The 111,288-nt window shown below is 68.1% G+C and carries 105 protein-coding genes, 3 tRNA genes and 3 pseudogenes (2 of these 111 running past the window's edge); 67 read left to right on the top strand and 44 right to left on the bottom strand.

The window, feature by feature from the left end:
- The 3 genes from BOQ54_RS04175 to BOQ54_RS04165 all read left to right on the top strand — a co-directional run.
- Nucleotides 1–25 carry the 3' end of a LysR family transcriptional regulator gene (locus BOQ54_RS04175; protein ID WP_063187747.1) on the top strand. 890 nt of this gene lie to the left of the window's left edge, so the window shows 25 of its 915 coding nt (coding positions 891–915); its start codon lies beyond the left edge, outside the window; its stop codon occupies nt 23–25.
- A gap of 165 nt (nt 26–190) precedes the next feature.
- Entirely contained in the window at nt 191–913 is a 723-nt protein-coding gene (locus BOQ54_RS04170; protein ID WP_055460913.1) for a haloacid dehalogenase type II, read from the top strand.
- A gap of 30 nt (nt 914–943) precedes the next feature.
- Nucleotides 944–1,438 (top strand): Lrp/AsnC family transcriptional regulator, encoded by a 495-nt coding sequence (locus tag BOQ54_RS04165; RefSeq protein ID WP_055460914.1) that lies wholly within the window; start codon nt 944–946, stop codon nt 1,436–1,438.
- 30 nt (nt 1,439–1,468) lie between these two features.
- Here the strand turns inward: BOQ54_RS04165 and BOQ54_RS04160 are convergent, their stop codons facing one another.
- The 4 genes from BOQ54_RS04160 to BOQ54_RS04145 form a co-directional block, all read right to left on the bottom strand.
- On the bottom strand, nt 1,469–2,320 hold the full coding sequence (locus BOQ54_RS04160; RefSeq protein ID WP_071923325.1) for an amidohydrolase family protein: 852 nt from the start codon (nt 2,318–2,320) through the stop codon (nt 1,469–1,471).
- A 90-nt stretch (nt 2,321–2,410) separates the two neighbouring features.
- On the bottom strand, nt 2,411–3,163 hold the full coding sequence (locus tag BOQ54_RS04155; RefSeq protein ID WP_071923324.1) for a 2-keto-4-pentenoate hydratase: 753 nt from the start codon (nt 3,161–3,163) through the stop codon (nt 2,411–2,413).
- 8 nt (nt 3,164–3,171) lie between these two features.
- Complete coding sequence (locus BOQ54_RS04150; protein WP_055460917.1) at nt 3,172–3,930, bottom strand: SDR family NAD(P)-dependent oxidoreductase; 759 nt, start codon at nt 3,928–3,930, stop codon at nt 3,172–3,174.
- A complete protein-coding gene (locus BOQ54_RS04145; RefSeq protein WP_055460918.1) occupies nt 3,927–4,628 on the bottom strand; it encodes a hypothetical protein in 702 nt (233 codons plus the stop codon). Before BOQ54_RS04145 ends, BOQ54_RS04150 begins: the two co-directional genes overlap by 4 nt.
- A gap of 164 nt (nt 4,629–4,792) precedes the next feature.
- On the opposite strand from BOQ54_RS04145, the gene BOQ54_RS04140 reads away from it, so the two are divergent.
- From BOQ54_RS04140 to BOQ54_RS04085, 11 genes are all read left to right on the top strand, one after another.
- Entirely contained in the window at nt 4,793–5,644 is an 852-nt protein-coding gene (locus BOQ54_RS04140) for an IclR family transcriptional regulator (protein WP_071923323.1), read from the top strand.
- A complete protein-coding gene (locus BOQ54_RS04135; protein WP_071923322.1) occupies nt 5,641–6,462 on the top strand; it encodes an ABC transporter permease in 822 nt (273 codons plus the stop codon). Before BOQ54_RS04140 ends, BOQ54_RS04135 begins: the two co-directional genes overlap by 4 nt.
- 98 nt (nt 6,463–6,560) lie before the next feature.
- A complete protein-coding gene (locus tag BOQ54_RS04130) occupies nt 6,561–7,559 on the top strand; it encodes an ABC transporter substrate-binding protein (protein WP_055460921.1) in 999 nt (332 codons plus the stop codon).
- A 29-nt stretch (nt 7,560–7,588) separates the two neighbouring features.
- Nucleotides 7,589–8,386, top strand: a complete 798-nt coding sequence (locus BOQ54_RS04125; RefSeq protein ID WP_055460930.1) for an ABC transporter ATP-binding protein — start codon at nt 7,589–7,591, stop codon at nt 8,384–8,386.
- Nucleotides 8,387–8,628: 242 nt separating this feature from the next.
- Entirely contained in the window at nt 8,629–11,130 is a 2,502-nt protein-coding gene (locus BOQ54_RS04120) for a DNA translocase FtsK (protein ID WP_245316289.1), read from the top strand.
- Between the two features lie 144 nt (nt 11,131–11,274).
- Nucleotides 11,275–12,702, top strand: a complete 1,428-nt coding sequence (locus BOQ54_RS04115; RefSeq protein ID WP_071923321.1) for an NfeD family protein — start codon at nt 11,275–11,277, stop codon at nt 12,700–12,702.
- The gene (locus BOQ54_RS04110; RefSeq protein ID WP_055461135.1) at nt 12,699–13,466 is read left to right on the top strand and encodes a slipin family protein; all 768 of its coding nucleotides are present in this window, start codon (nt 12,699–12,701) and stop codon (nt 13,464–13,466) included. Before BOQ54_RS04115 ends, BOQ54_RS04110 begins: the two co-directional genes overlap by 4 nt.
- A 144-nt stretch (nt 13,467–13,610) precedes the next feature.
- Complete coding sequence (locus BOQ54_RS04105; protein WP_055461136.1) at nt 13,611–14,246, top strand: DUF1326 domain-containing protein; 636 nt, start codon at nt 13,611–13,613, stop codon at nt 14,244–14,246.
- A gap of 351 nt (nt 14,247–14,597) precedes the next feature.
- Nucleotides 14,598–14,759 (top strand): DUF1328 family protein, encoded by a 162-nt coding sequence (locus BOQ54_RS04095; protein WP_071923320.1) that lies wholly within the window; start codon nt 14,598–14,600, stop codon nt 14,757–14,759.
- A 129-nt stretch (nt 14,760–14,888) separates the two neighbouring features.
- Complete coding sequence (locus tag BOQ54_RS04090) at nt 14,889–15,140, top strand: metal-sensing transcriptional repressor (RefSeq protein WP_055461138.1); 252 nt, start codon at nt 14,889–14,891, stop codon at nt 15,138–15,140.
- A gap of 9 nt (nt 15,141–15,149) precedes the next feature.
- Nucleotides 15,150–16,478: an MFS transporter gene (locus BOQ54_RS04085; protein ID WP_055461139.1), complete on the top strand. Its 1,329-nt coding sequence runs from the start codon at nt 15,150–15,152 to the stop codon at nt 16,476–16,478.
- A 219-nt stretch (nt 16,479–16,697) separates the two neighbouring features.
- On the opposite strand, the gene BOQ54_RS04080 is transcribed toward BOQ54_RS04085, so the two are convergent.
- Nucleotides 16,698–16,787, bottom strand: a tRNA-Ser gene (locus BOQ54_RS04080).
- A gap of 662 nt (nt 16,788–17,449) precedes the next feature.
- On the opposite strand from BOQ54_RS04080, the gene BOQ54_RS04070 reads away from it, so the two are divergent.
- The 16 genes from BOQ54_RS04070 to BOQ54_RS03995 all read left to right on the top strand — a co-directional run bounded on the left by BOQ54_RS04070 (nt 17,450) and on the right by BOQ54_RS03995 (nt 32,204).
- The gene (locus BOQ54_RS04070) at nt 17,450–18,103 is read left to right on the top strand and encodes a 50S ribosomal protein L21 (RefSeq protein ID WP_055460397.1); all 654 of its coding nucleotides are present in this window, start codon (nt 17,450–17,452) and stop codon (nt 18,101–18,103) included.
- A gap of 53 nt (nt 18,104–18,156) precedes the next feature.
- Entirely contained in the window at nt 18,157–18,423 is a 267-nt protein-coding gene (gene rpmA / locus BOQ54_RS04065; protein WP_019401044.1) for a 50S ribosomal protein L27, read from the top strand.
- Nucleotides 18,424–18,598: 175 nt separating this feature from the next.
- Nucleotides 18,599–19,279 carry a GNAT family N-acetyltransferase gene (locus BOQ54_RS04060; RefSeq protein ID WP_063187519.1) on the top strand — a complete coding sequence of 227 codons (681 nt, stop codon included), beginning with the start codon at nt 18,599–18,601 and terminating at the stop codon, nt 19,277–19,279.
- The gene (locus tag BOQ54_RS04055; RefSeq protein WP_157672348.1) at nt 19,279–19,818 is read left to right on the top strand and encodes a GNAT family N-acetyltransferase; all 540 of its coding nucleotides are present in this window, start codon (nt 19,279–19,281) and stop codon (nt 19,816–19,818) included. The genes BOQ54_RS04060 and BOQ54_RS04055 overlap by 1 nt, the downstream gene beginning before the upstream one ends.
- Before the next feature lie 122 nt (nt 19,819–19,940).
- The gene (obgE, locus tag BOQ54_RS04050) at nt 19,941–21,011 is read left to right on the top strand and encodes a GTPase ObgE (RefSeq protein ID WP_063187516.1); all 1,071 of its coding nucleotides are present in this window, start codon (nt 19,941–19,943) and stop codon (nt 21,009–21,011) included.
- Nucleotides 20,999–22,162 (top strand): glutamate 5-kinase, encoded by a 1,164-nt coding sequence (gene proB / locus BOQ54_RS04045; RefSeq protein ID WP_186438022.1) that lies wholly within the window; start codon nt 20,999–21,001, stop codon nt 22,160–22,162. Before obgE ends, proB begins: the two co-directional genes overlap by 13 nt.
- 118 nt (nt 22,163–22,280) lie before the next feature.
- The gene (locus BOQ54_RS04040; protein ID WP_063187514.1) at nt 22,281–23,573 is read left to right on the top strand and encodes a glutamate-5-semialdehyde dehydrogenase; all 1,293 of its coding nucleotides are present in this window, start codon (nt 22,281–22,283) and stop codon (nt 23,571–23,573) included.
- Nucleotides 23,573–24,220, top strand: coding sequence for a nicotinate-nucleotide adenylyltransferase (locus BOQ54_RS04035; protein WP_063187512.1), 648 nt, complete (start codon nt 23,573–23,575; stop codon nt 24,218–24,220). The genes BOQ54_RS04040 and BOQ54_RS04035 overlap by 1 nt, the downstream gene beginning before the upstream one ends.
- 82 nt (nt 24,221–24,302) lie before the next feature.
- Nucleotides 24,303–24,722 (top strand): ribosome silencing factor, encoded by a 420-nt coding sequence (rsfS, locus tag BOQ54_RS04030; protein WP_071923319.1) that lies wholly within the window; start codon nt 24,303–24,305, stop codon nt 24,720–24,722.
- A gap of 7 nt (nt 24,723–24,729) precedes the next feature.
- Nucleotides 24,730–25,209, top strand: a complete 480-nt coding sequence (gene rlmH / locus BOQ54_RS04025; protein ID WP_063187510.1) for a 23S rRNA (pseudouridine(1915)-N(3))-methyltransferase RlmH — start codon at nt 24,730–24,732, stop codon at nt 25,207–25,209.
- Between the two features lie 18 nt (nt 25,210–25,227).
- Nucleotides 25,228–26,643, top strand: a complete 1,416-nt coding sequence (locus BOQ54_RS04020) for a murein hydrolase activator EnvC family protein (RefSeq protein WP_063187507.1) — start codon at nt 25,228–25,230, stop codon at nt 26,641–26,643.
- Nucleotides 26,643–27,962 (top strand): S41 family peptidase, encoded by a 1,320-nt coding sequence (locus BOQ54_RS04015; protein ID WP_055460413.1) that lies wholly within the window; start codon nt 26,643–26,645, stop codon nt 27,960–27,962. The genes BOQ54_RS04020 and BOQ54_RS04015 overlap by 1 nt, the downstream gene beginning before the upstream one ends.
- Before the next feature lie 130 nt (nt 27,963–28,092).
- Nucleotides 28,093–29,166, top strand: coding sequence for a divergent polysaccharide deacetylase family protein (locus tag BOQ54_RS04010; protein WP_071923318.1), 1,074 nt, complete (start codon nt 28,093–28,095; stop codon nt 29,164–29,166).
- 2 nt (nt 29,167–29,168) lie between these two features.
- Nucleotides 29,169–29,687 (top strand): RNA pyrophosphohydrolase, encoded by a 519-nt coding sequence (locus BOQ54_RS04005; protein WP_055460386.1) that lies wholly within the window; start codon nt 29,169–29,171, stop codon nt 29,685–29,687.
- A gap of 66 nt (nt 29,688–29,753) precedes the next feature.
- Nucleotides 29,754–30,368 carry a phosphatase PAP2 family protein gene (locus tag BOQ54_RS04000; RefSeq protein WP_055460385.1) on the top strand — a complete coding sequence of 205 codons (615 nt, stop codon included), beginning with the start codon at nt 29,754–29,756 and terminating at the stop codon, nt 30,366–30,368.
- Nucleotides 30,369–30,419: 51 nt separating this feature from the next.
- A complete protein-coding gene (locus BOQ54_RS03995; protein ID WP_071923316.1) occupies nt 30,420–32,204 on the top strand; it encodes an ABC transporter ATP-binding protein in 1,785 nt (594 codons plus the stop codon).
- 11 nt (nt 32,205–32,215) lie between these two features.
- Here BOQ54_RS03995 and BOQ54_RS03990 read toward each other — a convergent pair whose 3' ends face one another.
- On the bottom strand, nt 32,216–32,938 hold the full coding sequence (locus tag BOQ54_RS03990; RefSeq protein ID WP_063187497.1) for a fused DSP-PTPase phosphatase/NAD kinase-like protein: 723 nt from the start codon (nt 32,936–32,938) through the stop codon (nt 32,216–32,218).
- Nucleotides 32,939–33,132: 194 nt separating this feature from the next.
- Here BOQ54_RS03990 and BOQ54_RS03985 point away from each other — a divergent pair, with 194 nt between their 5' ends.
- The 3 genes from BOQ54_RS03985 to BOQ54_RS03975 all read left to right on the top strand — a co-directional run bounded on the left by BOQ54_RS03985 (nt 33,133) and on the right by BOQ54_RS03975 (nt 35,132).
- Nucleotides 33,133–33,639 (top strand): GNAT family N-acetyltransferase, encoded by a 507-nt coding sequence (locus BOQ54_RS03985; RefSeq protein ID WP_063187495.1) that lies wholly within the window; start codon nt 33,133–33,135, stop codon nt 33,637–33,639.
- A 108-nt stretch (nt 33,640–33,747) separates the two neighbouring features.
- Nucleotides 33,748–34,284, top strand: a complete 537-nt coding sequence (ppa, locus tag BOQ54_RS03980) for an inorganic diphosphatase (RefSeq protein ID WP_063187493.1) — start codon at nt 33,748–33,750, stop codon at nt 34,282–34,284.
- 197 nt (nt 34,285–34,481) lie between these two features.
- Nucleotides 34,482–35,132, top strand: coding sequence for a LysE family translocator (locus BOQ54_RS03975; RefSeq protein ID WP_071923315.1), 651 nt, complete (start codon nt 34,482–34,484; stop codon nt 35,130–35,132).
- A 12-nt stretch (nt 35,133–35,144) separates the two neighbouring features.
- On the opposite strand, the gene trmD is transcribed toward BOQ54_RS03975, so the two are convergent.
- From trmD to BOQ54_RS03945, 6 genes are all read right to left on the bottom strand, one after another.
- On the bottom strand, nt 35,145–35,834 hold the full coding sequence (trmD, locus tag BOQ54_RS03970; protein ID WP_071923314.1) for a tRNA (guanosine(37)-N1)-methyltransferase TrmD: 690 nt from the start codon (nt 35,832–35,834) through the stop codon (nt 35,145–35,147).
- A 3-nt stretch (nt 35,835–35,837) separates the two neighbouring features.
- On the bottom strand, nt 35,838–36,446 hold the full coding sequence (gene rimM / locus BOQ54_RS03965) for a ribosome maturation factor RimM (protein WP_083585899.1): 609 nt from the start codon (nt 36,444–36,446) through the stop codon (nt 35,838–35,840).
- Nucleotides 36,443–36,817 carry a 30S ribosomal protein S16 gene (gene rpsP / locus BOQ54_RS03960; RefSeq protein ID WP_055460377.1) on the bottom strand — a complete coding sequence of 125 codons (375 nt, stop codon included), beginning with the start codon at nt 36,815–36,817 and terminating at the stop codon, nt 36,443–36,445. Before rpsP ends, rimM begins: the two co-directional genes overlap by 4 nt.
- A gap of 106 nt (nt 36,818–36,923) precedes the next feature.
- Nucleotides 36,924–38,486 carry a signal recognition particle protein gene (gene ffh, locus BOQ54_RS03955; RefSeq protein ID WP_063187478.1) on the bottom strand — a complete coding sequence of 521 codons (1,563 nt, stop codon included), beginning with the start codon at nt 38,484–38,486 and terminating at the stop codon, nt 36,924–36,926.
- A gap of 543 nt (nt 38,487–39,029) precedes the next feature.
- Nucleotides 39,030–39,398, bottom strand: coding sequence for a DUF488 domain-containing protein (locus BOQ54_RS03950; RefSeq protein ID WP_063187476.1), 369 nt, complete (start codon nt 39,396–39,398; stop codon nt 39,030–39,032).
- Nucleotides 39,395–40,234 carry a GyrI-like domain-containing protein gene (locus tag BOQ54_RS03945; protein ID WP_071923312.1) on the bottom strand — a complete coding sequence of 280 codons (840 nt, stop codon included), beginning with the start codon at nt 40,232–40,234 and terminating at the stop codon, nt 39,395–39,397. The genes BOQ54_RS03950 and BOQ54_RS03945 overlap by 4 nt, the downstream gene beginning before the upstream one ends.
- Nucleotides 40,235–40,407: 173 nt before the next feature.
- Between BOQ54_RS03945 and dapF the strand changes: the two genes are divergently transcribed.
- Complete coding sequence (gene dapF / locus BOQ54_RS03940) at nt 40,408–41,277, top strand: diaminopimelate epimerase (protein WP_071923311.1); 870 nt, start codon at nt 40,408–40,410, stop codon at nt 41,275–41,277.
- A complete protein-coding gene (mtaB, locus tag BOQ54_RS03935) occupies nt 41,277–42,515 on the top strand; it encodes a tRNA (N(6)-L-threonylcarbamoyladenosine(37)-C(2))-methylthiotransferase MtaB (RefSeq protein WP_071923310.1) in 1,239 nt (412 codons plus the stop codon). The genes dapF and mtaB overlap by 1 nt, the downstream gene beginning before the upstream one ends.
- Nucleotides 42,516–42,518: 3 nt before the next feature.
- On the opposite strand, the gene BOQ54_RS03930 is transcribed toward mtaB, so the two are convergent.
- Nucleotides 42,519–43,223, bottom strand: coding sequence for a GntR family transcriptional regulator (locus BOQ54_RS03930; RefSeq protein ID WP_082464876.1), 705 nt, complete (start codon nt 43,221–43,223; stop codon nt 42,519–42,521).
- A 391-nt stretch (nt 43,224–43,614) separates the two neighbouring features.
- Between BOQ54_RS03930 and BOQ54_RS03925 the strand changes: the two genes are divergently transcribed.
- The 4 genes from BOQ54_RS03925 to BOQ54_RS03910 all read left to right on the top strand — a co-directional run bounded on the left by BOQ54_RS03925 (nt 43,615) and on the right by BOQ54_RS03910 (nt 47,944).
- On the top strand, nt 43,615–44,622 hold the full coding sequence (locus BOQ54_RS03925) for a 4-hydroxythreonine-4-phosphate dehydrogenase PdxA (protein WP_055460371.1): 1,008 nt from the start codon (nt 43,615–43,617) through the stop codon (nt 44,620–44,622).
- A gap of 55 nt (nt 44,623–44,677) precedes the next feature.
- A complete protein-coding gene (locus BOQ54_RS03920; RefSeq protein ID WP_432431526.1) occupies nt 44,678–45,670 on the top strand; it encodes a Bug family tripartite tricarboxylate transporter substrate binding protein in 993 nt (330 codons plus the stop codon).
- 204 nt (nt 45,671–45,874) lie between these two features.
- Nucleotides 45,875–46,375, top strand: a complete 501-nt coding sequence (locus BOQ54_RS03915) for a tripartite tricarboxylate transporter TctB family protein (protein ID WP_063187464.1) — start codon at nt 45,875–45,877, stop codon at nt 46,373–46,375.
- 51 nt (nt 46,376–46,426) lie between these two features.
- Nucleotides 46,427–47,944 (top strand): tripartite tricarboxylate transporter permease, encoded by a 1,518-nt coding sequence (locus tag BOQ54_RS03910; protein ID WP_055460368.1) that lies wholly within the window; start codon nt 46,427–46,429, stop codon nt 47,942–47,944.
- A gap of 90 nt (nt 47,945–48,034) precedes the next feature.
- On the opposite strand, the gene BOQ54_RS03905 is transcribed toward BOQ54_RS03910, so the two are convergent.
- Nucleotides 48,035–49,435 carry an NAD(P)H-dependent oxidoreductase gene (locus BOQ54_RS03905; RefSeq protein ID WP_071923308.1) on the bottom strand — a complete coding sequence of 467 codons (1,401 nt, stop codon included), beginning with the start codon at nt 49,433–49,435 and terminating at the stop codon, nt 48,035–48,037.
- Between the two features lie 164 nt (nt 49,436–49,599).
- Between BOQ54_RS03905 and BOQ54_RS03900 the strand changes: the two genes are divergently transcribed.
- On the top strand, nt 49,600–50,358 hold the full coding sequence (locus tag BOQ54_RS03900; protein ID WP_071923307.1) for a GntR family transcriptional regulator: 759 nt from the start codon (nt 49,600–49,602) through the stop codon (nt 50,356–50,358).
- Here BOQ54_RS03900 and BOQ54_RS03895 read toward each other — a convergent pair.
- Entirely contained in the window at nt 50,352–50,828 is a 477-nt protein-coding gene (locus BOQ54_RS03895) for a BA14K family protein (RefSeq protein ID WP_055460365.1), read from the bottom strand. The genes BOQ54_RS03900 and BOQ54_RS03895 overlap by 7 nt on opposite strands.
- Nucleotides 50,829–51,117: 289 nt before the next feature.
- Here BOQ54_RS03895 and BOQ54_RS03890 point away from each other — a divergent pair, with 289 nt between their 5' ends.
- Nucleotides 51,118–51,732 carry a glutathione S-transferase family protein gene (locus BOQ54_RS03890; RefSeq protein ID WP_055460364.1) on the top strand — a complete coding sequence of 205 codons (615 nt, stop codon included), beginning with the start codon at nt 51,118–51,120 and terminating at the stop codon, nt 51,730–51,732.
- A 38-nt stretch (nt 51,733–51,770) separates the two neighbouring features.
- On the opposite strand, the pseudogene BOQ54_RS20425 reads toward BOQ54_RS03890, so the two are convergent.
- Together BOQ54_RS20425 and ada are read right to left on the bottom strand one after the other, a co-directional pair.
- Nucleotides 51,771–52,021 (bottom strand): annotated as a pseudogene (locus tag BOQ54_RS20425) (2OG-Fe(II) oxygenase); the annotation flags it as partial.
- A gap of 166 nt (nt 52,022–52,187) precedes the next feature.
- Entirely contained in the window at nt 52,188–53,261 is a 1,074-nt protein-coding gene (ada, locus tag BOQ54_RS03880) for a bifunctional DNA-binding transcriptional regulator/O6-methylguanine-DNA methyltransferase Ada (RefSeq protein ID WP_071923306.1), read from the bottom strand.
- A 254-nt stretch (nt 53,262–53,515) separates the two neighbouring features.
- Here ada and BOQ54_RS03875 point away from each other — a divergent pair, with 254 nt between their 5' ends.
- On the top strand, nt 53,516–54,715 hold the full coding sequence (locus BOQ54_RS03875; protein ID WP_071923305.1) for a GGDEF domain-containing protein: 1,200 nt from the start codon (nt 53,516–53,518) through the stop codon (nt 54,713–54,715).
- A 37-nt stretch (nt 54,716–54,752) separates the two neighbouring features.
- Here the strand turns inward: BOQ54_RS03875 and BOQ54_RS03870 are convergent.
- From BOQ54_RS03870 to BOQ54_RS03855, 3 genes are all read right to left on the bottom strand, one after another.
- Nucleotides 54,753–54,829, bottom strand: a tRNA-His gene (locus BOQ54_RS03870).
- A 150-nt stretch (nt 54,830–54,979) separates the two neighbouring features.
- On the bottom strand, nt 54,980–56,056 hold the full coding sequence (locus BOQ54_RS19650; RefSeq protein ID WP_145979722.1) for a phasin family protein: 1,077 nt from the start codon (nt 56,054–56,056) through the stop codon (nt 54,980–54,982).
- Nucleotides 56,057–56,092: 36 nt separating this feature from the next.
- Nucleotides 56,093–56,476: a phasin gene (locus BOQ54_RS03855; RefSeq protein ID WP_055460359.1), complete on the bottom strand. Its 384-nt coding sequence runs from the start codon at nt 56,474–56,476 to the stop codon at nt 56,093–56,095.
- Nucleotides 56,477–56,716: 240 nt separating this feature from the next.
- Between BOQ54_RS03855 and BOQ54_RS03850 the strand changes: the two genes are divergently transcribed.
- The 3 genes from BOQ54_RS03850 (at nt 56,717) to BOQ54_RS03840 (ending at nt 63,924) form a co-directional block, all read left to right on the top strand.
- On the top strand, nt 56,717–59,623 hold the full coding sequence (locus BOQ54_RS03850) for a PAS domain S-box protein (RefSeq protein WP_071923303.1): 2,907 nt from the start codon (nt 56,717–56,719) through the stop codon (nt 59,621–59,623).
- 98 nt (nt 59,624–59,721) lie between these two features.
- Nucleotides 59,722–60,879: an acyl-CoA dehydrogenase family protein gene (locus BOQ54_RS03845; protein ID WP_055460357.1), complete on the top strand. Its 1,158-nt coding sequence runs from the start codon at nt 59,722–59,724 to the stop codon at nt 60,877–60,879.
- Between the two features lie 315 nt (nt 60,880–61,194).
- Nucleotides 61,195–63,924 (top strand): bifunctional acetate--CoA ligase family protein/GNAT family N-acetyltransferase, encoded by a 2,730-nt coding sequence (locus BOQ54_RS03840; RefSeq protein ID WP_071923302.1) that lies wholly within the window; start codon nt 61,195–61,197, stop codon nt 63,922–63,924.
- A gap of 57 nt (nt 63,925–63,981) precedes the next feature.
- Here the strand turns inward: BOQ54_RS03840 and bfr are convergent, their stop codons facing one another.
- Complete coding sequence (gene bfr / locus BOQ54_RS03835; RefSeq protein ID WP_055460355.1) at nt 63,982–64,461, bottom strand: bacterioferritin; 480 nt, start codon at nt 64,459–64,461, stop codon at nt 63,982–63,984.
- A 113-nt stretch (nt 64,462–64,574) separates the two neighbouring features.
- Nucleotides 64,575–64,913 (bottom strand): (2Fe-2S)-binding protein, encoded by a 339-nt coding sequence (locus BOQ54_RS03830; RefSeq protein ID WP_071923301.1) that lies wholly within the window; start codon nt 64,911–64,913, stop codon nt 64,575–64,577.
- Between the two features lie 241 nt (nt 64,914–65,154).
- Here BOQ54_RS03830 and BOQ54_RS03825 point away from each other — a divergent pair, with 241 nt between their 5' ends.
- Nucleotides 65,155–65,376, top strand: a complete 222-nt coding sequence (locus BOQ54_RS03825) for a hypothetical protein (RefSeq protein WP_096335230.1) — start codon at nt 65,155–65,157, stop codon at nt 65,374–65,376.
- 157 nt (nt 65,377–65,533) lie between these two features.
- Here the strand turns inward: BOQ54_RS03825 and BOQ54_RS03820 are convergent, their stop codons facing one another.
- Nucleotides 65,534–66,313 (bottom strand): outer membrane protein, encoded by a 780-nt coding sequence (locus BOQ54_RS03820; protein WP_055460354.1) that lies wholly within the window; start codon nt 66,311–66,313, stop codon nt 65,534–65,536.
- A 338-nt stretch (nt 66,314–66,651) separates the two neighbouring features.
- Complete coding sequence (locus BOQ54_RS03815) at nt 66,652–67,632, bottom strand: LysR family transcriptional regulator (protein ID WP_055460353.1); 981 nt, start codon at nt 67,630–67,632, stop codon at nt 66,652–66,654.
- Nucleotides 67,633–67,900: 268 nt separating this feature from the next.
- Between BOQ54_RS03815 and BOQ54_RS03810 the strand changes: the two genes are divergently transcribed.
- Complete coding sequence (locus BOQ54_RS03810; RefSeq protein WP_055460352.1) at nt 67,901–68,581, top strand: TerC family protein; 681 nt, start codon at nt 67,901–67,903, stop codon at nt 68,579–68,581.
- A 61-nt stretch (nt 68,582–68,642) separates the two neighbouring features.
- Here BOQ54_RS03810 and BOQ54_RS03805 read toward each other — a convergent pair whose 3' ends face one another.
- Genes BOQ54_RS03805 through BOQ54_RS03790 form a run of 4 tightly spaced genes read right to left on the bottom strand, consistent with a single transcriptional unit; the run spans nt 68,643 to nt 71,342 of the window.
- Nucleotides 68,643–69,089, bottom strand: coding sequence for a low molecular weight phosphatase family protein (locus tag BOQ54_RS03805; RefSeq protein ID WP_055460351.1), 447 nt, complete (start codon nt 69,087–69,089; stop codon nt 68,643–68,645).
- 4 nt (nt 69,090–69,093) lie between these two features.
- Nucleotides 69,094–69,582: a UPF0262 family protein gene (locus BOQ54_RS03800; protein WP_055460350.1), complete on the bottom strand. Its 489-nt coding sequence runs from the start codon at nt 69,580–69,582 to the stop codon at nt 69,094–69,096.
- Between the two features lie 15 nt (nt 69,583–69,597).
- Nucleotides 69,598–70,890, bottom strand: coding sequence for a histidinol dehydrogenase (hisD, locus tag BOQ54_RS03795; protein ID WP_071923300.1), 1,293 nt, complete (start codon nt 70,888–70,890; stop codon nt 69,598–69,600).
- 2 nt (nt 70,891–70,892) lie between these two features.
- Entirely contained in the window at nt 70,893–71,342 is a 450-nt protein-coding gene (locus BOQ54_RS03790) for a DUF2948 family protein (protein ID WP_071923299.1), read from the bottom strand.
- Nucleotides 71,343–71,568: 226 nt separating this feature from the next.
- On the opposite strand from BOQ54_RS03790, the gene BOQ54_RS03785 reads away from it, so the two are divergent.
- Complete coding sequence (locus tag BOQ54_RS03785) at nt 71,569–71,907, top strand: hypothetical protein (protein ID WP_141659704.1); 339 nt, start codon at nt 71,569–71,571, stop codon at nt 71,905–71,907.
- 57 nt (nt 71,908–71,964) lie between these two features.
- On the opposite strand, the gene murA is transcribed toward BOQ54_RS03785, so the two are convergent.
- Together murA and BOQ54_RS19970 are read right to left on the bottom strand one after the other, a co-directional pair.
- The gene (murA, locus tag BOQ54_RS03780; RefSeq protein ID WP_055460346.1) at nt 71,965–73,254 is read right to left on the bottom strand and encodes a UDP-N-acetylglucosamine 1-carboxyvinyltransferase; all 1,290 of its coding nucleotides are present in this window, start codon (nt 73,252–73,254) and stop codon (nt 71,965–71,967) included.
- 46 nt (nt 73,255–73,300) lie between these two features.
- Nucleotides 73,301–73,471 (bottom strand): hypothetical protein, encoded by a 171-nt coding sequence (locus tag BOQ54_RS19970; protein ID WP_157672347.1) that lies wholly within the window; start codon nt 73,469–73,471, stop codon nt 73,301–73,303.
- Nucleotides 73,472–73,760: 289 nt separating this feature from the next.
- Here BOQ54_RS19970 and hemA point away from each other — a divergent pair, with 289 nt between their 5' ends.
- Nucleotides 73,761–74,987: a 5-aminolevulinate synthase gene (gene hemA, locus BOQ54_RS03775; RefSeq protein WP_063187431.1), complete on the top strand. Its 1,227-nt coding sequence runs from the start codon at nt 73,761–73,763 to the stop codon at nt 74,985–74,987.
- A 120-nt stretch (nt 74,988–75,107) separates the two neighbouring features.
- Nucleotides 75,108–75,182 (top strand) — tRNA-Thr (locus tag BOQ54_RS03770).
- 50 nt (nt 75,183–75,232) lie between these two features.
- Here the strand turns inward: BOQ54_RS03770 and mbfA are convergent.
- Complete coding sequence (gene mbfA, locus BOQ54_RS03765) at nt 75,233–76,216, bottom strand: iron exporter MbfA (RefSeq protein WP_055460344.1); 984 nt, start codon at nt 76,214–76,216, stop codon at nt 75,233–75,235.
- A 528-nt stretch (nt 76,217–76,744) separates the two neighbouring features.
- On the opposite strand from mbfA, the gene BOQ54_RS03760 reads away from it, so the two are divergent.
- From BOQ54_RS03760 to BOQ54_RS03750, 3 genes are all read left to right on the top strand, one after another.
- Nucleotides 76,745–79,066, top strand: coding sequence for a calcium-binding protein (locus tag BOQ54_RS03760; protein WP_071923298.1), 2,322 nt, complete (start codon nt 76,745–76,747; stop codon nt 79,064–79,066).
- Between the two features lie 531 nt (nt 79,067–79,597).
- Nucleotides 79,598–79,888, top strand: coding sequence for a hypothetical protein (locus tag BOQ54_RS03755; protein ID WP_141659703.1), 291 nt, complete (start codon nt 79,598–79,600; stop codon nt 79,886–79,888).
- A 77-nt stretch (nt 79,889–79,965) separates the two neighbouring features.
- Nucleotides 79,966–80,745 (top strand): DUF4239 domain-containing protein, encoded by a 780-nt coding sequence (locus BOQ54_RS03750; protein ID WP_055460340.1) that lies wholly within the window; start codon nt 79,966–79,968, stop codon nt 80,743–80,745.
- A 5-nt stretch (nt 80,746–80,750) separates the two neighbouring features.
- On the opposite strand, the gene BOQ54_RS03745 is transcribed toward BOQ54_RS03750, so the two are convergent.
- From BOQ54_RS03745 to BOQ54_RS03730, 4 genes are all read right to left on the bottom strand, one after another.
- A complete protein-coding gene (locus tag BOQ54_RS03745; protein WP_055460339.1) occupies nt 80,751–81,560 on the bottom strand; it encodes an inositol monophosphatase family protein in 810 nt (269 codons plus the stop codon).
- Nucleotides 81,561–81,598: 38 nt separating this feature from the next.
- Nucleotides 81,599–82,660, bottom strand: coding sequence for an ABC transporter ATP-binding protein (locus BOQ54_RS03740; RefSeq protein WP_055460338.1), 1,062 nt, complete (start codon nt 82,658–82,660; stop codon nt 81,599–81,601).
- Nucleotides 82,657–84,894 carry an ABC transporter permease gene (locus tag BOQ54_RS03735; RefSeq protein ID WP_055460337.1) on the bottom strand — a complete coding sequence of 746 codons (2,238 nt, stop codon included), beginning with the start codon at nt 84,892–84,894 and terminating at the stop codon, nt 82,657–82,659. Before BOQ54_RS03735 ends, BOQ54_RS03740 begins: the two co-directional genes overlap by 4 nt.
- 232 nt (nt 84,895–85,126) lie before the next feature.
- Nucleotides 85,127–86,155 carry an ABC transporter substrate-binding protein gene (locus BOQ54_RS03730; RefSeq protein ID WP_055460336.1) on the bottom strand — a complete coding sequence of 343 codons (1,029 nt, stop codon included), beginning with the start codon at nt 86,153–86,155 and terminating at the stop codon, nt 85,127–85,129.
- A gap of 196 nt (nt 86,156–86,351) precedes the next feature.
- On the opposite strand from BOQ54_RS03730, the gene BOQ54_RS03725 reads away from it, so the two are divergent.
- Nucleotides 86,352–87,407 (top strand): LacI family DNA-binding transcriptional regulator, encoded by a 1,056-nt coding sequence (locus BOQ54_RS03725; protein WP_071923297.1) that lies wholly within the window; start codon nt 86,352–86,354, stop codon nt 87,405–87,407.
- A 56-nt stretch (nt 87,408–87,463) separates the two neighbouring features.
- Here the strand turns inward: BOQ54_RS03725 and BOQ54_RS03720 are convergent, their stop codons facing one another.
- The 3 genes and pseudogenes from BOQ54_RS03720 to BOQ54_RS03705 all read right to left on the bottom strand — a co-directional run bounded on the left by BOQ54_RS03720 (nt 87,464) and on the right by BOQ54_RS03705 (nt 91,130).
- Nucleotides 87,464–89,083 carry a hypothetical protein gene (locus tag BOQ54_RS03720; protein ID WP_145979721.1) on the bottom strand — a complete coding sequence of 540 codons (1,620 nt, stop codon included), beginning with the start codon at nt 89,081–89,083 and terminating at the stop codon, nt 87,464–87,466.
- Nucleotides 89,084–89,291: 208 nt separating this feature from the next.
- Nucleotides 89,292–90,058, bottom strand: a pseudogene (locus tag BOQ54_RS19415) (IS5 family transposase).
- Nucleotides 90,059–90,134: 76 nt separating this feature from the next.
- Entirely contained in the window at nt 90,135–91,130 is a 996-nt protein-coding gene (locus BOQ54_RS03705) for a sugar-binding transcriptional regulator (RefSeq protein ID WP_071923295.1), read from the bottom strand.
- Between the two features lie 311 nt (nt 91,131–91,441).
- On the opposite strand from BOQ54_RS03705, the gene BOQ54_RS03700 reads away from it, so the two are divergent.
- The 3 genes from BOQ54_RS03700 to BOQ54_RS03690 all read left to right on the top strand — a co-directional run bounded on the left by BOQ54_RS03700 (nt 91,442) and on the right by BOQ54_RS03690 (nt 93,714).
- Complete coding sequence (locus BOQ54_RS03700; RefSeq protein ID WP_055460333.1) at nt 91,442–92,872, top strand: PTS galactitol transporter subunit IIC; 1,431 nt, start codon at nt 91,442–91,444, stop codon at nt 92,870–92,872.
- A gap of 9 nt (nt 92,873–92,881) precedes the next feature.
- Nucleotides 92,882–93,346, top strand: a complete 465-nt coding sequence (locus BOQ54_RS03695; protein ID WP_055460332.1) for a PTS sugar transporter subunit IIA — start codon at nt 92,882–92,884, stop codon at nt 93,344–93,346.
- 80 nt (nt 93,347–93,426) lie between these two features.
- A complete protein-coding gene (locus BOQ54_RS03690; protein ID WP_019401410.1) occupies nt 93,427–93,714 on the top strand; it encodes a PTS sugar transporter subunit IIB in 288 nt (95 codons plus the stop codon).
- Nucleotides 93,715–94,090: 376 nt separating this feature from the next.
- On the opposite strand, the gene ptsP is transcribed toward BOQ54_RS03690, so the two are convergent.
- From ptsP to BOQ54_RS03660, 6 genes and pseudogenes are all read right to left on the bottom strand, one after another.
- On the bottom strand, nt 94,091–96,079 hold the full coding sequence (ptsP, locus tag BOQ54_RS03685) for a phosphoenolpyruvate--protein phosphotransferase (protein ID WP_245316284.1): 1,989 nt from the start codon (nt 96,077–96,079) through the stop codon (nt 94,091–94,093).
- A 3-nt stretch (nt 96,080–96,082) separates the two neighbouring features.
- Nucleotides 96,083–96,466: a PTS glucitol/sorbitol transporter subunit IIA gene (locus tag BOQ54_RS03680; RefSeq protein WP_071923294.1), complete on the bottom strand. Its 384-nt coding sequence runs from the start codon at nt 96,464–96,466 to the stop codon at nt 96,083–96,085.
- Between the two features lie 18 nt (nt 96,467–96,484).
- Nucleotides 96,485–97,495 (bottom strand): PTS glucitol/sorbitol transporter subunit IIB, encoded by a 1,011-nt coding sequence (gene srlE / locus BOQ54_RS03675; RefSeq protein WP_063187399.1) that lies wholly within the window; start codon nt 97,493–97,495, stop codon nt 96,485–96,487.
- Nucleotides 97,496–97,532: 37 nt separating this feature from the next.
- A pseudogene (gene srlA / locus BOQ54_RS03670) lies at nt 97,533–98,051 on the bottom strand (PTS glucitol/sorbitol transporter subunit IIC); the annotation flags it as partial.
- Nucleotides 98,052–98,162: 111 nt separating this feature from the next.
- Nucleotides 98,163–98,603 carry a transcriptional regulator GutM gene (locus BOQ54_RS03665; protein ID WP_071923293.1) on the bottom strand — a complete coding sequence of 147 codons (441 nt, stop codon included), beginning with the start codon at nt 98,601–98,603 and terminating at the stop codon, nt 98,163–98,165.
- A gap of 363 nt (nt 98,604–98,966) precedes the next feature.
- The gene (locus tag BOQ54_RS03660) at nt 98,967–99,929 is read right to left on the bottom strand and encodes a sugar-binding transcriptional regulator (RefSeq protein WP_071923292.1); all 963 of its coding nucleotides are present in this window, start codon (nt 99,927–99,929) and stop codon (nt 98,967–98,969) included.
- Between the two features lie 185 nt (nt 99,930–100,114).
- On the opposite strand from BOQ54_RS03660, the gene BOQ54_RS03655 reads away from it, so the two are divergent.
- From BOQ54_RS03655 to BOQ54_RS03610, 10 genes are all read left to right on the top strand, one after another.
- The gene (locus BOQ54_RS03655) at nt 100,115–101,458 is read left to right on the top strand and encodes an NAD(P)H-dependent oxidoreductase (protein WP_071923291.1); all 1,344 of its coding nucleotides are present in this window, start codon (nt 100,115–100,117) and stop codon (nt 101,456–101,458) included.
- A 95-nt stretch (nt 101,459–101,553) separates the two neighbouring features.
- Nucleotides 101,554–102,570, top strand: coding sequence for a thiamine pyrophosphate-dependent dehydrogenase E1 component subunit alpha (locus tag BOQ54_RS03650; RefSeq protein ID WP_055460326.1), 1,017 nt, complete (start codon nt 101,554–101,556; stop codon nt 102,568–102,570).
- Between the two features lie 7 nt (nt 102,571–102,577).
- Nucleotides 102,578–103,576: an alpha-ketoacid dehydrogenase subunit beta gene (locus BOQ54_RS03645; protein WP_055460409.1), complete on the top strand. Its 999-nt coding sequence runs from the start codon at nt 102,578–102,580 to the stop codon at nt 103,574–103,576.
- Complete coding sequence (locus BOQ54_RS03640; RefSeq protein ID WP_055460325.1) at nt 103,576–104,877, top strand: dihydrolipoamide acetyltransferase family protein; 1,302 nt, start codon at nt 103,576–103,578, stop codon at nt 104,875–104,877. The genes BOQ54_RS03645 and BOQ54_RS03640 overlap by 1 nt, the downstream gene beginning before the upstream one ends.
- Before the next feature lie 114 nt (nt 104,878–104,991).
- Nucleotides 104,992–105,984: an ABC transporter substrate-binding protein gene (locus BOQ54_RS03635; RefSeq protein ID WP_055460324.1), complete on the top strand. Its 993-nt coding sequence runs from the start codon at nt 104,992–104,994 to the stop codon at nt 105,982–105,984.
- A gap of 21 nt (nt 105,985–106,005) precedes the next feature.
- Nucleotides 106,006–107,712 carry an ABC transporter permease gene (locus tag BOQ54_RS03630; RefSeq protein WP_055460323.1) on the top strand — a complete coding sequence of 569 codons (1,707 nt, stop codon included), beginning with the start codon at nt 106,006–106,008 and terminating at the stop codon, nt 107,710–107,712.
- Complete coding sequence (locus tag BOQ54_RS03625) at nt 107,700–108,785, top strand: ABC transporter ATP-binding protein (RefSeq protein ID WP_055460322.1); 1,086 nt, start codon at nt 107,700–107,702, stop codon at nt 108,783–108,785. The genes BOQ54_RS03630 and BOQ54_RS03625 overlap by 13 nt, the downstream gene beginning before the upstream one ends.
- On the top strand, nt 108,782–109,933 hold the full coding sequence (locus BOQ54_RS03620) for an MBL fold metallo-hydrolase (RefSeq protein WP_071923290.1): 1,152 nt from the start codon (nt 108,782–108,784) through the stop codon (nt 109,931–109,933). Before BOQ54_RS03625 ends, BOQ54_RS03620 begins: the two co-directional genes overlap by 4 nt.
- A gap of 8 nt (nt 109,934–109,941) precedes the next feature.
- Nucleotides 109,942–110,691 (top strand): 5'/3'-nucleotidase SurE, encoded by a 750-nt coding sequence (locus tag BOQ54_RS03615; protein WP_071923289.1) that lies wholly within the window; start codon nt 109,942–109,944, stop codon nt 110,689–110,691.
- 92 nt (nt 110,692–110,783) lie between these two features.
- On the top strand, nt 110,784–111,288 hold the 5' portion of the coding sequence (locus BOQ54_RS03610; RefSeq protein WP_071923288.1) for a Na/Pi cotransporter family protein. Its footprint extends 1,157 nt past the window's final position; 505 of the gene's 1,662 nt are visible here — the first part of the coding sequence; the start codon lies at nt 110,784–110,786; its stop codon lies beyond the right edge, outside the window.

Genomic DNA, 111,288 nt, shown 5'->3' with positions numbered 1-111,288 from the left:
CCCCGCCAGCCGCGATGCGGCGTGAGCGGATAATGGACGACGCAGCAGTTGATGCCAATTCGGGTCGAGCTTCGGCACATCCTGCCAAAGAGATGGCTGGCCGGCGGAGGGCCTGCGCCGGCTCACGCCTCTAACCTTCATTTACCGCCTTCGCGAGGCTCGCAGTGGCGGGCGAGAGATGGAGTGCTCCATGAAACTGACCGACTTCAAGGTGCTGACCTTCGACTGCTACGGCACGCTGATCGATTGGGAGAGCGGCATCCACACGGCGCTGCAGCCGCTCCTTGAGAAGGGCGGGCGCGCCCGCCCACGTGACGAGGTGCTGGAGACCTTTGCGCGGCACGAGAGCAGCCAGCAGGCCGAGACGCCCGACATGCTCTACTGCGACCTTCTCGCCCGCGTGCATCGCCGGATCGCGGACGAATGGGGCATCGCTGCGAGCGCCGAGGATGACCGGCGCTTCGGCCTTTCCGTCGGCGACTGGCCGGCCTTCCCGGATTCGGCCTCGGCCCTCCAGTACCTGCAGAAATTCTACAAGCTCGTCATCCTCTCCAACGTCGATCACGCCAGCTTTGCGCCCAGCAACGAGAAGCTGGGCGTTACCTTCGACGCCGTCTATACGGCGCAGGACATTGGCTCGTACAAACCGAACCCCCGCAACTTCACCTATATGCTGGAACAGCTCGCCGGCCTCGGCTACGGCAAGGCGGATATCCTGCACACGGCCCAGAGCCTCTTCCACGACCATGTGCCGGCCAAGACCGTCGGCCTCGCCTCGGCCTGGATCGACCGGCGGCGCAACGAGGGCGGCTGGGGCGCGACGATGCCGCCGGACGGCGACGCCCGCTACGATTTCCATTTCGCCAGCATGGCCGAAATGGCAAAGGCCCATCAGGACGCCCTGCGCGGCTGAGCACCGCGCTTTTCCGGAGACCACGAGCCGATGACCGGCGCCCCGAAGCTCGACCGCATCGACCTCAACATCCTCGTTGAGCTGCAGAAGAACGGACGCATGACCAATGTTGCGCTGGCCGAGGCGGTCGGGCTGTCGCCGAGCCCGTGCCTGCAGCGGGTGAAGCGGCTCGAGGCGGCACGCTACATCGCAGCCTACGGCGCCACAATCAATCTCGCGAAGCTCGGCCAGACGGTCATGGTCTTCACGGAGATGACGTTGCACGACCACCGGCGGGAGGATTTCGTGCGCTTCGAATCCTTCATCCGCACGGTCGACGAGGTGATGGAATGCCATCTCGTCAGCGGCGGCTACGACTATCTCGTTCGGTTCATCACCCGCGGCGTGCTGCACTACCAGGAGGTGATGGACCGAATCATCGAGCGTAACGTCGGCATTGCCAACTACTTCAGCTACATCGTGCTGAAATCACCCCTGGTTCGCACCGAATATCCCCTCACCACCCTCTTCCGAGAGGAGGACTGACGGCAGCGGCGAGGACGTTCGCTGCCCGCGTCATCGCGCCAGCTGGTAGACCTGCGCGGCATTGCCGCCGAAGACCCGCGTGTGCCCGTACTCGCCGAGCGGCGCGAGCAGTTCCTCGGCCGTGAGCACCACGCGGGCATAATCGGCGGCGAGCAGGCAGACCGGCCAGTCGGAACCGAAGATGAGGCGCTCGGAGCCGAAGAGGGCGATGGCGCGCGCGACATAGGGCGCAAAGTCCTGCGGCGTCCAGCCGTCCCAATCCGCCTCGGTCACGAGGCCGGAAACCTTGCACCAGACGTTGGGGCGCGCCGCCAGCTCGGTCATCAGCGCGCTCCACGGCTCCATCGCGCCCTCGGCGATGCGCGGCTTGGCCATATGGTCGAGCACGAAGCGCACGTCGGGGTTGGCGTCGACGCAGCGGATCGCAGCGGGTAGTTCGCGCTCGCGCACCAGAAGATCATAGGCGAGACCCTCGTGGCCGACCGCGGCGATGCCCGCGATCACGTCCGGCCGGGCGAGCCAGTCCGCATCGTCCTCGTCGTGCGCCTGGTGGCGGATACCCTTGAGAAAGGCACCACCCGGCGCCTGGCGCAACTGCCGGATAGCGCCAGCGACGTCCGGCCCCGTCAGGTCAACCCAGCCGACGACGCCAGCTATGAAGGCATTGTCCTGCGCCTGGGCGAGGAACCTGAGCGTCTCCGCGATGTCGGCGCGCGTCTGGACGAGGACCGTCCGCGTGATGCCGGCGGCAGCGATGAGCGGAGCCATGTCCTGTGGGCCGAACGGCCGGCGGATGGGGGCGAGCGCGTCGGGCGCCATCCAGGGATAGTCCGCCTCCTGCGGATTCCAGAAATGATGGTGGGCATCGATGCGTCCGCTCATGGTCCTCTCGCTGGCTCCGGGGCTGGCGGGGCGGAGTTGTCGCACTGCGACGGCCCGGGAGCAAGGTAGGGTCTGAGCGCCGACAAGTGATCAGGCGCGGAGAAGGATGCCGCCAAGCCCCTCGATGTGCGCACTGAGCGTACCGGACCGCCCGCAGCGGACAAGGCCGACAAGGCTCCCGGTGGTCACGATCTGGCCGGCCCGCAGCCCGCCCAGCGCGTCGCTCTGGGCATTCGCCCAGGCGAGCAGCGGCGCCAGCGGATCGCCCGCCGGATGGCCGCCGGTCGCGTCGTGTATGACAGTGCCGTCGCGCGACACACGGCAGCGCAAGTCCGACAGCCCATCGATGGATGCGAGTGGCACGGGTTTGCCCGCAACGAAGCCGCCGTTGCCGAGATTGTCGGCGAGAAAGGCGGGGAACGGCGCGGTTGCCCCCGCGGCGAGGCGGCTCGCGACGATCTCAATGCCGACGAGCACACCATCGACCGCTGATACGACGTCCTCGCGCGCATAACCACCCGTGCGGAGCGGCAGGTCACGACCCAGCCGGAAGGCGATCTCGACCTCGACGGCATCGGGATCGCTGTCGCCTGTCAGCCGATAGCCGGAATGCAGGAGCGGCCCGAGCAACGGCGCAGCCACGGGCGTGCCGTCCGCGAGGGCCGCCTTCCAGCCGGCAACCTCCATGCCTAGACGGCGGGCGACGAACGCCTGCACGGCATAACCCTCGGCTGCATCGCGCGGCAGTTCATACGCCGTGCAGGCGATGGGCTCGCCGTCCACGCGGGCCCCGAGAAGCGCCTCGGCAAAGGCGGCGAGGTGGCGCTGCATCGCCGGCGGCATGACTTTCCTCAATAGCTGGCGCGGCCGCCGGAGATATCGAAGACGCCGCCGGTGGAGAAGGAACAATCGTCGGACGAAAGCCACAGCACCAGCCGGGCGATCTCCTCGACAGCGACGAAGCGGCGCATCGGAATACGGGCGAGGATCTCGGCGCGTCGTTCGCTGGTCAGTTCCTTCGCCATGCTGGTCTCCGCCGCGGCAGGTGTGATGCAGGTGACGCTGATCGCCTCCTCGGCCGTCTCCCTTGCGACACTCTTCGTCAACGCGATGAGCCCCGCCTTGGAGGCGCTGTAGGCGCCGGCGCGCGGCATGCCCTCCTTGCCCTGGATGGAGGCGACATTGACCACATGGCCGCGCAACGGCTGCGCGGCCTGGCCGCGCATCAGCGCGACCACGGCCCGCATCGCGAGATAGGCGCCGACGAGATTGACCTCCAGGACGCGGCGGAAATCGTCCGGATCGCTCTCCCACACCGGCTTCACCTCGCCGAGGATGCCGGCGTTGTTGACGAGGATGTCGATGCGGCCCCACTGCGCATGGCATTGCCGAGCGGCCTCGTCGACCGCGCCGGCATCGGTGATGTCGACCACGCGGCGGTCCGGCTCGCCGCCGAGTTCCGCCACCGCCGTTTCGAGCGCCCGGTCGTCGCGATCCCACAGGCTGACGCGCGCGCCCGAAGAGATGAGCGCCGAGGCGACGGCTCGGCCGATGCCGCCGGCCCCGCCGGTGACGATGGCCGTGCGGCCGGCAAGGTCGTAACGGTTCATGTGCCCTCTCCCGCGAGCGGACGCTGGCACATCGCCTGCAGCCGATAGTGCCCGAGTTGCGGCGCCCCGACCACACCGGGCGCGAGCAGCTGATCGAGCGTCAGCTGGTCCTGGCAGAAGGTGGCGAAGGGCGCCTCGTCGCCCCAGCCCTCGATCACCACGATCCAGCGCGGGATGCGGTTGGGCTCGGCACGGGCCTTGCGCTCGGCATTTTCGACGGCGCTCGCCTCGGCATCGGCGACGAGCAGATGCACGCCGGCGATGCCCGACCTTCTTGCAAGGCCGGGCAAGAGCCGGTCGCGCATCGCGGCGAGATGGGCCGCGGCAGATGCATCCTCGACGTCATAGCGGATGGTGGCCACGAGCCCCCCCTCGCCATGGCCGAGGCTGACCGCCACGCGGCATATGGAGCGGGCGACAGAGCGGAAGTGCTTCACTGCCTTCAGCGTCCATGGCGTCGGCGCATTGAGCCGGGCCACATAGTCGGGCCCGGTCACGGTCGCGTGGTCGCGCGCTTCGTAGAGGTTGAAGAACTCAAGGTCGGCCGCGCTGGCGACATAGCGGCGGCCGCGCAGGAAGCCCGGGATGGCGACGCGCTCGGGCATGTGCTCGAGGCCGTGCCATGCATAGAATTCTTCCCGCCCTTCCGGCGCGATGTCGTGCCAGATGGCGACCGCGCCGCGTCCAGCAAGGCCCATCGTCTCTCCCTCCCCCGTCGGCTCGCCCGCGCCATGAAGCGCTCGGCATGCCCGCGCCGCGGATTGACTCGCCGCGCCGCCTGCCGCTATAGCTACCTGACAACAAAAATGGAACGCAATTCCAAAATGGTTTATTGTTCCATTTAAAGGGACCCAGGCCCCGAATGACCGTCGCCGCCGTGGATCGCTGCCTCAGCCTGATCGAGGCTCTTGCCGGAGAACCCGACCCGATCGAGCTCGGCGTCCTCGCGGAACGCATCGGCATGCCCAAAAGCGCGACGCACCGCATGCTGGCGACCCTCGTGGAGCGGGGCTATGTCGCGCAGGATCCGGTAACGCAGGGCTATGGCCTCACACTGCACTTCTCCATCCTCGCCTTCCGCAATCTCGATGTGCGCGGCCTGCCGGATGTCGGCCAGGTGGTGCTCGACCGGCTGGCGCGCCGCACCGGCGAATACTGCCGCCTGTCCGTCGTCGAGGGCGAGCGCCTCGTCTGGGTGGCGCGGGCGCAGGGCGCCACTGCCGGGCTTCGCTATGAGCCGGACATGGGCCAGGAGGTCGTGCTGCACACCACGGCGACCGGCAAGGCCTGGCTTGCCACCCTGCCCGAGAGCGAGGCGCTGCGCATCGTCTGCGCCCGCGGCTTCGAGACCGGGACCGCGTTGGGCCCGCGACGCCTGAAGACCGTCGACGAACTGCGCCGCCACCTCGACGAGACGCGGGCGCGCGGCTATGCCCTCGCCGTCGAGGAGGGCGAGCCCGGCACCGTGGCCCTCGCGGTCGCCTTCCGGGCGGACGAGGACCCGACGGCGCCGGCCGCCGGCACGCTCTCCATCGCCGGCCCGCTCGTGCGCCTCGGCGCGGACCGGCACGAGGCGATCGCCGCCGCGCTCTTCGAGGCCGCGCGCGAGATGGCGCAGCTGTGGCCGCTGCGCAAGCGCCAGCCGCGCCGGCTGGCCGCCGTCGCGCCGGCCGACGAGCGCAACATCCCACCGCATCAGCTGAGGGCCGGATGATGGTCGCCGACACGCAACATGCCGCCCTGCCCGCCGCGCAAGGTCCCGGCCTTGCGGCGCGTGCCCGCGGCTGGCTCGCCGCCGCGGCCTGGCCGCTCGCGAGCTTCGCCGTCCTGCTCCTCCTCTGGGAGTGGGTAGTGCCGGTGCTGGAGATCCCGGAATACATCCTGCCAGTGCCATCGGCCTTCATAGCCAAGCTCGTCGAGGCGCATGCGCTCATCTTCGAGCATACGCTGGTGACGGCGAAGGAAATCCTCCTCGGCTTCCTGATGGCGACAGTGATCTCGATTCCGCTCGGCTTTCTCATCGTCTCGGTACGGCTGCTCGAGAAGGCGGTCTATCCGATCATCGTCTTCTTCCAACTGGTGCCGAAGATCGCCATCGCGCCGCTCTTCGTCGTCTGGTTCGGCTTCGGGCTGTTTCCGAAGGTGCTGCTGACCTTCCTGCTCTGTTTCTTCCCCACGCTGGTCGCCAGCATGAGCGGCTTTCGCGCCCTTGACGAGCGGGTGCTCTATCTCACGAAGTCCATGGGCGCGAGCGGTTGGCAGACCTTCCGCTATGTGCGTGTGCCGGCGGCACTGAGCTACATCTTCGCCGGGCTCAAGGTCTCCATCGTCTTTGCGGCGACAGGCGCCATCGTCGGCGAATTCGTCGGCGCCAATGCCGGGCTCGGCTATCTCCTGCTGCGCGGCACCAGCTTCCTCGATATGCCGCTCATCTTCGCCTGTCTCGTCGCGCTCAGCGTCATCGGCATCCTCTTCAGCTACGCCGTCGAGATGCTGGAGGGCCTGCTGATGCCCTGGCAGCGCAAGGGCTGAGACGCGGGGCCGGGAGGCCCGCACACCAACCGCCCGCACGAGACGGGCGGGCACACAACACGATCGAACGGCAAGACCCGATCGAAGGGGAGGACAGGATGAAGAAGGCAATGCTGATCGCCGCAGCCGCCGCGCTGGCGCTGGGCATGGGGCAAACCGGGGCCGGGGCGCAGGAGAAACTCACCCCGATGAAGCTGACGCTCAACTTCCTGGCGGCGGGGCCGAATGCCGGCTTCATGTATGCCAAGAAGCTCGGGCTCTACGAGAAGGCGGGCATCGATCTCACCATCGAGGAGGGCAAGGGCTCCGGCACCACGGCACAGCAGGTGGCGACGGGACAGACCGACGTCGGCTTCGCCGATGCGCCGGCCGCCATGCAACTGCGCACCAAGGGCGCGCCGGTGAAGATCGTCGCCCCCATCCTGCAGACCAACGGCTTCGCCATCATCTCGCTGAAGGAAAAGGGCATCAACAGGCCGCAGGACCTGATCGGCAAGACTCTCGCCGTTCAGCCCGGCACGGCGCAGACGACGCTGCTCGAGGCCATCCTCGCCGCCAACAACATCGACAAGACGAAGGTCAACATCGTCAACATCGATCCCGGCGCCTTCGTCGGCGCGGTGCTCGAGAAGAAGGTCGACGCCATCCTCGGCGGGGCCGACTACCAGTCCATCCAGATGCGCGACCGCGGTTTCGAGGTGACGGACCTCTTCTACCGCGACATCGGCGTGCCCACCGTCGGCCTGTCGATCATCGCCCGCGACGACCGCATCGAGAAGAATGTCGACCTCTACAAGAAGTTCGTGGCCGCGAGTCTCGCCGGCTGGGAAGCGGCGCGCAAGAACCCGGACGAGGCGGCCGCCGCTGTGCTCGAACAGTTCCCGTCCGTGACCAAGGAGCAGATCACCAAGCAGTTCGACGTCGTCTTCAAGTTGATGTGCGCGCCCGGCGCCACGCGCCTCGGCGAGGTGCCGGAGAAGAACTGGCAGACGACCTACACGCTTCTGACGACCTATCTCGGCCTGCCCAAGGACAAGCCGATCACCGACTACTACACCACCACCCTCCTGCCGGCCGACGCCCCGGCCTGCAAGTGATGGTCGCGAACCCGCGGCGGATGATGACGATGAACGCCCCGATCGCCGACAGGACGAAAGCCGCCGACGCCGCCTCCATCGAGGGGAAGAACGTCGTCAAGACCTTCGGCGGCTTCACGGCCGTCGACGATATCTCCTTCGCCATCGGCAAGGGGGAGTTCGTCAGCCTCATCGGCCCGTCCGGCTGCGGGAAGAGCACCTTGATGCTCATCGCGGCCGGGCTGCAGCCCTTGTCGACGGGCGCGATCCTCGTCAACGGCGCACGCCTCGACAGACCGCTGACGGATATCGGCATCGTCTTCCAGGATCACCTGCTGCTCGACTTCCGCACGGCGCTCGACAACGTGCTGCTGCAGGCCGAGATCCGCGGCCTGCCGATGGAGCCGGCGCGGGCGCGCGCGATGGAGCTGTTCGAGAAGCTTGGCATTGCCCATGCCGCCGACCGCTATCCCAAGCAGCTCTCCGGTGGCATGCGCCAACGCGTGTCGATCGCCCGCGCGCTGATCCACGATCCGTCCATGCTGATGATGGACGAGCCTTTCGGAGCGCTCGACGCCATCACCCGCACGCAGATCCGCCACGACCTCGAACTGTTGTGGATGGAGACGGGCAAGACCGTGCTCTTCATCACCCACAGCCTCGAGGAGGCCATCGGGCTGTCCGACCGGGTGCTCGTCATGTCGCCCTCCCCGGGCCGTATCGTCGACGAGATCAAGGTGGAGCTGCCACGCCCGCGCCCGGCCCATCTCGGCGACTATCCGAGCTTCAACATCTACGCCGACCGCATCCACGCCCTGTTCCGCCAGTTTGGCGTCATCAAGTACTGAAGTATCTCGCGCGCTGTGCTGCAAGCGATGACGCAGCGCCTGCCACCCGGCGTTTTAGCGGCCGTTAACCGTGATGCGGGTAGGAATCGGCCCGTCAGAGTGGCCAGAAGAATCTGCGGACGTCGATGCGCAAACGGGAACTGCCTTCACGAAACAGCGAAACGGACGCCGTAGATATCCTGCCCAACCCGCTCAGGGCCGCAGGCCGGCTAAGGCGCAACCGCCCCCCGGAGGAGCCCGCGGTGACGGCGCCCAAGCTGATGCCGCATCCGGCGACAATCGTGTTGCCAACCCATGTCCGCTATGCGCGCACCCCCGACAAGCTGCGCCAGATGGAAGCGGCGATCGCGGCAGAAGCGGCGATCGCCACCGAACAGCCGCGAGGACCGCAGGCCGGCACGACGCGGGTGAAGTTCGGCCGCACCCCGGACCATCTCATCCAGCAGGTATGGAAGGGCGTCCTGCCGGCCCTGCCACCACAACAGGGGCCGACCGAAGCGCCGGTCGGCTCGGAGGCTCCGCACGCCGAAAGCCGAATGCCCACGACTGCGGCGTTCATCGAGGAGCCGCTGGCGGCTGAAACGCTTTTCGCCGGAACCAACGAACCTGCAGAGCGCGAGGACGTCGCCTTCGTCGCCATATCCGATCACGCCTTCTTCGAGTTCGGCTGCAACCCCGCCCTGCTTCCGGCGGCACCGGCCGACCGGGCGGTCGCTGGTGAACAGGAAGCCGCGTCGGCGCCGGAGGCTTGTGCGCCGCAGACGCATGCGGGCGAAGACCATGAACCGGAGGTCCACGAAGCCGACGAGCCGGAACCCGGGGAGCGGACCGCCCCGGCCGGCGTATCCGCGGATACGGTCGAGGCGTGGTGGAGCCATGCCTATAGCGTGAACCTGCGGCTTGTCGGCAGCACGGGGATCGAGCGGGCCTTCACGACGGCCCCCACAAAGACCCCCGAACCTGCCGTCGAGGACAGCCCTGCCGAAGAGCCGACCCTCCCGGTCGCGCCGGAGCCGCAAGCGCCGGCAGTCCGCGTTCCGGAAGCGCCGACGACCAATGCCATCGCCGTCCCGCCAGGCAACGACAACCGGGTGGTGAGGCGGGAGGTCGCGCGCCCGCCCGTCGCGGCGCTGAAGCCGCCAGTGGCGCCCGCGCCGGCGCCCGCACGCCAGCCCGCTCCTCCGCCTGCCGCAGAGGCCTTCGAACTCCCGCCCATAACGCTCCTTGCCGAGCCCCCTGTCTCGACCGGCACGGGTGATGCGCCGGAGTTCATCGAGCAGAACGCGGCACTTTTGGAGAGCACGCTGGAGGATTTCGGCGTCAAGGGCGAGATCATCAATGCCCATCCCGGCCCGGTGGTGACGCTCTACGAGCTGGAGCCGGCGCCCGGCACCAAGTCCTCGCGGGTGATCTCGCTCGCCGACGACATCGCCCGCTCGATGAGCGCCGTCTCGGCCCGCGTCGCCGTCGTGCCCGGCCGCAACGCCATCGGCATCGAACTGCCCAACGCCAGGCGCGAGACCGTCTACCTGCGCGAGCTCCTCGCCTCCCAGGACTTCGAGCAGACGAGACTCAAGCTTGCCCTGTGCCTCGGCAAGACCATCGGCGGCGAGCCCGTCATCGCCGAACTCGCCCGCATGCCGCACCTGCTCGTCGCCGGCACCACCGGCTCGGGCAAGTCCGTCGCCATCAACACCATGATCCTGTCCCTCCTCTACCGCCTCAGGCCCGAGGAGTGCCGCCTCATCATGGTCGACCCGAAGATGCTGGAACTGTCCATCTACGACGGCATCCCGCACCTCCTCACCCCCGTCGTCACCGACCCCAAGAAGGCGGTCGTCGCCTTGAAGTGGGCCGTGCGCGAGATGGAGGAGCGCTACAAGAAGATGTCCAAGCTCGGCGTGCGCAACATCGACGGCTTCAACGCCCGCATCGCCGAGGCAAGGGCGAAGGGCGAGGTCATCACGCGCACGGTGCAGACCGGCTTCGACCGCGAGACCGGCGAGGCGGTCTACGAGGACGAGGTCATGGACCTCGCGCCGCTGCCCTACATCGTCGTCATCGTCGACGAGATGGCCGACCTGATGATGGTGGCGGGCAAGGAGATCGAGGGCACCATCCAGCGCCTCGCCCAGATGGCCCGCGCCGCCGGCATCCACGTCGTGCTCGCCACCCAGCGCCCGTCGGTCGATGTCATCACCGGCACCATCAAGGCCAACTTCCCGACGCGCATCTCCTTCCAGGTGACGTCCAAGATCGACAGCCGCACCATCCTCGGCGAGCAGGGGGCGGAGCAGCTGCTCGGCCAGGGCGACATGCTGTACATGGCCGGCGGCGGGCGCATCACGCGCGTGCACGGGCCGTTCGTGTCGGACGAGGAGGTGGAGAAGGTGGTGGCGCACCTCAAGGCGCAGGGGCGGCCGCAATATCTCGACGCCGTCACGGCCGACGAGGAGGGCGCGGCACCGGAGGCCGACGGCGCCGTCTTCGACAACACGTCGTTCGGCGCGCCGGGGGGAGACCTCTACGACCAGGCGGTGGCCATCGTGCTGCGCGACAAGAAGGCCTCGACCTCCTACATCCAGCGCCGCCTGCAGATCGGCTACAACCGCGCCGCCTCCCTCATGGAGCGCATGGAGAACGAAGGCATCGTCGGACCCGCAAACCACGCCGGAAAACGCGAGATCCTGATCGGCGGCGACCGTCGCGATGTCTATGGCGAGGGCGACGACGGAGACGACTGAGCCCCTGGTCAAATCCGCGACATACGCCGGCGAGAAGGAGGGAGGCCCGTACCTCCACGCTTCGCCTCCCACCGTGATCCGTCCGAGGGCAGACAAATGCCGGCCGGCAGGCCATAATGCGTGGCGCCAGATCGTCACGCTCCGATGGATTGCACGCGCCCGACCGATCGCATCCCGTCCAACGGCCTTCTCGTATTTCTCCTGGCCGGTCTCATCGGCGTTTGCGTCTTCGCTGCCGCGGCCCAGACCGTCGAAACGCCGCGGGAAGCGGCCGGATCGCGCGAGGCGATCGTGCTCGACATGGATGGCGCCATCGGTCCGGCGACGGTTGAATACCTGCGCCGCAGCCTTGCCGAAGCGACGCATCGCCAGGCCGGGCTCGTCATCCTGCGCATCGACACGCCGGGCGGCCTCGACAGCGCCATGCGCGAGATCATCCGCGACATCATCGCCTCGCCCATTGCCATCGCCACCTATGTGAGCCCAAGCGGCGCCCGCGCCGCCAGCGCCGGCACCTACATCCTCTACGCCAGCCACATCGCCGCCATGGCGCCCGGCACCAATCTCGGTGCGGCGACGCCGGTGCAACTCGGCGGCGGACGCCAGCCGCTCGACCGGGACAAGGACGAGGCCGGGCAGGACAAGCAGCCGACTTCACCGGCCGACGCGATGACGGCCAAAGTCGTGAACGACGCCGTTGCCTTCATCCGCGGGCTCGCGGAGCTGCGCGGCCGCAATGCCGACTGGGCCGAGGAGGCCGTGCGCCGGGCGGCCAGCCTGCCAGCGCGACAGGCCCTCGCCTACGGCGTCGTCGACATCGTCGCGAACGACCTCTCCGACCTCCTCGCCCAGGCGGACGGACGCTCGGTGCGCATCGGCAATACGGAGCACCGGCTCGACACGGCAAAGCTGAGGCCGGTGGTCATCGAGCCCGACTGGCGCACGCGTCTCCTCGCCACCATCACCCATCCGAGCATCGCCTATGCCCTGCTGCTCATCGGCATCTACGGCATCGTCTTCGAGTTTCTGAGCCCGGGCGCCACCGTGCCCGGCGTCATCGGCGCCATCTGCCTCCTCATCGCGGCCTTCGCGCTCAACCTGCTGCCCGTCAACTATGCCGGCGTCGGCCTCATCCTGCTCGGGGTGGCGCTGATGACGGCGGAGGCCTTCCTGCCCTCCTTCGGCATCTTCGGCATAGGGGGCATCATCGCCTTCGTCCTCGGCTCCCTCCTCGTCTTCGACAGGGACGTGCCGGGCTTCGCCCTTTCCTGGCCCGTTGTCGTGGCGGCCGCCGCCGTCAGCGCCGGAACGCTGATCATCGCCGCGACCGCGGCCGTGCGGGCTCACCGGCGCCGGGTCGCGACCGGCGACACCAGCCTCATCGGCATGACCGGAGAGGTCCTCGCCTGGAGCAACGGCCACGGCCAAGTGCACGTCCAGGGCGAACGCTGGGCGGCTCGGGCCGACGTCATGCTCGCCCCGCGCCAGCGCGTGCGCGTCGTCGCCCGCGAGCGGCTCACCCTGGTCGTCGAACCGGTAGCGGAGACGGCACCCGAGAACCGAGGAAGATGACCATGTTCGACTACGCCCCCTATCTCGTCGCTGTCCTGCTCATCGGCTTCCTGCTGTCGCTGGCGGTTCACATCATGCGCGAATACGAGCGCGCGGTGGTCTTCACGCTCGGCCGCTTCTCCGGCGTCAGGGGGCCAGGCCTCATCCTGCTCGTGCCCTTCGTGCAGCAGCTCGTGCGCGTCGACCTGCGCACTACCGTCCACGACGTGCCGAGCCAGGACGTCATCTCGCGCGACAATGTCTCTGTGAAGGTCAATGCCGTCATCTATTTCCGCGTCATCGAGGCCGACAAGGCGGTGCTCGCCGTGGAGAACTTTCTCATGGCCACCAGCCAGCTGGCGCAGACGACCCTGCGCTCCGTCCTCGGCAAGCACGAGCTCGACGAGATGCTGGCCGAGCGCGACAAGCTCAACGCGGACATCCAGGAAATCCTCGACAGCCAGACGGACGCCTGGGGCATCAAGGTGGCCAATGTCGAGATCAAGCACGTCGACATCGACGAGAGCATGGTGCGCGCCATCGCCCGCCAGGCCGAGGCGGAACGCAACCGCCGGGCCCGCATCATCAGCGCCGAGGCGGAGCAGCAGGCTGCCGAGAAGCTCGTCGAGGCGGCGACGATGCTGGCGAAGATCCCGGAGGCCATGCAACTGCGCTATCTGACCACGCTGCACGACATCGCCGACGAGCGGAACTCCACCATCGTCTTTCCCTTCCCGCTCGACTTCCTGCGACCTTTCACGGCTCCGGACGGAAAGCACGACTGATCCCGGTGGGTGGCGCGCCTTCTGCCGCCGAGCGGTTCCTGCTATAATTAAAGTTGTCCGGATACCTCTGCGTAACCTGCACAGTCTCGCGATCACGGCCGCCCCGAGCCGCGCACGACGGGAACGAGCCATGGGGAGGACGACATGCCGGATACCAAATGGACCATCAAGGGCCGCGAATTCATCCAGTGCAACTGCGCCTATGGCTGTCCCTGCCAGTTCAACGCACGGCCCACGCAGGGCAATTGCCATGCAGTCGGCTTCGTCGACATTGACGAGGGGCACCATGGCGCGACACGGCTCGACGGCCTCAAGATCGGCATGATCGTGTCATGGCCGGGAGCGATCCACGAGGGCGGCGGCGAGGTGGTGCCGATCGTCGACGAGCGTGCCTCGCCCGAGCAGCGCGAGGCGCTCCTGCGCATCATGAGCGGCCTTGACACCGAGCCGGGCGCGACCTTCTTCCAGGTCTTCTCGACCACCTTCGCCAAGGTGCACGATCCCGTCTTCACCACGATCGACTTCGAGATCGACCCGGAAGCACGCACGGCCCGCGTCCATGTCCCCGGCTGGGTCGAGTCGCGGGGCGATCCGATCCTCAACCCGGTCACCGGCGAGGAACACCGCGCGCGCATCAACCTGCCGCGCGGCTTCGAGTATGACGTGTGCGAGGTCGGCCGCGGCTCGTCATCGACGAAAGGACCGGTACCGCTCGCGATCGCCGACGGACATGCCCATTTCTCCCGGCTGCACATGACGGAAAGCGGCGTCGTCCATTGACCGTCAATGGCCCTGCCGGCGGAGGGCGTCCCCGGCAGGGCCACCACGGAGCTTGGGACCTGCCTACTGCCGCTTGACGAAATGGACCATCCGGTCGATCGCCGTGTTCCAGCCCTCGCAGAAGCTCATCTCCTCGCGGTTCTTGCGCCCCTCGGCGTCCGCGTTAAGTGCGATGGCAGTATAGCGCGTGCGTGTGCCAACACGAGCAGCAGCGCGGCCGTGAAGAACGGCTTCGGCGCCGGCCGGAAGCCCGGCAGGAGCGTGTCGGTGAAGATGCCGCCGGGAACCCGCATTCGGGCACAAGTGTTTCATGATCGTATCGACCGCTGCCGATGGTGGGAGGGTATCGCCATGCTCAAGTGGATTCTCATTCTTCTGGTCATCGCGGCTGTTGCCAGCCTCCTCGGCTTTCACGCTCTGGCGGGCGCGGCTGCAACGGGCGCACGCATTCTGATCGCTGTCGTACTTGTCCTGTTCCTGCTGGTCCTCTTCGGTGTCGTCGCGATCGCCTGACCCCGCCGCAGGCTCGGGACACCGAATCGGCGCGACCAGCCGCTCCGGCCCGCGAGCGACAGGGCGACCGATTCTGGCCGCCGATCAGTCTGGTTTGACGGACTCTCCACCGGTGGATATAGCCAACGCATGATACGCCAGCATTCGTCTCATCCGGCCATCATCACCCGGCTGAAGCGCGCCGAAGGGCATCTGCGCCATGTCATCGGCATGATCGAGGCGGGCCGGCGCTGCACAGAGGTCGCCATCCAGTTGCAGGCGGTGGAAAGGGTCGCGGCCACCGCCAAGCGTGTGCTTATCCACGACCACATCGACCACTGCCTGGGGCGTGCCGGCGCCTCGGACCGCAGCGAGCTTCACCAGCTCGCGAAGCTGCTTTGAGGCCGCCCCGTGCGCGCCGTCCTCGCCAACCGCACCTACCGGCATCTGTTCGCCGCGCAGGTGATCGCGCTGGTGGGAACGGGGCTTGCCACCGTCGCACTCGGGCTCCTGGCCTGGCGCATCGCCGGCGAGAACGCAGGCGCGGTGCTCGGCACCGCGCTGGCGATCAAGATGGTGGCCTATGTCGGGCTGTCGCCGGTGGCGGCGGCGGTGGCTGTGCGGGTGCCGCGGCGGGCCTGGCTCGTGGGGCTGGACCTGATCCGCGCCGCGGTGGCGCTGGCCTTGCCCTTCGTGACCGAGGTCTGGCAGGTCTATGCGCTGATCTTCCTGTTGCAGGCGGCCTCGGCGGGCTTCACCCCGACCTTTCAGGCGACGATTCCCGACATCCTGCCGGACGAGCGCGACTATACCCGCGCACTGTCGCTGTCGCGGCTGGCCTATGATCTGGAAAGCCTGGTCTCGCCGATGCTGGCGGCGGCGCTTCTTACGTTGGTCAGCTTCCCGGCGCTGTTCGGCGGCACGGTGATCGGCTTCCTCCTCTCGGCCGCGCTGGTGATGACGGTGCGGCTGCCCGCGCCGCAGGCCCCGGCCGCGGGCGGGGTCTGGATCCGCACCACCGCCGGTCTCCGCCGCTATCTCGCCACACCGCGGCTGCGTGGCCTGCTGGCGCTGAACCTCGCGGTGGCGGCGGCAGGCGCCATGGTGATCGTCAACACCGTGGTCATCGTGAAGGGCAGCTTCGGTCTGGGCGAGCCGCAGGTGGCGCTGGCGCTCGCGGCTTTCGGGGCAGGGTCGATGGCGGCGGCGCTGATGCTGCCGCGGCTCCTGGACCGCATCCCCGACCGCCCGGCGATGCTGGCGGGAGCGGCGCTGCTGGTGCCGACGCTGCTGGCGGGGCCGATGGTAGGGGCGCTGCCCGCGCTGATGGCGCTGTGGCTGGTCACGGGCTTCGGCTATGCGCTGGTGCAGACGCCCACGGGGCGGCTTCTACGCCGCTCGGCCCCGGCCGAGGAACGGCCGACGCTCTTCGCCGCGCAGTTCGCGCTGTCGCATGCCTGCTGGCTGATCGCCTATCCGCTGGCAGGCCGGGCCGGGGCGGCGATCGGGCTGCCGGCGACCTTCCTCGTCATGGCCGCGCTGGCCGCGGCAGGCACGCTGCTCGCGTGGCGCCTCTGGCCCGCGACCGAGGAAACCGCGCTGCCGCATGCCCACGCGGACCTGCCGCCCGACCACCCGCATCTGCGCGAGCATGGTACGAAAGACCATCGCCATCCAGCCGTGGTCGACGCGTTGCACCCGGCCTGGCCGCCGCGTCGAGCCACACACGCTGGAATTTAGATTTCAGAGCGTATCTGCGTTCGCCACCTTGACATGCCGGCCCTCGCGCACATGGTCACGGCTGGACTCGCCGCCGTTGCGTACCCCCGGCCCGATGCGCTCGACGTGTCCGCGCGCGCCTTGCTCGACGGTTGGTCTCAAGTGCTGCGGGTGTCATCTTGCGGCATATTTCAACGGGTCTCTGCGAGACCCGTCGATTCGTCGCGAACATTTGTGTCTTGGCGGAGAGGGAGGGATTCGAACCCCCGATAGACTTGCGCCTATGCCGCATTTCGAGTGCGGTGCATTCAACCACTCTGCCACCTCTCCTTGATGGCGGGCCGTTCATATACGCGCAACCGGGCCAAGATCAAGTCGCCCTGTGAATAAAGATCCCCGCGGCCCGTCTCGCGGGGGACGCCGCAGCGGATGGCAGGCAGCAGCGTGCGGCATGGGAGCGCCCGATCAACGGGATTGTCTTCCCGCGACCGTTTCCATCCGCCTCCGCCCCGTGACGGGCGGACAATTGCGGCCAAAGCCTTCGGCTGCGGGCCGGCTACCACGCCTTCTACAGGCGCTCCGGGCGAAATCGCCCCCTGAGCCGCGTCGTTATCTGCCGGATCAGTCGCGGATGTGCAGCGCGTCTGCCGGCAGCCCCATGGGACGAAAGTGGCCGCTGTGCAGCACCACGACAAGATTGCAGAGCGCACCGGCGGCCGTGGCCGCCCCGGTCCCCCGGCGCCCTCCTTCCGACTCGACGAGCGCCGAAATATGCCGCCGAGCGCCCGTTTTCATTGACAGGCGCGGCCGCGGCATGTATCGAAACGCTCTGGCGCGGCTGGTCCGCGCTTTTTCGAGTCGCGCGCTTCTCTTTCGATACCGCCCTTAGCACGGCGGTGATTTCGAGTGCGTGTCACAAGCCGGAGCAGGCTGACAAGAAGCCGGCCGGGCGGGTAGCCGCCGAGAGCCGGGAGACGAACACGAGGACAAAGATGTTCGCAGTCATCAAGACCGGCGGCAAGCAGTACAAGGTTGCCGCCAACGACGTGATCAGGATCGACAGGCTCGCCGCCGAGGCGGGCGATGTCGTGACCTTCGACAGCGTGCTGATGCTCGTCGACGGTGACAAGGTGGAAGTAGGTGCGCCGTCGATTGCCGGCGCCCTGGTCGCCGGCGAGCTCATCGAGCAGGCGCGCGGCCCCAAGGTCATCGCCTTCAAGAAGCGTCGCCGCCAGAATTCGAAGCGCAAGCGCGGCTACCGGCACGACCTGTCGGTCGTGCGCATCACCGAGATTCTGACCGGCGGCGCCAAGCCGTCGGGCAAGAAGGCCGCTGTCAAGCCGGCGAAGGCCGCCAAGGAAGCCGCTGTCCCGGCCGCCACCGGGGCGCGCGACAGCAGCAACCTGTCGCTCATCGCGGGCGTCGGCCCGACGATCGAGAAGAAGCTGCGCGCCGCCGGCGTCACGTCCTGGGAGCAGATCGCCGCCTGGAGCGAGGCGGACGTCGCGAAGTATGACGAAGAGCTCAACCTGCGCGGCCGCATCGCGCGCGACGAGTGGATCGAGCAGGCGAAGGAGCTCCTCGCCGGCAAGCCCCCGCGCGCCAAGGTCGATCAGGCCGAGCTGAAGTCGGGCGAGGATCTCTGAGGCGCGGCGCGGCTATCGCTGCCCCCCTCTGACAGTATTCGGGAGTAACGGACATGGCACACAAAAAGGCAGGCGGCTCTTCGCGTAACGGCCGCGATTCCGACGGCCGCCGTCTCGGCGTGAAGAAGTTCGGCGGTCAGTCCGTCGTTGCCGGCAACATCATCGTGCGCCAACGCGGCACGCGCGTCCACCCGGGCGTGAACGTCGGCATGGGCAAGGACCATACCCTCTTTGCGCTCACGGAAGGCCGCGTGGCTTTCGGCACGAAACTCGGCCGAGCTTACGTGTCGGTTGTACCCGCCATCGAGGCGGCAGAGTAAACGGCGGCAGCTGAGACGAAGGAGCTACCGCCGGCATCCCACGAACCGGCGGATCGAAGCTCCAGACGAATGCTTCCGATCCATGCGACAGGGGAGATGGGATGCCATCTCCCCTTCGTCGTTTCTGGCACCGGCCGCGGGAGGCGGCACGGGCCACAAGGATCGGAGCGAGACTATGTTTACCCGCGAGATCATCGACGACGCCTTCGTGATCGAGACCGCCCGGCTCGAGCTGCGCTGGCCGCGTCTCGCCGACGCCCGAGCTGTCGAGCGCCTCGCGGGTGACAAAGCCGTCGCGGAGATGACGGCGCAAATCCCCCATCCCTATCCGCCAGGCACGGCCGAAGGCTTCATCTACGAGGCCCGTCGCGCCAATGCCGACGGCAAGGCGCTGACGCTCGCCCTCGCGCCGCGCGGCAGGAGATGCGAGCTGATGGGCGCCATCAGCCTGCGCCGGTCGGCTGCCGGCGAGCCGGAAATCGGCTACTGGCTGGGCACGCCCTTCTGGGGCTGCGGCTTCGCCACGGAGGCGGTCAGGGCGCTCGTCGACACGGCCTTCACGCACAGCGAGGCACGCGCCATCGTCGCGAGCGTGCGCGTCGTCAACCCGGCCTCGCGGCGGGTCCTCGAGAAGTGCGGCTTCCACGCCGACGGGGCGGGCCTGCTGCCGTTCCCCGCGCGCGGCGGCGTCTTCCCGGTCGACCACCTCAGGCTCGAGCGGCGCATCTGGGAGAGCCTCAAGGGCTGGACCAACCCGCTCTTCGTCGGCCTTGCTGTGCGCGAGCGCACAGCTGACGCAGCCTGCCTCGTGTCATCTGCAGAACCTTCCCCCGCCCTGTCCGGAGGAGAGCCATGATGCCGGATACGCTCAGCACCGAACGCCTGTCCCTGCGTGCCCCGCGCCGCGAGGACGTGCCGGCCCTGCACCGGCAGATGACCTGGCCAGTCGTGCGCTGGCTGTCGCAGGTGCCATGGCCGGTGTCTACGGACGACATCGCCGCCCACATCGAGAAGAGTGCCGAGGAGCGGGCCGCCGGCCGCGCGGCGCTCTATACGGTAACGAAGGCAGGCGAACCGATCGGCCTCGTCGGCATCGCCCCGCGCAACGGCGCCATGAACCTCGGCTACTGGCTGGGGGAGGAGCACTGGGGCCAGGGCCTTATGCCGGAGGCAGCAGGCGCCGTGGTGGATGCCTATTTCGCCGACAGCCGGGCGGTTCACATCTCCTCCGGCCTGTTCGCCGGCAACGAGGCCTCGCTCAAGGTGCAGCAGAAGCTCGGCTTCGTCGTCGTCGGTGAAGGGCTGATGCCCGCCAGGGCGCACGGCCGGATGCTGCCGCACTACGACACCATCCTCGGCCGGGCCCGCTGGACCGGTCAGCAGATGGCGGCGTGAGCGCGGAAGCGCCGGCTCCACCCATCGATGCCTGCCCGCGGCGACGCCCATGCGTTGCCGCGGGCGTCCGTCTCCTGTAGGAAAACCGCTCCCCGCCGTGGATGCGGGAGCCGTGTGGTGCCATGAAATTTCTCGACCAGGCCAAGATCTACGTCCGCTCGGGCGACGGGGGCGCGGGGTGCGTCTCCTTCCGCCGCGAGAAATTCATCGAGTTCGGCGGCCCGGACGGGGGTGACGGCGGGCGCGGCGGCGACGTCGTCGTCGAATGCGTCGAAGGCCTCAACACGCTCATCGACTATCGCTACCAGCAGCATTTCAAGGCCCGGCCTGGCATGCACGGAATGGGCAAGAATCGCACCGGCGCCAGGGGCACCGACGTGGTGCTGAAGGTGCCACAGGGCACACAGATCTTTGCTGAGGACAACGAGACGCTGATCGCCGACCTCACCGAGATCGGCCAGCGGGTGGTGCTGGCGCGCGGCGGCAACGGCGGCTTCGGCAACGCCTATTTCAAGACATCCACCAATCAGGCGCCGCGCCGGGCCAATCCGGGCCAGGAAGGCACCGAGATGTGGATCTGGCTGAGGCTGAAGCTCATCGCCGACGCGGGGCTCGTCGGCCTGCCGAATGCCGGCAAGTCGACCTTCCTCGCCGCCGTGAGCGCGGCGAAACCGAAGATCGCGGACTACCCCTTCACGACCCTGCACCCGGGGCTCGGCGTGGTGCGCGTTGACGCGCGCGAATTCGTGCTCGCCGACATTCCCGGCCTCATCGAGGGCGCCCATGAAGGGCACGGCCTCGGTGACCGCTTCCTCGGCCATGTGGAGCGGTGCCGCGTGCTGCTGCACCTCGTCGAAGGCACGAGCCAGCATGCCGGCAGGGCCTACAAGGTCGTGCGCCGCGAACTCGAGGCCTACGGCCACGGACTGGCGGAGAAGCCGGAGATCGTGGCGCTGTCGAAGGCAGACGCGCTCGATCCCGAGACGCGCAAGGAGCAGTTCGCCCGCCTCAAGCGCGCGGCGGGTCGCACGCCGCTCGTGCTTTCCGCCGCCTCGGGCGAAGGGGTGGAGACGGCGCTGCGGGCGCTGCTCGCCGAGATCGACGCCGCCCGTGGCGAAGAGAAGGATCACGCGCACAACGCGGTGGCCAACAAGGAAGGGGCCGGCGAGGGAGAGAGCTCGTGGCATCCCTGAGCGCCACTGCCGAGACCTCCGCGACGGCCGGCGTCCCGACGATCGACCGGTTCCGCCGCGTCGTCGTCAAGGTGGGTTCGTCCCTCCTCGTCGACAGGGCGCGCGGGCGGCTGAAGCACGCCTGGCTCGCCGCGCTTGCCGAGGACATCGCCGAACTGCACGGGCGCGGCGCAGACGTTCTCGTCGTCTCCTCGGGCGCCATTGCGCTCGGGCGCACGGTGCTCGGCCTGCCATCGGGCCCGCTGAAGCTCGAGGAAAGCCAGGCGGCGGCCGCCGTGGGCCAGATCGCCCTGTCGCGCACCTGGGCCGAGGTTCTCGCCCATCACGGCATCACCGCCGGGCAGATCCTCGTCACCCTCGCCGACACCGAGGAGCGGCGGCGCTATCTCAACGCCCGCGCCACGACGGCGCGGCTCCTCGAGATGCGGGCGGTGCCCGTCATCAACGAGAACGACACCGTGGCCACGAGCGAGATCCGCTATGGCGACAACGATCGGCTGGCCGCGCGCGTCGCCACCATGGCCGGCGCCGACCTGCTCGTGCTCCTCTCGGACATCGACGGGCTCTATACCGCCCCGCCGGGGAGCGACCCCGACGCGAAGCTCATCCCGGTCGTCGCGCGCATCACGCGCGACATCGAGGCGATGGCCGGCGGCGCCGCCTCGGAACTGTCGCGCGGCGGCATGCGCACCAAGGTCGAGGCGGGCAAGATCGCCACCGCCGGCGGCACGCACATGGTGATCACCGATGGCCGGGTGAAGAACCCGCTGCGCGCCATCGCCGAGGGCGCGCGCTGCACCTGGTTCCTGACGCCGTCGAACCCGGTCACGGCGCGCAAGAAGTGGATCGCCGGCACGCTGGAGGCCAAGGGCGCGCTCGTTGTCGACGAGGGTGCGGCGCGGGCGCTGCGCTCCGGCGCCAGCCTGCTGCCGGCCGGCGTCCGGCGCGTCGAGGGCCATTTCGCGCGCGGCGATGCCGTCATCATCCGCGACGAGGCCGGCGGCGAGATCGGCCGCGGGCTCGTGGCCTATGACGTGGAGGACGCCCAGCGCATCGCCGGGCGTGCCTCGCGCGACATCGAACAGATCCTCGGCCATCCGGGCCGGGCCGAGATGGTGCACCGGGACGACATGACGCTGGCGGGCGGATGAGATGGACGAAAGCTGCGCCCAGCCCTCCTCCGCAAGGGGGAGAGAATAAGGGGCGCAGGTTTCGGATGTTTGGCCGACGGCCGGCCGCTATGATGGTCGGCGAACGGGAACGGGGACGATGAGCGAGAGCCTCAAGGTGATCAGCGGCAGTGACGATATCGCCGCACTTATGCACGACATCGGACGCCGGGCGCGCGCGGCCGCCCGTGCTCTCGCCATCACCCCGGAAGGGATCAAGACCCAGGCTCTCAACGAGGCTGCGGCAGCCCTTCGCGCCAACAAGGCCGCGATTCTCGCCGCCAATGCGGAGGACGTGGCGGAGGCGCGCCGTAACGGCCAGGCGGCCTCCTATATCGACCGGCTCGCCCTGGACGAGAGCCGTGTCGAGGCCATCGCCGCGTCGGTAGAAGCCGTGGCCGCGCTGCCCGACCCGGTCGGACGTACACTCGCCACCTTCACACGGCCGAACGGCCTCGTCATCGAGCGCGTGGCGACACCGCTCGGCGTCGTCGGCGTCATCTTCGAGAGCCGGCCGAATGTGACTGCCGATGCCGGCGCGCTGTGCCTCAAGGCCGGCAATGCCGCAATCCTGCGCACCGGCTCTGACAGTTTCCGCTCGGCCTCGGCCATCGCCGCCGCCATGGCCTTCGGCATCACGGCGGCCGGCCTGCCGGCGGAGGCCATGCAGCTCGTGCCGACGCGCGAGCGCGAGGCGGTGGGCCTCATGCTCGGCGGCCTCGGCGGCAATCTCGACGTCATCGTGCCGCGCGGCGGCAAGAGTCTCGTCGCCCGCGTGCAGGCCGAGGCGCGGGTGCCGGTCTTCGCCCATCTCGACGGCATCTGCCACGTCTATGTCCATGCCGCGGCCGACCTCGCCATGGCGCAGACCGTCGTGCTCAATGCCAAGATGCGGCGCACCGGCATCTGCGGCGCAGCCGAGACGCTGCTCGTCGACCGCGCCTGCGCGGCGACGCATCTCGCGCCCCTCGTCACCATGCTCCTCGACGCCGGCTGCGCCGTGCGGGGCGACGCGGCGACGCAGGCGGTCGATGCGCGCGTCACGCCCGCGAGCGAGGAGGACTGGCGCACGGAATACCTCGACGCCATCATCGCCGTTCGCGTGGTGGACGGGCTCGACGACGCCATGGCCCATATCGACACCTATGGCTCGCATCACACGGAATCGATCCTCACCGAGGATGCGGCGGCTGCCGCGCGCTTCCTCGCCGAGGTCGACTCAGCCATCGTCATGCACAATGCCTCGACGCAGTTTGCCGATGGCGGCGAGTTCGGCTTCGGTGCCGAGATCGGCATCGCCACCGGGCGCATGCATGCCCGCGGCCCGGTCGGCGTCGAGCAGCTGACCTCATTCAACTATCGCGTGCACGGCAGCGGACAGACCCGGCCTTGATGCACGACACGCGCTTCGCCGGGCCGCCCCCGCTGCCCCGTCACGGGCGCGGCATGCGCATCGGCCTCTTCGGCGGCACGTTCAACCCGCCGCATGCGGGGCACCGGCTTGCGAGCCTGACGGCTCTCAAGCGGCTGGGCCTCGACCGCATCTGGTGGATCGTCACGCCCGGCAATCCGCTGAAGGACAACGCCGCCCTGCCGCCACTCGCCGCGCGCATCGCGGCGGCGTGCCGCGTCGCCGACCATCCGCGCATCGACGTCACCGGCTTCGAGGCGGGCATCGGCACGCGCTACACCTACGACACCCTCGCCTATCTGGTGCGCCGCTGCCCCGGCACCCGCTTCGTGTGGCTGATGGGGGCGGACAATCTCGCCGGCTTCTATCGCTGGCAGCACTGGCGCGACATCGCCGCGCTCGTTCCCATCGCGGTGGTGGACCGGCCGGGCGCCACACTGAAAGCCTGCCGCGCGCGCGCGGCGGTGGCGCTCGCATCCTTCCGCCTGCCCGAGCACAGGGCGGCCGCGCTCATGCAACGCGAGCCCCCGGCCTGGGTCTTTCTGCACGGGCCGCGTTCGCCGCTGTCCTCGACCTTGTTGCGCGCGCAGAGGAGCCGCACCGGGCCGGCGGCCGAGCAGCGGCGTTGAAGCGCGGAACAATGACGATTATCTTAAGGCTCGTGGCGCCCGGTTTGCGCCATTCATTGAAGAGGATCAGGCACTGAATCTCATGCCCCATGGCGAGGCGGAACATACTTCCCCTCCCCCGGCGGTCGGCTCATCGGCCCCAACTGCCGCGGACAGGCTCGACGGCGACCCTGTGGCGCTCGCCCGTCATTGTCTCGAGGAAATGAAAGCCGAGGAGACGGTCGAAATCGACCTCGCCGGCAAGACCTCGATCGCCGATACGATGATCATCACCTCCGGCCGCTCGCATCGCCATGTCGGCGCCATCGCCGACAGGCTGCAGCAGGTGTTGAAAGCAGCAGGCATCGGCCCCTTGCGGGTCGAGGGCGTGCCGGCTTGCGACTGGGTGCTGATCGATGCCGGCGATCTGATCGTTCACGTGTTCAGGCCCGAGGTGCGCGGCTTCTACAACCTCGAGAAGATGTGGGGCGCCGACCGGCCGCACGAACGTATCGCCGGCTGAGCACCCCATGCGTCTCGCGATCGCGGCCGTCGGCCGTCTCAAGGCCGGGCCGGAGCGGGCGCTGATCGAGCGTTACCAGGAGCGCATCGCAGCGGGGGCGCGTGCGCTTGGCTTTTCCGCGCTCGAGGTGGCCGAGGTGTCGGAAAGCCGCGCTCGCCGCGAGGAGGACCGACGCCGGGAGGAAGGCGTCGCGCTGCTGCACAGGATCGGCGACAGCATCGCCGTTGCCTTCGATGAACGGGGCAAGATCCTCGACAGCCAAGGTTTCGCGCGGAGGCTCGCGGGCTGGCGCGACGGAGGAGCCACGGCCCTTACATGCGTGATCGGGGGTGCGGACGGCCTTGCGCCCGAAGTGCGAGAGCGGGCGCGCATGGTCCTGTCCTTCGGTGCCATGACATTGCCGCACCAGCTGGTGCGCGTGCTTGTTGCAGAACAGCTCTACCGCGCTATGACCATCCTTGCCGGTCATCCCTACCACCGCGAATGACCGGTTGCCGGAGGAAGGATGCCGCTGCGCCCGTCGAGACTTCTGAACCGGACAGCATCGGAGGCAACCCGAATCGCCTCTGCGCTGGCCTTGCTGCCGGGCCTCGCCGCGCCGCTCCTCGCGCAGGAAGCCCCGGAAGGCTCGCAGGAGCCGCCTTCCGCACAGGTGCCGCAGATCCCGCCGGAAGCACAGCGCGCGCTGGACCGGGCGGCGAAGACCGAGGAGGAGAGAGCGACGCGGGAGCGGGAGCTCGAAAAGCTCCAAGAACAGTTGCGCCTGAGCGAGGAGGCCCGCGACCGGATCCGCGCGGAGGCAGAGAGTCTGCGCGCCGACCGTTCCAAGCTCAATGCGGCGTTGATCGAGACCACGGAACGCACCAAGGCGGCGGAAGCCCGCGCAAGCGCCATCGAACAGCGGCTCGCCACACTCGACGCCAGCGAAACGGCGATCCGCAAGTCGCTGGAGAACCGCCGCGATGTTATCGTCGAAGTGCTGGCCGCCCTGCAGCGCATGGGGCGTCGGCCGCCGCCGGCGGTACTCGCAAGCCCCGACGACATGCTTGAGGCGGTGCGTTCCTCCATCCTCCTCGGCGCCGTGCTGCCCGAATTGCGGGGGGAGACGGAAGCGCTTGCCACCGATCTCGGCGAACTCGTGCGGCTGAAGGACGCGATCGCCAGCGACAGAGAGGCACTGGTGCGCGACCTTGCCACCCTCGCCAGCGAACGGGAGCGCCTCGCCGCGCTCGTCAACGCCCGACAGGAAGAGCTGGCGAAAGCGGAGCGGATCGAGGCCGACGAAAGCCGCAAGGCCAGCGAACTCGCTGCGCGGGCGCAATCCCTGGGCGATCTCATTCAAAAGATGGAGAGCGAGATCGCCGCCGCCCAGCGCGCCGCCGAGGAGGCGCGACAGGCTGCAGAGGCCCAGGCGCGGGAAATGCGCGAACGTCTCGCCGCCGCACCATTCGGCGATCCGGCGCGTCTTGCCCCCAAGATACCCTTTGCGGAAGCCAAAGGACTGCTGCCGATGCCGGTCAACGGCAACACGTTGCGCCGTTTCGGCGCGCCGGACGGCTTCGGCGGCACCACCAAGGGCATGTCGATCGCGACGCGCAACGGCGCGATCGTTTCGGCCCCGTCGGACGGCTGGGTGGCCTTTGCCGGCCCGTTCCGCTCCTTCGGCCAACTCTTGATCATCAACGCCGGCGGCGGATACTATATCTTGCTGGCGGGCATGGAGCGGATCACCGTGGCGCTCGGACAGTTCGTGCTCGCCGGAGAGCCGGTCGCCGCCATGGGCGAGACGGCGACACCCCTCTCGACGGCGTTTGCAGGTACGAGCGGTCCCGTGCTCTACGTGGAGTTCCGGAAGGATGGCGGGTCGATCGACCCAGGTCCCTGGTGGGCGAAATCGCAGGGCGAAAAGGTTCGCGGATGATGCGTAAGATTTCTCTTCTGATGGTGGGCGCCCTCATGGGGGCGGGTGCGGCGGTCGTCGTCACCCAGTCGCCCCTGTTCACGACGACCCGTGCGGTGGCGGCCTCGGCCGAGACCTACCGCCAGCTCAACCTGTTCGGCGACGTGTTCGAGAAGATCCGTGGCGACTATGTCGACGTGCCGGACGAATCGAAGCTCGTCGAGTCGGCCATCAATGGCATGTTGACGTCGCTCGATCCCCATTCGAGCTACATGGATGCCAAGAGTTACCGCGATATGCAGGTGCAGACGCGCGGCGAGTTCGGCGGCCTCGGCATCGAGGTGACGATGGAGGATGGCCTCGTGAAGGTCGTCAGCCCCATCGACGACACGCCAGCCGCCCGAGCGGGTGTCCTCGCCAACGACCTGATCACGCATATCGATGGCGAGCAGGTGCAGGGCCTCACCCTCAATCAGGCCGTCGACAAGATGCGCGGCCCGGTCAACACAACCGTGAAGCTTACAATCCGCCGCAAGGGACAGAGCGACCCGGTGGAGGTCTCGCTGACGCGCGACACCATCCGCATCCGTGCCGTACGCTCGCGCACCGAAGGCGACGTCGGCTACATCCGCGTGACCCAATTCAACGAGCAGACCTTCGAGAATCTCAAGACCGCCGTCGAGAAGATCGCGGCGGAGCTACCGGGCGACAAGCTGAAGGGCTACGTGCTCGACCTGCGCAACAACCCGGGCGGGCTGCTCGACCAGGCGATCCTCGTCTCCGACGCCTTCCTGGATCGGGGCGAGATCGTCTCCACCCGCGGCCGCAATGCGGATGAGACGCAGCGTTTCAACGCCAAGGCCGGTGACCTGACCAAGGGCAAGCCCGTGGTCGTGCTCATCAACGGCGGCTCTGCCTCGGCTTCCGAAATCGTCGCCGGCGCGCTGCAGGACCACAAGCGGGCGACGGTGCTCGGCACCCGGTCCTTCGGCAAGGGCTCCGTGCAGACCATCATCCCGCTCGGCGGCAACGGTGCCCTGCGCCTGACCACGGCCCGCTACTACACGCCTTCCGGCCGTTCGATCCAGGCCAAGGGCATCGAACCGGACCGCGAGGTGCTGCAGGACGTGCCGGACGAACTCAAGGGCAAGGACGAGACCAAAGGCGAGGCGGGCCTGCGCGGCCACCTGAAGAACGGCGAGGAGGAAGCCTCCGGCTCGTCGGCCTATGTCCCGACCGACCCGGAGAAGGACACCCAGCTCAAGGCGGCGCTCGAGCTGCTGAAGGGCACGCGCAAGGACGCCGCGACCACGGCCGAGAAGTCCGCCGTTCCCAACTGACAGACGCGGCCCTGCCGGGCGCGCCATCTCGACGGCTCACCCGTATTCTTGAAAGAATGCGGCGTGGGCCGCGTGATTCGTGACCCGGACAAGGGTCCAGCGCGGAACCTCTCGGTCGGAGACGCCGATCTTGCCGCAAGCGACGCTGAAGGATCTCGACAAACCGCTCGGACGCGACAACGGCCGCCGTCCCGCAGCGTCCGGCCGGGAGCGCCTGCTGCGTTTCGGCCTCGTCTGGGGTGTCGCGATAGGGGCCGTCCTTCTCTTTGGCGGGCATCTTCTAACCGGGGGGCTGATCTCGCGCTCTGCGTTGCGGCCCGCCGCGACGCCGGTTGCGGCAATCCCCGCGGTACCGGCACAGGCGGACGTACCGGCCGCCACCAAGCCGGCACCTCCGAGCAATGCCGCTCCACCCGCAAGTAATCGCAGGCCCGCATCCGACATCGAGCAGCAGGCCGGCGTCGCCGTGGTCCGGCCGGCCGGCAACGTCCCCGGCGCCATCATCATCTCCGTGCCGGACGGCAGCGAGCCCGGCCTTGCGCCGGCGCCGGATCCGCGCGTCACGGCCGACACGCCGGCCGGTCCCCTGCCGCGCATCGGCGATGACGGCAGCCGGGCGGCCGAGGTCTATGCGCGGCCGACACCTCCGCACGCCGCCATGGCTCCCGCCCGCATCGCGGTGGTGGTCGACGGGCTCGGGCTTTCCGAGGCGGCAACGCGGCAGGCCATCGAGACCTTGCCGGCCGACGTCACGCTGGCGCTCGCCGCGGCCGGTGTCGACCTGCCGCAGGCCGCGGCAGCCGCGCGGCAGAGCGGGCACGAAGTCCTGCTGTCGCTGCCCGCGGAGATTCCGGGCGGCGACCTCATCACTGCGATGGCACGCTTTGCCGGCTACGCCGGCATCCTCACCGCGACGAGCGCGGACCGGCTCGGGCCGCTTGCGCAGCAAGCCGAGCAACGCGGCCTGCTCCTGATGGCCGCCGGGCGATCTGACCTCCTGCTGCCGCAGACGATGCCGGCCGAAGCCGTGGAGCAGGCCTTCGCGCGGGCCGAGCGGCTGGCCCAGCGCAACGGCCGCGCGATCGTCGTCGCCGAAGGATCTCCTTCCCTCCTGCGCCAGCTGGCACGCTGGACCGCGAGCCTCGAGCGCCGTGGCGTGCTGCTCGTGCCGGCGACGTCCCTCATCGCCAATTCCAAAGGCTGAACATGTCGGGTTTCGAACATCTGCCCTATCGGCCCTGTGTCGGCATCGCGCTGTTCAATGCGCAGGGGCTTGTCTTCATCGGCCGGCGACCGGTCAACGGCAATACGGAGAAGGTGAGCCCCGATCACGCCTGGCAGATGCCCCAGGGCGGCATCGATGATGGTGAATCGCCACAGGAAGCGGCCATGCGCGAGCTGTACGAGGAGACTAACATCCGCTCGATCTCGCTCATCGCCGAGGCGCCCGACTGGTTCACCTATGACCTGCCCGGCGCCTTCATGGGCAAGGCCTGGAAGGGCCGCTACCGCGGCCAGAAGCAGCGCTGGTTTGCTTTCCGTTTCGACGGGGACGAAAGCGAGATCGACGTCGCCCACCCTGGCGACGGCCACAAGGCCGAGTTCGACAGCTGGCGCTGGGAGCGCCTGGAGCGGCTGCCTGAACTTGTCATTCCCTTCAAACGGGGCGTCTACGAGCAGGTTGTCTATGCCTTCGGCCCGATAGCCGCCAAGCTGGCAGGCTAGACATTGTCCGGCCTTCCGATGGCGTCCACACACCAATCCGTCGTCCCCTGGCGGGCCGGGTGGCCCTTGATCGGCCTTGCAGCCCTGCCCTTCGTCCTCATGGCCGTCAGCCTCGGCGCCGGGACGATCGGAGCTCTCGACCGCAGCATCCTGCTCGCCCTGCGCGATGGGGAAGGCAATCCCATCGGGCCGTGGTGGCTCATCGTCGCCGCACGCGATGCTACGGCGCTCGGCAGCATCACGGTGCTGGTGTTCATGGCCCTTGCGGCGATCGCCTATTGCATCGCGGATGGCGCACGCCGGGATGCGGGCGTGATCGCCATCGCCTTCATTGGCGGGGTCGTTCTGAACACGGGCCTGAAGCATATCATCGCCCGCGCGAGGCCCGAGCTCGTCAACCACGAGGTCATGGTCTACACGCCGAGCTTCCCCAGCGCCCATGCGATGTTGACGGCGACACTCTTCCTGGTCATCGGAGCACTCGCGGCAGCCGGCCAGTCGAACCCTGCGGCGCGCCACTTCGTCCTTGCCGCGGCTGTCGCCATGATCGTCATCGTCGGGCTCAGCCGTGTCTTTCTCGGCGTGCACTGGCCATCGGACGTGCTGGCGGGCTGGAGCGCCGGCATCGCCTGGGCGCTCGTGTGCCTCCGGTTCCTGGGCCCCCGGCCTGCGACGGCCTGACCGCGTGCCGCCCGTTGTACGGGGCGGCGCCCCGTGCTAGCGGCTCAGCACATGAGCAAGCGCCCGCCCCTCGTCACGAGAGACACCCTGCCGACCCTCATGCGCCTGTGGCGCGAATGGGTACGGCCCCACTGGCGAACGCTGGCGCTCGTGCTCCTGCTCATCGCCGTCGTCTCGGCGGCCACCGGCGCCTATCCGCTGCTCATCAAGGAGGCCTTCAACGCCTTCGAGCAGAAGAACGAGGAGGCACTCCTCCTCGGGCCCGTCCTCGTCATCGTGCTGACAGCGATCCGCGGCGGAGCGCTGTGGGGGCGCGCGGTGCTCACCAACAAGGTGGTGACGCGCGTCGAGGCCGACATGCAGACCGCGCTCTATGCCCACCTCATCGATGCCGACATTGCCCAGCTCGGACGCGAGAGCCCGGCGGCACTGACGCAGCGCTTCACCACGGATTTCGCCTTCATCAAGGAGGCGCTGACGCGCGTCTTCACGGTCTTCCTCAGCGATCTCGGCATGGTGATCGCCCTCGTCATCTCCATGCTGTGGATCGACCCGTGGCTGACGCTCGCCGCAGCTGTCGTCGCGCCCTTCGCCTCGCTGCCCATCTCGCGCATCGGCCGCAAGCTACGCCGCGTCGCCACCTCGACGCAGGAGGAGATCGGCGCCATGGCGAGCCACGTGTCGGAGAGCCTCGCCGGCGTGCGTGTCGCCAAGGTCTTCTCGCTCGAGGACTATCTGAAGCAGCGCGCAGCGGATGCCTTCGAGACCGTTCGCGCGCTCAGGATGAAGGCGGCCAACGCCCGCGCCAAGCTCGACCCGCTGCTCGAGATCGGCGGCGGCGTCGCCGTCGCGGGAGTGCTGGTGCTGATCGGCTGGCGCATCATGCGCGGCGAGAGCACGGTCGGCGACTTCACCGGCTTCGTCGCCGCCTTGCTGATGGCGGCGCAGCCCATCCGCGCCATCGGCAATCTCAACGCCATCGTCCAGGAGGCCATGGCGGCGCTGAAGCGCTATTTCGCGGTGATGGACGAGAAGCCGACCATCCTCGACCGGCCCGGTGCCCGGCCGCTCGTCGTCTCCTCCGGCCTCGTTCGCTTCGAGAACGTGCACTTCCACTACCGCTCCGACGTGCCGGCCCTCGACGGCATCGACCTCATCCTGCCGGCGGGACGCACCACGGCGCTCGTCGGTCGATCCGGCTCGGGCAAGTCCACTCTGATGTCACTGGTGCCGCGCCTTTATGACGTCACGCAGGGGCGCGTCACCATCGACGGCACGGACGTGCGCGCGGCGACGCTCGCCAGCCTGCGCACCAACATCGCCGTCGTCAGCCAGGAGGTGGTGCTGTTCGACGACACCGTGCGCGCCAACATCGCCTTCGGCCGCCCCGGTGCCGATGACGGGGCCATCGAAGCGGCGGCAAAGGCGGCGGCCGCGCACGACTTCATCATGCGCCTGCCGGAGGGCTATGGCACGCGGGTCGGCAGCGCCGGGGCGCGTCTTTCGGGCGGCGAGCGCCAGCGCATCGCGCTGGCCCGCGCCATCCTGAAGGATGCGCCGATCCTTCTCCTCGACGAGGCGACAAGCGCGCTGGACACCGAATCGGAGAAGGCCGTGCAGGAGGCGCTCGCCCGGCTCATGCGCGGGCGCACCACCATCGTCATCGCCCATCGCCTGTCGACGGTGCGCGATGCGGATCTCATCGTCGTCATGGACGGTGGGCGCATTGCGGAGACCGGGCGGCACGACGAACTCGTCGCCCGCGACGGCATCTATGCCAAGCTCTACCGCCTGCAACTCGCCGACGACGTCACGCCCGTGCAGGCGGCCAAATAGCCGAGCCTACCTCATTCGCGCCGCATGATGCGGTCGACGACGATGTCGGAGAAGAAGCCGGGCTTGAACTCGCGCTCCAGCCGCTCGGGATCGTAGCTCTCGGCAACCCAGGTCAGGAAATCCTGCCCCCTGGGCTCGCCCTCGCGCCGGTAGGTCTCGAAGAAGGCGTCGAGAATGCCGGTCTTGGCGAAGCGGAAATGGCCGAAGCGCAGCGAGAGCTGCCGCATCGCCTCCGCCACCGGCCGCTTCTCGTGGATGATGAGGTAGAGCGCCGCCATGAAACCGGCCCGGTCGGCGCCCGACTTGCAATGCACCAGCACCGGATAGTCCAGCGTCTCGAAAAAATCCTTGGCCGCGAGAATCGTGTCGCGGTCGGGCGCGCCGCGCGAGCGCACGACGAAATCGGTGAGCCGGATACCGAGCTGTTCGCAGGCTTCGCGCTCGAGCGGCCAGGAGCCGTATTCGCGCCCGCCGCGCAGATTGACGATGGTGCGCACGCCGGCCCGCGCTGCCGCCCGGATCTGGTGCGGCGCCGGCTGGGCGGCGCGCCAGAAGCGCTCGGTCACGCGGTGGCTGTTGAGATAGGCGAGGCGGAAGATGCCATGATCGACGAAGACCATGTTGACCCACGCGCGCCAGCGGTCGAGCCCGTCGGCGACGGGTCTGTCCCAGCGGGCGATGCGCGCCATGCGGCGCCGATAGCGCTCCTCCGGCTTTCGGAAACGGTTGATCAAGCGTCCTCTCGACACATGCGGCCATTGGTCCTGCTCATCATCGGAACGGTCCCGGCGCGCAGACGGCTTTCATCCCGCGGGGCATAGCAGCCCCGGTGGAGGCCTGCAATCTCACCGATGTAGATACACAAAGCCTGTTCAACAAGGCGTGTGGGCCTTGTAAGGGGGGGCGAAGCGCGCGTATTTTGGTTGTCATGAGCGAGCTCGTCATCAGCCTGCGACCGGCACGCCCCACCGATGCGGTGGAACTGGCGGCCGTGCATGATGCGGCCTGGAAGGAAGCTTACCGGGGCGTCCTGCCCGGCGTCGTCCTCGAGCAGATGGTTGCCCGCCGCGGGCCGCGCTGGTGGCGCAATGCGGTGACGCGGCCGCGCCGCATCAGCGTCGTCGATTTCGGCGGCAAGCTGGCGGGCTATGCCATCTACGGGCCGACGCGCAGCCTCAACCTGCCACAGGGCGGCGAGATCGACGAGCTCTATATCGACCCCGTGATGCAGGGCATCGGCCTTGGTACCCGCCTGTTCGCCGCAGCCCGGCAGGAACTGGCGGCGGAGGGCCGGCGCGGCCTTGTCGTCTGGGCGCTTGCCGACAACGAGCGTGCCTGCCGCTTCTACGAGCGCCTGGGCGGACGCGTCGCGGCCGAAACTAGCGCCCTCTTCGGCGGCCGGTCCTGTGCCAAGGTCGCCTATACCTTCGCCTGACACTGCCTTGTACATGAAGGGCCGGCTTGCGAAGCCGGTCGCACGTGCGTACTAGAGGGGCGGCCGCAAGGGTGCGGCGCACCATCTGCCCTCAGGAGTGACATATCCATGCGTCTCGACGCGATCGCGATCGGCAAGAATCCGCCCCACGACGTCAATGTCGTCATCGAGGTGCCGATCGGCGGCGAGCCGATCAAGTACGAACTCGACAAGGAGGCCGGCACGCTGGTCGTCGACCGCTTCCTCTACACGGCCATGCGCTATCCGGGGAACTACGGGTTCATTCCCCACACGCTCTCCGATGACGGCGACCCCTGTGACGTGCTGATCGCCAACACCCGCGCCATCGTGCCCGGCGCCGTGATGTCGTGCCGCCCGGTCGGCGTCCTCATCATGGAGGATGAGGCGGGTCAGGACGAGAAGATCATCGCCGTGCCGTCGCGCAAGCTCACCAAACGCTACGACCGCTGCGAGAATTATACGGACCTGCCCGAGATCACGCTCAGGCAGATCGAGCATTTCTTCGAGCACTACAAGGACCTCGAGCCCGGCAAGTGGGTGAAGGTGGTGCGCTGGGGCGACGCAGAGGAAGCCCGCCGCCTGGTCCAGGAAGGCATCGACCGCGCCAAGGGCGCCAAGGGCTGAGGCCCGCGTCGGGCACAGGCTGCCCTTGCTGCTGCCCGATCTTGTTTGACCCGCATTCGTCTTTGCTTCTCACCCTCTGCCCGCCTGCGGGGAGAGGGTGAGAGCACCGACCCACCATCTGCCGCTGGCAAATCCCGATTGACAGCTTCGCCCGGCCGCAGGCTTGATGGCGAAAATCCTTCGCGAGGACGTGCGGAATGGACATCGTCATCCCCGGCGCCGCCAATCTCGGCCTGTTCGTCAGCGCCGCCCTTCTTCTGCTTCTGATCCCCGGCCCGGCCGTGCTCTTCATCTTCGCCCGCTCGATCGAGCAGGGGCGACTCGCCGGCTTCGTCTCCATCGCCGGCATCCATGCGGCGACGCTGGTGCATGTCTTCGCCGCGGCCGTCGGCCTGTCCGCGGTGCTCGCTTCCTCGGCGCTCGCCTTCAGCATCGTCAAATATGCGGGCGCGGCCTATCTTATCTGGCTCGGCCTCCGGAAGCTCTTCGGCCCCGCCGAAATCACCTCGGTCGATGTAGCCCTGCCCCGCCACAGCCATGCGCGGCTCTTCCGCGACGGCTTCATCGTCAACCTGCTCAATCCGAAGACGGCGCTGTTCTTCCTCGCCTTCCTACCGCAGTTCGTGGAGGTGAGCCGCGGCTACGTGGCGATGCAGATCGCCTTGCTGGGCTTCATCTTCACGGCCCTCGGCCTCGTGACCGACGGTCTCTATGCGCTCGCGGCCGGCACGGCGGGCAACTGGCTGAAGCGCAGCCGCGGCTTCCTCAGACTTGAGCGCTATGTCAGCGGCGGCCTCTACATCGGCCTCGGCGTGACGGCGGCCTTCGCCGGCAACGGCAAGAAATAGGCGCGGCTTCTTTCAAGTCTTCCGCCGTTGCCACAGGTCCGGGCGGCGCGCGCGCGTCAACCGCTCCGCTTCTTCGCGCCGCCAGCGCGCGATGGCGGCGTGATTGCCGGACAGCAGCACATCGGGAATGGCGCGTCCCTCCCATTCGCGCGGGCGCGTGTAATGGGGATATTCGAGCAGGCCGCCCTCGAAGCTCTCCTCCTTGCCCGAGGCCTCCTTGCCCATGACGCCGGGCAGGAGGCGCACGCAGGCGTCCATCAGCACCATCGCCGCGATCTCGCCGCCGGAGAGCACGTAGTCGCCGATCGAGACCTCCTCGAGCCCGCGTCCCTCGATGACGCGCTCGTCGACGCCCTCAAAGCGGCCGCAGACGATGACCGCGCCGGGGCCGGCGGCAAGGGCGCGCACGCGCGGCTGGTCGAGCGGGCGCCCCCGGGGGCTCATGAGGAGGCGCGGCCGCGGGTCGTCCGCGGGCGCGGCGGCATCGATGGCGGCGGCGAGCACGTCGGCGCGCAGCACCATGCCGGCGCCGCCGCCGGCGGGCGTGTCGTCCACCGCCCGGTGACGGCCGCGGCCGTGGGCGCGAATGTCATGGGTGTCGAGCTGCCACAGGCCGCGCGCCAGCCCCTCGCCCGAAAGGCTTTCGCCGAGCGGCCCCGGGAACATCTGCGGATAGAGGGTGAGGACAGTGGCCTGCCACATGGATCAGCCCCGACCGTCGTCGTCCTCATCGCCCGCAGCGAGGCTCTCCGCCGCCACGACGACGCGGCCGCCGGCAATGTCCACATCCGGCACAAAGGCCTTGGTGAAGGGCCACAGCACGGTGGGGCCGCCTTCCACCGGGGCGATCTCTATGACGTCGCCGGCCCCGAAGTCGTGCAGGGCGACGATGCGGCCGAGCACCGTGCCGGCCGGATTGTGGACGGCAAGGCCGACGAGGTCGGCCTGCAGGTATTCGTCCTCGTCGAGCGCCTCGGCATCAAGGCTCTCGCGCGGGACATAGAGGCGCAGGCGCGTCAGCGCCTCGGCCGCCGTGCGGTCGGTGATGCCGGCGACGCGCACGACGAGCATGTCGGCCGTGCCGGCGACGGGCCGCGCCGCCTCGATGCGGAAGCGGCGGCTGCCGTCCTCGCTCTGCAGGGTCGTGAAGCGGGCGATGGCCGCCGGCTCGGCGGTGTAGGACTTGAGCCGCACCTCGCCCCTGAGCCCCTGCGCGCGGCCGAACTCGCCGACGAGCACGAGCCGCCGCGCCGCGCCCGACGAAGCGGGGGCGGCGGACGACGGCCCGGTCGCCCTTGAGGAGCGGCGGCTCACGCCTCGGCGGCGGCTTCAGCCGGCGCGGCAGCGGCCTCGGCCGCGGCGGCACGCTCGGCGGCGCGCTCCTGTGCCTTCTTGCCCGGCTGGGCCTTCTGCGGGTTGTTGCGGGCCGGGCGCTTCAGGACACCGGCGTTGTCGAGGAAGCGCAGCACGCGGTCGGTCGGCTGGGCGCCCTTGGCGATCCAGGCCTTGGCCTTCTCGATGTCGAGCGCGACGCGGGCCGGATCGTCCTTGGCCTTCATCGGATCGTAGGTGCCGATCTTCTCGATGAAGCGGCCATCACGCGGGGAGCGCGAATCGGCGACGACGATGCGGTAGTAGGGGCGCTTCTTGGCGCCGCCGCGCGTCAGGCGGATCTTGAGAGACATAGGTTCTTCCTTTCCACGTTCAGTTGGTCCAGCCCGGCGGCACCCAGAGGTCCGCCGGAGCCGATATCAGCCGCCGCACGCGCAGCGGGTTGATCTCTTCAAAGGCTCACTTCTTCTTGCCGAAGGGGAAGCCGGGAAGACCGGGCGCTCCCGGCCCCTTGCCGCCGAGCCCCGGCAGGCCGGGCAGCTTCGGCGCCCCGAAACCACCGGGCGGCAGCGGCGGCAGGCCGCCGGCGCCACCGGGCATGGTCTCGGGCAGGCCGCCGGGCAACTGCCCCTTGAGCTGCTCCAACATCTCCGGTGTCGGCTGCGGCATGCCGCCCCCGAGGCCGAACATCTTGCCGAGCGCCCCGCCCATGCCGCCGCGTCCCCCCTTGCCCATCATCTTCATGACGTCGGCCATCTGGCGGTGCATCTTCAGCAGCTTGTTGACGTCCTCGACCTTGGTGCCAGAGCCGGCGGCGATGCGCTTCTTGCGGCTGGCCTTGAGAATGTCGGGGTTGCGCCGCTCCTTCGGCGTCATGGAATCGATGATGGCGCGCTGGCGGCGGATGACCTTGTCGTCGAGATTGGCGTTCTCGAGCTGGGCCTTCATCTTGCCGATGCCCGGCAGCATGCCGAGCACGCCCTTCATGCCGCCGATCTTCTCCATCTGGCCGAGCTGCTCGCGCAGGTCGTCGAGGTCGAAGGCGCCCTTGCGCATCTTGTCGGCGATGCGCTTGGCCTTCTCGGCGTCGATGGTCTCGGCCGCCTTCTCGACGAGGGAGACGATGTCGCCCATGCCGAGGATGCGGTTGGCGACGCGCCCGGGGTGGAACTCCTCCAGCGCATCGACCTTCTCGCCCGTACCGACGAGCTTGATGGGCTTGCCGGTAACGGCGCGCATGGAGAGCGCGGCGCCGCCACGGCCGTCGCCGTCCATCCGGGTCAGCACGATGCCGGTGACGCCGAGGCGCCCGTCGAAGGCCTTAGCGGTATTGACCGCATCCTGGCCGGTGAGGCTGTCGGCGACGAGCAGCACCTCGTGCGGCGCAGTCGCGGCACGCACCTCGGCCGCCTCCGCCATCAGCGCCTCGTCGACCGTAACGCGGCCGGCGGTGTCGAGCATGACGACGTCGTAGCCGCCGAGGCGGGCCGCCTCCATGGCGCGACGGGCGATCTGCACCGCCGACTGGCCGGCGACGATGGGCAGCGTGTCGACGCCCACCTGCTTGCCGAGCACGGCGAGCTGCTCCATGGCCGCCGGGCGGCGCGTGTCGAGCGAGGCCATGAGCACGCGGCGCTTCATCCTGTCGGAGAGGCGCCGAGCGATCTTGGCCGTCGTCGTCGTCTTGCCCGAGCCCTGCAGGCCGACCATGAGGATGCCGACGGGCGCGGGGGCGTTGAGGTCGATCCCCTCGGCCTCCTTGCCGAGCATCTCGACGAGGGCGTCGTGGACAATCTTGACGACCATCTGGCCCGGCGAGACCGACTTGATGACCTCGGCGCCGACGGCGCGGCTGCGCACCGTATCGGTGAAGGAGCGCACCACCTCGAGGGCGACATCCGCCTCGAGCAGCGCGCGGCGCACCTCGCGCAGGGCCTCGTTGACGTCGTTCTCGGTCAGCGCGCCGCGGCGCGTCAGGGAGCCGAGAATGCCGGACAGCTTGTCGGACAGGCTTTCGAACATCGTCTAGCGGTCCTCCGATGGGGTCCTGCCGGCACGCGGGCAGGACGAGGCACTGCGCCCGACATGGGCCGCCCCGATCCGTTCCGCAATGTCCGCCTCAGCGCGTCGCATCATGTCTTCCCGTGACCCGAGGGCCCAAAGCGAAACGCACCCGAGGGCGCAACGCGCTGTCGGGTGTTGACCTCCAGCCTCACGGGCTGGGCGGCGGCTCGCGAACGGACCGTTCGGGCTTTGACCGCGTCCTTATGCTGCGGCAGGCCTTGCGAGTCAAGGAAAAGGGAATGAGCGCCGCCGTCTCGCCCGCTGCAGAGACGCTGCAGAGATAAAGATCGAGAGGCCACATACGAGCCGCGCTGTTCCCCTCCCCCCGCTTGCGGTGGGGAGGGTTAGGGGTGGGGGGCGGCTCCACCAGGGCAACGGGACCCCAGCCATGACTTGCGAACCGCCTGCCTGCTGCACCGCCCCCCCAACCCTCCCCCTACTGCGTGGGGGGAGGGAGGAGCTTCGGCGGCGATGTCTGCATGCGGCGGGCCGGAATGAAGCCTATTCCTGCCGCCCCAGCAAAAATGCCCTTAGCAGCACGGCACTGTTCTGTTCACGGTTGCGAGCGGCCGACAGCAGCGTGATCTTGCCCTTCTTTGCCTCGGCCCGCAGCATCGCAAGACCTGCCTTGGCATCGCTCTGCGCCGCCTCGAGCTCCGCGCGGTAGCGGGCCTGGAATTCCTCCCACTTCGCCGGTTCGTGGCCGAACCACTTGCGCAGGTCCGGCGAGGGCGCGACCTCCTTCAGCCACAGATCCCACGGCGCCGTCTCCTTGGCGATGCCGCGCGGCCACAGCCGGTCCACCAGGATGCGCTTGCCGTCCCCCTTCTCCGGCGGATCGTAGACGCGCTTGACCGCGATCTCGCTCATTGCGGGGCTCCCGCTTCTGGTGTCTTCGGGGCGTCTGTACCTGGCTTTTCCGGCGTGGCGGGCGGGGGCGCGGAGGCCGGCGGCGGCGCGCTGCCAGGAGGGGCGGCGGGCGGAGGCGCGCCCGCCTCGACCGGCTGAACGTAGATGTAGACCTCGAGGCCGGCATCGTCGCCGCTCGTCAGGTCCGTCGCATATTCCTCGATGAACATGTCGCGGACCGTGATGGCCTTGGCGTCGAGATAGGCGGTGATCGCCTCGTAGGTGGAATCGATCTCGTCGTAAGGGCCCTTGTGCACGAAGCGCAGGGCCTTGCCCGAAGGCGTCATTCCAAAACGGATGCCTTCCGGCGGCGGGACTGCACCCGCAGCCGGGGCCGCCTCGACCGGCAGCAGCGCGTCGTAACGGAACCCGGTGTCGTCGGTCTCGAGGAAGAGCACCACGGGACGACCCACGATCTTGACACCGGCACCGTCGAGAAAGTTGCGCAGCTTGCCGAAGGCGTCCTTAAGGGTCCTGACGATATCGTCCCATTGCGCCCGTCCGCCCGCGATGGCGGCCAACTTCTCCGGCAGCACCACCTCGTCGACATCGCCTGCATTGGCCGGCGGCGGCACGAGCGTCGGCTGCGCGGGCGTCGACAGGCTCGGCGGCGGGGGCGGAGCGTCCGCCGGCGGAACGGCTTCGGCGGGAGCGGCCGAAGCAGCGCCAATAGCCGGGGCATCGGCCGGCGCCGGTGCGGCTGCCGCCGGTCCCGCGAGCACGAAGACGAGAGCGCAAGCGGCAGCGCAGATCCCGCCGCGAGCCGCACCGATCAAGGGCCACGAAGCCGTCGTCATCTGCTGCACCCAACCGTTTCGCGCAAACCCGCGAATCGCCCTGCCCAGTCTCCCCGACCATAGGCGGCTTTGGGCGAGGCCGCGAGACGCGCCGTTGCGGAAGGGACTCGCGCTTTTGCGCGACATGGCCCATATACCGGAGGAATTTCGCGGCCCGGCCGCCGGACAATACGATGAACGCGCTGATCGGACACCCCTTTCTCAAGATGAACGGCCTCGGCAACGAGATCGTCGTGCTCGACCTGCGCGGGCAGCGGCACGTCGTCACGCCCGCCGAGGCGCGCGCCATCGCGGCCGATCCCGCCTCGCATTTTGACCAGCTGATGGTGCTCAACGACCCGCGCACGCCCGGCACCCACGCCTTCATGCTGATCTACAACGTGGATGGCTCACTCTCCGCCTCCTGCGGCAACGGCACGCGCTGCGTCGCCTGGGCGCTGACGCGGGACGGCGCGCGCGACGAGCTCCTGCTCGAGACCGAGGCCGGGCTGCTCGCCTGCCGGCGCGAGGGCGAGTGGCTCTTCACCATCGACATGGGCGCGCCGCGCCTGAGGTGGGACGAGATCCCGCTCGCCGAGGAGTTCCGCGACACGCGCGCCATCGAACTGCAGATCGGCCCCATCGACGCGCCGGCGCTGCACTCGCCCTCGGTAGTCAGCATGGGCAACCCGCACGCCATCTTCTGGGTGGAAGACGTCGAGGCCCACGACCTCGCCCGCCTCGGGCCGCTCCTCGAGAACCATCCGATCTTCCCCGAGAAGGCGAACATCTCGCTTGCCGCGGTGAAGAGCCCGGAGCACGTGGTCGTCAAGGTGTGGGAGCGCGGCGCCGGCCTGACGCGCGCCTGCGGCTCGGCCGCCTGCGCCGTCGCCGTCGCGGCCGCGCGCAAGGGCCTCGCCGGTCGCAAGGTGCGCATCACCCTGCCGGGCGGTGACCTCTTCATCGATTGGCGCGAGAGCGACGGCCACGTCATGATGACGGGGCCGGTCGAATTGGAGCACGAAGGCCGGTTCGCCCCGGAGCTCTTTGCGGAAACGGCCTGATGGGCGTCGAGGTTGTCACCTTCGGCTGCCGGCTCAACATCGTCGAGTCGCAGGTCATGAAGCGCCACGCCGAGGCGGCGGGGCACGACGAACTCGTCGTCGTCAACACCTGCGCCGTCACCAGCGAGGCGGTGCGCCAGGCGCGCCAGACCATCCGCCGCCTCAAGCGTGAGCGGCCCGACGCCTCGATCGTCGTCACCGGCTGCGCGGCACAGGTCGACCCGGCGAGCTTCACGACGATGCCCGAGGTCGCGAAGGTTCTCGGCAATGCCGAGAAGCTCGAGGCGGCGAGCTGGCGCGGGCTCGCCGCCGGCGAGAAGGCGGCCGTCGGCGACATCATGACGGTGCGCGAGACGGCGACGCATCTCGTCGACGGCTTCGACGGCCATGCACGTGCCTTCCTGCAGGTGCAGAACGGCTGCGACCACCGCTGCACGTTCTGCATCATCCCGTACGGGCGCGGCAACTCCCGCTCGGTGCCGATGGGCGCAGTGGTCGAGGCTGTCAAACGCCTCGTCGACAACGGCTATCGCGAGGTGGTGCTGACCGGCGTCGATCTCACGGCCTATGGTCGCGACCTGCCGGGCGCGCCGCCGCTCGGCCGGCTCGTCGGCCAGATCCTCAGGCACGTGCCGGACCTGCCGCGGCTGCGTCTGTCGTCCATCGATTCCGTCGAGGCGGACGAGGAGTTCCTCGCCGCCATCGCCGGCGAGCGGCGGCTGATGCCGCATCTGCACCTGTCACTGCAGGCCGGCGACGACATCATCCTGAAGCGCATGAAGCGCCGGCACCTGCGCGAGGACGCCATCCGCTTCTGCGAAAGCGTGCGGCGGGCACGGCCCGACATCGTCTTCGGCGCCGACATCATCGCCGGCTTTCCGACCGAGACGGAGGAGATGTTCGCGCGCTCGCTCGCCATCGTCGGCGAATGCGGGCTGACGCACCTCCATGTCTTCCCCTTCTCGCCGCGGCCCGGCACGCCGGCGGCGCGCATGCCGCAATTGCCGCGCGAAGTGGTGAAGGAGCGCGCCGGGCGCCTGCGCGCCGTCGGCGCAGAGGCCCGCCGGCGGTTTCTGGCCACCCAGGTCGGCACCCGCCAGAGTGTCCTCGTCGAGCGGGGCGACGTCGGCCATACGGAGGGCTTCGCGCTGGTGCGCCTGCCGCCCGGCCTCTCCGTCGGCGCTGTCGTCGACGTCGCCATCGCGCGCCACGATGGGGAAGCGCTGATCGCCGCCTGAGGTCTATGGGAGCGTCTCCCTGACGCGTTCCCAGCTGTTTCGCATGTGATTGGCGAGGATTATGGCGAGGCGGTCGGGGTCGCGGGCGGTGAGGGCCGCGATCATCTCCTCATGCTCAGAGACGGCCTCGTCCCACTTAGGCGGCTCCTGGTTGCCGAGGAAGCGGATGCGCTTGAGGCGCGACTGCAGCGTCTCGTGGATATCGGCGAGCACCGCATTGCCCGAAAGGCGCACGATGGCCGTGTGGATGGCTTGGTTGAGCTTGAAGTACTCAAGCCGGTTGCGGCTTTCGTAAAAGGCCATCATGCGCGCATGCAGGCCGGCGACCGCGGCGATGTCGGCGTCGCTGGCGTTGGCGCAGGCGAGGCGCCCGGCCTCGGCCTCCAGCGTCGCCAGTACGCTCAGCATGTCGTAGACGTCCTTCGGCGAGAAGCGGCGCACGATGGCGCCGCGGCTCGGCACCAATTCGATCAGCCCCTCGCGCGCCAGGAACTTCAGCGCCTCGCGCAGGGGCGTGCGCGAAATGCCGAGCGCCGCGCCGAGCTGGCCCTCGTGGACGCGCGTGCCCGGCGCCAGCTGGCCCTCGGTGATCATGTCGCGAATGCGGATGACGACCTCGTCGTGCAGCGTGCGCCGGGCGATGGGGCGAGCCTCATCGGAGGCCGCCTCGGGCCTGTCCGCCGACGGGGCGATGGTCTCGTCTGTCATGCTCACCTGTGACCTGGGCCTCGTGTTCGGCTCGGAATAGGAGCGCCTTGGATCGCCAAGGGATCTTGTCCGGTCGCCCTGGGGGGAAGGGATCGGCGGGCGAAGGGTCGGGCCTGGTCAGCCGTGACCTCTTCCGCTGTCCCGCCGACGCTCCCTTGGCAAACCCTTCGACTCCCTCGGCGAATCCTTTGCGCATCAAGGGTCATGATGCCTGCGGTCGGGGCGCCGGTCAATTGAACGCTGTAGGATGTCATTCTGTATACAGCATACTTGACGACAGCATTGCACCCCTCTAGCCTCCCCAAGTCATCTCGAGGAGGTCCGCACCGTGGCTCTCAGGCCGCTCAATTCTGCTCCCCAGCCGACCGTCACCCCAACGATCGCACTCGCCATGGGTGATCCCGCCGGCATCAGCCCGGAACTCATGGCCAAGGCCCTCGGCCTCGACGATCTGCGCGCCGCCGCCCGGCTCGTCGTCTTCGGCGACCGGCGCGTCCTTGCCGCCGGCGCCGCCGTCGCGGGCGTTTCTCCCGAGATCGCCGTCGTTGGCGATCCGGCCGAGGCCTCCGCGGACGAGACCCGCCCGATCCTTGTGGACCTTGGCCATCTCGACCCAGCCACCATTCGCCCAGGGGAGGTGAGCCGCGCAGGAGGCGCCTTCGCCGTCGCCAATTTCCGCGCCGCCCTGGACTACGCCATGGCCGGCCATGCCCAGGCAGTCGCCTTCACCCCCTTCAACAAGGCGGCCATGCGCCTCGCCCACCCCACCTACGAGGACGAGATCACGTTCCTCAAGGAGGAGATGGGGGAAGACGGTCCAGCGAGCGAGTTCAACATTCTCGAGGGCCTGTGGAATGCGCGCGTCACCTCGCACGTGCCGCTGAAGGATGTCGCCGGCCTGATCACGCGCGAGGCCGTGCGCGATGGCCTCGCCCTCGCCGACGACGCCATGCGCCAGGCTGGGTTCGTACGCCCGCGCATCGCGGTGGCGGGACTCAACCCGCATGCGGGCGACGGCGGCAACTTCGGCCGCGAGGAGATCGAGGTGATCGCACCGGCGATCACGGAGGCCAAGGCCCGCGGCATCGCCGCCGATGGACCGTTTCCGTCCGATACCGTCTTCCTGCGCGCCAGGGCCGGCGCGTTCGACGCCGTGCTGACCATGTACCACGACCAGGGTCAGATCGCCATGAAGCTCATGGGCTTCGACCGCGGTGTCACCCTGCTCGCCGGCTTCCCTGTCCCCGTGCTCACCCCCGCCCACGGGACGGCATACGACATCGCCGGAAAGGGCATCGCAAACATCGGCGCAACACACGCCGCATTCGCGCTCGCCGCAAAAATGGCCGGCAAGAGGCTTGCGGCGCACGAACCGGAAGCCCGCACGGCCGCCGGCTGAACAATCCGCCCGGTCCGTGGCGGCAGGGAAGAGGAAACTGGAGGAAACGATGATGATGAAGAAAGCACTGATGGCGGCAACCGCGCTCGTCGCGGCACTGGGCATCTCGGCGGCCGAGGCCGCCTGGAAGCCCTCGAAGCCGGTCGAGTTCGTGGTCACGTCGGGCCCCGGTGGCGGCACGGACCAGTTCGCCCGCACCGTGCAGGCCATCATCACCAAGCACAACCTGCTCGACCAGCCGGTCGTCGTCGTCAACAAGGGCGGCGGCAGCGGCGCCGAAGGCTTCGTCTACGGCAAGACGGCGGCAGGAGAGCCGCACAAGGTCATCTTCGCCACCAACAACGAGTGGCTGCTGCCCCTCGTCGCCAAGCTCGCCTTCAAGCCCGACGACCTGACCCCGGTCGCGGCGATGGCGGTCGACGAATTCCTGCTCTGGGTGCCGGGAGATTCCCCTCACCAGGACGCCAAGAGCTTCATCGAGGCGGCCAAGGCCGCGCCGGGCAAGATGAAGATCGGCGGCAGCCAGTCGAAGGACACGGATCACATCCTCGTCAAGCAGATCGAGAAGGCCGCCGGCATCAAGGTGACCTACGTGCCCTTCAAGAGCGGCGGCGAGGCGGCGACCCAGCTGGCCGGCGGCCATGTCGACGCCAATACGAACAACCCCGCGGAGAACCTCGGTCAGTGGAAGGCCGGCGGCGTGCGCCCGCTTTGCGTCTTCGCGCCCGACCGGATGGCCAAGGGCGAGCCGGTGGTGGACGGCAAGGGCTGGGCAGATATCCCGACCTGCAAGGAGGCCGGGGTGCCGCTCGAGCACTACCAGATGCCGCGGACCGTCTTCCTGCCCGGCGAAGTGCCGCAGGAGGCCGTCGCCTTCTACGTCGACCTCCTGAAGCAGGTGCGCGAGAAGCCGGAATGGCAGGAGTACATCACGCGCACGTCGCAATCGAACCGTTTCTTCGCCGGCGAAGACTTCCAGACCTTCATCAGGAACAATGAGGATGAAGGCCGCGCCGTCATCGCCGCCGAGGGCTGGCTGGTGAACTGAGGCGTCGACACGCTCTCGTCTGCGACAAGCCGGCCAAGGGCTTGCCGGAGACTGGCGCGGGGTCGCAGCGTGTCAGGGAGCGTATTGCCATCTGCATGCTGCCCCTTGCCCGTGTCCCTCCCCGCGAGTGGGAGGGACAAATGTTGCCGCCATTCGCCGAATGAACAACGACAAGAGCGGGCGAACCGATCGAGGAGGAGACCCATGTCGACGAACGAAAGAAGCCTCGTTTCCCGCTTCGCCATGGAGGTCGCGACCGGCTGCGCCACGCTCGCCGCCGGCGTCGTCGTCGTCCTCGGCGCGCTGGAGTACGAGATCGGGTGGGACGAGGGCGGGCCGCAGCCGGGCTATTTCCCCTTCTATGTCGGCCTCATCATCATCGCCGCGAGCCTCGGCGTGCTGGGGCAGGCCTTCCTCAACCACAGGCGCTCACGCGAGGCCTTCATCACGCGCGAGGGCTTTGCGCGGGTGATGGCGTTCTTCCTGCCGCTCGCGGCCTTCACGGTTGGCTCCTACGTGCTCGGCCTCTACGTCGGCACCTTCGTCTATCTCGCCGGCGTCATGATATTCCAGGGCGGCTATCGCTGGCCCTTCGCGCTCGCCGTCGCCGGCGGCATCACGGGCTTCTTCTTCGTGCTGTTCGAGCGCTGGTTCCAGGTGCCGCTGCTCAAGGGGCCGCTCGAAGCCCTCTTCGGCATCTACTGACGCACCACCGCACCAAGAAGCCGCGCATAGCGGCCAGCAGGGAGAAAACGGGTGGAAAACATCGCTTCCCTCATGCATGGCTTCGGCGTCGCGCTGACCATGCATCACGTGCTCCTGATGATGCTCGGCGTACTGCTCGGCATCCTCGTCGGCGTGCTGCCGGGCCTCGGCGCACCCAACGGCGTCACGCTCCTGATGCCGCTGACCTTCTCGATGGATCCGATCTCGGCCATCATCCTCTTGACGAGCATGTACTGGGGTGCGCTGTTCGGCGGCTCCACGACGTCGATCCTCTTCAACATACCGGGCGAACCCTCCTCGGTGGCGACCACCTTCGACGGCCATCCCATGGCGAAGCAAGGGCGCGCTACGGAAGCGCTGACCTATGCCTTCCTCTCCGCCGGCTTCGGCGCGCTCGTCGGCGTGGTGCTCATCACCGTATTGTCGAGCTGGGTGGCGAAGTTCGCCCTGCGCTTCTCCTCGCCCGAGTTCTTCGCCGTCTATTTCCTCGCCTTCGCCTCCTTCATCGGCCTCGGCGGGTCCTCGCCCTTCAAGACCGTCATCTCGATCATGCTGGGCTTCGCCTTCACGGCGGTGGGCATGGACACGGTGTCGGGCAGCCTGCGCCTCACCTATGGCATCGACGAACTCATCCGCGGCATCAGCTTTCTCGTCGCGGTCATCGGCCTGTTCGGCATCGGCGAGCTGCTGCTGACCATGGAGGAGGGACTGCGCTTCGACGGCGTCAAGGCGCGCGTGTCACCGCGCAAGGTCTTCGCGACGCTGCTGACCCTGCCGCGCTACTGGTTGACGCTGCTGCGCTCGGCGGCCATCGGCTGTTGGATGGGCATCACCCCCGGCGGGCCGACGGCCGCCTCCTTCATGAGCTACGGCCTCGCCAAGCGCTTCGCCCGGCGGCGCGACGGCTTCGGCAAGGGCCGCGAGGAAGGGGTCATCGCGCCCGAGACCGCGGACCATGCTGCCGGCTCCAGCGCCATCCTGCCCATGCTTGCCCTCGGCATCCCCGGCTCGGCCACCGCTGCCGTGATGATGGGCGGCCTGATGATCTGGGGGCTTACGCCGGGGCCGATGCTGTTCATCGAGCAGAAGGACTTCGTTTGGGGCCTGATTGCCTCAATGTATCTCGGCAATGTCGTCGCCGTGGTCCTCGTGCTCGCCACCGTGCCGCTCTTCGCCGCCATCCTGCGGGTGCCCTTCGCCATCATCGGGCCGGTCATCCTCGTCATCTGCGTCAGCGGCGCCTATACGGTGGCCGGCGCCTCTTTCGACCTCTGGCTGGTACTGATCTTCGGCGTCGTCGGCTATGTCTTCAAGAAGCTCGACTATCCGATCGCGCCGATGGTGCTCGCCATGGTGCTGGGCGACAAGGCAGAGGACGCCTTCCGCCAGTCGGCGATCATGTCGGGTGGCGACCTGTCCATCTTCTGGTCGAACGGGCTCGTCGCCACCATCATGGCCCTCGGCGTGCTGCTGCTGGTGTGGCCGCTGCTGTCGCTTATCGTCCAGCGCCTGCGGCCGTCACGCGATGTCGGGGCGACGACCGCCTGAACGCCCTTCCTCCCCTGGCGGTAGCGTTCAGGCGCTGCCCCGCCTTCTCCACCCCGGGGCCATCGGCCCCGGGGCTTTTCCTGTCTCGCCTCAGGCCGCGGCCGAAGGGCCGAAGAAGGCGGCGTCCTGCGCCTGACGCAGGGCCAGGAGAACGGAGCCCGAGGCGACCTCGATGTCGGCCATGGTGACGAGCGCCCCCTGCCGGACGGCACGTATCAGGCGCTGGTTGGCGGCGAGGTAGAACGGCGCCGGTGCCGCTGCCGACAGCGGCGCGGCGGGCTGCAACTCGGCACCGAGACCATCGATCGTATGATGATGCCCGCCCATGGCGAGCACCGTCCCGGCCGGCAGGTCGCGCTCGGCCCGCGCGACGAGATCGTAGCGGGGCTTCGGCGCCGCGGCCCCGGTCGAGGCGCCGTGAATGGCCGCCTCGAGCACGCTCGTCGCCGCCTCGAGACCGAGCAGGTGGCGCGGCAGGAGGATCGTGGCGTGATTGCCGGTGCGGCTGACGAGATGGCCCTTCTCGGCGAGGATGCGCCACGTATCCTTGTCGGTGCAGCGCACGACGACGAAGACGCCGCCGGCCGCGCTGACCTCGTGCGCGCCACGCAGGCAATGGAATACGTCGAGCCTCCCGGTGCCCGCGAGGAGCCCGCCGTCCTCCGCCGGACACAGGAGGGAGGCCACCTCGTCGATGCGGGCGATGGGCGCGTGCAGGTCCGGCCGGTCGAAGGACAACCCGGTCGCATTGGCGACGAGGAGCAGTTCGCACAGGTCCGGCACGGCCCGCTGAGGCAGCGCCGCCGCGGCGCGGGAGCGTGCAGCGACCCGCTCCCGGGCCGCGGAATCGCCCAGCCGGCCGAGACAGGCGAAGCCGGACGCAGGAACGGTGCGACCGTTGCTGGTGATCGCCTCTTCCGCCGCGTCGAGCACGAAGTCGTATTCGCTCGACTTGCCGGCGGCGACGATCTCGAAGCCGAGCACCTCGGCCCAGGAGATGAGGCCGATCAGCAGGCTCGGCTGATCGCCGTCGACGGGCGTCACGACGACGCCCTTCTCCCGCGCGCGGCGGGCGAGCTCGGGCCCGACGACGCTGTCCACCTCCTTCGAGACGAGCACAAGATGCCGGCCGGCCGCGATGGCGAGTTCGCCGTGACGAGCGCCGGCTTCCGGGTGGCCCGTCGCCTCGATGACGACGTCGATCGGAAGGTCGACCACCCAAGCAAGATCGCCGGCGGCGATGAAATCGCCTGCCGCCCAGGCCGCAGCCGCCTGTTCGGCCGTCTCGCAGCGGCGGATCCGCTCCGCCGGGATGCCCACCGCGCGCAGGGCCGCGGCGGCGGTCGCGGCATCGACATCGACCGCGATGCGCGCATTCACCGCCTTCATGTGCTGCGTCTGCAGCAGAAAGCTGCGGCCGAAGCTGCCGGTGCCGACGATGGCGGTCTCCACCGGCGGACGCGCGGTGGCGAAATAGCGATGGTAGTTCATGGGGATCCTGTGGCGTTCCTGTCGTTGCGGGTCTTCTTCTGGCGGGGCCGCAAGGCCGCACGTCATGGACATGATGGCAAATTGCATGCAATATGGCCATCAAGATTCACGTTTCTCGCCTTCTTCAGGCGGCAATAGGCTGAATGCATTCAATTGGAGGATCGATGGAGGACGCGCAGGCAGTGTCCCGCGGCCGGCTGACGTTGGCCGTCGCCGAGAGGATCCGCGACATGATCGTCGGTGGCGACCTGCCGTCGGGCGAGCGCATCGGCGAGCGCGCCCTGATGGAGCGGCTCGGCGTCACGCGCACGCCGCTGCGCGAGGCTTTCAAGGTTCTGGCGGCAGAAGGCCTCGTCGAGATCGTGCCAAACCGCGGCGCGCTGGTGACGCAGCTATCGCTCGCGGATGTCGATGCGGCGATAGAGGTGCTCGTAGGGCTCGAGACCATAGCGGCTCCGCTCGCCTGCGAGCGGGCGCTGGAGGATGAGATCGCGGCCATCGCCGATCTGCACCGGCGCATGGTGGAGGCGCACGGCACCGGCGACCTGATGGGTTATTTCCACCTCAACCAAGCGATCCACCAAGGCATCGTCGACGCGGCCCACAATGCCGCGCTCTCGCGGGTCTATCGCAGCGAGAGTGCCCGCATCCGCCGTTATCGCTACACGGGGAACCTCGACGGGGTACGCTGGGCGCGCGCGCTTCACGAGCACGCACAGATTCTCGATGCCTTTCAACAGCGCGCGGGGGCGCTGCTGCGCGAGATTCTGCGCGCCCACCACCTCGCCGGCTGGCGCGTCACCCGGGCCATGCTCGCCGATGCGGCGCCCCATGAAGGCAGGCGGCCGGCGCACCGTCGCTCCCGGACAAAAGAAAACCCCGCTCAAGGCGGGGCTCCATCAGTTCCCTCCAACCGTCAGTAATATGGCGAGATGCATTGCTGACGCGGCCCGTTATAGGGCTGGAAGGTGTTGTCCGAGGCGCGGTACGACCGGTAGCGGTCATAGCACCAGCGCACGTGCGCATCGCTAACGCTGCCACGCCGATAGGCAGGCGGCGCCGCCTGCACGGCCTGACCTGCGATGATGCCGCCGACGATGGCGCCTGTCGCAAAGGCCGCCGGCGGGAACCACCAGCCGTTATAGCGGCGCCAGCCCGGCCGTGCGTAGCGATAGCCGCGATGTCCGTTGTAATAGTAATAATCGCCGCGACGATAGAAACCGCGGTCGACATGACGCGGCGGGCGGTAGCGATACTGTACGGTCTCGATCATCTCACCGGCCGGCAGGGCGCGCTCCACCCGCAGCGGCATGGCCTGCGCCGTGGCGCCGCTCGCGCCGACGGCAGCCAGGGCCAAGGCCGCCGCACCCGTCATGGAAAGCAATAGTTTCATCGTTCCCGTCCTCCATTTTTTCAATCTTGGTCCAGATTGCCGCCGGCCCGCTGAACCAATTCTGAATGTGAAATTAAATAATGGTAATGTTCCTCATGGAGAGATGCTAAAACCGATCCCTCAACAGAACGCTTGGCTCGGGCACAGGTTCCCTTTCCGGCAGATCGAGCCTTTCACATTTCATGAGATCATTCACGTTCGGGAACATGGCTGTTGGGCCGCAACTCTCCCGTTGACTTCCTCGATAGCCGGTACAATCTGCGATCCCTACAACCGGCGGGCGCCGCCCATGTCCGAAGAGGTCACCTTCTATTACAACCCGCGCTCGCGGGCGGTCATCGTGCACTGGATGCTGGAGGAGGTCGGCGCGCCCTACCGCGTCGTCACGCTCGACATGGAAAAGCGTGAGCACAAGGCTCCCGCTTTCCTCGCCATCAATCCGATGGGCAAGCTGCCGACCATCGTCCACCGCGGTGTCGTGGTGACGGAAACGCCGGCCATCATCGCCTATCTGGCCGACGCCTTTCCCGCCGCCGGGCTCAGCCCGGCAACGAACGATCCGGCCCGCGGCGCCTATTATCGCTGGCTCTTCTTCGGCTCCGGCTGCTACGAGCCGGCGACGCTCGACGTCATGCTGAAGCGCGCGCCTCTCGAGGGACCGCAGAAAGGCATGGCCGGTTGGGGCGGCCATGAGGACGTGCTGGCGACGCTGAAAACGGCGCTCACCCCGGGTCCCCATCTTCTCGGCGACCGTTTCACGGCGGCGGATCTCTATATCAGCGCGGAACTGGCTTGGGGCATGATGATGGGCGTCCCCGGCCTCAAGGGCGACCCGGTGTTCGACAGCTATGTGGCCCGTCTGCGCGAGCGCCCGGCCTTCCAGCGCAGCATCGGCGCCAGCTGACCACCTGGGGCGGCGGCTCCAGGGCCGCCGCCGCTCCTTCACGTCGCGTCGTGGAAGATGAGGCCGAGCGTGTGCCGGCGCCCCGCGCGCACGCGGCTGACGCCATGGCGCAGGTTGACGCGATAGGCGCCCTTCGCGCCATCGACGGGACGGTTGTATACGGCAAAGACGACCGCACCACCCCGGCGCAGTGGTACCACCTCGGCCCGGCTCTGCATGCGTGGGCGCTGATCCGTCATACGAACTCGCCGCCGGAGAAATCCGCGCCCGGCTGCGACAGCAGCATGGCCGCGCTTCGTCATCGTAGAGCGCGGCGATGCCGGTGCATTCATCCGCGCTCAGAAGGCCGGGCAGCACGGCACAGCCGAAGCCGTCGAGCTCCCGCGCCAGCTCGGGCCAGCCGTAGCGCGCAACACGGTCGGCGGCGATGTCCGGCGTCATTTGCGCAAGGGCCGTCATGCCTTCGCCTCCCGGGCGAGAAGCGCGCGCTTGCGCTCGACGCCCCAGCGATAGCCGGAGAGATCGCCGTCGCGGCGCACCACCCGGTGGCAGGGCACGGCGATGGCGAGGCCGTTGGCGGCGCAGGCATTGGCGACGGCCCGCACCGCCTCCGGCCGGCCGATGCGCCGGGCAAGATCGGCATAGCTCACAGTGCTGCCGGGCGGGACCTCGCGCAGCGCCTGCCACACCCGCTGCTGGAAGGCCGTGCCCCTGAGATCGAGCGGCAGGTCGAGCCCGAGCGAGGGCGCGTCGACGAGCCCGACGACCCGGGCGACGAGAGCGGCGAAAGCCGGGTCGTCACCGACGAGGCTGGCACGCGGGAAACGGTCCTGCAGATCGCGGGCAAGCACCTCCGGATCGTCTGCGAGGGCGATGGCGCACACGCCCTTGTCGCTCGTGGCGACGAGCACGGCCCCGAGCGAGGACTGGCCGATGGCGAAACGGATCTCGGCATCCTCGCCGCCGCGCCGATAGGCCGTTGGCGTTATGCCGAGCATGGCGTTCGACGCCGCATAGAAGCGGCTGCTGGAATTGAATCCGGCACCGTAGATGGCCTCGGTGACGCTGACATCTGCTTGAGCCAGTTCCTCGCGCAGGCGCCGCGCGCGCCGGGCCGCGCCATAGGCCCGCGGGGTGATGCCCGTCACGGCCTTGAAGACGCGGTGGAAGTGGAAGGGGCTGAGGCCAGCCGCCGCGGCAAGTGCCGCGAGGTCCGGCATCTCCTCGGCCTCGTCCATCATGCGGCAAGCGCGCGCCACGGCTGCGACATGGCGGCTCGCCACGGTCGCCGCCGCTTCGTTCGGCCGGCAGCGACGGCACGGACGGTAGCCAGCAGCTTCCGCTGCCGCGGATGTATCGTAGAAGGCGACGTTCTCGCGTCGGCCGCGGCGTGAAGGGCAGGTCGGTCGGCAATAGACGCCGGTCGTCCGCACCGCGTAGACGAACCGTCCGTCGCTCGCCACGTCCCGGCTGAGCACGGCTTGCCAGCGTGCATCCTCCACCGGCTCTGTCCGCGTGATGACGTTCATGGCTGGCTCCTGAACTTCCCCTGAAACGTCATCCCGTTTATGACGCGCCCCGCCGCGAGGCACTCCGCTCCTTGCTGCCGAATTCGAAACGGCAGGCCCGACCGACGATAGTACCAGGGTGGTCGATGGTCACGCCCGCCCCACACGCGGGCCAGCAACGGTGCCGACAATCCGCCGAGTCCCGTGCGAAATTCATGGCCATTGCCGCAGCGACACGGTATCGGCAATGCTCCAGCCATCAGCGTGCCCGAGGCATGGACGTGCTCGATCTCGTGACCGCCCTCGTCCTATGGTCGTCGGCCACCGCGACGGTCGCCATCGTGCTTCTGGTCGTCTGGTGGCGGAACCGGGCGTTCATGGCAAGCCTCTGGTGGTCGGGGGCCTTCGCCCTCATGTCGATCGGCCGGCTGCTGCTGGCTCTGCGCGGCCATGTCGCCGACATGTGGGCCATGGAGGTCGCGGTCGCGCTGTCGCTCGCCGGCTTTGCCTTGTCGCTGACCGGCTTCTCCGTTCTCGACAAGCTGAAGCCGCGCCCGTGGTTCCTGCTGCCGCTCGCGCTGTGGGCGCTTGGCTGCCTTACTCCGTTCTTCGCCGCCAGCGGCAGCTTCCGCATCATGCTGGCGAACGGCACGGCCGGGCTTGCCTATGTGCTGCACGTCGCCGTGCTGCGGCGAGCCGGACGGCGCTCGCCGGCGCGGCGCTGGCTCTCCCAGATCTTCTGGTTCGCCGTCGGCCTGAACGTCGCGTCGCTCATCCTCGCCGCGCTGTTCCCACCTGCCGATTTCTTCTCCTACCGGTTCGCTGCCGCGGCCCTCGTCGCCGGGCTCGCCGCGCTGGTGGCCACCGCCATCGCCGGCGCCCGCCTCCTCGTCGAGGAGACCGAGCAGGGGCTGCGCCAGCTCGTCGAGACCGATCCCCTGACCGGTGCGCTGAACCGGCGCGGCCTCGCGCAGCGTTTCGACGGCATGGCCGCGAACGGCCGACGTGATCCGCCGCTCATCGCGATGCTCGTCTTCGACCTCGACCACTTCAAGAGCGTCAATGACCGGCATGGCCACCAGGCCGGCGACCTGGCGCTTGCCCATTTCGCCCGCATCGCAGCCGCCAGCCTCAGGGAGGGAGATGCATTCGCGCGCCTCGGCGGCGAAGAATTCGCAGCCTGCCTGCCAGTTTCAGGCCTGGCCGAGGCCGTCGCCGTCGCCGAGCGCATCCAGGGCGCCCTGCGGTCCACGCCGCTGAATGTCGCAGGCCGTCCCATCAAGATCACGGCCAGCGTCGGAGTGAGCACACGGCCGCGGCTCGTTGCGACGCTCGACGAGCTCATTGCCGCAAGCGACCGTGCACTCTATGCCGCCAAGGCCGGAGGCCGTGACTGCATCATGACCGACGACGACGCCCCCGGCGCCGGCAAAAGACGCCTGCGGCCACGCACGTACAGTGCCCCGCAGGGGTGATCGCCTGTCGATGATGAGGAGAGGTCGTGACAGAAGATGGTACAGCTGCCCCGGCTTGAACGGGGGACCTCCTGATCCACAATCAGGCGCTCTAACCAACTGAGCTACAGCTGCACAGCCCGGGGAGCCGAGGGCTCCGCAGTCAGGCGGAAACTAGGCGCATCGCTTTGCGATTTCAAGCCCCTTCGCCGCGTCGCGAAGGGGCTGTTGACAGCGCGCCGCGCAGGGGCCGCAAGGCGTTCCGTCGCCCGGGATTGGGGGCTTTCAGCCGCCCCGCTTCAGCCGGGTTTCCTTGCTCCAGGTATCGACGATGCGGCGTACGGGGCTGATCGAGGTCTCGGCGATGCGCCCCGTCGTCTCGGCGATGTCCTTGAGACGCGACGACGTCATCTCATAGCCCTGCCGCCAGCCCTTGGTCTGCAGTTGCACGGCTTCAGAGAACGAGCCCGCACCGAGCATTTGCCGCCACAGTCCGAAGGCGGCATCCGCCTGAGCCCGCATGAGATCGAGCACCTTGCCGTTGATCTCCACCGCGCCCTTGGACGCAATGCCGGCACTCTCGGCGAGCCCACCCTGCAGCTGTTCGAGCGACTGCCGGACCACTGCATAGCCGTCACGCACTTGCGTGAGGCCGACCCGGGTCAGCGCCTCGACACCCGACGCAGCCTGCCGCTCGCCGACGGCGGCCTCAACCCGTCGGGCCGCCTCTGCGCCGCGATCCAGTGCTTCGGCCACCGTGTGGGCCACCGCCCGCGCGGTCCGCACCACCGACGACGAAGCCACCGGAGCCGCCTTCGCGGCCGGCCGAGACGTGGCGGATGGTGTCTTGCCGACGGGTTTCACCGGCACGGCGGCGACCTTTCCGGCGCCAGAGGCCGTCTTGGCCGGCGTCGTCCGGGCTGCCGAGACTGCCGGCTTGGAAACGCTTGCAGGCTTGGCGGGCTTCGTCACCTTGGCGGATGTCGCGGCCTTGGCCCGTTCGGACGCAGGAGCGGATTTCGGTGCCGGTGCATCCCCGGCCGACGCCGACTTCGGTAGCGGCGCCCCGGCTGCGGACGCCCGGGCTGTGGCCTCCGCGGCCGATTCCTTTGCCGCTGCCTCCCCGGCGGGACTTGCGGAAGGCTCCGGTCGCTTCAGGGCAGGCGCGGACGAGGCCTGCCCAGTCGGCGTGGCGGATATAGCGGACTTGGCCGACGGTGCCGCCGGTACCGACGAGGCAGGCATCGCAGCAGACGTACCGGTAGGCGCCCCGGCAATTGCGGGCTTCGCCGCCGGAGCGTCCTCGACCTGCGGACCCTGACCTTGCGGCTGCGACGCCCCGTTCGACTTCGCGTTGGCCATGGTCGATCTCCTTCATATGTTACGGAACGCCAAGCCTCAGGCCTTGCGCTTGGTGGCTTCGCCCACGGCCTTCTCGGCAGCGAAGCCGAATTCCTTCATCTGCGCCTGCAGGGAGGCGAGTTGCTTCTGCAGATAGTCGGCCTGCAACTGCATGGCCTCCTGCATGTCCTTGGCGCGCACAAGTTTCTGCGCCAAGTCGAAGGCAGCGGCGATGTTCTGCTCCGCGAACGACAAGGTGCGGTGCGTCAGGTCCTGCGTGCTGGACTGAACCGTCGTGGCCGAGCCCTCGAAGGCAGTGACCGCCCTCTGCGCGGCAGCGATGAAGCCATCGAATGCCTTGCGCGCCTGCTCGACGCTACGCTCGGCGAAATCGCGCATCTCGGCGGGAATCTCGTAGTTGGGCATATCCTTGGCGTCCATGGAAACCTCCTCGGGTTATGCCGGCCTCGGGCCGCGGCAGGATTGTTGCGTTGCAATATATCATTGTGCGGCGCAAACTCAACCCGTGGCACCGCCGCCCCGTGCCGTTAACGCTAGCGCGAGGTCGCAGGGAAAGACGGCAAGGCCTTTCGTGACCTCGGGCATCGATGCCTATATTAAGTCTTCATTAGGCATTGGCCATATCAACCTGATGACGCGAGCAGGAGCGAACCGACAGGCATGACGCGGACCGCACCGGAAGCTGGAGCGACGCTGGATGCGCTGCGGCACGACGCGATCTTCGGACCGCTCGTTGCCGGCAACGGCGCGGTCGCGCTCGTCGACGGCCAGGGCGACATTCTCGCGGCTTCTCCCGCCGGCGGGCGTCTCGTCGCGGCGTTGCTCGCTGCCGGCGGCGGTGGCCAGATCGGCCGGCTTGCCGGCGGACTCGCGCCGTGCGAGGGCATGCGTCTCGAGCGGGTGCGGCTCTCCTGGGGCGCACGCATTCTTGCCACGACGATCGCCTGCCGTCGCATCGGCGACACCGGGACGCTCGTTATCGCCGCAACCCAGCCGCTGCCGGCCTCCCTCGCCGGCAGCGCCGCGGTCGCCGCGCCCGTGCAGCCAACGCCTGAGCCCACCCCCTGCGCCGCGGACGAAGCCGATGCCGCGACGCGCCTGCGCGCCCTCGCCGGACGCCGTGCGACCGTCCGCTTCCTCTTCGAGACCGATGCCGAGGGGCGTTTCATCAAGCTCTCGAAGGAACTGGCTGAGGTGGTTGGCGCCGGGAGCGCCAACATCGTCGGGCGCAGTTGGGCGGACATCGCCTCCGAGATCGTCAGCGATCGCGCCGGCCGTGTCGCTGACGCTCTCAGGCGACGAGAGACCTGGAGTGGCGTGACCGTGCTGTGGCGCGTCGCCGGCAGTCCGCTGCGTGTCGAGGTGGAACTCGCCGGCCTGCCCGTGCAGGGACCGGACAAGGATTTCGCCGGTTTCCGCGGCTTCGGCCTGTGTCGCCTCAACGAGATCCACGAGGACGTGGCCATCGCGCCGCCCATCGGCGCCGGGACGCCCGACACGGCGGCGGCCGAGCCGGCGCCGCCGATCGCCGAATCCAGGGCAGCGCCCGAGGATGAAGCGCCGCCGGCCACTGCTGTCCCCTCGCCTTCGCAACCCATGGCATCCGAAAGCGGGGCCGTCGTTCCTTTCCCCGCCGTGCGCACCAGTGTCGGCGCGACGCTCGGCACGCCGAAAGTCGTGCCGCTGAGGATTGCCGAGACCCCGCCCGACAAGAGCGCGCAAGAACCTCTGGAGCAGCGGGCGCCCGATGCTCCGCGCCCCGGCCTGTCGCCGAGCGAGCGCAATGCGCTGCGCGAGATCGCGCGCGCCCTGAGCGCACGGTTCGAGGGCTGGGGCGACACGCCTGCTGCACCGGTGCAAAGCCCCGAAACGCCCAGCCTCCCCCCGTTGGCAGAGGCGACCTCCGCACCCGGGGCACCGGCGGCCGACGCGCCGCTGCCTGCGTCCATCCCTGCGGAGCAGGTTCCTGCGACGCCTCCTGCCACGGAAGCGGTGGCGGAGCCGTCGCAGAACCCGCAGACGATCGAGGAGCGGGCACACCAGGAACCAGCCGGCGAAGAGGCAGCGGCCGCGCACCCCCGGGACGTGGCCACTCCAGCCCCCTCGCCCTTCGCCCAGCTCGTCGACAAGCTGCCGGTCGGCGTGCTGGTGAGCCGGGGCGAGGAGCCGCTCTACGCCAACCGCACGCTGCTCGATCTCCTCGACTATCCGGATGTGGACGCCCTCGCTGCAGCCGGCATGTCGAAGGTCTTCGCGCGCCAGCCGGACCGGCCGGGCGAGGAGGAGCGCATCGCCCTGCGCGGCGTCACCGGCGAGGCCATCCCGGTCGATGCACGCCTTGCGACAATCGACTGGCAGGGCGCCGCCGCCTCGCTCATGACCTTCCGCCGCGCCATGGAGCCGGAGCTGCAGCGCCACCTCGACGGGCTCGAGGAGGACCTGCGCAACTACGAGGAGCGGACGAACGAGCTCACCTCGATCCTCGACACGGCGACGGACGGCGTCATCGTGCTCGACGGGCACGGGCGCATCCTGTCCGTCAACCGGTCGGCCGAAGCGCTCTTCGGCTATGACCAGAACGAGATCGCGGGCGAGCCCTTCACCATCCTCCTCGCCCCCGAGAGCCATGCGGTCGCGCTCGACTATATCGAGGGCCTGAAGGCCGGCGGCGTCGCGAGCATCCTCAACGACGGGCGCGAGGTGACGGGGCGTGTGCGCCAGGGCGGCAAGTGCCCGCTGACCATGACCATCGGCCGCGTCAGCGAGCGCCCGCACCGCAAGTTCTGCGTCGTCCTGCGCGACATGACGGCCTCGAAGAAGGCGGAGGCGGAGCTGATGGCGGCCAAGCGCGCCGCCGAGGAGGCCAATGCCCAGAAGTCCGACTTCCTCGCCAAGATCAGCCACGAGATCCGCACGCCGCTCAACGCCATCATCGGTTTCGCCGAGGTGATGCTGGAAGAGCGTTTCGGACCCGTCGGCAACGAACGCTACAAGGAATACCTGAAGGACATCCACGTCTCCGGCGGGCATGTCATCAGCCTCGTCAACGACCTGCTCGATCTCGCCAAGATCGAGGCCGGGCGGCTCGACCTCTCCTTCACCAGCGTCAAGCTCAACGATGTCGTGGCGAGCTGCGTCGCGCTGATGCAGCCGCAGGCGAACCGCGAGCGCATCGTGCTGCGCACGAGCCTCGCCCCGCACCTTCCCGCGGTCGTCGCCGACGAGCGCTCCATGCGCCAGATCATCCTCAACGTGCTGTCGAATGCCGTGAAGTTCACCGATGCGGGCGGTCAGGTCATCGTCTCGACGGCGCTGACCGATCGCGGCGAGGTCGTCGTGCGTGTGCGGGACACCGGCATCGGCATGAACGACAAGGAAATCGCGGCCGCACTCGAGCCTTTCCGCCAGCTCGCCACCGCCCGCCGTGCCGGCGGCACCGGGCTCGGCCTGCCGCTGACCAAGGCCCTCATCGAAGCCAACCGCGGCTCGCTCGCCATCAAGAGCGCCAAGAACGAGGGTACCCTCGTCGAAATCACCCTGCCGCGCACGCGCGTGCTGGCGGAATAGAACCCGCATTCCCGCACAGCCGCCTGCTCGCCGCCGCGCGTTGCCCCTGCGGCGGGGGCGCCGTACCCTTCCGCTCAAGACGAACGGGGAGGTGCGCCATGCTTTTCGCCCTGAGCGACGAGGAGGAGATGATCCGCGAGACGGCGCGGCGCCTCGCGGCGGACCGGCTGGCCCCGCTCGCGGAAGCCCTCGATCGGGGCGAGGGCCGCGAAGGGCTTCTCGCGAACCTCCGACTGCTCGCCGAGAACGGCTTCATGGCCCTCAACGTGAAGAGCGCCTACGGCGGCACGGAGGCTGGCTCGGTCGCCTTCGCCCTCGCCGTCGAGGAGCTGGGCTACGCCTGTGCCGCGACGGCGGTCACCGTCTCCGTGACCAACATGGTCGGCGAGGTCATCCAGGCCGTCGGGAGCGAGGAGCAGAAGAGAGCCTATCTGCCGCGCCTCGCCGACGGCACCTCTCCGGCCGGGGCCTTCTGCCTCACGGAGGCGGAGGCGGGCTCCGACCCCTCCGCCATGCGCACGCGGGCGCGGCGCGACGGCGACGGCTATGTCATCGACGGCGCCAAGATCTACATCACCTCGGCCGAATATGCCGGGCTCTTCGTCGTCTGGGCGGTGACGGACCCTGACGCGCCGAAGGGGCGTGGCATTTCCCTTTTCCTCGTCGAGGCGGGCACGCCCGGGCTCGTGATCGGCAAGGCGGAGAAGAAGATGGGGCAGACCGGCTCGGCAACGAACATCGTCACCTTCGACAATTGCCGCGTGCCGGCATCGGCTCTCATGGGGCGAGAGAACGACGGCTTCCGTGTCGCGGTGGGTGAACTCGCCGGCGGGCGCATCGGCGTCGCGGCCCTGTCGCTCGGCATCGCCCGCGCGGCCATGGACGCAGCCAAGGCCTATGCGCGCGAGCGGCGCCAGTTCGGCACGCGCATCTGCGACTTCCAGGGCATCCAGTGGATGCTGGCCGACCGGGAGGTGGACCTCGAGGCCGCCCGCCTGCTCATCCTTAACGCTGCCGCTGCCAAGGACGCCGGCCGCCCCTTCGCCAAGGAAGCCTCCATGGCCAAGCTCTTCGCCTCCGAAGCGGCGCACCGCGCCACGGACACGGCTATCCAGATCCACGGCGGGGCGGGATATGTGAAGGACTATCCGGTCGAGCGCTATGCGCGCGATGCGCGCATCACGCGCATCTACGAGGGTACCTCCGAAATCCAGCGCCTCGTCATCGCGCGGGAGATCCTGCGCCAGAACGGGTGAAGGAGCGGTCGGCCGTCGGTTACTCGCACCCCGCCGGATCCAGGGGCAATCTCGTTTCACGGGCGCGTGCGGCGAAGCGGACTGCGACCCGGGAACCAGCGCAAGGGCTCGCCGAAGGCACCGTGTGAAGGAACCCCGGCCCGGCACCGCGTCATTTCATGCGGCGGCATCGGGGGTACGAGCGCGTGTTTGCAATTGCCGACCTTCGGCAACCAATGGCCTGCGAGGAACGATCGCCCCTTTACCGCGCATGGCCGGGCCGTGTTTGATGGGCGTCAATGTCGGTTCACCCCTCGTCCACCAAGGCTAGGCCCCATGTCGACCTATCGCCTCGACCGGCTGTTTTCGCCCCGCTCCATCGCTCTTATCGGCGCAAGCCCGCGTGAGGGCTCGCTCGGCCGCAAGGTGCTGGCCAATCTCACGGCCGGGGGCTTTGCCGGCCCGCTCGCGGTGATCAATCCGAAATACCCCACCATCGAAGGCATCGCGACGCTTCCCTCCATCGAGGCGCTGGAGGAGGCGCCCGATCTCGTCGTGCTGACGACCCCACCGGAGACGATCCCCCACCTCGTCGACGCCGCGGGCAGGATCGGCGTCGCCGCGGCCGTCATCGTCACCGCCGGCCTCGGCCATGGGCCCGGGTCCCTGGCGGAGAAGGCCGAGCAGACGGCGCGGCGGCACGGCATCCGCCTCGTCGGGCCGAACTGCCTCGGCGTCATGGCGCCTGCGGCGAAGCTCAATGCCAGCTTCGCGGCACGCATGCCTCTCGGGGGCGATCTCGCGCTCCTTTCCCAGTCCGGCGCCATCGCCGCGGGCCTCGTCGAATGGGCGGCGGAGCGGGCCGTGGGCTTCTCGGCCGTCGTCTCGCTCGGCGACAAGGTGGATGTCGATTTCGGCGACCTGCTCGACTATTTCGCCCTCGACCGCGGCACGCGCGCCATCCTGCTCTATGTCGAATCCATCAACGACGCCCGCAAGTTCATGTCGGCGGCGCGCGCCGCTGCGCGCGCCAAGCCGGTCGTCGTCATCAAGTCGGGTCGGCACGCGCAGGCGGCGAAGGCGGCGGCCACGCACACGGGGGCCCTCGCCGGCTCCGACGCGGTCTATGACGCCGCCTTCCGCCGGGCCGGCCTGCTGCGCGTCTTCGACCTCGACGAGCTCTTCTCGGCGGCCGAGACGCTCGGGCGGCTGAAGCCGTTCTCGGGACGGCGCCTCGGCATCCTCACCAACGGCGGCGGCATCGGCGTCCTTGCCGTCGATCGGCTCGCCGACCTCGGCGGGGCGCTTGCCGAGCTCTCGCCGGAAACGCTGGCGGCGCTCGATGCCGCGCTGCCGTCGACCTGGTCGCGGGCCAATCCGGTCGACATCGTCGGCGATGCCGATGCCGAGCGCTACGGCGCCGCGCTTGAGGTACTGCTGGCCGACCGTGACAGCGATGCCGTCCTTGTCATGAACGTACCGACGGCGCTCGCCTCGCCTCAGGAGGCGGCACGGCGCGTGGTGGACACCGTCGAGCGCCATCGCCGGCGAGCGATGCGGCCCAAGCCCGTCTTCGCCGTCTGGCTCGGCTCCTCCGGCACGACCGACGACCTGTTCGAAGAGGCCGCCATCCCTCATTTCGCGACGGAAGCGGATGCGGTGCAGGGCTTCATGCATATCGTGCGCTACCGCGAGGCGCAGGCCCTGCTCATGGAGACACCGCCGAGCCTGCCGGAGGATTTCGCGCCCGAGACGGGCAAGGCACGGGACGTCGTTGCCAGGGCGCTCGCCGCGGGGCGCAGCTGGCTCGACCCGCTGGAGGTCACGGCCCTGTTCGAGGCCTATGGCCTGCCCATCACGCCGGCCGTCCTGGCGGTTAGCGCGAACGAGGCCGGCGAGGCGGCGCGGCCGTTCCTCGAAGCGGGCGATCCCGTCGCCGTCAAGATCCTGTCGCCGGACATCATCCACAAGTCCGACGTCGGCGGCGTCCGGCTCAACCTCACCAACGAAGCTGCAGTGCGCGAGGCGGCGCGGGACATCCTCGAGCGGGCCCGAGCGCTCCGGCCGGAGGCGCGCATCACCGGCCTCACGATCCACCCCATGATCCTGAGACCCAAGGCGCGCGAACTCATCGCCGGCCTCGCCGACGACGAGACCTTCGGGCCGGTGGTCGTCTTCGGCCGCGGCGGCACTGCCGTCGAGGTCATCAACGACAAGGCGCTGGCGCTGCCGCCGCTCGACCTCACGCTCGCCCATACGCTCATCGGCCGCACGCGCGTCTCGCGGCGGCTCAAGGCCTATCGCGACGTGCCGGCGGCGGATGAGGGCGCGATCGCACTCGTGCTCGTGAAGCTCGCGCAGCTCGCTGCCGACCTGCCGGAGGTACGCGAGCTCGACATCAATCCGCTGCTTGCCGATCAGAACGGCGTCATCGCCGTCGATGCGCGGGTCGCCGTCGCGCCGAGCATCCAGCCGGTCCGCGGGCCTGCCGGCCATCCGCGCTTCGCCATCCGGCCTTATCCGAAGGAATGGGAGCGGCGGACCGCCCTGCCGGACGGCACCGGCGTCTTCATCCGGCCCGTGCGGCCGGAGGACGAGGAGCTGTTCCGCAGCTTCTTCGAGAAGGTGACGCCGGAGGACCTGCGCCTGCGCTTCTTCGCGCCCATCCGCGATTTCAGCCACACCTTCATCGCCCGGCTGACGCAGCTCGACTATGCGCGTGCCATGGCGCTCGTCGCCATTGAGGAGGAGACCGGCGCCATGCTCGGCGCCGTGCGTCTGCACGCTGACGCCAATTACGACAAGGGCGAATATGGCATCCTGGTGCGCTCGGACCTCAAGGGCCGCGGACTGGGTTGGCTGCTGATGGAGATGATCATCGCCTATGCCCGCGCCGAGGGCCTCAACGCCATCGAGGGCCAGGTGCTGCGCGAGAACACGATGATGCTCGCCATGTGCGAGAAGCTGGGCTTCGCCATCGGACCCGACCCGCACGATCCCGACATCCGGCTCGTACGGCTCGCGGTCTCCGCAGGGCCGGCCATGGCCATGCGGCCAGCTTTCTGAACGGCAAGGCCGCCGGCGAGAACCGGCGGCCTGCAGGATTTCACCGGAGATCGAAGGTCAGTCGTCCAGCTTGCCGATGTGATGCTGACTGTAGAGCTGCTCTCCGAGCTTGCCGATAAGCTCGAGCTGCGTCTCGAGGAAGTCGATGTGGCCCTCCTCATCCGCCATCAGTTCCTCGAACAGGTCCTTCGAAGGATAGTCCTTGACCGAATGACAATAGGTGGCGGCCTCCTGATAGAGGGCGCGCGCCTCGACCTCGGCTGCGAGATCGCATTCGATCACCTCCTTCACCGACTGGCCGATACGCAGCGGATCGAGGACCTGGAGATTCGGATGGCCTTCAAGGAACAGGATGCGGTCGATGAACTTGTCTGCGTGGTGCATTTCCTCGATCGATTCCTCCCGCCACTTCTTGGCGAGATCCTTCAATCCCCAGTTATCCAGCATGCGGTAATGGAGCCAGTACTGGCTCACCGCCGTCAGCTCGCTGCGCAGACCGCGGTTGAGATATTCGATGACCTTGGCGTCACCCTTCATCGCTCCACTCCACGTCCTTGGGAAATCCTATTTAGAATCATTATAAACTAATGCCCGACCACATCAAGGGTCCGGCTTGTCTCCAACGACATACACCATTGCGAAAGAAGCCGCTATTCGGCGGCGATGAGCGGGACAGCGGGCGCCTCGGCGGGTTCCTCATCGCCCGGGGCCACACGCGGACGGCCGTCGAACGGCAGCACGTTGGCGGCGGCAGGCGCGTGCGCCGCGTGCTCGACGGCGCCGGGACAGCCGGGGCAGCCGATATCGCAGGCGTCCAAGCGCGCAGCTTGCAGGAGGCGCCGCACGGTGACGAGGCAGCGCCCGCACTCGGGGCTGCAGCCGAGGCAGCGGTAGGCCTGCGCAGGCGAACGCGGAGCCCCCGGGGCCTCGCTCTGCAGCGTTTCGAGGATCTGCTTGTCAGTGAGGACGTTACAGGAGCAGACGATCATTGAGGCAGTTTGGAACGATTCAAAATTACATTGTCTTTCAATAACTTAATGCTCATCCACGCCCTTCGCAACGACAGAAATGCCGCAGGGTTCGCCCGTTGCCCGGGCGCGACGAACCATTGCACCGGAACCACGGCATCCCCATTTCGTTGACATGATCAGGCCGCTTCTGCGGAGATACGGCTGGTCGACCTTTTTGACTGAAATGCAGGAGCAACCCTCAACCGACAGGAGGACAGCGATGCAAGCGAACATGCAGGACACGGCGCGTCTTCACTACCGCTCGAGCCCGCATCTGACGGATCCCGATCATGTCATCGACTTTCCCTCGCTGGAGGATGCGGTTGCCTTCGCCATGACGCAGAACCCGGGCAATCGCGAACTCGCCTGGGCTGACACGGCGAGCGGCCGCAAGCTGCGGCCGAGCGAGATCGCAGCCCTGTGGGAACTGCGGCGCGAGTGACGCACCTATCCTGCCTCGCCCGGACTGTATGCGGCGTTGAAAAACCCGGGTTCCTCGAGTGCCGGGTTTCGTGCGTCTTAGCCATCCGTGCAAAAAACAACGCCCGGCCAGGAGCCGGGCGCTGCAGGTCCGTTCGACGGTCCGTTCGGGGAAAACCTCAGAACGTGTCGAACTTGTAGTTGAGACCGACACGCACGATGCTGCCGCGATTCTTGGCCTTGAGCACGGCGACATCCGTCGGAACGGCGAAACTCGGCGCAATCGCCGTCGTGTCACCGAGGTCATAATAGAGGTACTCGGCCTTGGCCGTCAGGTTGTTGGTGAAGGCATATTCGAGACCGCCGCCGACGGTCCAGCCTGCCTGCGTGTCGGACTTGCTGCCGACGGCAAGCAAGGCGCCCGTGTTATCGAAGATGCTGTGCGTCAGCTTGGTATCGCCGTAGATCAGACCGCCCGTGGCGAAGATGAGCAGACGATCCATCGCGGCGAAGCCGAGCCGGGCACGCAACGTCCCGAACCACTCCAGCTCCTTCTTACCCTCGGCAAAGCCCGCCGCGGCGAAGGAGGTGCCCGTATCGCTCAGATCGGCATACTGTATATCGGCCTCAAGACCGACGACCACCGACCCGAATTGATAATTGTAGCCAACCTGGGCACCGCCGAGGAAACCTTCAGACTTCAGGGACAGGCTGCCCGGAAGATCGCCGGCGGCGACATCACTGAGATAAAGAGCGTCGCCCACATAGCGGGCATTACCGGAATCGGAGAAGCCGTAGCCGGCATTCACACCGACATAGAAACCCGTCCAGGTGAAAACCGGCGGCAGCGGCTCGGCCGGCGGCGTATAGGTACGGGACGGAAGATCGGCCGCAAAGGCCACAGCGCCGGAAAGCGCCAGGGCCGTCGCCGCCGCCGATAGTCGCAGGATATTCTTCATCTGAGGCACCTCTTTGAACGAAACCTGTTCCTGTCGCGCAGGCCCGAGCGGACCATCATCTCACGCCGCAGCTAGACTCGTGAAGCTTCCAAAAAGAGTCAAGCATGACATGAACGTAGCATCACACGCGCAATTTCATGCGACATTGATGCAACACAAAGAATGGATACCTATCGCGTCTATTGCTCGCCATAAGAACAACCAGGGGACCACTCACAACTGCCGACACAACCGTTATGAAGGCATGCGAAACCCGCCCCAAAAGGAAAAACGGTCGGAGAGCCCATCAGGTTCCATGGCGCATCATCTTTTTCCGAAGGAAAAGGCGCCGCCGCGGCTCAATCCCCCTGCGAGTCAGGTTTTTTTGACTGGCGTCTGATCCGCGGCAAGCGACGGAATGGCACCACCTTATCGTCGCTCGTCAGGCTGACGCGCTCGCGCAAGAGGTCGAGGAAGGCATCCCGTGCCGCGAGCCGCTGATGCGGCCGCCAGGCCACGCCGACGAGAGCCCCGTCCGGCGGCGGATCGAGCAGCAGTCCCTTGAGGCGGCGCGTCGTCACACCCGGCCAATTCATCGCCGCCGTCCAATCCGGGGCAAGCGCAAGGCCGATGCCGGCGGCCACCGCCGCGAACATCGCCGGCTTCTCGGTCACCTCCTGCACGACGTTGGGCACCGTGCCGACGCTGTCGAAATAGCTCATGACGAGATCGTAGGCGTAGGGACGCATGCGGCGCGAAGGCACGATGAAAGGCTCGCCGACGAGATCGCCCATCATGACGGCGTCACTGTCCGCGAGCGGGTGCGCTGCCGGCATGACGACGAGCGGCATCTCGACGCGCAGGATCTCGAAGGCACAGTCCACCTGGCGCCGGGGCGGACGCACGAGACAAAGGTCGAGCTTGCCGGCGTCGAGCATCTGCAGCTGGGGCGCCGTCATCGCCTCGGTGAACTGGATGTGGGCGCGGGGATGGCGCTGGCGGAACTCCGTCATGATGCGCGGCAGGAAGCTCGCCGACGCGCCATCTATGGCGCCGATGCGCAGGACTTTGCTGGTCGAGCTCGCTGCTTCGCGCACATGGCGGGCCGCATGCTCGGCCCGGGCGAGGAGTGCTTTGGCCTCGTCGAGCAGCAGCAGCCCGGCCCGCGTCAGGTTGACGCTTCGCGTCGTGCGCGTGAGAAGGTCCGCGCCAAGCTCCTCCTCCAGCGCCCGCACCTGGCGCGACAGGGCCGGCGGCGCCAGCCCCATGCGCTCTGCCGCCTTGCCGAAATGCAGCTCCTCCGCGACAGCGACGAAGCATTTGAGCTGGCGCAGATCCATCGGTTCCTACCGCCCCTCCGCGCGCCACGAGCGGCGCGACCGCACCCAGCGATGCTTGTCCGCTGTCGAATCGCCGCCTGCGGCACCGTCGGCACCGGACAGCACCGCATTATAGGATTATGTCGCTGGATTATGAAATAAGTTGACGACGATCACGCACGACACGCGCGCTAAGAGAGGCCCGACAGTGTGCCGGCGCAGTTGCGCGGTGGCTGTGCCCTCCTCCGGAGCGCCCGGTGCTCGTTCCGACCCAAGAGCTGTGAGCGTTATGGCCCTAGATGCACAGACATTGATCGCGATCGTCCAGATCATCTGGATCGATATTCTCCTGTCCGGCGACAATGCGGTGGTGATCGCGCTCGCCTGCCGCTCGCTGCCCGACAACCAGCGACGCCTCGGCGTCGTCCTCGGCGCCGGCACGGCGATCGCGCTGCGCATTCTCTTCGCCCTCATCATTTCCCAGTTGCTCGCGCTGCCCTTCCTCAAGATCGTCGGCGGCGCGCTGCTGTTCTGGATCGCGGTCAAGCTCATCCAGGGCGACGACGACAATCACGAAGTGAAAGAGAGCGGCAGCCTGTGGGAGGCCGTGCGCACGATCGCCATCGCCGATGCGGTGATGAGCCTCGACAACGTGCTCGCCATCTCGGCCGCCTCGCACGGCAACGTCTGGCTCTTCACCTTTGGCCTGCTGTTCTCCATCCCGCTCATCGTCATCGGCTCGACACTGATCATGGCGCTGATCGAGCGTTTCCCGATCTTCGTGTGGGCGGGTGCGGCGCTGCTGGGCTGGATCGCGGGCGAGATGCTTGTCGCCGACCCTTGGGTGATCGAGCAGATCGGCGGCGTCACAAGGACCCTGCATTACCTGGCGGCCGTCGTCGGCGCGGCCGTCGTCGTGGCCATCGGTCTCGTGGTGACGCGCTTCAACCGCAGCCCGGCGACGCACTGACCCGAACGGTACGTGCCCCGGCAAAGGCCGGCGACGGCGCCGGCCTTTGCCGCCGGCGCGTTCAACGGCGCGCGAAACGCTGCCTGATGCGCTCGACGAGACCGTCGCGAACGCTGCGGTAGGCCTCGAGACGCTGCTCACGAGCGCCGTGCACGACAGTCGCGTCGAGCGTCGGCCAGTATTCCACATCGACAGCGAGGGTCCGCGTCAGTTCCAGGGCGCGATGGTGCGCCTCCGGCGACAGGGTGACGATGAGGTCGAAGCCGGCATCCTCGAGATCTTCCAGGGTCTGTGGCCGGTGGCGCGCGACGTCGATGCCGATCTCCTCCATCACCGCCACGGCGAAGGGATCGAGTTCGTCGGGACGTACACCGGCCGAAGCGACATAGATCGAGGCGCCGAAATAATGCCGTGCGATACCCTCCGCCATCGGCGAGCGCACCGCATTATGGGCGCACATGAAGAGGACGGATTGCACGCTGCGTCCGCCAGCGGCCCCGGGCGCCATGCGCCTAACCCTTCCAGTGCAGCGCGAAGATGAGGGTGAAGAGCCGGCGAGCGGTGTCGAAGTCCACCTCGATCTTGCCCGCGAGGCGCTCGCGCAGGAGTTCCGCAGCCTCGTCGTGCAGGCCGCGGCGACCCATGTCGATGGCCTCGATCTGTGCCGGCGAAGCGGTGCGGATGGCAGCGTAATAGCTCTCGCAGACGAGTTCGTAGTCCTTGATGACGCGGCGGAACGGTGTCAGCGAGAGGAAATGGGTCACGACCGGCTCGGCGCCGCTGTTGCGGACGTCGAGTGTCAGCTTCTTCTCGACCAGCGCCACATGCAGCGCATAAGGCCCGCCGTCGTGCCCCGGCACCGCGAAATAATTGCGCTCCAGGATGTCCCAGATGGCGATGGCACGTTCGTGCTCCTGATCCGGATTGCCGCGGCCGAGCGAGCCCTCGTCGAGCGTGACGGCAGTCAGCGTGCAACGCTTCGTCGGCTCGGCTGCCTTCAAGGGCTCCTCCACTCCTTACCGGTTGAGCCTGACCGCGACCGAGCGGGCATGCGCGTCGAGCCCCTCGGCCTCGCCGAGCACGATCGCCGCCGGCGCGAGCGCCCTGAGGCCCTCCGGGCCGCAGCGCAGGATCGAGGTGCGCTTCATGAAGTCGAGCACGCCGAGTCCGGACGAGAAGCGGGCCGAGCGAGCCGTGGGCAGGACGTGGTTGGAGCCGCCGACATAATCGCCGATGGCCTCCGGCGTGTGGCCGCCGAGAAAGATGGCGCCGGCATTGCGCACCCCGGCCGCCAGGCGATCGGCATCCTCGGCCATGATCTCGAGATGCTCCGGGGCGAAGCGGTCGACGATGGGGAGCGCCTCGGCGAGGCGCTCGACGACGATCACGGCGCCGAAGTCGCGCCAGCTCGCCCCGGCGATATCGGCCCGCGGCAAGGTCTTTAGCTGATCTTCCACCGCCCGCTCGACCGCATCGGCGAGGGCGGCATCGTCGGTGATCAGCACCGACTGGGCGGCGGTGTCGTGCTCCGCCTGCGCGAGCAGATCGGCCGCGATCCAGGCCGGATTGGCGGAACCGTCTGCCAGCACCAGCACCTCGGAGGGCCCCGCGATCATGTCGATGCCGACCGTGCCGAAGACGCGGCGCTTGGCGGCCGCCACATAGGCATTGCCCGGCCCGACGATCTTGGCGACGGGCGCGATGGTCGCCGTGCCGAGGGCGAGCGCCGCCACGGCCTGCGCGCCGCCAATGCGGTAGACCTCGTCGACGCCGGCAAGATGCGCGGCCGCGAGCACGAGCGGATTGAGCTCGCCGCGCGGTGCCGGCACCGCCATGACGATGCGCGGCACACCGGCGACCTTGGCCGGCACCGCGTTCATCAACACGGAGGAGGGATAGCTCGCCGTGCCGCCGGGCACGTAGAGCCCGACCGCCTCGACGGCCGTCCAGCGCCAGCCGAGGGTGACGCCGAGATCATCCGTGAAGGTGAGGTCCTCCGGGCGCTGGCGCCGATGGAATGCCTCGATGCGGGTCTTGGCCGTCTCGAGCGCCGCGAGGGTCCTGGCATCGCACCGGGCAAGCGCCTCCTCGATCTGCGACGACGCGACGCGCAACATCCCGGGCGTCAGCGCAAGCCCGTCGAAGCGGCGCGTATAGTCGATGACAGCGGCATCGCCCCGGGCGGCCACATCGGCGATGATGGCGCGCACGGCCTCGTCGACATCCTGCGACACCTCCCGCTTCATCGCGAGCAGGCGCGCAAGGGCCTCCTCGAAATCGGGCGCGCGACTGTCGATCCTCAGCGCCATCGTCAGGCCTGCCTTTCATCGTTCTCGTCAAGGGGATGGTGGGGGCGGCCGATCGCCTCCCAGGCCGGACCGAGGTCCATCAGTTGCGCCTCGATGCACTCGACATCAAGCGCGATGGCCCCACCCCCGGAGAAATGCAGCGTCACGGTGCCGCCCGGTGCGTCACGCTCATCGAAGGTGACGGCCAGAAGGCTGAGCACGGCATCCGAGTCCCGCGGCGCGACGGCCCGGGTGCGGGCGGCCATCACCCGCTCGAAATGCAATGCCGACAGGCGCCGACGCGGAGGCTCACCCGGCATCGTCTGCCAGTCGTAGCGCCGCAACTCCAGAGCAAAGCGCCGCTCGCGCGGCAGATAGACGAGATCGCGTGCGCGCACGACAGCATCCTGCACATGGGCTGAGAGGACCGCGAGGTCCTGCCCATCGAGCGCAACGAGCTTCAACGGCTCCATCTCCAACGGCTCCACGACCCACCGCTTGCCTCGGCTGCATCCGGTCCCCTGTTGTTATCGGTGCCGCATGCCGCTGACAACCGATCTGCCGGCGAAGCCCGAAAGACAGGCAACCGGGGAAACCATTCGCCTTCATGAAGCGTTCAGCTTCCATCGTGCTATCTGATGATCACGCGCCGAGGCACAGGCGGCCGAAGGCCGCGGGCGGCGCCTGGATGAGACGATGATGACGAGGATCGTTCTGATTGCACTCGCTGCCGTCGCGGCGCTGATGCTGATCACCCCTCCGCCGGCCTCGGCCCAGCCCTATGGCTGGGGCCCGCCGCGCTACGAGGATGACTATGACGACTGGCGCCCGCGCCGCCCGCCGCCGCGCCGCTGGCGCGACGACGACGACTGGGACCGAGGCGGCTGGGGGCGCCCCCGCCCGCGCGGCGAGCGCTACGGCAGCGTTTGCGTCACATCGCGCGGAAACTGCAACGCCGGCTTCCGCGCGCCGCGCAATACGCCCTGCCGCTGCTTCATCCCCGGTTTCGGCGAAAAGCGTGGCGCCATCGGCTATTGAGGGCGCCATGCCTGACGGTACCCGAGGAGACCCGGCCCCGTGCCGGGTCTTCGCCTTTCAACCCGAGAGGCGCTCGATCTCAGCCCCGCACCGGCCGAGCTTTTTCTCCAGCGCCTCGAAGCCGCGATCCAGGTGATAGACGCGGTTCACCATCGTCTCGCCTTCCGCAGCGAGCGCCGCGATGACGAGCGAAACCGAGGCGCGCAGGTCCGTCGCCATCACAGGGGCACCCTTCAGTCGCGCGACGCCGTCAACATAAGCAGTGTCGCCGTCGAGGCGAATTCGGGCGCCGAGGCGGGCCAGTTCCTGCACGTGCATGAAGCGATTCTCGAAGATCGTCTCGCGGATGCGGCTCGTGCCCTTGCCGCGCGTCATCAGCGCCATGAGCTGGGCCTGCAGGTCCGTCGGAAAGCCAGGGAACGGCTCCGTCGTGACATTCACCGCCTCGATGCCGACCCCGTTGCGACGCACGCGCACACCCGCGTTGGTGGACGAGATGTCGATCCCAGCGCCTGACAGCACGTCGAGGGCCGCCTGCAGCAGCTCCGGCCGCGCACCCTCAAGCAGCACGTCGCCACCCGTTATGGCGACGGCCATGGCATAGGTGCCGGTCTCGATTCGGTCCGGCAGGACGTTGTGCTCGGCGCCGCCGAGGCGCGCCACCCCCTCGACGATGATGCGCGAGGTGCCGGCGCCGCTGATACGCGCGCCCATCTTGACGAGGCAATCGGCAAGGTCGACCACCTCCGGCTCGCGCGCGGCATTGTCGATGACGCTGGTGCCGCGGGCGAGGCTGGCGGCCATGAGGGCGACATGGGTGCCGCCGACCGTCACCTTCGGAAAGGCGAACTCGGCCCCCCGGAGTCCCTTCGGCGCCCGCGTGACCGCATAGCCGCCGTCGATCTCGACCTCGGCGCCCAGCTTCTCCAGCGCCATGAGCAGGAGATCGACCGGCCTGGTGCCGATGGCGCAGCCGCCGGGCAGGGACACGCGGGCCTCGCCCATGCGGGCCAGAAGCGGCGCGATGACCCAGAAGCTCGCTCTCATCTTCGAGACGAGTTCGTAGGGTGCGCAGGTGTCGATGATATCGCGGGCACGCAAGCGTATGGACTGGCCGGTCTCGCTCGTCTGGCCCGGGCGCTTGCCGGCAATGCCGTGATCAACGCCATGGTTGGACAGGATGCGCAACAGCAGCGACACGTCCGCAAGGCGCGGCACGTTGTGCAGCTCGAGCGTCTCGTCGGTCAGGAGACTTGCGATCATCAGCGGCAGGGCCGCGTTCTTGGCGCCGGAAATGGGAATGACGCCATCGAGCTTGTGGCCGCCAACGATGCGAATGCGATCCATGTGTCGTTCCTTGATTGACCGGAGCCAGTAGCGGAGACGCCGGCGATCAGTCCTTCGGGTCGGGGCCGGCGCCCGGCGCGGCTTCCCTGGTGCCGTGCGCCGCCTCGCCGCGCGGTTCCGCCGCGCGCTCGCGCATCTGCCGCTTGCGCCGCTTCAGATTCTCCCGCAGCGCTGCGGCCAGGCGCTCCTTCCTGTCGGGAGGCGGTGCGTGCGACATGTTCGTCGAAGACCCGGGTTCCTCGAAGCTGATCGATAGCGGGCATCGGCCTCGAGGACAAGCGCCGGCTTCCCCTCCTGCCTGCAGGCGACGTTGCAGGGACCGTCCCAAACCTGCGGTGCGCCGCCGCACTGCGGCGATGCGGCCCATTGTGCAGCCGGACGCACTATGGAACGAGAGCAATATAAACGAACATGCGACGAGAACCGCTTGCCCCGGCGCGGTTCCGGTTGTTCACTGGACCAGTTCCAAACTTGGTCTGCCGCCACGGCGGCAGACGGATGCGATCATGGATTACGACAGCTATTTCGACGAAGCGCTCGGCCTTCTGCACAAGGAGCGCCGCTATCGCGTCTTCATCACCATCGAGCGCGACGCGGAGCGGTTTCCGCGGGCCGTCTGGCACAGCGACGAGGGGCCGCGGGACGTCGTGGTGTGGTGCACCAACGACTATCTCGGCATGGGTCGCCATCCGCAGGTGATCGACGCCATGGTCACGACGGCGCAGCGCATGGGCGCCGGCGCCGGCGGCACGCGCAACATCGCCGGCAACAGCGCCCCGATCGTCGGCCTCGAGCGCGCCCTCGCCGAACTGCACCGCAAGGATGCGGCGCTCGTCTTCACCTCGGGCTATGTCTCCAACGAGACCGGCATCGCCACCATCGCCAAGCTGCTGCCGGACTGTCTCATCCTCTCGGATGCGCAGAACCACAATTCCATGATCGAGGGCGTGCGTCGCTCCGGCGCCGAGAAGGTCATCTTCCGCCACAACGACCTCGAGCATCTCGAGGACCTGCTGCGCCAGGCGGGCAAGACCCGGCCCAAGCTCATCGTCTTCGAGAGCGTCTATTCGATGGACGGGGACGTCTCCCCGATCCACGCCATCTGCGATCTCGCCGAGCGCTACGGCGCCATGACCTATATCGACGAGGTACATGCGGCAGGCCTCTACGGCGCGCGCGGCGCGGGCTATGCCGAGGAGGTGGACGCCCTCCACCGCCTCGACGTGATCGAGGCCACGCTCGCCAAGGGCTTCGGCTGCGTCGGCGGCTATATCGCGGCGCGGCGCAACATCATCGACGCGGTGCGCTCGCACGCCCACGGCTTCATCTTCACGACGGCCCTGCCGCCGGCCGTGGCCGCGGCAGCGACCGCCTCGGTGCGGCACCTGATGGAGAGCGGCGAGGAGCGCCAGCGCCACCGCCGGCAGGTCGCCCTGACCAAGGGCGCGCTCGCGGCTGCCGGCCTCCCGGTCAAGCCCGGCCCGACGCATATCGTGCCGGTGATGGTTGGCGACCCTGAGCGCGCCAAGCAGGCGAGCGACATGCTGCTCGCCGAGCACAGCATCTATGTGCAGCCCATCAACTATCCGACCGTGGCCCGCGGCACCGAGCGCCTGCGCATCACGCCCACGCCCTTCCACGACGCGGCCATGATCGAGCATCTCACCGATTCGCTCGTCGCCGTGTGGAAGGCGCTGAAGCTGCCCTTCGTCGACCGCGCAGCGGCCGCCTGAGACCGGCCGCGAGCGACCATCCACAGGCTGTCGGCCCGGACGAAAATGCCGCGCCGACGGCGCTTGCGCCGACGCCCCCCTTGTGGCAGTGTCCGCGCGCTTTGGCCCCCTCGGGGCCCTGCTGCCGTAGCTCAGTGGTAGAGCACTCCCTTGGTAAGGGAGAGGTCGCGAGTTCAATCCTCGCCGGCAGCACCAGCTAGCATGATGCCGCCCCTTCGCTTCGGAAACGTCCTTCGGGCCAGACTTCAGGCGTTGCCGATCAGGACGCCAGCGGCGAAGACGAGGCTGCCGCCGAGCACGACCTGGAAGGCCGCGCGCAGGAACGGGGTCTCCATGTAGCGGTTCTGAATGAAGGCGATGGCCCACAGCTCGACGAAGACCACGGCCACGGCGATCATCGTCGCCGTCCAGAACGATGGAATGAGATAGGGCAAGGCATGGCCGAGCCCGCCGATGGCGGTCATGATGCCTGACGCGAGCCCGCGCTTGACGGGTGAGCCGCGACCCGAGAGCTTGCCGTCGTCGTGAGCCGCCTCGGTGAAGCCCATGGAGATGCCGGCGCCGACAGAGGCCGACAGGCCGACGAGGAAGGTCTGCCAGGTGTCCTGAGTGGCGAAGGCGGCGGCGAAGATCGGCGCCAGCGTCGAGACGGAGCCATCCATCAGCCCGGCAAGGCCCGGCTGGACAAAGGTCAGGATGAACTGGCGGCGCTCGCTCTGCCGCTCCTCCTCCTGCACGCTTTCGGGCGCGTGGGTGAGGCCGAGCCGCCTGGCGAGGCTTTCGTGAACCTGCTCCGCCGCCGCCAGATCACCCAGCAGCTTGCGGGTCGAGGCGTCTCCGGCGCGCTTGGCCGCCTCCACATAGAAGCGATGGGCCTGCGCCTCCATCTCCTCCGCCTGCTGGCGCACCTTGTCGATGCCGAGGGGGCGCACCAGCCAGTCCGGCTTGCGCTCGTAATAGCCCCTCACATGCTCGCGGCGCAGCAGCGGGATGTGATCGCCGAACCGGGCCCGGTAGAGATCGATGAGCGCCTGCCGGTGCCGGTCCTCTTCCCGCGCCATCTCCTCGAAAACCCTGGCCGACTGGGGAAAGGCCTCACGCAGACCGTCCGCATAGGCAAGATAGATGCGCCCGTCGTCCTCCTCCGAGGAGATGGCGAGCGCCAGGATTTCCTGTTCGGAAAGCGAATCGAAGGAGCGGCGCCCGAAGCCGAAAACCCTGGAAAGCATCGATGACCGCCCCTAAGATTGGAATATTTCCAATCTATGGCCGGCTGCGACGCAAGGCAACGGACCAAGTCATGTCGGCAGGGCAACGGACGTCGCGAGAGGGTCGCTGTCACGGGCGCTGGACATGGAAAGGCTGCAGGCGTGGACGTTGGCTTGCGTCATTTCCAGCCCTCGCCCCCGGACGCCTCGGCGGGGGCGGCCCCTCGCGATCTCCCTATTGGCCATGGCCAGTTCGAAGGCTCATCGTATTCGATCTATATTTTCTGATTCAATCCCCACTACGTACTCGCAACGGATAATGATAATATTAATATAATTTAACAAATATAAGAAATTGGCACGATATGCATGCAAGACGCGCGCGCGTCCGATTCCCTTGTCAATCCCCGCCGCATAAATTCAGAACCAGCGATCCGGGCTACCACGACAACGGACAGCCCGCAGCCATCGCAGGCTAACGGGGCCGATCATCAAGCAATCCTATTCGTCTTACGGTCGATCTATTTCAAACTTTACGGGAGAACTGACATGGCCATGGATGGGGATGATTTCCTCGAGGGCGCCGTAGAACAGGCCGAGCAACAGCACGATCCAGGAGGTGGCGGTGTTCCAGCGGGGGCCGGCAACGCAGATGCCGTCTCGCAGCCCGACGATCTCTTCCTTTTGCAGGCCTTGGTCCCCGGTATCGAACTCGATGGTGACGAGGATGGCAATCTCCTCGTCGGCACCGGAGGCGACGACACTCTGCGCGGCCACGGCGGCAACGACACGCTCAATGGTGGAGACGGCAATGATCTGCTGCTCGGCGGAGAGGGTGACGACACGCTCGATGGCGGCAGCGGCGACGATACACTCGACGGCGGCGAAGGATTCAACCAGCTGACCGGCGGCGCCGGGAACGATACCTTTGTCTTCAATCCGCTCGCCGGGTCGATGGATATCCGGGATATTTCCTATGAAGAAGGGAATTATGACCGGGTTGATATTCATGCCCCCGTTCTGAGCTATAATCATCTCAAGGCGCTTTCGGTTAACTATTGGGACCCAACAGGATGGACATCGACCAGCGTATATATCGGCGGTGGATTTAGCTTCTATTATAAATACTTCGAACATATTGCTCCCGAAGTTTTCGGGTTTTCATCGGAAGGGCGTCCCGACGCAACTTTCCTGCAAGGCACGGCTGGCGACGAGACACTGAACGGCGGCAGCGGCGATGACGTGCTCGTAGGCCATCACGGCACCGACACGCTCGTGGGGGGCGCCGGGCGGGATGTGTTCCTCAACCGCGGCGGCCACGTCGTCGTCGAGGATTTCACGGCCGAGGATTATCTCGACCTGCGTTACTGGGGATACTCCACCTTCGATGCGTTGATGGCGATCGCCACCGAGCAGAACGGCGACGTACTCTTCACCATCAATGCGAATACGTCGGTGCTCGTGAAGAACTTCACGAAAGCCCAGTTCACGCCAGAGATGCTGCTCGTCAATGTCGCCGGCCCGGGTACGGGAAGCGCCGGAGACGACTCCGTGACCGGCGGCACTGGCGATGACACCATCGACGGCGGCGACGGCAATGACAGCATCGACGGTGGCGGTGGTCACGATACGCTCTGGGGCGGGGCCGGCAACGACACGCTCAACGGCGGCGACTTCAACGACAGCCTCGACGGCGGCGATGGCGACGACAGCCTTTCCGGCGACCAGGGCAACGACACGCTCTCCGGAGGCCAGGGCAACGACACCCTCACCGGCGGGACGGGCAACGACCGTTTCGTCTATCTCGACGGCGCCGACACCATCACCGATTTCTCGCGCGTGGCCGGCAACCGCGACGTCATCGATCTCTCGGCAACCGGCCTCACCACCTTCGCCGACATCATGGCCACGGCCCAGCAGGTGGGCAACGACGTCGTCTTCACCTTCGGCGCGGGGCAGAGCCTGACAGTCAGGAACACCACCCTCGACGCCTTCGGATCGGGGGACTTCGGCCTTGCCAATCCCGTCATCGGCACCCCCGACGACGACATCCTCGTTGGCACGCCCGATGAGGACTACATGAGCGGTGGGGCCGGCAACGACACCATCCTCGGCCACGACAGCAACGACACCATCTTCGGCAGCATCGGTAATGAGATCATCTATGGCGGCGGGGGCAACGACGTCATCTCCTCCGAGGAGGACGACGATGCGGTCTACGGCGAAGCCGGCAACGACACCATCCATGGCGGCGCCGGCAACGACACGCTCGACGGCGGCATCGGCGACGACTGGCTCGACGGCGGAGATGGCGACGACAGCCTCATCGGCGGAGCCGGCAGGGATTCCCTCCTCGGCGGCGACGGCAACGACTACATCGCAGCCGGCGATGGCGATGACCTTGTCTTCGGCCAGGCGGGCAACGACACCCTGCTAGGCGAGGCCGGCAACGACGTGATGGACGGCCATGAAGGCGATGACGTCCTCGCCGGCGGGGGCGGCAACGACGAGCTCTACGGAGGTGCTGGCAACGACACGCTCGAGGGCGGCGAAGGCGATGACACACTGATCGGTGGCACGGGAGACGACATGCTCGCCGGCGGAGCGGGCGACGATTGGCTGTTCGGCCAAGCCGGGCACGATACCTTCGTCTTTCGGCCGGACGAGGGTCTCAGCCGGATCATGGACTTCAACGTGGGCGGCGAGATCGACTATGTGAGCCTGCAAGGATTCGGCTTCACGAGTGTGGCCGAAGCTGCCTCCTTCTTCGCCGACACGGACGGCGGGGTCTATTTCGATCACAACGGCACGCAGATCGCCATCTTCGGCATCGATAAGGCAACGCTCGAGAGCAGCCTCCTCGTCGCCTGATCTGCGAGACAGGACGACAGCGATGCGGCCGGCGGCAATGCCGCCGGCCGCATCGCGCCGTCTGCAGCATCGGCTTCGCGCTTCGTGCCCGACGAAGCAGGCGGACGGCCGACGCCTTCAGGCAAGGTTCACCTGCTAGGCGTGATGATCAACCGCCACTTCCCAAGCGGAATGCTGGGGCGGTGAGACGACCGCGATCAGGGGGGATCGCACCATGAGACGAGAAGCGCACATCGATCAATCACCTCCTGTCGCCAGACGGCGACGAGGGACACGTGCCGGCGCGCGCGGACAAGAGCGACCGCTCAAGGCCCGGGCAAGCGCCTGCCGGTCATGAACAGGACGGAATGGTCGGCACGGCCCGGCCTGACGCTCGACCGTCGGCCCCTAGGATTTTCGGCGGTCACACCACCTTTCGTACGGCTCGCCTCCGCGCAGCGGCAAACGGGCGCCGGAATCCTCCAGTCGCGACGGATGACCACGGCTCCGGGCGAACAGCGCCGGCGTTCGACGTAGGAAGGAGTGCAGCTCTTGCGCGAACCACCCATCCCGCCAGCCGTCATGGCCGAGGGCTTCGTCACCGCAGCCCTGCTGGAGACGGTCGAGGCCCTCGCCCATGCCCTGAGAGCCCAGGGCGGCGACCCTTCGCGGCTGCTCGACCTGATCGAGGCGCGCTTCGACGAGGCCCATTACCGGGCCGGGCAGCAGGCCCGCAGCTACCAACTTGACCGGGCAGCGGAAGCCTCGACCATCACCCGGCGGCGCATCCGCGAGATCTTCAGCGATCTGCGCGAGAAGCTGGGCGCCCTGCCCGTCAACTGAGCAGCCGCAGCGGCATATGGTGCCATGGCGGCGATTGGCCCAGAGTGTCGCGAGCGAAGACGGCCGGAGCGCCCGCAATGCCCTTCACCGACGTGATCTATCGGTTCTCCAACAACATCCTCGTCGTTATTTTCGTCAGCGCGGCCGTCACCGCATCGGTTCTGCTGCCGCTGATCGGCACGCGCCTCCTGAGGCAGGAGCAAGCGACGGCCAGGGCGGGTTTCGCGCTCGACGCCTTCAAGCTCATCGGGCCGGTCATCGCCATCTTCACAGCCTTCACGCTGCTGCAAGCGATCAACCGCTACCGCGAGGCCGAGACACTCGTATTGCGGGAAGCCACCGAGATCACGCAACTCGACCGTGCGCTGCGCCGGCTCGGCCCGGACGCGGCGCCGCTTCGCGATGCGCTTGCTGCCTATGGCCAGTCCGTCGTCGCGCAGGAATGGCCGGCGCTCAAGAAAGGACAGGAAAGCGCGGCGACGCAGACACTCTTCAACACTCTCATCGAGAGCATTCATGCCGTGCACCAGCGGATGGACATCGAGGCCACCACACGCGAGGCGGTCGATGACGCGGCGGACGAACTCGTGGACATCCGGGCCCTGCGCCTCAATGCCGCCACGACAGGGTTGCCGGCCATCTTCTGGCATGTCCTCGGCAGCCTCATCGTGCTGCTGGCCGCCGAAGCGCTCCTTTTCCGCTTCGACTGGAACCTCGTGGTGCCCAAGGCCGGCTATGCGGCGGCGATCGCCCTGCTCATCGCCCTACTCGTCATACTCGACTACCCCTTCCGGGGCGAGCAAAGTGTGGGGGCCGAGCCAATCACGCGGGCCCTGACGCATATCGCGCGGTACTGACGCCTTCAGGCCGCGCGGGGCAAGCCGGCGATCCGGCTGAGATCGGCGACGGCACCGGGCGCGGCCGCCATCACGGGCGCACCGCGCGTCAGCCCCTCGCCGACCGCCGGGAACGGCAGCAGCGCCCCGCCCGCCTCGGCGACGAGGCAATAGCCGGCAAGGCAATCCCAGGCGTGCATGTAGGGCTCGTAATAGCCGACGAGACGTCCCGCCGCGACATAAGCCAGCATGAGCGCGCCCGAGCCGTTGCGGATGAAGTTGCCGCCCATGCCGAGCAGGCGCTCCACGATGCCGGCGAATTCGGCCGGCGCGACGTGGTGGTTGGCGCCGAGGCCCACGACGCCATCACGCAGGGAACGCCCGGACGACACGTGCATGGGCGCCTCGTTGAGCGTCGCGCCCTGCCCCTTGCCGGCCGCGTAAAGCTCGTCCACGCAGGGTGCGTAGATGACGCCGACCACCGGTTCTTCGCCGGCGAGCACGGCGATCGACACGCACCAGCTGGGCATGCCGTTGACGAAGGGGCTGGTGCCGTCGATGGGGTCGAGCACCCAGGTGAAGCCGGACGTGCCCTCGGTGAGGCCGTATTCCTCCCCGAGCACGCCGTCACCGGGATGAGCCTCGGCGATGCGAGCGCGCAGCATCTCCTCGACCCGCCGGTCAGCGATGGAAACGACATCCTGCGGGTTGGCCTTGGCCTCGACGACCAGGGTCTCGCGCGCATTGAAATAGGCTAGTGCCACGGCCCCCGCATCGCGGGCGAGCGTGCGGGCGAGCGCCAGGCGCGCCTCGACGTCTGCGGCATCGACTGTCATGCATGTCCTCGTTGTCTCGTGAAGGGCGCGTAGCACCTTCACGCGGTGATGATGGCGACCCCACGGTTGTGAAGCCCGATCGCGACCGGCGTCGTCGCGGCAAGGCTCCGCTCCACGTCAGGATCGACGACATAGAGCGTTCCGACTTCCGTCTCCACCTCATATTCGACGTGGTCGCCGAGATAGGCCGCATGGCGCACGAGGCCCTTGAGCCCGCCGTCATCTGCCGGGGCGAGGCGGATGGCATTGGGCCGGATGGCGAGCTTGGCCGGTCCCGGCTGGGCCGCGCGGCCTGGCACGCGATGCTCGAGGGAGCCGAGCCGCACCACCGCCTCGGCTCCCTGAACGCCGACGACCTCGCAAGGCACGACGTTCGCCTCGCCCATGAAGTCGGCGATGAAGGAGGAGGCGGGCGATTCGTAGAGCGCCCGCGGCGGCCCCTCCTGCGCGATGCGGCCCTCGACCATGACGACGATGCGGTCGGAGACGGCGAGCGCCTCCTCCTGGTCGTGCGTCACATAGACTGCCGTGAAGCCGAGGCGCTGCTGCAACTCGCGGATCTCGGTGCGCACGCGCCGGCGCAGGCGCGCATCGAGGTTCGACAAGGGCTCGTCGAGCAGCAGCACCTGCGGCTCCAGCACGAGAGCGCGTGCCACCGCGACGCGCTGCTGCTGCCCGCCGGAGAGCTCGGCCGGCAGACGAGCACCGAAGCCGGCGAGGCCGACGAGGGCGAGCCCTGCCTCGGCCTTTTCGCGCGCCTCCGCCTTCCGAAGACCCGAGGATTCGAGTCCGTAGGCGACGTTCTCGAGGACCGTCATATGCGGGAAGAGCGCATAGGACTGGAAGACCATGGACACGTCGCGTTCATTCGCCGGCAGCATGGTCACGTCCTTGCCGCCGATAAGGATGCGTCCGTCGGTCGGGTGCTCGAGCCCGGCGAGCATGCGCAATGTCGTCGTCTTGCCGCAGCCCGAGGGGCCGAGCAGCGTGACGAGCGTACCCGGCTCGATCGTCAGCGACAGGTCGTGGATCGCGGTGAAGGAGCCGAAGGTCTTGCGAACGTGCTCGAAGACGACCGAGCCGGTCTTCAACCCGTTCATGCGATTTTCTCCTTGATTGTCTCGGCGGACATCGGCCGGGCCACAGCCGGGGCGGCGATGCGCGTCTCGCGTCGCAGGCGCCGCTCGCCGACGGCGAGCTGGAAGCCGGCGATGACGACGAGCATGACCACGATCAGCATGGAGGAATAGGCGATGGCGACGCCGTATTCCCCATTCTCGACGAGGCCTACGATATAGGCGGTGGCCATATTGTATTTGGCGCTGACGAGGAAGACGACGGCGCTGATGGAGGTGATCGCCCGTACGAAGGAATAGACGAGCGCCGCGACGATCGCCGGCCGCAACAGCGGCAACACCACGTGGCGGATGGTGCGCCAGCTCGAGGCGCGCAGCGTGAGCGAGGCCTCGTCGAGGCTTGCGTCGATCTGCGTCATGGCCGCGACGCCGCCGCGCACGCCCACCGGCATGTTACGGAAGACGAAGCAGGCGATGAGGATGAGCGCCGTGCCCGTCATCTCCAGCGGCGGCAGGTTGAAGGCCATGATGTAGCTGATGCCGATGACCGTGCCGGGGATGGCGAAGCTCATCATGAGCGCGAATTCGAAGACGTTGCGGCCGACGAAGCGCTGGCGGACGATGAGATAGGCCGTCATGAGGCCGACCGCGGCCGTCAGGGGCGCCGCAACGAGCGCGATCATCATCGTCGTCCAGAACGAATCCCAGGCGACGCCCGTCCATGCGATGGAGCCGTCGCGGAAGGCGAAGGAGAAGGCGCGCTCGAAATGGGCGAAGGTCAGCGAATTGTCGAGGCCCCAGGTGTTCACGAAGCCGCCGACGAGAATCATGCCGTAGACGACGAGGGTGAATGCCGTCCAGGGAATGACGAGCGCGTTGACGCCGATGGCGAGCGGCCGCGGCAGCGCCGGATGCACGCCGCCGTCGCCCTTGCCCGTGACGGTCGCGAAGTTCCTGCCCGTGAGCCACAGCCGCTGTGCGAGAAAGGCCGACAGCGTGAAGCAGAGCAGGATGATGGCGAGCACGGCCGCCCGGGATGGATCGGTCTGCGCGCCGACGACAGCGAAGAAGATCTCGGTGGACAGCACGCCGTGGCTGCCGCCGAGCACCAGCGGATTGCCGAAATCGGCCATGCTCTCGATGAAGCCGATGAGGAAGGCGTTGGCGAGGCCCGGCTTCATGAGCGGCAGCGAAACGCGCCAGAAGGTGCGCCAGCGGTCGGCGCGCAGGGTCTGCGACGCCTCCTCCATGGAGGGGCTGACGCCTTCGACGACGCCGATGAGAACAAGGAACGAGATCGGCGTGAAGGAGAGCATCTGGGCGATCCAGATGCCGGTGAGCCCGTAGAGCCAGCGCCCCGGCTCGACGCCGAAAAGGTCGGAGAGGAAGGTCGTCACCACGCCGGCGCGGCCGAAGAGCAGGATGAGCGCGAGGCCGATGACGAAGGGCGGCGTGATGATCGGCAACACCGTCAGCAGTCGCAGGCCCTTCTTGAAGGGAAAGCGCGTGCGTGTGGCGACGAGTGCGAAGGCGAGGCCGAGAACGGTCGAGCCGGTGGCCGTCATCAGCGCCAGCCACAGCGTGCGCCAGGCGACACCGCAACGCCCTCCCCCAATGACACAATCGAGACTCCAGATCGCCGGGTCCTGCATGTTGCGCACGAAGCCCGAGGGCTCGAAGGAACCGTCGAAGTCCTGCACCGAGCCGACGAACATGCTCAGCACCGGATAGAATACGAAAACGGCGACAAGGGCGACGAGAAGAGCGATGGCGGCGATGACGAAGAAATCGCCCTTCATCACGCCCTGCTCGGCGAGCCCCGCCGAGAACAGGAACAGGAAGGCGAGCCCCGCGAGGACCGCACCGGCGCCCATGGCCGGTTGGCCGATGGCGAGCGGCCCGAACAGCGCCTCGCCGATGTTCCAGCTCCAGCCGCCGAAGGTGATTGCGAAGCCCTGCAGGACGAGGAAGCCCATGCCGGCCGCGCCGAGAGCGACGAGCAGGCGTCCGCGCGACACGGCCGGAGCGGCGAAGCGGACCGCGGCCGCGGCAAGGAGCAGCGCGGCGACGACGGCGAGCCACCAGCGGCCCTGCGCCGCCATCTGCACCAGGGCCGGCGCCTCCTCAGCGCCGAAGGGGAACTGCGCCGGCCAGCGAAAGGCGTAGAACCCCTCGTCGATCCTGTACCAGGGCAAGAGCACGAACCCGGCAAGGCCGAGGCCGAGCGCCATGTCCAGTCTGCGGTTGCGATGCTCCATGAGAGGTTCCGTACTGGAGAGGTTCCGTCGGGGCATGCACCGGCCATCGCAGGCAGGAGCAAGGCCTCCCCTCTCCCCGCCTGCGGGGAAAGGGTGAGGGTAAGGGGAACTGTTTCCGCAGATACGAGGGTTCAGGCTTGGGTCAACCCCGGCCCCTCATCCCCGGCCCTCTCCCCGTCAACGGGGAGAGGGAGTCTGCCCTTTCCTCCGCAACTGGCACGGCAGGCGTGCCTCAGTTGGCCAGCGTGCCAATCTCGCGGTCCCAGCGCTGCAGCAGGGCCTTGCGCTTCTCCGGATCGCCGTAGGTCTTGAAGTCGTAGTCGATCAGCCGGACATCCTCGAACTTCGGCGCTTCGGGCGGCACCTCGGCCTTCTTGTTGGACGGCAGTTGGAAGGACTTGGCCTCCTTCATCTGCGACTGCACCTCCGGCGACAGCACCCAGTCGTACCACTTCTTGGCATTGTCGAGGTTGCGCGCGCCCTTGACGATCGACATGGAGCCGATCTCGTAACCCGTGCCCTCGCAGGGGGCGACCACCTTCACGGGGAAGCCCTCGACCGCCTGCGCCACGGCATCATGCATGAAGACGATGCCGACCGTCGTCTCGCCGCGCGCCGCGGCCTTCACCGGCGCCGAGCCGGACTTGGTGTATTGCGAGACGTTGGCGTTGAGCTTCTTGAGGTAATCGAAGGCCTTGTCCTCGCCCATGATCTGCACGAGCGTGGCGAGCGCCGTGTAGGCCGTGCCGGAGGAGTTGGGATTGGCCACCTGGATCTCGCCCTTGAAGCCGGGATCGAGGAGGTCGGCCCAGCACTGGGGCTCCTTCAGGCCCTTCTTCGCCAGAATGTCGGCGTTGTAGCCCCAGCCCAGCGCACCGGCATAGACGCCGACAGTACGGTAGTCGGCGCTCTCGGCCTGCCTGACGGCCCAGGTCTGCAGTTCGGCAAGGCGCGGCGACTTGTATTCGAGCGTCAACCCCTCGGACGCGGCCTGAAGGTGCGGGTCGCCCGTACCGGCCCACCAGACGTCCGTCTTCGGGTTGCGTGCCTCGGCGCGGACCTTGGCATAGGCCTCGCCGGAGGACATGCGCACCATGTTGACGTCGATGCCCGTCTCCTTCTCGAAGCGGTTCTCGAGCAGCTCGCAGATGACGACGTCGGCCGAGCAGATGAGATTGAGCGAGCCTTGGGCGAGCGCCGCTGCAGGCGTGAACTGGACGGCAGCGGCCACAGCCGCGACGGCGACGAAACCGGAACGCATGTCTTCCTCCCCCTTGCGCGCCGCTGTTATCGCGGCATCTCTATTTGCAACCGTGTGCAAGGGTTCCATGCAGCCATGCCCGCTGTCAAGAAACAAGGCTGCAAACCCGCCGACAAATTTCCCTGCGACATGGTTGCACGCTGTTGCACGGCGGTGCATACGAAAGGCGTTCCCTGACGACGGCCGCAGGACTGCCATGCCATCGCCCCGAAAGTTCGTCAGTGCCCGTGAGGTGGCCGAACGTGCCGGCGTGTCGCGCTCCGCCGTGTCGCGCGCTTTCACACCCGGGGCGAGCGTCTCCGAGGACACGCGCCGCCGCGTCCTGGACGCGGCCAATGAGCTCGGTTACCACGTCAACCATCTCGCCCGAGGGCTATCGCTCAAGGAGAGCGGCATCGTCTGCCTTGTCGGCTCGGAACTGGGCACGCCCTACCGGGCAAGCCTTGTGAAGGCCATGACCCAGGGGGCGCAGGATGCCGGCAAGGTGGCCATGGTCATCAACACCGACCGCTCGGATGCGAGCGTCGGCGCCGCCCTGAGGCAGGCCCTGCACTATCGCGCCGATGCCTCGATCATCTTGTCGGGCCTGCCCGACAAGTCGATCACGCGCCTGTGCCTCGAGAACGGCCAGCGCATCGTGCTGATCAACCGCGATGACGATCAGGAAGGGCCACTGCGCATCAACCTCCAGGATGACGAGGCGGCGCGGCGCGCGCTCATCGCCTTCCTGCGCGCCGGCTGCCGGCGCCTCGCCTTCGCCAATTCCGAGGCGGGCACCCCGAGCCTGATGGCGCGCGAGCGCGGCTTCCTCGCGGCGGCCGGCACCATCGGCCTGACGGTCACCGTGGAGCGTTTCGGCCCGAGCATCTACGATAGCGGGCGCGAACTGGCGCGACGCCTCCTCACTGCTCCTGAAAGGCCCGACGCCGTTTTCTGCGCGACAGACCTCATCGCCTGCGGTTTCCTCGACACGGCGCGGCACGAATTCGGACTCGCCGTGCCGGAGGACCTGTGCGTCACCGGCTTCGACGACATCGAGCAGGCGGGCTGGTCCTCCTACAGCCTGACGACCTTCGCCCAGCCGGTGTCCGACATCGCTCGCGAAGCCTTCGCATGGCTAAGGCTGACGCCGGAGGAGGCAACACGGCGACCCGCAGCCGTGGCGCTCGAGGCCCGCATGGTCTGGCGCCGGACAGTAAGGGGCAGTGCACCGGCGCCGTCACCTGCTGCGCGCTCCGCTGCGGAAAGCTGAAGGCGCTTTGAGCGCCCGGCCAGCGGATCCGTCCGCGCCGCAGCTGCATGAATGGCTCAATGCGCCTTCCCAGCGGCGGATGGAAGCCTCTCCCAGCGGCCGGAGCGCTGGTGCGGCTGCCAGGACGAAACCCGCCCCGGCGATGACCAGCGAGCGCGCTCGGGGCCAGGCGCGTGCGGACTCTCCCGGCGATCCGGCATCGGCTGCGGCGCCACCCCTTCGTCAGCATCCACCGCGGCTGCCCGATTGTAGGCATGGCCGAAGAGCTGGACAGGCACCAGGTTCCCATTGCCGTCGCGGGATAGGGGCGGGCTGGAGGGACGATCGTTCAGATAACGCACGAGATGCTCGACCCGGTCTGCATAATTCGCCGCCCGCGTTGCCTGCAGTTCGGCGGGCCCGTTCAAATAGGCCTTCAGATCCTGCGAGCGATTGTAGCCGAACTGTGCAATGCGCCCGAAACCCGTGCCGCCGCTGCGGTAGGCGACATCCTGGGCGGACATCGGCGCAATCACGTCTGCGACGAGAGGCGGCAGATGCTCCTTCGCCCCTCTTGCAAGGGTGCGCGCCACATCGTCCAGCTTCCAGCCACGCTTCAGGAGGGAGGCGAGTTGCCGCCCTCCGGGCGTCGCCATCATGGCGAGGTCGATGCCCAGCTCGGTGGCGAAGCCCTTGAGGTCGCCCTCCGTGAGCGCTTCCACCGCGCCGATGAAGGGAGCGAGATTGTTGACCATACCGCCGAGAACGCCAACGATGATCTCCGCCGGGCTCGCCTCGCGAAGCGGCTCGCGGAACCTCTCCACATAAGCATTCAGAATATTCGCCAGCGCCGAATCGATGTCTTTCAGTTCGAAGACCTTTTCCGGGATCTTCCCGGGCTGGGCAAGGTCACCGCTGATCGACAGGAATTTCAGGCTTTCCCGAGCCGGATGGCCGACCATGATGCTGTCCGCGGCATCCGGGCCGTTCATGCCGTCCCGGCTCAACCGGCGCAGCGCCCCGGTCGAGAAGCTGAACGTATATCGCTTGTAGGCATGCTGTCGCTCCGCCTCTTCGATCGCATCGATCTCGCCGCCGACCTTCAGCCCGGGGGCCGGATTGTGTCTGGGCTTTACATAGAACTCGAGCCCCGAAACCTGCCCGTCCCAGGGCCCGCCAACCACCTTGCGGTAGGTGGCCGCGAGTTGAAGACGCCTCTCTCCGATATCCGCCTTTCCGGCGAAAGCGTTCTTGACGGGATCGCCATCCGGCAGCTGCTGCAGCGAATCCCGGTACAGCGTCATCATGGCCTCGATCGTCCGACGCTTCACATCATCGAAATCCCTGTCGAAAAGCTGGTTCACCTTCCCGATCTTGCTGCGAGGATCAAGCAGCCCCTTGCCCTCGAGAATATTCAGGAACATCATGACGGGACTGTATTTCCACACCTTGGCGAAGTAATCCTCGATAAGCTCACCAGCCCCCCAGGTTTTCGGATGTTCGTAGCCGTTCTCCACCGAGACCTGCGATCTCGGCTTGAGCCTTGCATCGGAACTGCCAAGGGTGCGCGCAGCATCCCGCGCGGCGGAAGCCGAAGGCGGCGCATTGCGATCGAACAGAATACTCGCCGGATTCTTCGGAAGCGGCTGAACGTATCTCTCTAGATGCCCATTCCGATAACTGACCGGGAGCGACATATCCCACCTCTTACTGCAATAAATATAGAAACAATCGACTTTTCAAAAGAAACCGCCATTATACATTGCCGTAAAACCAAATCCAAATATATTACAAGAATTACTGCAATATACTGGCGCCCGCGTGGATCGCGAGCGGGCGCCCCGTTTTCGCGTTTCCAAACACAAGCGCCCGGCGTGGATGGGGAACTGATGGCGCCGTCGTTTCCTAGGCCGTAGACTCATAACCGCGTAGCCAGATGCGGATGGACGCGAGCTTCACGGCGGCGAGGAAGTTTTCCGCCGTCTTGTCGAAGCGGGTGGCGATACGGCGGAAGTGTTTGATCTTGTTGAAGAAGCGCTCGACGAGGTTGCGCGCCTTGTAGAGGTGCCTGGAGAAGCAGATCGGGTCCTTGCGGTTGCGCTTGGGCGGGATGTTCGCCCATGCGTTCCGCTCGGCGACGGCAGCGCGCAGGTCGTTGGCGTCGTATCCCTTGTCGGCCAGCAGCATTGAGCCCGGCGCGAGATGCCCGATCAGGTCTTTGGCACTCGCGAGGTCGCTGGCTTGGCCTGCCGTGAGCTTGAGGAGGATCGGCCTGCCTCGGCTGTCGACGAGCGCGTGGAGCTTGGTCGTGAGCCCGCCTCGGGAGCGACCCAGACATCGATCGACACCCCCCTTTTTGCCGTCGCCCCGTGCTGGTGGACGCGGACGACAGAGGTGTCGATCATCTGCACGTCACCATCGTAAGCCCTTGTGATCGCGTCCATGAGCCGATCCCAGACGCCCGCCTTCCGCCATCGGTTGAAGCGGTTGTAGATCGTGGTCGGCGGCCCGTAGCGCGCCGGCATGTCCGCCCACGGCGCGCCCGAGCGCAGGCACCAGAAGATGCCATTGAGCACCCGCCGGTCATCCACGCGAGGCACGCCCCGCGACTTGTTGGGAAGGTGAGGCCGGATCGCCTCCCATTCGAAATCCGTCAGATCGTAGCGGCCCATCGCAAAGCTCCCGAAAAGGAGCTTGAATCACAATTGCCACCGTCAGGGAACCCAGAGCCGTTTATGGGTTTACGGCCTAACGCCTCTCCCGCAGCGGCATCGCGGCGACGAGCCGGCCGGCGAGCTCGCCGTCGATGATGAGGCGGTTGACGACGCCCGTCTTCAGCACGGCCTGCAACGCATCGGCCTTGGAGCGTCCCGCCGCGAGCATCACGACCTCGGTACGCCGCAGATCCTCCGGCGCGATGCCGATGGTGCGGGCGTTCACGCCGCACGCCACCAGCCGGCCCTCGCGGTCGAAGAACTTGCCGGCGAGCTCGCAGACGGCCCCGGCGGCGCGCAGCTCGGCAAGGTCGGCCGGCGAGAGCAGCCCGTGGCGGAAGAGGAAGGCATCGGGCGAACAGTCGCCGAAACTCATGAGGTGGAAATCGGCCTCGCGGGCCAAAGCGAGCGACGCCTGCACCGGGCGCTGGCGCAGCACCGCTCCGAGATCGCCCGCCTCGTCGACGATGAGCGGCGCGGGCAGGAAATAGCCCTCGCCGCTGCAGGCCTCAGCAAGGCGCACGACCTCGAAATTGTTGAGCGAGACGTCGCGGGTCAGCGAGCCGATGACGGAGACGAAGCGCACGTTCTGCTTGGGAAATGCCGTGAAGGCGTCGACCACCGCCGTCATGGTACGGCCGCAGCCGACGCCGATGGTGAGGCGCGGGGTGCCGAGCAGCCGGCGCGTCAGATAGTTGGCCCCGGCCAGGCCGACGCCGCGCCGCGCCAGCCGGTCCGCCGTCTCGTCGTCGAGGCTTCCCGTCTGCTCGTCGAAGGGTGGCGTCAGGATGCATTCGGCAAGGCGGTAGCGGGCGGCGAGCCAGTCGGCCAGCGCCAAGGTTTCGCTTGTTTCGTGCTGGATGGAGATCTTGACGATACCGGCCTCGCGCGCCTGGGCGAGCATGCGCGTGACCTTGAAGCGCGAGATCTTGAGGTCGCGCGCCACCTCCTCCTGGCCCTTGCCATGGACGTAATAAAGCCACGCCGCGCGCACCATGAGGTCCTGATCGCCCCGCCCCGCCTCGCTCATCGCTCCTCCCTTTTCTGCACGATCGTGCACAGATCGCACGAATTGACGATAGGCAAAAAGGCTGACATCATGAACTTGTGTGCGCGCGGCGCACGATTGTTCAGATCTTCGCCGACAGCTCAATATCACCGGAGGCCGACGAAGCGCTGCAGGGAAGCCGGCTCCGGATACACGAGAGGGGCTGCCGAGGCCTCCGCCCGCTGCCGGATGGGACCAAGGACGCGGGCCGCCCAGGCGCCCGCGCGAGGACAACGCCATAACAACGGCGCCCGCCGCGACGGCGGAACGACGGCGCCGCCGGAGGAAAGGTCATGGATGGGCTGCTGAGCGGTCTCAAGACCGTCGTCGATTCCCTGGGAGCGACCGTTCTGCTCCCCATCGTCATCTTCATCATCGCCGTCGTGCTGGGCGCAAAGCCCGGCCGCGCCTTCCGCGCGGGCGTGACCATCGGCGTCGCCTTCATCGGCATCAACCTCGTCATCGGCCTGATGTTCACGAGCCTCAGCGACGTGGCGCAGGCGATCGTGAAGAACACCGGGATCACGCGCGACGTGGTGGACGTCGGCTGGCCGTCCGCGGCGGCGATTGCCTTCGGCTCCTCGGTCGGGCTGTGGGTGATCCCCATCGGCATCGCCGTCAACGTGCTGCTGCTGATGACGCGGATGACGCGCACGCTCAATGTTGACGTGTGGAACTTCTGGCACTTCGCCTTCATCGGCTCGCTCGTCGTCGCGGCCACCGGCAGCCTCTTCTACGGCCTCGTCGCGGCGGCGCTGATGGCGGCGCTTGCCCTCCTCTTCGCCGACTGGACGGCCAAGGCCGTGCAGCGCTTCTACGGCATCCCCGGCGTATCGGTGCCGCATCTCGCCTCGGCGCAGATCCTGCCCATCGCCATCGCCGTCAACTGGGTGATCGACCGCATCCCCGGCCTCAACGCGATCAACCTCGACACCGACGTCATCCAGAAGAAGCTCGGCGTCTTCGGCGAGCCCGTCATCCTCGGCCTCGCCATCGGCCTCGTGCTCGGCGCCATCGGCTATTACGACGCCGGCGACGCCTCGACGGTGGTCAGCAAGGTGCTCCAGACCGGCATGAACCTCGCCGCGGTCATGTTCCTGCTGCCGCGCATGGTGAAGATCCTGATGGAGGGGCTCATCCCCGTCTCCGAGGCGGCGCGGACTTTCGTCCAGAAGCGCGCCGGCGACCGGGAGATCCTCGTCGGGCTCGATTCGGCCATCCTCATCGGCCACCCGGCAGCCATCTCGAGCGCTCTCATCCTGGTGCCGATCGCCATCGTCCTGTCGATCATCCTGCCCGGCAACCGCGTCATCCTCTTCGCCGATCTCGCGGTCATTCCCTTCCTCGTCGCCATGGCCGCGCCGGTCGTCGGCGGCAACGTGCTGCGCATGGTGATCATCGGCACCATCACGCTCGCGGTCGGCTTCTACGTGGCGACGGGGCTCGCGCCGCTCTTCACCAGTGCCGCGGTCGCCGCCGGTTTCGCGCTGCCGGAGGGCACGACGCAGATCACCAGCATCGTCGACGGCTTCCTGTGGGTGTCCTATGTGGTGGTCGAAGCAGTGGCGGGGCTGGGCATCGTCGGCCTCCTCGCCCTCCTTGCGGTGATCGCACTTTGCTTCATCGCCTTCCACCGCCGGCCGGCCGCCTGGGAGCGGCTCGCTGGCAGCGACGACCCCGCGCCGGCACCAGCGAAAGCCCCCGCCGCCACGCCCGCGGAGTGACGAGGCCCCATGCACGACAGCATTTCCCGGTATCTCGACCCCGAGGCAATCTGCCTCGGGGTCGAGGCTACATCGAACCGTGACGTCATCGACCTGCTCGCCGGGCGCCTTGCCGCCCTCGGCCGCGTGCGGCCGAGCTTCGTCGGCGCCGTCCTCGCACGCGAGGCAAGCATGCCGACCGGCCTGCCGCTCGGCGGCGCCCTCAACGTCGCCGTGCCACATACGGACCCGGAGCACGTGGTGAAGCCGTCGCTTGCGCTTGCAACCCTCGCGCGGCCCGTTGGCTTCGGCAGCATGGACGATCCGGACGAGGAGATCCCCGTCGGCGTCGTGATGATGCTGGCGCTCGACAACAAGGACGCGCAGATCGACATGCTGCGCGAGGTCGCGGAGCTCATCCAGCGGCCAGGAGCGCTCGCGGCGCTCGCCGCCGCGACGTCGCCGGACGAAATCTATGCAGTGCTGGGAGCCTGACGCGGGGGCGCGGAAAGGTCCGCCTTGCCTTTGCCGCCCCCGGCGACGAGCATCGCCTTACAGGAACGGGAGGAAGAAGAATGCCAAGGACCAAAGTCGTCCTCGTCGCCTGCGGCACGGCCGTCGCGACGTCGACCGTCGTTGCCAATGCCATCGAGGAGGAGATGCGCGAGCGCGGCATCGCGGTCGACATCCGCCAGTGCAAGGCAACCGAGGTGCCGGGCCTGATCGACGACGTCGATCTCGTCGTCTCGACGACACCGGTGCCGCCAGACCTCGACAAGCCGGTCATCACCACGCTCGCCTTCCTCACCGGCATCGGCAAGGCCGAGGTGCTCGACAAGATCGAGGCGGCGCTGCGGGGGTGAAGGGAAAGGGGTCGCGATCAAAGCATGATGGCTTTGAGCTGGTGTGCGCGTTGATCCTCCCCCGCGGGGGAGGTGGCGCCACGCAGTGGCGACGGAGGGGGCCACGCGGCGAACATGACCAGCGCCGTTCCTGGCCTTGACCCCGCCCGTCTCGCGCCTTCTGCGCGATCCACCCTCCCCTCAAGGGGAAGGATCAAGCCGAGCCAACTGCACCGGCTCGAATACACACTGCTCGAACGCGCACGACTTGTTCCCCCCGCCCCTCCCGGCAAGGGGGAGGGGGAACGACAAAAAAGAACCCGCCGGAAGCTTTCCGGCGGGCATTCCAGTCAGGGGAAGAGCCCTTTGAAGCCGGGCGCCTCAGCGCCCGATCCGATCACGTTTCGCTGACGATCTTCTTGGCGCGCGGGATGAGCGAGGGGCTCATGGAGAGCTCGCTCACGCCCCAGCCGAGGAGCCGCGGGATCATGTCCGGCTCGCCGGCGGCCTCGCCGCAGACGCCGACCTTGATGCCGGCCTCGCGCGCGGCCCGGCAGGTCATCTCGATCATGGCGAGCACGGCGGGATGGTCGGCCCGGTTGAGATGGGCGAGTCGGGCGTTGGTGCGGTCCGCCGCCATCGTATATTGCGTGAGGTCATTGGTGCCGATCGAGAAGAAGTCGACCTCGCGGGCGAGCGTCGCGGCGCAGAGGGCGGCGGCCGGCGTCTCGACCATGATGCCGACTTCGAGCGGGCCGGCCTCGCGGCCTTCGTCCATGAGCTCCTGCCGGCAGGCATCGATGAGCGCCCGCGCCGCCGTCACCTCGGCGATATCCGTCACCATCGGGAACATCACGCGCGCCGTCCCCACGGCCGCGGTGCGCAGGATGGCACGCAGCTGCGGCTTCAACAGATGCGGCCGGTCGAGGCACATGCGGATGCCGCGCCAGCCGAGGAAGGGGTTTTCCTCCCGCTCGGGCGCGATGCCGGGCAGAGCCTTGTCGCCGCCGATGTCAAGCGTGCGGAAGATGACCGCATGCGGGTGGAAGGCCTTCACGACGCGCGCATAGATGCGGAACTGCTCGTCCTCGCTCGGCAGGGTCTTGCCGTGCATGAACAGGAACTCGGTGCGGAAGAGGCCGACGCCCATGGCGCCGAAGCCGAGGGCGCCGTCGATCTCCGCCTCCGAGCCGAGATTGGCCGCCACCTCGATGGCGCGGCCATCGCGCGTCTTCGGCGCGACATGGGTGAAGGCGGCGAGCGCGCGCCGCTCGGCTTCCGCCTTTTCGAGCCGCGCAGCATAGGCTGCGGCGACGGCCGTATCGGGATTGACGACGGCAACGCCTCGGCCGCCGTCTATGGCAACCGTCTTCGCCGAGCGCAGCGCCGCCTCCTCGGCCTTGACGCCGACCACGGCAGGAAAGCCGAAGGAGCGGGCGAGAATGGCGATATGCGAAGTCGGCCCACCCTCCGTCGTGACCAGCCCCCGGAGGAGACGCAGCGGCAGGCGCGCGAGATCGAGCGCGCTCAGGTGCCCCGCGACGAGGATCGCCGGCTCGGCGAGCGCCGCAAGGTCGATCTCGTCGCGGCCGAGCAGCACGTTCGCGACCTGGCGGGCGACGCCGCGAACGTCCTCGGCGCGGGCGCGGAAATAGGCGTCGTCGATGTGGGTGAAGCGCTCGGCAAGGTCCGCGCCGACGGCGAGCACCGCCGCGACCGGATCCTCCTGCGCGCCGATGCGCACCTCGACGGCCGTGAGGAACTCGGGATCCTGCGCGACGTCCTTGAGCGCCGCCATGATGTCGGCAGCGGTCGCGGCGGCAGCATCGCCGTTGCCGGCCTTGCGCTCGAGCATGGCGCAGACGGCCTCCACCGCGCGGCGGAAGCGCAGCGTCTCGGCCTCCACCTCCTGCGCCGCGATGCGGCCGCGCTCCGGCTGCGGCTCGCGCGGCAGATAGACGAAGGCCCGGCCGACGGCCACGCCCTCGCTCGCGGCGACACCGACGAGTTCTCCCGGCGCCGCAGGTTCCTGCGCCACCGTCGGGGCAGGCACATGTTCTGGCGGGACCGTCTGCGCGGCCTCCCGGGCCGGATCGTCCGCCTCGCCGGCGACGATGGCGGCGAGGCCTTCAACAGCGGCCTCGGCATCCTCGCCGCGGGCGCGAATGACGATCTCGTCGCCCTCCTTGACGGCCAGCAGCATGAGCTTGACCGTGCTCTTGGCATTGGCCGAGCGCCCACCCTTGACGATCTCGATGTCGGACGAAAAGCCCTTGGCGAACTGCACCACGCGCGCGGCGGGACGCGCGTGCAGCCCTTCCTCCAGCCGCACGACCGCCGTCCGCTCGACGTCCATCACCTGCTCCACGGTTGCCTGCCCCGCCATCGTTCACGTCCTCGCCAGGATTTCGATGGCAGCCCCGGGAACGAGCAGCGGCAGCACGGCCGCCCCTTGCGTCTCCTCGAGACAGATCTCGCCCGGACGGTCGGGGCTCGCGACGCCCGAAAAGTTGAAGACGACATGGCCCATGTCGGCCACCTTCCTCCACGCCGTCTCGCCGATGGCGGTGATGGCAAAGTCCCGCCCGCCGATGCGCAGCACGTCGCCCGGAGCGGGGGCGGCGCCGGCCTCCCCCTCCGCCCGGTGCAGCACGGCGACTTCCGCGAGCTCCGGCGGCGCCCCCTCGGCGAAGAGGATGACGACGCCCCCTTCGGCGAGATCCGCCACATCGGGCCCGATCGTCGTGATCACCGTGCGATAGAGCTGCATCATGGCGGATCTCCTTTTTCTTCAGAGCGCAAAGCTGGCGAGCCAGGCAATGACCACGGAAACGGGCCCCATGATCTGGCGGCTCAGGAGAACCGCCGGCACGCCGATCTTGATGGTTTCGGGTTTTGCCTCGCCGAGCGCGAGGCCCACGGGCACGAAGTCGCAGCCGACCTGGGTGTTGTAGGCAAACAGCGCCGGCAGGGCCATGGCGGGCGGAATGGTGCCGTTGCCGATGGCCGGGCCGATGATGGCCGCGCCGATGACCTGGGCGATGACCGCGCCCGGCCCGAGCACCGGCGACAGGAACGGCAGGCCGCAGATGGCCGAGAGCACCAGGAGGCCGAAGATGTTGCCCGCCAGCGGCTCGAGCAGGTGCGCCAGCCAATTGCCGATGCCCGTGGCGTTGATGACGCCGATGAGCATCGTCACGAAGGCCATGAACGGCAGGACGTTGCGGATGACCTGGTCGATCGAGCGCCGGCCGCTGTTGAACAGGACGCCGACGACATGGCCCATGGAGCGGCCGATGCCGGTGATGAAGCCGACGAGGCCGCCCGATTCCGCCGCCGGCATGGCCGCCCCGGCCGGCGCGGCGAAGGGGTTGGCGCCCGCCGGCGGCGCCCCTGCGGCGGCCGGCGCGGCCGCCTCGCTGCCGTCGGCGAGGTGGATCGAATCCACCGTCACGCCGGAGACATAGATGTCCTCGGTGATGAACTGGGCGAGCGGCCCCGACTGGCCGACGGGCGTGAGGTTCACCGTCGGGATGCGCTTGCGCGGGTAGACGCCGCAGCGGGCGGTGCCGCCGCAATCGACCACGACGACGGCGATCTCGCTTTCGAGGGGCGGCGCGGTGAAACCGTCGATCGCCGTCGCGCCGGTCAATTCGGCGATGCGCCGGGCGACCTCCGGGATGCCGCCGCCGGTGACGGCGACGACCTTGTCACGCTCCGCCGTGGGCTGAATGACGAGGGGCCCGCCCCATCCGCGCGCGCCGCGCTCGATCCTGACGGCCTTGAACTGCCTGTCCGACATGTCCGTGCTCCTTCTTTCGCGTCACGAGCACAGCGGCTCAGAGCGTCACGCCTTCGCGGCGCGCGATGATCTTCGTGATCCACTCGGTGACGATGCCCTTGAGCAGGATCACCACGAGGCCGACGACGAAGTAGAAGAGCGCGAGCTTGGCGAGCGAGAAGGGCGCGGTGCCGTTCTCCACGAGCTTGGTGATACCGGCCGCAACCCCGAGCCAGACGAAGAGCTCGCCCGGATTGGCATGGGGGAAGAGGCCGGTGATCGGGTGCACGAAGGACACGGCCGAATCGTAGAAGGCCGGCTTGTGCTTCTCCTCCAGGAAAACGCCGAAGGTGTAGGCCATCGGGTTGGTGAGGAAGAAGACCGCCAGCAGCGGCAGGATGGTGTAGCGCGTGAAGACATTGCCCGCCGCATAGCGCGCCACCTTGTGCACGCGCTGCTCGCCGACGAGCTCGATGATGGCGTAGACCGCCGTCAGGAGCACGATCAGCGTCGGCAGGATACCCGTGACGAAGGCGATGAAGACCTTTCCGCCCTCGTTGAACACGCCGATGAAGGCCTCGGCGCCTCCGGCCAGCCATTCCAACATGGTTCACCCTCCCCAGACATTTTGCCTTGCTTGATCGATCCCTCGCGGCGACCGCCGCCGAGGGCTTCCCGGCGCCCCGCGTCAGGCGATGACGGGCGTCGGCACGGCCACGCAGCCCGGTTCAGGCGCCTCGGCGCGTCCCGTGCGCAGGCGATCGACCTGCTCCAGTGCCTGACGGAAGGCGGCGGCGCGGTTGGCGGCCCCGGCAAAGGGCGTGCCCACACGCAGCTCGGCGGCCGGCATGCCGGTCAGATCCGGCAGGGGCGCGAATTTGGCGAAGACGCTGCGCCCTTCCATGACGAGGGCCTCGCGCACCAGATCGTCTGCCCCGACGACCAGCATGGCGAGGACGCCGCGGCCGAAGCTCGCCTTGGCGACGCCGACGCCGACATAGCCGTCGGCCCAGCGCGTGGTGATGTCGCCGAGCATGCGGCGGTAGTGGCGCATCTGCAGGTAGGTGCCGAGGCTCTGCAGCGCCCACAGGACGCCGAGAACGAGAAGCGCGCTTTGCCAGAAATTCATGCGTTCCTCCCCCATGCCGCACGTTTGTTCGTGTCTTGCACAAATGAGTGTACATTTGTTTCTACGGCCGTCAATGTGTTTGATGTGGCAGTCGGCAGTCGGCAGTCGGCAGTCGGGCGGACATCACGCCGCCGCAACCGAAAGCAAGCTCGTTTCCCGGGCGCATGCAGCGAAGCGGAATGCGACCCGGAAACCAGCACATGAACCTGCCGAAGGCCCGCATGAATAGGCCCCGGCTCTGCGCCGCATCATTTCATGCTGCGGCGCGTCCGGGGCACGAGGGTGCGCCAGGCGTGAAGGGCGGACTGACGTGTCGCGACTGTCCCGAATAAGGACGCCCGGAATCGATGGCGTTATCCGCCTTCAGCCCTCGAGCAGCCCCAGCGCTGCCGGCTCGTCGGTGACGAGGACGCTCGCCGAGGTCGCCTTCAGCGCGGCGCGGATGGCGCGCACCTTGCTGTAGCCGCCGGCGGCGACGACGACCTTGGGGATGCGGCGGATGTCGTCGAGGTCGATCGCCATGATGCGGCGGTTGAAGGGATGGTCGACCACATTGCCCTCGGCATCGAGGAAATGGCACAGCACGTCGCCGACGGCGCCGGCCTTGCGCAGGCTCTCGAGCTGCGAACGCGGCAGCAGGCCCTGGCGGAAGAGCGTCGCCTCCTCGCTGACGTTGCCGACGCTGACGAGCGCGATGTCGACGCGGCGCGCCCTGTCGAGCAACTCCTTCAGGCCCGGCTCCTCCCAGAGGAGCGCCCGCACCGCCTCATTGGCGACGAAGATCGGCGCCGTCAGCTGGTAGCATTCGGCGCCGAAGGCATCGGCCACGCGCCGGGCCACCGCGGACGGGTTGATGGTGCGCGAATGGGTGAGCCCGCCCATGAGCGAGATGACGGAAAGATCATCGTAGCGACCGTTGCCGAGGGCCTTGAGGCTCATGTGCAGGGTGGCGCCCCAGCCGATGCCGATGGACATGCCGTCGCGCACCTGGTCGTTGAGATAGCTGCCGGCCGCGTGGCCGACGAGCGTCGCGGTGTCGGCCTCGTCGGCGGCCGCCGGCACCACGATCGCTTCCCCGAGGCCGAGCTCACGCACGAGGCGGCGCTCCAGCGCGATCTGCTCGGCGCCCTTGGCCTCGATGCGGATGCGAACCAGCCCCTCCTCGCGCGCCGCTGCCAGCAGGCGCACGACCTTGATGCGGCCGATGTTCATAGTCTGCGCGATCTGTTCCTGCGTGAGGCCCTCGACATAATAGAGCCAAGCCGCCCGCACCTTCATGTCGGACGAAGGCTGAACCTCCTGGCGGGCAAGCTTCTCGGCACGCATCGGCAACAATTTTCCCATTCATCCAATCGGTCGCGACAGTGACTGCAAGTGCGGCGGGAGGCAAGCGCGCGGCGTACATTGCATCCCGCTTGACGCGCAATCGTTCATGAATTTATGTTCGTTGCAATGTACAAATGTGCCGGTCGCGGCACGTCACGGAAGCGCCGTTGAGAGGGGAACAGCTCATGGACACCAGAACGCCTGCGGGGCGTGCCAGCGACGATTCCCTCGTCGATGCCCTCCTGCGCCGCGAGCGCGAGGGACGGCCGGTCCGTGTGGGCCTCATCGGTGTCGGCCAGATGGGCACCGACATCGTGGTGCAGACGACGCAGATGCCCGGCATCGAAATCGTCGCTGCGGCCGATGCCATCGCCGAGCGGGTCAGCGAGGCCTGCGCCATCGCCGGCGGCAGCGCCCGGCAGCCGACGACCGCGGCGAACCCGGCCGAGGTGGCGACAGCGATCCGCGAAGGCCGCCTCGCCGTCGCCCCGTCCTATGAAGCGGTGTGCGCCGCCGAGGGCGTCGACGTCGTCATCGATGCGACGGGCAATCCCAATGTCGGGGCCATGGTCGCGCTCGCCACCATCGCCGCCGGCAAGCACATCGTGATGATGAACGTCGAGGCGGACATTACCGTCGGCAGCTATCTGGCGGCCAAGGCCGACGAGAAGGGCGTCGTCTACACGCTCGCCGCCGGCGACGAACCCTGCTGCACGATGGAGCTGATCAATTTCGTGCGCAGCCTCGGCTATCCCGTCGTCGCCGCCGGCAAGGGCAAGAACAACCCGCTGAAGTTCGACGCCACGCCCGACGCCTACGAGGAGGAGGCGCACCGGCGCAATATGAACCCGCGCATGCTGGTGGAGTTCGTCGATGGCTCGAAGACCATGGTCGAGATGGTCGCCGTCGCCAATGCCGCTGGCCTGGTACCGGACCTGCCGGGCATGCACGGCCCCGCCGCGCCGCGCGAGGAGCTTCACAAGGTGCTGTGCCCGCGGGAGGACGGGGGCCTCCTGTCGCGCCGCGGCGTCGTCGATTTCTCCGTGGCGCGCGGCGTCGCGCCGGGGGTCTTCGTCATCGCCGAGATGCGCCATCCGCGCATCCGCGAGCGGATGGAGGACCTGCACCTCGGCGAAGGGCCCTACTACACCTTCTACCGGCCCTATCATCTCACCAGCATCGAGGTGCCGCTGTCGGCGGCGAACGCGGTCATCTACGGCCGCAGCCTCATGCGGCCGCTGCCGGTGCCGAGCGCGGAAGTCGGCGCCGTCGCCAAGCGCGACCTCGCCGCGGGCGAGACGCTCGATGCCATCGGCGAGTATTGCTACCGCGGCATCGCTCTCTCCCGAGCGGATGCGCTCTCGCTGAAGGCGCTCCCCATCGGCCTCGCGCAAGGGGCGAAGGTCACCCGGCCGGTGCGCAAGGGCGAGTATCTCACCTACGAGAACTGCGCTCCCGACGAGAGCCTTATGATCGCAAAGGTGCGCAAGGAGCAGGACGCCTTCGTCGCCGGGCTCGAGGGGCGGTGAGACTGACGGCGCCGACGGATAGCACCTCTCCCGGCAGGCGGGGAGAGGGAGCATCGGCGCATAGGGGCCGAAACGAGCTGCGAGTTGGAAACGCGATGAAAGCCGACACCGACACCTCCGCCAGGCGGCCCAACCAGCGGCCGGAGCTGGCGGCCATCGACGACGAGACGATGCGGGGCGTGCTGCGCAAGATGCACCTCATCCGCAAATTCGAGGAGGCGGCCGAGGCAAGCTACATGCGCGGCCTCATCCACGGCACCATGCACCTGTCGATCGGGCAGGAGGCGAGCGCTGTCGGGGCGACGCTGGCGCTGATGGACGAGGACTATATCCTCTCCACCCACCGCGGCCATGGCCATTGCATCGCCAAGGGGGCGGAACCGGCGCGCATGTTCGCCGAGTTCTTCGGCAAGGAGAACGGCTATTGCCGCGGGCGCGGCGGCTCCATGCACATTGCGGATGTCGACGGCGGCAATCTCGGCGCCAACGGCATCGTCGGCGGCGGCCTGCCCATCGCTGTCGGCGTCGGCATGAGCATCAAGGCGCAGAAGCTCGACCGGGTCGCGGTCGTCTTCTTCGGAGACGGTGCCTCCAACGAGGGCGCCTTCCACGAAGCGCTCAACATGGCCTCGATCTGGAAGCTGCCGATCCTCTTCGTCTGCGAGAACAACAAGTACGGCATGTCGATGGACATCGGCCGCGCCATGGCGGTGCCCAACGTCGCCGACCGCGCCGTGGCCTATGCCATGCCGGGCGTCGTCGTCGACGGCAACGACCTGCCCGCCGTCGCGGCGGTGGCGCGCGAGGCGGCCGAGCGGGCGCGGGCCGGCGGCGGGCCGACGCTCATCGAATGCAAGACCTATCGCCTGCGCGGCCATTCCAAGAGCGACCGCAATCTCTACCGCACCAAGGAAGAGATCGAGGAATGGCGCAGCCGCTGCCCCATCCGCCGCCTCGAAGCCGAGCTTACGGCGCACGAGCGCTTCACGCCCGAGGCGCTGATGACCATCGAGGAGGCGGCGCAGGCGGAGATCGACGCTGCGCTCGACTTTGCCAAGGCGAGCCCCGACCCGGATCCGAAGGACCTGACCCGCGATGTCTACGCTGACTGAGGCCGCCGTGGAGAGCGCGGTGCGCGAACTCACCTATGCCGAAGCCATTCGCGAGGCGCTGGCCATCGCCATGGAGGCGGACGAGCGCGTCTTCCTCTTCGGCGAGGATGTCGGCGTCTACGGCGGCGCCTTCGGCGTCTCGGGCGATCTCGTGCATCGTTTCGGCACCGAGCGGGTCATCGACACGCCGATCAGCGAGCTCGGCATCGCGGGGGCGGCGGTCGGCGCGGCGATCACCGGCATGAAGCCGGTGCTCGAGATCCAGTTCTCGGATTTCGTGACGCTCGCCATGGAGCAGATCGTCAACCAGGCGGCCAAGATCCGCTTCATGTTCGGCGGCAAGGCCAAGGTGCCGATGGTGGTGCGCCTGCCTGGCGGCTCGGGCACCGGCGCGGCGGCGCAGCACAGCCAGAGCCTCGAGGCGTGGTTCGCCCACGTGCCGGGCCTCAAGGTCATCCAACCGTCGAGCCCACACGACGCCAAGGGCATGCTGCTGTCCGCCATCGACGATCCCAATCCCGTCCTCATCTTCGAGCACAAGCTGCTCTACAAGACGAAGGGCCATGTGCCGGAGGGCGACTATCGCGTGCCGATCGGCAAGGCGGCGGTCCGGCGCGAGGGCCGCGACCTCACCATCGTCGGCTCGTCGATCATGGCCGTGCGCACCGCGGCTGCCGCGCAGAAGCTGGCGGAGGAAGGCATCGACGCCGAGGTCATCGACCTGCGCAGCCTGCGCCCCATCGATTTCGACACCATCGCCGCGAGCGTGCGCAAGACGCACCGGCTGATGGTGGTCTACGAGGGCGTTAAGACCATGGGCATCGGCGCCGAAATATCGGCCATGATCGCCGAGAGCGACGCCTTCGACTTCCTCGACGCGCCGATCGTCCGCCTCGGCGGGGCGGAGGTGCCCCTGCCCTACAACCCGGTGCTGGAGAAGGCCGCCGTGCCGCAGGAAGAGGATATCCTCGCCGCCGCGCGTCGCCTTGCCAGGGGAGATGCCTGATGCCCGTCGAGGTCATCCTCCCCAAGGTCGACATGGACATGGAGACCGGCTCCATCGAGGCCTGGAAGGTCGCCGAGGGCGATGCCGTCAAGCAGGGCGACATCCTCTTCGAGATCGGCACCAACAAGGCCGTGATGGAGGTGGAGGCCCCGGCGAGCGGCATCATCCGCAACCTCGTGCCCGCGTCCGGCGAGCCGATCGCAGTGGGCACGCCCGTGGCGTGGATCTTTCAGGAGGGTGAGGAGGCGGGCGCAGCTGCCGCGCCGTCGGCGCGAGCACCGAGCAGGTCCCTCACCCCGGGCGAAGTGGCGCAGCCCGGCGGGCCGCCATCATCGTCCGTCACGCCCCCCGCCCCCACCCCCTCTCCACAAGGGGGAGGGGAGACCGTTGCGCGGACGGCGAACGGCCAGCCTGCGTCCGCCAAGAGCGACGGCATCCGCGCGACGCCGCTCGCCCGCCGGACGGCGCGCCTCAACGGCATCGCCATCGACGAGGTGTCGGGCTCGGGACCGCGCGGGCGCATCACGGAGAAGGACGTCCTCGCCCATCTCGCGAAGGCGCACCCCCCCGCGCCTGCGCCGGTCGCGGCACGGGCGCCGGCCGAAGCGCCGACGGAAGGCGAACTCGTCCCCTTCGGCCCGGTGCGCCGCATTATCGCGAGCCGCCTTTCCGAGAGCATGCGGGTCGCGCCGCATTTCTACATGACGGCGCAGATGGACATGAGCGCCCTGCAGGCTTTGCTGAAACGCGTCGGCCCGCGCATCGAGAAGATGACAGGCGTCAAGCCGAGCCTCACGGTGCTCCTCGCGCGCGTCGTCGCCGGCATCCTGCCGCGCCACCCCATGCTCAACGCGAGCGTCGAGGGCGATGCGGCCCGCCTTCACGCCGCCGTCAACATCGGTATCGCCATGGAGCGCGACGGCGATCTCGTGGTGCCGGTGCTGCGCGGCGCGGAAGGCAAGACCCTTGCGGAGCTGACGCGCGACTTCCGACGCCTGCGCGAGGCGGTGGTGAGCCGCAGCATCCAGCCGGCGGACATGCGCGGCGGCACCTTTACCCTCTCGAATCTCGGCATGTTCGGCGTGGACAGCTTCACGGCCATCATCAACCAGCCCGAGAGCGCGATCCTCGCCGTCGGCCGCACGGTGGACACGCCGGTTGGCCGCCACGGCGAGATCGTGCTTCGACCGATGGCGACCTTCTCGCTGTCGTCGGACCATCGAATCGTCGACGGTGTCACGGCCGCACGCTTCATGGCGGACCTTCGCGAGGCCATCGAATACCCGGAGGTGCTTCTGTGAGATAACCGTCAGAAATATAAGAGAATCCATCGTCACAAAAACAATATGCCGGGACGATAGGAATGCCGGCTTCGCGCATCCTGCGCAGCCCGGCCCACAATGGGAGGAGAATTCATGAACACGCTGACCCGCCACACCCTCGCAGTCGCCGGTGTGCTCGCCGCCGCCCTCGCCCCCGCCCTCGCGCAGGCGCCGTCCGGCAAGCTCGTCCTCTACACTTCGCAGCCCGAGAAGGATGCGAGCCTGACGACCGAGGCCTTCAAGAAGGCCTATCCTGGCGTCGAGGTCGAGATCTTCCGGTCGGGCACCACCGAAGTGATGGGCAAGCTCGCGGCCGAGTTCACCGCTGGCGACCCGCGCCCCGACGTCCTGCTCATCGCCGATGCCGCCAGCATGCAGACGCTGAAGAAGGACGGCCGTCTTCTGCCTTACGCCGAGGCGAAGGTCGAAGGCTTCGACAAGGAGACCTACGACGCCGACAAGACCTACTTCGGCTCCAAGCTCATCACCACTGGCATCGCCTACAATACGGGCGCGGCCGAGAAGCCCACGTCGTGGAAGGACCTGACCAAGGCCTCCTACAAGGGCCAGATCTCCATGCCGAGCCCGCTCTATTCGGGCGCGGCCGCCATCATGCTCGGCACGATCGTGGACAATCCCGATCTCGGCTGGTCGTTCTACGAGGGGCTGAAGGCCAATGACGCAGTGGCCGTGCGCGGCAACGGCGCGGTGTTGAAGTCGGTCGCGAGCGGCGAGAAGGCCTATGGCGTTCTCGTCGACTTCATGGCGCTTAATGCCAAGGCCAAGGGCTCGCCGGTCGATTTCGTCTTCCCGGCCGAGGGCGTGCCGGCGGTGACCGAGCCGGTCGCCATCCTCAAGACCACGAAGAACGAGGCCGCCGCCAAGGCCTTCGTCGACTTCATCCTCTCCGACGAGGGCCAGAAGCTCGCCGCTTCCATGGGCTACGTGCCCGCCAAGGCCGGCATCGCCAATCCCGAATGGCTGCCGGAAGGCACGAAGATCCAGCTGATGGCGACGAATATCGCCAAGGTCGTCGAGACGACCGAGGCGGACAAGAAGCGCTTCGCCGACATGTTCGGCAACTGAGCCGGATGGGTCGCGGACACCATGAGCGGCAGTGCTGCCAAGGCCATGCGCGGCGGGGATCTCACACTCCTGTGGGGGCTCGTCGTCCTCGTCGCCATCCTCTCCATCCTGCCGCTCGCACGCCTCGTCATCGAGGGTATCGCGCCGGGCGGCGCCCTCTCGTCGGGCGTCGTCGGCTCGGTCCTCTCCGATCCGACCACCTGGGCGGCTGTTCGCAACAGTCTGGTGACGACGCTCGGCGGCACCTTGCTCGCCGTCGTCATCGGAAGCATCGTCGCCTGTTTCGTCGCCCTCACGGACATGCGGGCGCGCAATGCGTTCGTCTTCTGCTTCGTGCTGCCGCTGATGATCGCACCGCAGGTCACGGCGCTCGCCTGGCTACAGGTGACGGGGCCGTCGAGCGCCCTCCTCAACATGCTGGGGCTTGCCCCGCCGCTCGGCACGCGCAACCCGCTCTATTCGGCCGAGGGCATCATCCTGCTGCTCGGCATCCAGTATGCCCCCCTCGTCTTCCTGACGCTGCGCGCAGGCCTGCGTGCCCTGCCGAAGGAACTGATCGAGGCGGGCCTTGCCGCCGGGGCCGGCAAGCTGACGGTGCTGCGCACCATCATCCTGCCCTTGATGACGCCGCCGCTCGTCGCGGGCATCGCGCTATGCTTCGTCTCGAGCCTCGGCAATTTCGGCATTCCGGCCTTTCTCGGCATTCCCGCCAACTACCTCGTGCTGCCGACGCTGATCTACCAGCGCCTCGCCGGGCTCGGCCCGGGCATCCTCTCCGAAGTGGCCGTCCTTTCAACCCTCATCGGCGCCATCGCCATGGCCGGCATCATCCTGCAGGACGTGATGTTGCGCCGGCGCGACTTCCGCATCACCACGACCTCGACGGCGGCGCGCCCCTTCGAGCTGCGAGGCTGGCGGCTGCCGAGCGAGATCCTGCTATGGGGGCTCGTCCTGCTCATCCTCGTGGTGCCACTCGCCGGGCTTCTCGCCACCTCTCTCGTGCCGGGCTACGGCGTGCCGCTCAATGCCGCGACGGCGACGTTCGAGAACTACGAATACGTGATGTTCGACCATGCCGGCTCTAAGCGCGCCTTCGCCAACAGCTTCGGTCTGTCGGCTGCCGCCGCGCTCGTCATCGTCGTCGTCTCGGTGCCGCTCGCCTATTTCCTCGTCTGGCGGCGCTCGCGCATGCTGCGCCTGCTGAACCTCGCGGCGGAGCTGCCCTATGCCCTGCCGGGCGTGGTGCTCGCCATTGCGGCCATCCTCATCTTCCTGAAGCCGCTGCCGGTTTTCGGCATCTCGCTCTACAATACCATCTGGATCATCTTCTTCTGCTATGTGGCGCGCTTCCTCGTGCTCGGGCTTCGCCCGGTCGCCAGCGGCTATCACCAGCTTGACCGCACGTTGGAAGAGGCGGCGCAGGTCGCGGGCGCCGGGCTCATCCGTCGGCTCGTCACCATCATCCTGCCGCTCGTCGCCCCGGCAGCAACGGCAGGTGCCCTCCTCGTCTTTCTCACCGCCTTCAACGAGCTCACGGTCTCGGCCCTCCTGTGGTCGTCCGGCAACGAGACGCTTGGTGTCGTCGTCTTCTCCTTCGAGCAGGGCGGGGATTCGACCTATGCGGCCGCCCTCGCGGTACTGACGGTCATCGTCACGCTGGCGCTGATGCTCTCCACCCTTCTCTTCGCTCGCAAGCTGCCCCAGGGAGTACTGCCGTGGCGCGACTGACCATCGACCGGGTCTCCAAGAACTTCGGCAACTACCGCGCCCTCGACGCCGTCTCGCTGGAAGTCCGTGACGGGGAATTCCTCGCCGTGCTCGGCCCCTCCGGCTGCGGCAAGACCACGCTGCTCAGGCAGGTCGCCGGCTTCGACCAGATCGACGACGGCGAGATTCGCATCGGCGACACGGTCGTGTCCGGCACCCGCCAGCATGTGCCGCCGGAGCATCGGCGCGTTGGCATCGTCTTCCAGTCCTACGCCTTGTGGCCGCACATGAGCGTGTTCGACAATGTCGCCTACGGCCTCAAGGTGGCGGGGGTGAAGGACCCCGAGCGCACGCGCCGCGTCAGGGAGGCACTCGCGCTCGTCGGGCTCGAGACCTTCGCCGAGCGCCGCCCGGGCCTCCTCTCCGGAGGCCAGCGCCAGCGCGTCGCGCTCGCGCGCTGCCTCGTTACCGAACCCTCACTCGTGCTGCTCGATGAGCCGCTCGCCAATCTCGACGTGCATCTGCGCGCAGCGATGGAGGACGAGTTCGCCCGCTTCCACGAGCGCACGGCGACGACAATGATCTACATCACCCACGATCAGGCCGAAGCGATGGCGCTCGCCGACCGCATCGCGGTGATGGACCGGGGCCGGCTGCTGCAGCTCGCGACGCCGTCCGACCTGTTCCGCCAGCCGGCCAACGAGACTGTCGCCCGCTTCATTGGCGAGGGCATGGTGCTGCCCGCCGAGGTCGCTGCCGCCGACAGCGAAGGCCGCTGCCGGGGCCGCATCCACGGCCTGGAGCTCTCGCTGCGCGCTTCGCCCCTGCAGAAGGCTGGCCATGCGAAGGTATGCCTCAGGGCGCGCGATCTCGCGATCGCCGGGCCGGGTGAACCCGGCCTTGCGGCGCATATCGTGCGGACCGTCTACCAGGGCGGCTTCTTCCGGCTCGAGGCAAGCCTCGTGCGGGCGCCCGACATCACCGTGCATCTCGAGGTACCGGAGCCCTTCCACCACGGCCCGGGCGACGTCGTCGACATCGCCGTGCACGATGGCTGGGTGCTGCCGGCGGAGACCGAAAGCTCAAGCCAATGAGGATCCACCTTCTCGGCGGCTTCGGGGAAAAAGGCCGCACGAGCCTCGCCATCGAGAGCAAGGGCTATCGCCTGATGCTCGACGCGGGCATCAACACGAGCGTGCGTATGGACGACGCGGACTATTACCCGCGCGTCTCCCCCGCCGCTCTCGCGGCCACCGATGCGCTCATCATCACCCATGCCCATGAAGATCATGTGACGGCGCTCGGCTGGGCCATCGCGCAGGGCTTTGCCGGCCGGATCCTGATGGGCGCCGAGACAGTGCGCGACGCGGACCTGGCATGGGCTGGCTATGCGGCGCCGGCGGACCGCGAGCGGGCGCGCGCGGCCGCGGTCGAGACCCTGCCGGCGCGCGGCACCGTCGCGCTCGGCCCCTTCACCGTGACCACCGGCCGCTCGGGCCACATCGTCGGCGGATCCTGGTGCGTCATCGACGACGGCGCGCGGCGCTTCGCCTATTGCGGCGATGTGGTGCCCGAAAGCCCCGTCTTCATGATGGATCCGCTGCCGCCCTGCGACGCCATCGCCATCGACGCCTCCTATGGCGACGACGACGTGCCGGCGCGCGAGCGGGCGCGGCAGGTCGCCGCCTTCGTGGCGCGGCATCCGCAGGGCTGCGTGCTGCCGACGCCGCTGGCCGGCCGCTCGCTGGAGCTGCTCGCCATCCTGCCCGAACCGATCGCGCTCGCCCCCGACATGCGCGAATCCCTTGCCGCACAGCTTGCCGCGCAGGAATGGCTGCACCCCGGCATCCGGGACCGCCTCGCCGAACGCCTCGCGGCTGCCGCCGACTGGCGGGAGGGCGAGCCGCTGCCGAAGGCCGCCCTCCTCTGCCATGACGGCATGGGCATGTCCGGCCCCTCCGCCACGATCCTGCCCCTCGCCGAACGGCAGGACCATCCTGTGCTGTTCACCGGCCACCTGCCGAAGGGTAGCCCCGGCGACAGGATGGTGCAGGCCGGGCGCGCCGCCTGGAACCGCCTGCCGACCCACCCGACGCTCGGGGAGAACCGCGCCATCGTCGCCACCAGCGGCGCGCGCATCGTCCTTGGCCATTCCTGCGACCCGGCGATGCTCCGCGCCCTGGCCGCGCACATTCCCCTCCTCCGTGCCGATCTTGCGACCGGCGCGAGCCTCGACATCTGAAGGTCTCCATGCGTGTGCTCATCGCCAACGACGACGGCATCGCCTCTCCCGGCCTCGCGCTTCTCGCCGAGGCCGCACGGGCGCGCGGCGACGAGGTGTGGATCGTCGCGCCGGAGCGGAAATGGACGGCGGCGAGCCACCAGCTCTCCTTTGACACAGACATCGTGCTGACGCGCCGGGAGATCCGTACCTATGCCTGCTCGGGCGCGCCGGCGGACTGCGTCGTCGCCGCCCTGTCGGTGCTGATGGCGGAGACACCGCCTGATCTCGTCCTCTCCGGCATCAATGACGGGCGCAACGTGGGGGAGGACATGGCCTATTCCGGCACCATGGCCATCGCCCGCGAAGCAGCCATGTGGGGCCTGCCCGCCCTTGCCTTCTCGCGCACGAAGGGCGGCGAAATGGGCCTGCGCGAGCAGGACGCGGTGGGGGCGCTCATCGACCTCCTGTGGGCGGCGCGCGACGACTGGCACCACGAGGGCACCTGGCTCTCGGTCAACCTGCCGAAGGACCTGCCGGCCCCGCTCGCCGGCGCGTGCATCGGCCGCGACAAGATCGCCGCGGCCATGGACGTGACCGCACAGGACGGCGAGCGAATCACCTGCCGCATCCGCCGCGGACGGCCGCACACGTTGTCGCCCGGCGACGAGAACACCGCCATCGACAGCGGCCACGTCACCATCGTCCGGCATTGCTGGTTCGCGCACGCGCCGCTCGAGGATGCAACCGTGGCGCGCTGGCAAAGCATGGTCAAATAGCCGGCTTACAGTAAGATGCCGGCACCGGCAGAAGGAACGGACACCGGTCGAAGCAACTGGACAGGGCCGGCTTGGCGACAAGGGAGCGTTGAATGTCGGCAAATCTGGTGCTGATCGACCTTCTCGGCGCGGGGGCTTTGCTGCTCTGGGGCCTGCGCATGGTCAAGACCGGCGTCACCCGCGCCTTCGGCTCGAGCCTCCGGCACTGGATCGCGCTCGGCACCACCAATCGTTTCAAGGCCTTCTTCGCCGGCCTCGCCGCAACCATCGCCGTGCAGAGCAGCACGGCCACCGCCCTCATCACCGCCTCCTTCGCCAGCCGGGAGCTGATGACAACGGCGATGGCGCAGGCGATCATGCTCGGCGCCAATGTCGGCACGGCGCTGGTGACGCGGCTTCTCGCGCTCGATCTGCACTGGCTCTCGCCAGTGCTGATCCTGTGCGGCGTCGCCACCTTCATGGCGAGCGACAGTTCGCGCCCCAAGGCCATCGGCCGCGCCATCATAGGCCTCGGGCTCATGCTCCTGTCGCTGCAGCTCATCGGCGCGGCGACGGAGCCGATGCGCGCCTCGTCCGCACTGCAGAGCCTGCTCGCCG

It is taken from the genome of Chelatococcus daeguensis (genome assembly GCF_001887265.1).
In the GTDB taxonomy this organism is placed as follows: domain Bacteria; phylum Pseudomonadota; class Alphaproteobacteria; order Rhizobiales; family Beijerinckiaceae; genus Chelatococcus_A; species Chelatococcus_A sambhunathii.
Note: the sequence above shows the minus strand (reverse complement) of the source record. Positions and strands in the feature narration are given on the sequence as shown.

What these genes read in the sequence shown, in the direction of transcription:
- BOQ54_RS04170 (WP_055460913.1), top strand. Translation starts at nt 191, where the DNA reads ATGAAACTGACCGACTTCAAGGTGCTGACCTTCGACTGCTACGGCACG.
- BOQ54_RS04165 (WP_055460914.1), top strand. Translation starts at nt 944, where the DNA reads ATGACCGGCGCCCCGAAGCTCGACCGCATCGACCTCAACATCCTCGTT.
- BOQ54_RS04160 (WP_071923325.1), bottom strand. Translation starts at nt 2,320, where the DNA reads ATGAGCGGACGCATCGATGCCCACCATCATTTCTGGAATCCGCAGGAG.
- BOQ54_RS04155 (WP_071923324.1), bottom strand. Translation starts at nt 3,163, where the DNA reads ATGCCGCCGGCGATGCAGCGCCACCTCGCCGCCTTTGCCGAGGCGCTT.
- BOQ54_RS04150 (WP_055460917.1), bottom strand. Translation starts at nt 3,930, where the DNA reads ATGAACCGTTACGACCTTGCCGGCCGCACGGCCATCGTCACCGGCGGG.
- BOQ54_RS04145 (WP_055460918.1), bottom strand. Translation starts at nt 4,628, where the DNA reads ATGGGCCTTGCTGGACGCGGCGCGGTCGCCATCTGGCACGACATCGCG.
- BOQ54_RS04140 (WP_071923323.1), top strand. Translation starts at nt 4,793, where the DNA reads ATGACCGTCGCCGCCGTGGATCGCTGCCTCAGCCTGATCGAGGCTCTT.
- BOQ54_RS04135 (WP_071923322.1), top strand. Translation starts at nt 5,641, where the DNA reads ATGATGGTCGCCGACACGCAACATGCCGCCCTGCCCGCCGCGCAAGGT.
- BOQ54_RS04130 (WP_055460921.1), top strand. Translation starts at nt 6,561, where the DNA reads ATGAAGAAGGCAATGCTGATCGCCGCAGCCGCCGCGCTGGCGCTGGGC.
- BOQ54_RS04125 (WP_055460930.1), top strand. Translation starts at nt 7,589, where the DNA reads ATGAACGCCCCGATCGCCGACAGGACGAAAGCCGCCGACGCCGCCTCC.
- BOQ54_RS04115 (WP_071923321.1), top strand. Translation starts at nt 11,275, where the DNA reads ATGGATTGCACGCGCCCGACCGATCGCATCCCGTCCAACGGCCTTCTC.
- BOQ54_RS04110 (WP_055461135.1), top strand. Translation starts at nt 12,699, where the DNA reads ATGACCATGTTCGACTACGCCCCCTATCTCGTCGCTGTCCTGCTCATC.
- BOQ54_RS04105 (WP_055461136.1), top strand. Translation starts at nt 13,611, where the DNA reads ATGCCGGATACCAAATGGACCATCAAGGGCCGCGAATTCATCCAGTGC.
- BOQ54_RS04095 (WP_071923320.1), top strand. Translation starts at nt 14,598, where the DNA reads ATGCTCAAGTGGATTCTCATTCTTCTGGTCATCGCGGCTGTTGCCAGC.
- BOQ54_RS04090 (WP_055461138.1), top strand. Translation starts at nt 14,889, where the DNA reads ATGATACGCCAGCATTCGTCTCATCCGGCCATCATCACCCGGCTGAAG.
- BOQ54_RS04070 (WP_055460397.1), top strand. Translation starts at nt 17,450, where the DNA reads ATGTTCGCAGTCATCAAGACCGGCGGCAAGCAGTACAAGGTTGCCGCC.
- rpmA (WP_019401044.1), top strand. Translation starts at nt 18,157, where the DNA reads ATGGCACACAAAAAGGCAGGCGGCTCTTCGCGTAACGGCCGCGATTCC.
- BOQ54_RS04060 (WP_063187519.1), top strand. Translation starts at nt 18,599, where the DNA reads ATGTTTACCCGCGAGATCATCGACGACGCCTTCGTGATCGAGACCGCC.
- BOQ54_RS04055 (WP_157672348.1), top strand. Translation starts at nt 19,279, where the DNA reads ATGCCGGATACGCTCAGCACCGAACGCCTGTCCCTGCGTGCCCCGCGC.
- obgE (WP_063187516.1), top strand. Translation starts at nt 19,941, where the DNA reads ATGAAATTTCTCGACCAGGCCAAGATCTACGTCCGCTCGGGCGACGGG.
- BOQ54_RS04040 (WP_063187514.1), top strand. Translation starts at nt 22,281, where the DNA reads ATGAGCGAGAGCCTCAAGGTGATCAGCGGCAGTGACGATATCGCCGCA.
- BOQ54_RS04035 (WP_063187512.1), top strand. Translation starts at nt 23,573, where the DNA reads ATGCACGACACGCGCTTCGCCGGGCCGCCCCCGCTGCCCCGTCACGGG.
- rsfS (WP_071923319.1), top strand. Translation starts at nt 24,303, where the DNA reads ATGCCCCATGGCGAGGCGGAACATACTTCCCCTCCCCCGGCGGTCGGC.
- rlmH (WP_063187510.1), top strand. Translation starts at nt 24,730, where the DNA reads ATGCGTCTCGCGATCGCGGCCGTCGGCCGTCTCAAGGCCGGGCCGGAG.
- BOQ54_RS04020 (WP_063187507.1), top strand. Translation starts at nt 25,228, where the DNA reads ATGCCGCTGCGCCCGTCGAGACTTCTGAACCGGACAGCATCGGAGGCA.
- BOQ54_RS04015 (WP_055460413.1), top strand. Translation starts at nt 26,643, where the DNA reads ATGCGTAAGATTTCTCTTCTGATGGTGGGCGCCCTCATGGGGGCGGGT.
- BOQ54_RS04005 (WP_055460386.1), top strand. Translation starts at nt 29,169, where the DNA reads ATGTCGGGTTTCGAACATCTGCCCTATCGGCCCTGTGTCGGCATCGCG.
- BOQ54_RS03995 (WP_071923316.1), top strand. Translation starts at nt 30,420, where the DNA reads ATGAGCAAGCGCCCGCCCCTCGTCACGAGAGACACCCTGCCGACCCTC.
- BOQ54_RS03985 (WP_063187495.1), top strand. Translation starts at nt 33,133, where the DNA reads ATGAGCGAGCTCGTCATCAGCCTGCGACCGGCACGCCCCACCGATGCG.
- ppa (WP_063187493.1), top strand. Translation starts at nt 33,748, where the DNA reads ATGCGTCTCGACGCGATCGCGATCGGCAAGAATCCGCCCCACGACGTC.
- BOQ54_RS03975 (WP_071923315.1), top strand. Translation starts at nt 34,482, where the DNA reads ATGGACATCGTCATCCCCGGCGCCGCCAATCTCGGCCTGTTCGTCAGC.
- trmD (WP_071923314.1), bottom strand. Translation starts at nt 35,834, where the DNA reads ATGTGGCAGGCCACTGTCCTCACCCTCTATCCGCAGATGTTCCCGGGG.
- rpsP (WP_055460377.1), bottom strand. Translation starts at nt 36,817, where the DNA reads ATGTCTCTCAAGATCCGCCTGACGCGCGGCGGCGCCAAGAAGCGCCCC.
- ffh (WP_063187478.1), bottom strand. Translation starts at nt 38,486, where the DNA reads ATGTTCGAAAGCCTGTCCGACAAGCTGTCCGGCATTCTCGGCTCCCTG.
- BOQ54_RS03950 (WP_063187476.1), bottom strand. Translation starts at nt 39,398, where the DNA reads ATGAGCGAGATCGCGGTCAAGCGCGTCTACGATCCGCCGGAGAAGGGG.
- BOQ54_RS03945 (WP_071923312.1), bottom strand. Translation starts at nt 40,234, where the DNA reads ATGACGACGGCTTCGTGGCCCTTGATCGGTGCGGCTCGCGGCGGGATC.
- dapF (WP_071923311.1), top strand. Translation starts at nt 40,408, where the DNA reads ATGAACGCGCTGATCGGACACCCCTTTCTCAAGATGAACGGCCTCGGC.
- mtaB (WP_071923310.1), top strand. Translation starts at nt 41,277, where the DNA reads ATGGGCGTCGAGGTTGTCACCTTCGGCTGCCGGCTCAACATCGTCGAG.
- BOQ54_RS03930 (WP_082464876.1), bottom strand. Translation starts at nt 43,223, where the DNA reads ATGACAGACGAGACCATCGCCCCGTCGGCGGACAGGCCCGAGGCGGCC.
- BOQ54_RS03925 (WP_055460371.1), top strand. Translation starts at nt 43,615, where the DNA reads ATGGGTGATCCCGCCGGCATCAGCCCGGAACTCATGGCCAAGGCCCTC.
- BOQ54_RS03920 (WP_432431526.1), top strand. Translation starts at nt 44,678, where the DNA reads ATGAAGAAAGCACTGATGGCGGCAACCGCGCTCGTCGCGGCACTGGGC.
- BOQ54_RS03915 (WP_063187464.1), top strand. Translation starts at nt 45,875, where the DNA reads ATGTCGACGAACGAAAGAAGCCTCGTTTCCCGCTTCGCCATGGAGGTC.
- BOQ54_RS03905 (WP_071923308.1), bottom strand. Translation starts at nt 49,435, where the DNA reads ATGAACTACCATCGCTATTTCGCCACCGCGCGTCCGCCGGTGGAGACC.
- BOQ54_RS03900 (WP_071923307.1), top strand. Translation starts at nt 49,600, where the DNA reads ATGGAGGACGCGCAGGCAGTGTCCCGCGGCCGGCTGACGTTGGCCGTC.
- BOQ54_RS03895 (WP_055460365.1), bottom strand. Translation starts at nt 50,828, where the DNA reads ATGAAACTATTGCTTTCCATGACGGGTGCGGCGGCCTTGGCCCTGGCT.
- BOQ54_RS03890 (WP_055460364.1), top strand. Translation starts at nt 51,118, where the DNA reads ATGTCCGAAGAGGTCACCTTCTATTACAACCCGCGCTCGCGGGCGGTC.
- ada (WP_071923306.1), bottom strand. Translation starts at nt 53,261, where the DNA reads ATGAACGTCATCACGCGGACAGAGCCGGTGGAGGATGCACGCTGGCAA.
- BOQ54_RS03875 (WP_071923305.1), top strand. Translation starts at nt 53,516, where the DNA reads ATGGACGTGCTCGATCTCGTGACCGCCCTCGTCCTATGGTCGTCGGCC.
- BOQ54_RS19650 (WP_145979722.1), bottom strand. Translation starts at nt 56,056, where the DNA reads ATGGCCAACGCGAAGTCGAACGGGGCGTCGCAGCCGCAAGGTCAGGGT.
- BOQ54_RS03855 (WP_055460359.1), bottom strand. Translation starts at nt 56,476, where the DNA reads ATGGACGCCAAGGATATGCCCAACTACGAGATTCCCGCCGAGATGCGC.
- BOQ54_RS03850 (WP_071923303.1), top strand. Translation starts at nt 56,717, where the DNA reads ATGACGCGGACCGCACCGGAAGCTGGAGCGACGCTGGATGCGCTGCGG.
- BOQ54_RS03845 (WP_055460357.1), top strand. Translation starts at nt 59,722, where the DNA reads ATGCTTTTCGCCCTGAGCGACGAGGAGGAGATGATCCGCGAGACGGCG.
- BOQ54_RS03840 (WP_071923302.1), top strand. Translation starts at nt 61,195, where the DNA reads ATGTCGACCTATCGCCTCGACCGGCTGTTTTCGCCCCGCTCCATCGCT.
- bfr (WP_055460355.1), bottom strand. Translation starts at nt 64,461, where the DNA reads ATGAAGGGTGACGCCAAGGTCATCGAATATCTCAACCGCGGTCTGCGC.
- BOQ54_RS03830 (WP_071923301.1), bottom strand. Translation starts at nt 64,913, where the DNA reads ATGATCGTCTGCTCCTGTAACGTCCTCACTGACAAGCAGATCCTCGAA.
- BOQ54_RS03825 (WP_096335230.1), top strand. Translation starts at nt 65,155, where the DNA reads ATGCAAGCGAACATGCAGGACACGGCGCGTCTTCACTACCGCTCGAGC.
- BOQ54_RS03820 (WP_055460354.1), bottom strand. Translation starts at nt 66,313, where the DNA reads ATGAAGAATATCCTGCGACTATCGGCGGCGGCGACGGCCCTGGCGCTT.
- BOQ54_RS03815 (WP_055460353.1), bottom strand. Translation starts at nt 67,632, where the DNA reads ATGGATCTGCGCCAGCTCAAATGCTTCGTCGCTGTCGCGGAGGAGCTG.
- BOQ54_RS03810 (WP_055460352.1), top strand. Translation starts at nt 67,901, where the DNA reads ATGGCCCTAGATGCACAGACATTGATCGCGATCGTCCAGATCATCTGG.
- BOQ54_RS03805 (WP_055460351.1), bottom strand. Translation starts at nt 69,089, where the DNA reads ATGGCGCCCGGGGCCGCTGGCGGACGCAGCGTGCAATCCGTCCTCTTC.
- hisD (WP_071923300.1), bottom strand. Translation starts at nt 70,890, where the DNA reads ATGGCGCTGAGGATCGACAGTCGCGCGCCCGATTTCGAGGAGGCCCTT.
- BOQ54_RS03790 (WP_071923299.1), bottom strand. Translation starts at nt 71,342, where the DNA reads ATGGAGCCGTTGAAGCTCGTTGCGCTCGATGGGCAGGACCTCGCGGTC.
- BOQ54_RS03785 (WP_141659704.1), top strand. Translation starts at nt 71,569, where the DNA reads ATGACGAGGATCGTTCTGATTGCACTCGCTGCCGTCGCGGCGCTGATG.
- murA (WP_055460346.1), bottom strand. Translation starts at nt 73,254, where the DNA reads ATGGATCGCATTCGCATCGTTGGCGGCCACAAGCTCGATGGCGTCATT.
- BOQ54_RS19970 (WP_157672347.1), bottom strand. Translation starts at nt 73,471, where the DNA reads ATGTCGCACGCACCGCCTCCCGACAGGAAGGAGCGCCTGGCCGCAGCG.
- hemA (WP_063187431.1), top strand. Translation starts at nt 73,761, where the DNA reads ATGGATTACGACAGCTATTTCGACGAAGCGCTCGGCCTTCTGCACAAG.
- mbfA (WP_055460344.1), bottom strand. Translation starts at nt 76,216, where the DNA reads ATGCTTTCCAGGGTTTTCGGCTTCGGGCGCCGCTCCTTCGATTCGCTT.
- BOQ54_RS03760 (WP_071923298.1), top strand. Translation starts at nt 76,745, where the DNA reads ATGGCCATGGATGGGGATGATTTCCTCGAGGGCGCCGTAGAACAGGCC.
- BOQ54_RS03750 (WP_055460340.1), top strand. Translation starts at nt 79,966, where the DNA reads ATGCCCTTCACCGACGTGATCTATCGGTTCTCCAACAACATCCTCGTC.
- BOQ54_RS03745 (WP_055460339.1), bottom strand. Translation starts at nt 81,560, where the DNA reads ATGACAGTCGATGCCGCAGACGTCGAGGCGCGCCTGGCGCTCGCCCGC.
- BOQ54_RS03740 (WP_055460338.1), bottom strand. Translation starts at nt 82,660, where the DNA reads ATGAACGGGTTGAAGACCGGCTCGGTCGTCTTCGAGCACGTTCGCAAG.
- BOQ54_RS03735 (WP_055460337.1), bottom strand. Translation starts at nt 84,894, where the DNA reads ATGGAGCATCGCAACCGCAGACTGGACATGGCGCTCGGCCTCGGCCTT.
- BOQ54_RS03730 (WP_055460336.1), bottom strand. Translation starts at nt 86,155, where the DNA reads ATGCGTTCCGGTTTCGTCGCCGTCGCGGCTGTGGCCGCTGCCGTCCAG.
- BOQ54_RS03725 (WP_071923297.1), top strand. Translation starts at nt 86,352, where the DNA reads ATGCCATCGCCCCGAAAGTTCGTCAGTGCCCGTGAGGTGGCCGAACGT.
- BOQ54_RS03720 (WP_145979721.1), bottom strand. Translation starts at nt 89,083, where the DNA reads ATGTCGCTCCCGGTCAGTTATCGGAATGGGCATCTAGAGAGATACGTT.
- BOQ54_RS03705 (WP_071923295.1), bottom strand. Translation starts at nt 91,130, where the DNA reads ATGAGCGAGGCGGGGCGGGGCGATCAGGACCTCATGGTGCGCGCGGCG.
- BOQ54_RS03700 (WP_055460333.1), top strand. Translation starts at nt 91,442, where the DNA reads ATGGATGGGCTGCTGAGCGGTCTCAAGACCGTCGTCGATTCCCTGGGA.
- BOQ54_RS03695 (WP_055460332.1), top strand. Translation starts at nt 92,882, where the DNA reads ATGCACGACAGCATTTCCCGGTATCTCGACCCCGAGGCAATCTGCCTC.
- BOQ54_RS03690 (WP_019401410.1), top strand. Translation starts at nt 93,427, where the DNA reads ATGCCAAGGACCAAAGTCGTCCTCGTCGCCTGCGGCACGGCCGTCGCG.
- ptsP (WP_245316284.1), bottom strand. Translation starts at nt 96,079, where the DNA reads ATGGCGGGGCAGGCAACCGTGGAGCAGGTGATGGACGTCGAGCGGACG.
- BOQ54_RS03680 (WP_071923294.1), bottom strand. Translation starts at nt 96,466, where the DNA reads ATGATGCAGCTCTATCGCACGGTGATCACGACGATCGGGCCCGATGTG.
- srlE (WP_063187399.1), bottom strand. Translation starts at nt 97,495, where the DNA reads ATGTCGGACAGGCAGTTCAAGGCCGTCAGGATCGAGCGCGGCGCGCGC.
- BOQ54_RS03665 (WP_071923293.1), bottom strand. Translation starts at nt 98,603, where the DNA reads ATGAATTTCTGGCAAAGCGCGCTTCTCGTTCTCGGCGTCCTGTGGGCG.
- BOQ54_RS03660 (WP_071923292.1), bottom strand. Translation starts at nt 99,929, where the DNA reads ATGCGTGCCGAGAAGCTTGCCCGCCAGGAGGTTCAGCCTTCGTCCGAC.
- BOQ54_RS03655 (WP_071923291.1), top strand. Translation starts at nt 100,115, where the DNA reads ATGGACACCAGAACGCCTGCGGGGCGTGCCAGCGACGATTCCCTCGTC.
- BOQ54_RS03650 (WP_055460326.1), top strand. Translation starts at nt 101,554, where the DNA reads ATGAAAGCCGACACCGACACCTCCGCCAGGCGGCCCAACCAGCGGCCG.
- BOQ54_RS03640 (WP_055460325.1), top strand. Translation starts at nt 103,576, where the DNA reads ATGCCCGTCGAGGTCATCCTCCCCAAGGTCGACATGGACATGGAGACC.
- BOQ54_RS03635 (WP_055460324.1), top strand. Translation starts at nt 104,992, where the DNA reads ATGAACACGCTGACCCGCCACACCCTCGCAGTCGCCGGTGTGCTCGCC.
- BOQ54_RS03630 (WP_055460323.1), top strand. Translation starts at nt 106,006, where the DNA reads ATGAGCGGCAGTGCTGCCAAGGCCATGCGCGGCGGGGATCTCACACTC.
- BOQ54_RS03620 (WP_071923290.1), top strand. Translation starts at nt 108,782, where the DNA reads ATGAGGATCCACCTTCTCGGCGGCTTCGGGGAAAAAGGCCGCACGAGC.
- BOQ54_RS03615 (WP_071923289.1), top strand. Translation starts at nt 109,942, where the DNA reads ATGCGTGTGCTCATCGCCAACGACGACGGCATCGCCTCTCCCGGCCTC.